The sequence below is a fragment of the Chryseobacterium echinoideorum genome, assembly GCF_007474535.1.
Classification (GTDB): domain Bacteria; phylum Bacteroidota; class Bacteroidia; order Flavobacteriales; family Weeksellaceae; genus Chryseobacterium; species Chryseobacterium echinoideorum.
In genome coordinates, this window is the sequence record NZ_VKNW01000014.1 from 1 (window position 1) to 86,489 (window position 86,489).

An 86,489-nucleotide genomic window follows, 5' to 3' on the forward strand; every position below is an offset into this window, starting at 1 on the left:
AGATGAAAATTAGTGACAGTAGTTTTATATTTTGTTTTTTTACAGGCGATCCTGATCATAATCAATATAGATTTTATTTTAATCAGATTAAAAAGTATAATTAGGGGTTCACTTGGTAAGTAATTTATTAAATACTTATACATGGGACGAAATTGTAACATTTTAATAACATTTTTGATACTATTTTTAATTAATTGTAAAGACAGGAAGAATATCCAGATAGTCTTCCTGATTATCATATTCCTTTACAAGAAGCTATTGGAAAATATATTTATGTCCCTGATCAAACTTTAAAATATGGAAGAGATGATTTCAAATATCTTAATCTCGAAAAAAGGGGATACTCTAAAATTAAAAATAAGAAGTGATTCAACATTCACATTTAATTATTTTTATCATGATAAAGCAATCAAAACAAAAAATTTCACAAATAAATTTACAGTATACCCAACTTCAAAGGATATACTAATTTTCAAAAAGTATCCTGATGGATCAGCCTACATAGGAGGAACAAGTGGCTTTAAAAAAGGAAAAAAAATTTATTTTTATCTCCGATTAAGACAACCGAATGATAGATATGAGTACGAGTACCCTCTTTATTATGAAAAAGTGAAGTAATAATGATTTTTGATGCTTTACTCATAATAATTATGATTATCATTTCATTCATTTGTTTCGGTTTGATTGTTGTGTTTGCAAATTTGTGACAAAAAACAAGAAGGAAACAGAAGAATCTGGTTTTAGCCAATCCATTTATCTTTAAATGATTGGCTTCATAGTGAAAGAGAAAAATCTACGGAAAAGCATAAAAAAATGAGAAGAAAAATCATACTAACTTTTTTATTCCTTATAGGATTGGGTATACACTCTCAATCCTATAAACCTATTAAGCCTACAAAAGGGGAAATAGTGTTTAGAGAGATTTCCAAAATTACCGACCGAAAAATTTTTGAGGAATCAATATATCTTTACGGAGAGAAATTTAAACAAGATATTGAAAAATCTTTTCAGAAAGATGAAGAATACGCAGGCAGAGAAAAAGAAATTGAGGAATGGAGTAGCGCATCAGCAGAAGCAATGAAATTAATCTACGTTGAAGATTCAACACAAATTCACTCATACAATTTCGAAGATAACCTGCAGTCTTTCTCAAGTCATCTGATTCTTAATATCGCCGAAAACAAAGAAGAAACAAAAAAAATCAACGGTTATCAATGTTACAAAGTTGTTTACGAGTACAAAGAAGATGAAAAAAGCAATGATGAGGATTTTATGGATTTTGCAGGCAATGTTATTTACAAAAGAGAAATGTGGGTGACAGATGAAATACATTGCTTGTATCATCCTGTTGTATTTGAGGAAAGTATTTTAGAAAAATATTATCCCTTAGAAATTAGAGAAACCGATAATACCATTCACGGATTTGAAACAAAATATATCCTTCAAAGTATTAATCTTCAATAATTAAAAAAGGATTTTTGAAAAGATCGAAACCATTCTCCAAAAACCTCTAAAGGATTTAACCAAAAGCTCTCGACGATTTATACAAAAGGTCGAGAGCTTTTCAAAAAAGCAGGCGTGCATTTTTAAAAAGCACGCCTGCTTTTAATTTTTGCTTATGTATAGCTACAATTAAAAATTATACAGATAAAGTGACGGATTGCTCAATAACTTTTTAAACCAAATCCTCCACAAGGAACAATTTTTGACTTAAATTGCAAGACTATTTTCAAAATTATGTTTGATAAGCAGCAGAGAAAACTCAAAAGATCCGCAAAACTGATTTCTGTTTTAAGCAAATACGGTTTTAAAGATTTGATTTCCAGAATGAATGGAAACAAAAAGTCTGAAGAAAAGTTTCATGATTCTGATGAAATCGTTTCTAAAGGAACGGTCTATGAACGGATTCGTCTTGCTTTGGAAGAATTGGGTCCTACTTTCGTCAAGCTTGGACAGTCTTTCAGCAACCGGGAAGACTTGCTTCCGCCAGAAATGATTCAGGAGCTGCAAAAGCTTCAGGACAGGGTAGAAGTAATAGAAATGAATGTTGAAGAAATTCTTGAAAATGAATTTAATATTTCCGTAAAAGAATATTTTAAAGAAATTAACCCTAAACCCATTGCAACCGCTTCTATTGCGCAAGTCTACAAAGGATTTTTGCTGACTGGTGAAGAAGTGATTTTAAAAATTAAAAAACCTGATATTCTTCCGGTCATTGAAGATGATCTGCTGTTAATTAAAGATCTGATAAAGCTGATTTCTGCTTATTCTGAAATTGGGTCTAAGTTAAATCTCAAACAGGCAGTTTCAACTTTTGAAAAATCATTGCTGGAAGAGATTTCCCTCGTAAATGAGCGCAACAATATTCATCAGTTTGCGCTTAATTTTAAAAACAATAAAGAAACCTACGTTCCGAAAATTTATGATGAGTTCTGCAATAACAACGTTTTGTGCATGGAATTCATTGACGGAATAAAAGTCACAGATACCGCATCACTTCAAAAACATGGAATTGATCCTGTTACGGTTTCAGAAACAGGTTTGCGGCTGTTTGTTTCACAGATTTTAGATTATGGTTTCTTTCATGCAGATCCTCATGCAGGGAATATTCTGGTTAAAAAAGACGGAAAGGTTGTTTTTATAGATTTTGGCGCAGTTGGAAAAATTCAGCCTAATGATAAAGAAATCCTTGAAAATCTCATTGTCAGTTTTGTGGCCAAAAATCCGAAGAAAATAGTCCGTTATCTAAAGAAAATGGCAGTAAGCTATGAAATTCCCAACGATAGAAAATTTGAGAATGATGTGGAAGAAGTACTTAATTTTGTTCACAGTACTTCATTGAAAGACATCAATCCGCAGGTTATCATGAATAAAATGAAAGATGTACTGAAGGAAAACCGATTGTACATGCCGGATTATTTTTATCTTCTTTTCAAAGGAATTGGTCTTATTGAAGGGGTAGGAAGAACCATCAATCCTGATTTGGACGTAGTCAAAAGCCTGAATCCTTATGCCAGAAAAATTTTCACTAAAAGAATAAGTCCTGAAAAAATTTTCAAAAAAAGCCTTGAAAAAATTCAGAATTTCACCGACAATGTAGATGATATTCCCAAAGAACTCAGATCTGTTTTACAAAAACTGGACGACGAACAGTTTACCATTTCCAGCGAAATAAAAAATATTGAAAAGACGAATCAGCTCATTAGATCAAGCATCATCAATCTTATTTTAGCTATGGTTTTAGGAGCCAATATTATTGCAACCGCTATTGTTTTTGTTTCAGAACAAGGTCCGAGAATAGGAGAACTGTCGCTGGTTGCAGTGTTAGGGTTTTGTTTTTCAATTATTTTAACAATTATTTTATTGCTGAGAATTATGAGAAAATAATGACTGGTAAGATTGATCTATTCTAAAAATTTAACGCAATAGAAAAAAAACATTTCATTAAAAACCTTAGATTTCATTTTTAAAGTACTCAAGAAACTTCGATCTTTTAACCTCCAACACCCATCATAAAATTACCTATCTTTGCCAAATGGAAAAAATCACTTTTGCAGATTTCGAATTACCGGAAAAAATTCTTGATGTATTGGCAGATCTTAATCTTTTTGAGCCTACGCCTATTCAGGAAAAAAGTCTGAAACCCATTCTTTCAGGAAGAGATGTCATGGGAATAGCGCAAACGGGAACCGGAAAAACTTTAGCGTATCTTTTGCCGGTTCTTAAAACCTGGAAGTATAATAAGGCCGGAAATCCAACGGTTTTAGTTTTGGTTCCTACCAGAGAATTGGTGGTACAGGTTACTGAAATTCTTGAAAAACTTACCGAAAATATTACAGCAAGAGTGATTGGTATCTATGGTGGAAAAAACATCAATACACAAAAACTGTTATTTGACAATGGTTGTGATATTCTTGTTGGAACGCCTGGAAGAGTAATGGATTTGGCAATTGATAATGCAATTTCTCTTCGTGAAGTTACCAAATTGGTTATTGATGAGTTTGATGAAATGCTCAACTTAGGTTTCAGACCACAGCTTACCCATATTTTTGAAATGATGAGAGAGAAAAGGCAGAATATTCTTTTCTCAGCAACCATGACGGAAGCGGTGGATGATATGTTGGATGAATATTTTGCAAGCCCTGTAGAAATATCTCTTGCAAAATCAGGAACTCCTCTTGAGAAGATTGAGCAAACTGCATATAAGGTTGAGAATTTCAATACAAAAATCAATTTACTTGAGCATTTACTGAAGTCTAATGAAGAAATGTCTAAAGTATTAGTATTTGCCAATAATAAAAAACATGCTGACCTTGTTTTTACTAAAATTAATGAGCTGTTTCCTGATCAGTTTGACGTAATTCATTCCAACAAATCTCAGAATTATCGTTTAAAAGCAATGAAAAGTTTTGAAAATGAGGAGATCAGAGGTTTGATTACGACCGACGTGATGGCTAGAGGTTTGGATATTTCAGATATTACGCATGTCATCAACTTTGAGACTCCGGAAGTTCCTGAGCAGTATATTCACAGAATCGGTAGAACCGGTAGAGCTGATAAAGATGGTAAGGCGGTCATTTTTGTAACTAAAAAAGAAGAATCTTTGGCATTAGATATCGAACTTTTGATGGATAAGGAACTGAAGTATATTCCATTTCCTGAAGAAGTAAAGATCAACCCTAAAAAGATTGCATCAGAAGAAGAAAATGTAGTCATGAAAAATCCCAATCAGGTTAAATTGTATGACGGAGGCGGAGCATTTCATGAGAAGAAAGATAAAAATAAGAAAGAAAACTGGGGTGGACCATCGAAAAGAAAAGCTCCTAAAAAATTCGGAGCCAACAGAGCGCAACAAAAAGCTATTTCAAAGTCAAAGAGAAAGAAATAAAATAAGAACCACTTCCGAAAAGAAGTGGTTCTTGTTTTTATCTTTTTAAGTAGATAGTATAATCGTCATCTTCTCCGTCACTGTCATAATCATCTTTTTCTCCTGCTAAGACAAGCTCAGAATTATTTATCGTTATCACTTTGAAATTTATCGTCCCATCACCTAGATTTACATAAAGGTTTTGCTCATTTTCATTATAAGTATAACTTCCGCTTGAATTATCTAAAGTACACGTTCCGGAACCATTAGTATAATATTCATCACTAATCATAGTTCCGCCTTCCTTGAAAGTAATAGTTGTTTTAGCTTCACATGCATCCGGAATTTCAGTATCGCTTGTTCCGTTAGCATATTTGTAAGTGTATTTATTAATCTTCCATGCTCCTACAATAGAAGCAACATCATCATCATCTTTTTTACAGCCAGTAAGGACAAATCCGGCAGCAAGAGCCGCAAGTATTAGTTTTTTCATTCAATTTTTTTTAAAGTTCACAAAGAAATGAAAAATTTCATTATTTCCCAAATGATTTTTCACTCAAATTGAATGTCCTTATTTTTCAAGAATTTCTTACACTTATCAAGTTTATTCTGCTCTTCCATTTTCTTATAAATCATCAGTAAATCTTTTTTTTCATCTGTGATGTTTGAGCAAGGATTACAAAAAAAGTAAAGCCGAAATAGTGGTTATAGTTTTTACAATAAATTATTTCATATACGGTTTCATTACAGAAGTCCAAAGGCGATAACCTTCAGAGGTCATATGTAATCTGTCTTCTACAAACAAATCTTCACGTACTTTCCCTTCAGAATCATTCATTACCTTCGTGATGTCAATAAAATCAGCATTTTTTTCTTTCTTCATAAATCTGGCTATTTTCTTATTGGCTTTTTTCATTTGTTTCCAGAGATGTTCTCTGCTCGGAGAATATTTTATTGAAATGTAATCTACCTGAATATTCGGGAATTTTTCTCTGATTTTGGTATAAAAAGTTTTAAACCTTTCCACCACAACATCAGGTTTCAAGTGAGCATCGTCTGCAAAATCATTTTCTCCGCAGTAGATGATAATCTGCTTTGGCTGGTAAGGCTGCAAAAGATCTTCAGAATAATAATTCAGGTCGATCAGTCTGGAACCTCCAAAACCACGGTTGATAATTACTTTACCCGGAAAATAATCTGAAACATCCTGCCATTTAGTAAAAGATGAACTTCCTACAAGCAAAATCGAATTATTTGGTGGAGTATTTTCCCGATCCAGTTTTTTAAAATTTTGGATCTCATTCCAGAAAATAGGCTTTTTGTCCTGAGAAAAATTAAAAATAAAAATTAATAAAAATACAACAGAAAAAATCTTCTTCATTTTAATTATTATTAAGAGAATTAATGTAATAAAAACTCCCGATTATTTCGGGAGCAGTGGTTATCTTTTGTAAGTTATATAAGTGTAATCTATCTTCATGTCACCGTCCTGGTCTATATTGTCACTCATGGTCATGAGCTGTAGTTCCGAACTGCTAAGAATAATCACTTTAAAAGGTCTTTCAGAATCATCTGCAAATTTGGTGACCAGAATTTTTTCTTCATTACTGTATGTATAGGTTCCTTCCGTTTTTACATTACTGCAATTGGCACCTGATCCTGTAAAAGCATTATAAGATGTATAATAATCTGTTCTGAACTCTAACGTGTTTTTTGTCTCACAGCCCGTAGGAACAATTGTTGAAATTACAGTTTTATTATCTGCCCCGGAGACAACTTCAGTTTTTACAGTTTTCCATTCACCTTTCAGCATATCAAGTTCATAAGCTTGATAGTCATCTTCACAAGAAGTCAACGCCAATGCGGAAAAGGCAAATAAAAGTAGGTGTTTTTTCATTTTCACAAATTTTATAATATGCTAAAATATAAATAAATTTGAAATATATATAATGAAATCAAGGATTTTTGAGCGAATGATTGAAGAAAAATTATTTTTAAATTAAAATTTGAGGTCAATAAATGAATCTGGCAATCAAATTCAACTTATTTTTGACCTCAAATCATTCTGTTTTTTTGTTAATAACTCATTTCAACAATTTTAGAAACATCTTTTGGAGTGAGATTTTTATTTTCGCCTAAACCAACCCAGTTTCTGTCTGTAAATGTTTTTTCAATTTTTTCTGCTGTTCCTTCAAAATCTTTGGTGTAATCAGAAAGTTTAGTCTTGATCTGGAGACTGTGAAAAAACTCTTCAAGTTTAGCAATAGCTTTTTCTGCTTTTTCTTCAACACTTCCTTCAGAAACTCCCCAGACTCTCTCTGCATACTGTGCAAGTTTACCTTTTTTAGTTTCGAAATTATAACGATAATGTGAAGGCGCAATTACGGTAAGTGTTCTTGCATGATCAATTCCATAATGTGCTGTGAGCTCGTGTCCCATTGCATGAACGGCCCAGTCTGTGATAACCCCTTTCTGAATCAATCCGTTGAGTGCCATTGTACAGCACCACATAAAATTGGCAGCAGCATCATAATCAAAATCATCAGCCATTACTTTAGGCGATGCGTTCTGCAAACTGATTAAAATACTTTCTGCAATTCTTTCCTGTAAGTCAGCAGAAGAAGGAGCTGTCATATACTGTTCTAAAACGTGTGTGTAAGCATCTGCAATTCCGTTGGCAATCTGATTTTTCGGAATCGAACGAATTACTTCCGGATCCAAAACAGAAAATTGAGGAAATAGACCAGGACCTCCTGTAGAGAGTTTTTCATTGGTTTCTCTTCTTGAAATCACGTATCCGGAATTCATTTCGGATCCTGTTGCAGGCAACGTAAGTACAGTTCCGAAAGGCATTCTTTCTTCTTCCATTGTACGTACAGGTTTTGTAAGAATTTCCCAAGGTTCACCATCGTAATCGGCAGCGGCAGATAGGAATTTAACCCCGTCTATAACCGAGCCGCCTCCTACAGCAAGCAAATAGTTGATATTGTTTTCTTTAATATACTGTAAAGCCCTAACCAGAACTTCATATTCCGGATTAGCCGGAACTCCTCCAAACTCATGAATATTATGGTTTTTCAAAGCATCTTTCACCTGATTATAAACACCGTTGTTTTTAATACTTCCACCTCCGTAAATCATTAAAACTCTGGCATCTTGCGGAATTTCTTTTGAAATTTTGGCAATTTCACCTTTTCCGAAAAGTATTTTTGTTGGATTTTTAAATTCGAAATTTAGCATTGTTCTTCTTTATTTTAACACCAAATTTACGAATACATATAATAAAATCGTCTTTTAAAAACCTTAAAATTTTAATGATTAATTTTGATTAAAACTATCAGATATATTTGTTCTTTTTTTCGAAACCATTGTAAGTAAAAAACAAATTGTTTTAAAGATCACTTAATTTAATCTTCAATTCTTCCATACTGTAATTTGCAGCAATTACCTCTTTTCCGCTTTCATCAATAAGTCCGAACTGATTAGTGATAGACTCCACTAATGCAAAACCCTTTTTAAGGTCATTAAATTTTTCAATTTTTTGATAAATTGCAGGGGTGATTTCTTTTCCCTGCTTATTGATCAATCCATAAGTATCTGATATTGATTTAACCAAAGCAAATTCCGGATGAATATTTCCAAATTTTTCAATTTTAGAATAAATAGGAGCTACAATTGGCTTTTTATTCTGATCAATAAATCCGTAAGTTCCGGATTTGGTTTTCACCAATGCCCAATTAGTCTGATAATCATTGTAAGCATATATTTTTTTATATTGTGCAAATGACTGTAGACTCAACAGGGTAAAAATAGATGTAAAGATTAGCTTTTTCATGTTTATTTGATTGGATATTAATTATTACAGCTAAAATAAATAAAATAGGAAAAAAAACACAAATTTATCACTTATTATTGAAAAAAAATTACTTCAAAGTAATTTTGTAGTATCCATTTTCGTCAGTAACGTCTATGCCAATTCCCGTAAAAGATAATTTGTTGATCTGAAAACCATCACAACCGCCTTTAAATTCAGAAGATTGTATAGAAAACTCAAATACTCTTACCGCTGAATAAAAAGTATAATTTTTTGTTCCATTATATGCGCCTACATTTTCAAGTACAATTCTGTTGTCTGACGTTTTGGTGACTTCTATTTTGCCTTTATTTTCTTCTTCAATATAAAATACGCCAAGATTACCGTTGGCAATTAAATTTTCGTTATCTGAATTAACTAATTCAAATACTACCGGAAGAGGAGCATTGTAACATTCTTCACCACAAGCTGTGGCAATAAACAATGCTATAAAAAAAAGAAAAATATTTTTCATTTTGATGAATTATTTTCGTGAATGACATAAACTTTAAAAGGGAAAGCAACTATACTTCAGATAAGTTATCTTTATGTAAAGTAAAAATAATCAATATTTTTATTTAAGATTTTAAAATATCAATAAAAATCATTTTAAACCGAACCGATTCTTCTTTTTAACAATCTAAAATCACTAAATTTGTTACTATGATACACGACCAACGAGAAGAGAAATTTAGGCAGATTGTGGAAAATAAATTCCAGATCTATAATTCATTATTTATGAGTCTGCCATATGATAAAATGACCAATATCGGAATGCTTCTTCCTTTTCTGTGTGAAGAAAGTAAAGAAGGTTATCAGAAAGGGAAAACGCCGATACAAATTGTAGAAGAGTTTTTTAAAAGTCATACTGATTTACAGACGGAAGATCAGAAACTGGAGCTTTTGTTTAAAATAATACAGTACATTGAAAGGCAGGTTGTTTTATTTGACAGTATTGAAGATGCCGCTTTTCCCGGACTTCATTCGGAAAGCGATAACGGAACAATGACCAATCTCTATGAAAGAGCATATCACGACCATACTATTGAAAAAGTAAGAGAAAAACTGAAGGATTTTACAGTAAAGGTTGTATTTACAGCACATCCAACGCAATTTTATCCCAGTTCCGTGCAGCGCATTATTCATGATTTGAGACACGCTATCAGCTCAGATTCTATCACCAATATAGATATGCTGTTACAGCAACTTGGTAAAACTCCTTTTGTTAATAAAGAAAAACCAACTCCTATTGATGAGGCGTTAAGCATCATTCATTACCTGCGATACGTTTATTACGATTCTATCGGAGAATTATTTGATAAAATCAAAAAAACTTTTGGTAGCAACCGTTATCATTTACACGAAGATATTATTCAGCTTGGTTTTTGGCCGGGAGGAGATCGTGACGGTAATCCTTTTGTTACTGCAGAAATTACCAAAAGAGTATCTGAAGAATTGCGCTCAGCGATTTTAAAATCCTATTATGCTAATTTAAAAGATGTCCGAAGGAGACTTAGTTTCAGAGGAGTTTCAGAAGTTTTAGGGAAACTCAGCGCAGAACTATACACGGCAATTTTCCGAAACGAAAAACTGAGCAGTGAAAGTATTCTGAAATATCTGAATGAAGCCGAAGAAATTTTAATAAAAGAACACAACTCGCTGTTTTTAGAAGTTCTCACTAATTTTAAAGATAGAATAAAAATTTTCGGGACTCATTTTGCAACCTTAGACATTAGACAAGACAGCAGAATCCATCAGAAAGTAATAGATGATATTTTCGCAAAAATCAGTGGAGATTCTGAAGCAGATTATTCTGAAAAGTATAATAAGCTCATCGAATATACTGGAAAAGTGGCGATGGATGATTTTGAAGATATTGTAAAAGACACTTTGATTAATGTTAAGCAAATCAGAGAAATTCAGGATTTTAACGGTTTACGAGGGATGAACCGATATATTATTTCTAATTCTGATGCGGTGAAAGATGTAATGAATGTGTATGCTTTTTTCAAAATTTCAGGATATCAGGATGACGAAATCAATATGGATATTGTTCCTCTTTTTGAAACGATGGAAGGTCTTGCGAATGCAGAGCTTGTAATGCTTGATCTATATGCAAATCCTATCTACAAAAGACATTTGCAAAGAAGAGGAAATCAGCAGACCATCATGCTCGGTTTTTCAGACGGTACAAAAGATGGTGGTTACCTCAAAGCCAATTGGGAAATTTACAAAGCGAAAGAAATTTTAACAAAAATTTCGGAAGAAAACGGAATAAAAGTGGTGTTTTTTGATGGCAGAGGCGGTCCGCCGGCGAGAGGTGGAGGTAAAACGCACGATTTCTATGCATCACAGGGAAAAACGATAGCCAACAATAAAATAGAGCTGACTATTCAAGGGCAGACTATCACAAGTATTTTCGGTAATAAAGAGCAGGCTAAATATAATTTTGAACAATTGCTTACCGCAGGAATAGAAAATGATGTGTTTAAAAACTCCAAAAAAGATTTAACCGGGAAGGAAAGAAAGCTGATTGCTGAACTTGCAGAAATCAGTTATCAGAAATATTCAGACCTAAAAGCACATCCTATGTTTGTACCTTATCTTCAGGAAATGAGTACACTCGAATATTACGGCAAAACGAATATCGGCAGCCGTCCTTCAAAACGCGGTGGCGGAAACGAACTCAGATTTGAAGATTTGAGAGCTATTCCTTTTGTAGGATCCTGGTCACAGCTGAAGCAAAATGTTCCCGGTTTTTTTGGTTTTGGATTTGCAATGCAGCAACTGAAACAGCAGGGAAGGTTTGATGAGATAAAAGATTTGTATAAAGGATCAGATTTTTTTAAAACCTTAGTTTTAAACTCAATGATGAGTATGAATAAATCTTATTTCCCATTGACTTATTACATTAAAGATAATCCTAAATTTGGTGAGTTTTGGGAAATTTTGTTTGAAGAGTTTCAACTGTCGAAAGAGATTATGCTTGAGCTTACAGGTTTCAAAATCCTTCAACAGGAAGATCCACTTTCGAGAAAATCTGTGAAAATTCGTGAAAAAATCGTGCTTCCGCTTTTGAGTATTCAGCAATATGCATTAATGAAAATTCAGAAAGGAGAAGGAAATATTGAGGCGTACAAAAAACTTGTTACACGTTCTTTATTTGGAAATATTAATGCAAGCAGAAATTCTGCATGATGTAAATTTCTTATAATTAAAATAGGTCAGGCTTCATTACGAAACCTGACCTGTTTATTATAGATATTGCTGAATTTAGAATTTACACGCAAGACCAACCTGAAAAACCTGGCTTCTGATAAATTCATTCGGATTATTATGCGATATATCGATAAGTCCGGCAACATATCTTGCAGTAATTCCTATATTATTTGTGAAATAATATCCTGCACCAAGTCCAACACCAAAGTCAAAATTTCTAAAAAGATCTTTAACATCTGCCGAACCAGCATCCGTTTTCACCTCTTTATTGATTGCAACACCGAACTGCGGTCCTGCTTCCAAATATAATTCCGGCATAATATTATACTGAATCATAACGGGAACAGAGATATAATCAAGATTTAGTTTTACGTCTGACATATCTTCTACCTTTGCACCTGCATTATTATATAACACTTCGGGTTGTACACTTACAGAAGTTCCCAATGGAATATTTGCAAAAATACCTCCATAAATTCCTGCTTTCCCTTTAAATCCATCAATATTGATTGAAGATAAATTCAGTCCTGCTTTAAGTCCGAATCGTGTTGCAGAAACTGAAGATTCAGCTTTATCTTGAGCGAATGACAGAGAGCCTGTAACAATCGCAAATCCCAACAAAATTTTTTTCATAGTTTATTATTTAATTTTTTTAAATCGGCGCAATTTAGTAAAATTCTATATAAACTCATCAAAAAAATAAAAGGTCAGGCTTCACTACGAAACCTGACCTTTCTATTGAAATAAGATTTATTATTAATTAAAATTTGTAGGCTAAACCAACTTGGAATACATTATTTCTGATTGCATCAGAATTTGCCGGTCTGTCCTTAGCAATATCAGTAACCCCTGCAACATATCTTGCAGTAATTCCGATGTTATCTGTAAAATAATATCCAGCTCCTAAACCAATTCCTAAGTTAAATCCGTTCAGACTGTCTTTGTAATTTCCAGACTCCGTGATTACGTTATTGTCAGTTTCGTTTTTGAATTTATTTTTTGCACTTACTAAGAATCCGAATTCCGGACCTGCTTCCAAATAGAAGTTAGGTACTAAATTATATTGGAACATTACCGGAACAGCAATATAATCTAAATGTCTAGCTCTTGAATAACGGTTTCCTAAGACAACTTGGTCATATTTATCACCATACTGACTGTATAAAAGCTCTGGCTGAATGCTGAAAGATTCCGCTACAGGAATATTAGCAAAAACACCTGCGTTGAAACCTATTTTAGAACCCTGATCTTCCAAAGAACCGTCTTTTGACAATGAAGAAACATTCATTCCACCTTTGATACCGAATCTAACGTCTGACATTGTTCTTGTTGTAGTGGTTGTAGTCGTCGTCTGAGCAAATGCTAATGATGTTGATAACACTGCGATTCCTAAAATTAACTTTTTCATAACTTAAATTTTTAATATTTACTAATTCTAATTTTAAATTTTACCTGTCCACTTTTTTGTTGGACGGGTGGTATCTTTCAAATTGTTTGCCAAAAAAACATTTAACATAATAAAACAAAAGTTTGGCATTCTTAAAAAAAGAAGTGATTCATTAAAATATTGATTATCAGAAAAATAATACAAACTCAATTATTATGCTTAAAATAATAATTTTGGGATTACAATTTAATTAAAACTAAGAAATAGATCAAAAACCACTTATTTCTCTGTAAAATTGAAGGGAATTTTTAATATTATTATCATTGCATTTATAATCATATACACAAGAACCGATACCTGAAAGCAATGAAAAGTTAATTTTTAAATCTGAATTTTTCTTATCATTCAGAAGCAAAGCGAAGATCTGTGCATCATCAAAACGACTTATATCTATAAAGCAGAAATAACGCCGGATATTTTCAATAACTAAATCTGCTGTTTCTTTATCTATTAAACTTTCAAGAAAGGAAAGATGCGTTTCACAGATCATTCCCAAAGCGACAGCTTCACCATGCAAAACAGGCTTTTCATCTGAAAGGCAAAGACTCTCAATAGCATGACCAATGGTGTGTCCGAAGTTTAGAGTTTTTCTTATATTTTTCTCAAAACAGTCTGCACTCACAATTTCCTGCTTTATTTCCATAGACTGCGCAATATATGCTTCTACTGCTGCTGCATCCGGATGCTGAATTTTTATCAGATCTTCCCAATGCTTTTTGTCTGCAATAAGACCGTGCTTCAGCATCTCGGCAAAACCGCTTATTAATTCTTTATGAGGTAGAGTTTCCAGAAATTTAGGATAAACATAAATTTTTTCAGGAAAAGCAAATGTTCCCACCATGTTTTTGTAATTCATCAAATCAATCCCAGTTTTTCCGCCAATTGATGCATCACACATCGAAAGCAGAGTAGTAGGAATATTGATAAACTGAATGCCTCTTTTATAGGTAGAAGCAACAAAGCCGCCAAGATCGGTAATGACACCGCCGCCAAGATTGATGAGTAAAGCTTTTCTGTCTGCCTGCATTTCGGTAAGAATTTCCCAGAGCTGATTGGCAGTCTGTATATTTTTCATTTCTTCACCCGCTTCAATTTCAAGAATTTCAAAGCTGATTTCTGTTTCCAGATTTCCCAGAAAGAGAGGAAGGCAATATTCATGGGTATTCTCATCAACCAGAATGAAAATTTTGCTGAAAGATTTCTCTGCAATAAACTGATTGATCTGAGAAAAACTATTATCTATTAAGGTAATCATGATCTGATTATTTTTTTGGTATTATTAAAGCATCACAAAGTTATGATTCTTAATTTTTAACTCGTTATTAAATATACTATCTTTGCAGAAATATTTAGCATGAGCAGAGACAACAATTCAGGAAAACCAAAAAGACCAAGAAGTTCAACAAGAAATAATTCTGATGGTTCTCGCGCTTCCAAATCCGGGAATTCCGGATCAAAACCTTTTAAAAAGACTTTCCCTAAAGCAGGAGAACGAAATTCTGATTCCAGAAGGAGTGACACAAGTTACGAAGCCAGAATGGAAAAGAAATATTCTAAAATAGAAAAAGAACCTTACATTACCAACCCGGGCGAAGAAAAGAAATCTTTCAGTCCTAAAAGAGGTGGAGGTAAAAATTTCGATACAAGAGATAAATACGAAAGAGGCAGCCTGAAATATGGCAGAAGACCAGGAGCATCTGATGAAAAAGATGGTGACAAAGCCAGATCTTTTGTTCAGAAAAGAAGATTCAAAAAAGTAGAAAAAGATGTTCATAAAGACACCATCCGTCTGAATAAGTATATTGCCAACTCAGGAATATGCAGCAGGAGGGAAGCCGATGAGCTTATTACACAGGGATTGGTAGAAGTAAACGGAAAGGTAGTAACAGAGATGGGTTATCAGGTTCAGAAAACCGACAAAGTTGTTTTTGACGGTCAAAACATCACTCCCGAAAAACCTGTATATGTACTTTTAAATAAACCAAAAGGATATATCTCGACAACCAAAGATGATAAAGCAAGAAAAACTGTAATGGATCTGGTTGCAAATGCATCACCTTACAGACTTTTTCCCGTCGGCAGACTGGATCGTTCTACAACGGGTGTGATTTTGCTTACCAACGATGGACACATGACAAAAAAACTGACTCATCCATCGTTTGATGCTAAGAAAATTTATCATGTTACTTTAGATAAAAAACTGACTCATGAAGATATGAAGCTTATCGCTGAAGGAATTCGTCTGGATGAAGGGGTAGCTGTTGTAGATCAGATTTCTTTCATTGAAGGTAAGCCGAAAAATGAAGTCGGTATTGAAATTCATATCGGCTGGAACCGGGTGATCAGAAGAATTTTCCAGAGATTAGGATATGAAGTAGAAGCTCTGGACAGAGTAATGTTTGCAGGCCTTACAAAGAAAAATATCAAGAGAGGTCACTGGAGAATTTTAACAGAATTAGAAGTGAATAACTTGAAAATGTTATAAAAAAAAAGAGACTTTTAAAGTCTCTTTTTTTAATTTTTTATCATTAAGATTGTCATCCAGAAAATAGTAAATATAATGCCTAGCCATAAGATTCTTTTACCATGTTTTCTATCTTTCTCATTAAAATAATAAATTCGCTCTCCATTCGGAAGCTGCTTTTTAAGTTTGATAATGGCAATTGCAATCCCAAAACTTACAAAAATCAACATTCCCCAAATCAATGAAAGAATACATCCGATTATTGTAAAAATATAACCCAAAGCGATATAATTTTTCACTTCTTTAGGGTTTTCATAGTCATTCCTTAGAGAACTCAAACGCTTTTCATCAATGATATTTATTTCTTCATCGGAAATATTTTCTCCTCTTTGTTTTAAAATTCTTTTTGATGCCTCATAATCAAACTCATTCCATTCATCTTTTTTAAAAATAATGTCTTTGAGTTCATCGTCTGAATATTCAAACAGATAATAATCTTGCGGAATTTGTATTTCATTAGCATAATAATCTGAAAGTGCCTTATTTGCTATCTTAAAATCGTCATCTGCGATCAAGATCTGATACACTATTCTTAATTGATTTGTTGAAAAACTTGGGTCAAAATCTTTTTCGTTATCAACTGTTTTATAAATTATCGAATGGCGATCCAGCACAGAAGCTATTTCTTTAATGATATATTTATCGCTGCTTTTTCTGAAAACACTATCCATATCTTCCATTATCCCAAAACAGTAACCCCTTTCTGGATCATCTCGTAAATGGCGTCTCTGCCATTTTCAGGCTTTACATTCACAGCTTTGGTTCCGTTAAAATGAAGACAGGTAATATATCCGTTAGCCACAGCATCCAGGGCAGTAAATTTCACACAATAATCCATTGCCAATCCTACAATTTCAACCAATTGAATTTCATGATATTTTAAGAAATCATCCAATCCTGTTTTCATAAAATGGTTGTTATCCTGAAAGCCGCTATAACTGTCGATCTCCGGATTTTTACCTTTCTGCACAATGTGGGTTACTTTATCACGGTTCAAATCCTGATGAAATTCTGCTCCGAAGGTTCCTTCTACACAATGATCCGGCCACATAAACTGTGGAATACCATTCAGAATGATACTTTCGCCAACTTTTCGGTTGTTGTTACTTGCAAAACTTTTGTGGTGGGCAGGATGCCAATCCTGAGTAAGAATAATCTGGTCATATTCATTTTCTTCCATTAGAAGATTGATATACGGAATAATTGTGTTGGCTTCGGGTACGGCAAGTGCACCTCCTTCACAGAAGTCATTTTGCACATCGACGATAATCAGGGCTTTTTTCATAAAGAAAAGATAGAAATTATAATTAAATTTACAAAACTAATCTCAAATATTTGTCCATAAGTTTTTTTCGGACAAATCGGCATTTATGAAAGAATTTATTATTGTAAGAAGTCTTTTTGACCAGCGAAAACGTCAGCTTTTAATTCAAAAATAAAAGCTTCAATCTTACATAAAAGACGATGATTCTGTTTTGGTATTTGCATTGCTTATTAAAATTATCCAAAATTCAAGTTAAATAAATGCTTTTTGCAGATGCGTTATAAAAGTTTACATAACGAAAAAGACTTCACTGAAATAATTGAAAGAATATACCGGCTTTCTGAAAATTCTCAGAAGAAATGGGGAAAGATGAATGTTTCTCAGATGTTGTTGCATTGTGATAAGATTTTGCAGATTGCCTTACAAAAGATTGAACTTCCGCCACTTGGATTGTTTTTTCGTACAGTAGGAATTTTGACAAAGTATGAAATCTCTGTTTTCAATAACGGAATTCCCAGAAATATGCCTACTTTTAAAAAAGTTATCGTTAATTTTGAGTGTGATTTTGTGCAAACTCAAAAAAATCTCCTGAAAAGACTTGAAGAATATAATGATAGGTACAGAAAGCATCAATTACCTGTAAAGCATGAGCTATTTGGTAAAATGAGAGAAAAAGACTGGGGTTTTTTAGAATACAAACATCTTGATCATCATTTAAAACAATTTAATGTATGAGTTTTTTTGATAAAATATTTGGCGGAAATAATGACGGTAATGAAGAAAAACTTCATTGGCATGCTATAGAATCTGAAAAAGATCTGAAAACAGCAATAGAAAATTCTCATACCTCCAGAATAGGCATTTTTAAGCATTCTACCAGTTGTTTTATCAGTAAAACTGTCCTGAGAAATTTTGAAAAAGAGATCAAAGAATTCGGAAATCCGGATATCATCAATCATTTCTATTATCTAGATCTACTAAAATTTCGATCAGTTTCAAATAAAATTGCCGAAGATTTGGAAATCCGCCACGAAAGTCCGCAGTTTTTGGTGATTGAAAATGGAGTAGTAGTGAATCACGCTTCACACAATAATATTTCCTTAAGCCAATTTACAGCATGAAAAATATCCAGAATTATTTGGCTACGGTTTTTGAAGTTCCGGCAGAGAAACTTAATAGGTGTACACTGCAGTACGAAGCAAGAAAAATCAATAAGCATGAATTTCTGCTGCAACAGGGAGAGATATGCAGGAATACTTTTTTCGTAGAAAAAGGATTGTTGAGAATGTATTCTATTGACAAAAATGGGAAAGAGCACATCATACAGTTTGCCCCAGAAAACTGGCTTATTGGTGACAGAAGCAGCCTTTATTTCAATGAAAAATCAAAATATTATATAGAAGCAGTAGAGGATTCTGAAGTTCTTTTTCTGCAGCATGATTTCTTCAACAAACTCCTGGAAGAATTTCCCAACAGCATTGAAAGAAACGATCTTATCATTCAAAAACATGTAAAGAGTCTTCAGGACAGAATCAACTCTCTGCTTGGCGAAACTGCTGAAGAGCGGTATCTGAAATTTATACAAATGTATCCTGATCTTATGCTGCGTGTTCCTCAATGGATGATCGCATCTTATCTTGGAATAACTCCTGAAAGTCTCAGCAGAGTGAGAAAGGAGCTCGCAAAGAAAAATTTTATTACAGATTAAAGTATAAAAATTACTACACCAAATCTATTCAGGATTTAGTGTAGTAATAATTCTATTAAGATATTCCTGTTCTCTTAAAACTTTTTCGAAAGACTTTTTTGCGTGTGCCGGTGAAACATGATAGTCTTCTGAACTTACATTATAGCTGTCATTTTCTGTATAACCCATAAAATTGACGGTATACTCAGTGATGAATGTATCAATCAGTTTTCTTTTAATATCACATAATGTATTGTTCTTTATTCTCTGCAAAGAATTGAGAATAAAAGATTTATCTCCATGAAAATTAACAACCTGAGTAATCATCGCAATATTGCTGCCTGCCGTTTTAGAATTGGTTTCCTGTATAATAGGATGCGGCTCATTATCATACATCATGACTTTAGTTTTTAAAGTTTAAAGAAAGGAATTGTAATATATATCAGATTTCTGCTTTTCCTTCGACACCGTCTGAATTATCTGTCTTATTTCCGGTGATTGCTGCTGCTGCAAAACTCAGGAGACTTACCAGTTTTCCTGCTTTTGTATCCCAATAGTAGGTATCTGTTGGGGTTACTCTGATGATGGAAACATTAGGATCATCTTTACCATCAAACCACGCATTTGCCATTGATGACCATTTGTCTTCAATAGTTGCTCTGTCTTTGTAAATAGTAGCGTCTCCAAAAACTGAAAGATATTCTGAATCAGAATTGTTCATAAACATAAGCTGAACTCTTTTATCTTCTTTAATCTGAAAATTTTTGTTACTTGCATCACTGCTTATAAACCACAGATTTCCTTCATCATCGGTTTCCTGCAAAGACATGGGTCTTGTATTGATGGGAAGATTTTCCAATTCTGTACAGAACATACAGAATTTTGCTTTTTCGGATAATTCTTTAATTTTCTTTGCCGCATCAGTACGGCTTAAATTTTCTGTTGACATATTATAATAATTTGGTGTTAGTAAGAAATTGATTCTTTTTGATAATTTGACGCTTCAAAAACCTAACCAAAAATATTTATTTCTTGAAAATATATTTATTTTGCTGTGCAATCAGTATCAAATAACAATTACAAAACAAAATATTTTTATCAAAATAAGTTTATGACCTAAATCATAAAATAATATATCACTAAGCCATACCTTCGTGATATATTATTCAATTAAAAATATTCAATTTTTTGGAAGGAGACCGTTTCGGATAAACAATATAAGTTTCTTAATAACAGTTATTTAAAAATGATCATTGAAATCGCAGATTTTAAAATTTAATTTTAAAAATAAAAGTTTATGCAGATTTTAAAAGGTAATCCAAAGCTTTATTTTGAAATTAAGAATATTTGCCAGAAAAGCTTTTATTTTTACTGATTATGGCACAAAATATGTGTGTAGACAATCTAAAAACTAAACCCATTAATTTGATGAATTATTAAAGTTTTAAAAACTGATAACGCCAATTTTTCACTTCATCAAGAATGGTAAATACTGTATATTATTAAAAATAGATGCCATGAAAACAATCAGCTGTATGAAAATCGACGAAAAACTTCTTGGAGCGTACAGTGCTGAAGTAAGAAATTATGAAGAGAAGGAAATTATATTTTCTGAAGGTGATTTTCCTTCTTATTATTATCAGATTGTGGAAGGATCTGTAAAAGTAAACAATTATAATGAGGATGGTAAAGAATTTATTCATAACATTTTAGGAAAAAGCCAGAGTTTTGGAGATCCGTTATTATTTATGGATAAAACATATCCTATGAATGCTTCCGCATTAAAATCATCTACCATCATCAGACTTCCAAGAAAGAATTTTATTAACCTAATTAAAGAAAATCCTCAGGTTTCAATTGATATGAATGCCTGTCTTTCTCACCGGCTTTATTATAAGATGATCATGATGCAGAGTATGGCTTCTCAAAATCCTTCTGCGAGAATTATCGGTTTGTTTGATTATTTGAAAAGCTATGCAGATTGTGAAGACGACCATTCTTTTCAGGTTCAGATGACCAGACAACAAATTGCCGATCTCACAGGGTTGAGAGTAGAAACAATTATCAGAACTATAAAAAAAATGGAAACCGAAGGACACATTAAAGTAAAAGACCGAAAAATATACTATTGATTTTTTATAACACCATCACAACACCAACCACCTTAAAAATATTATAATATGGAATTCCAACAGAAACTGCTCAATTATATCAGCGAATCGCTGATTACCAGTAATGAGACCATTTCTATTGCAGAAAGCGTTACATCAGGTCTTTTCCAGCTTGCATTTTCCCAAATGCCCAATGCCTGTCTTTTTTATAAAGGAGGAATTACAACGTATACTCTTGAGGAGAAAGTAAAAATTCTCCACGTAAACGAAGAAGAAGCCAGTCTCTGTAATTGTGTTTCTGATACGATTGCAGATCAAATGGCGCTGGGCGTTGCACAGTTATTTGATACAGATTGGTCTATTGCCGTTACAGGTTACGCCGATCCTGTCATCAATTCTGATTTTAAAATTTTTTCGCATTATGCTATTAGCTACAGAGGGGAAATCATTTTATCCAGAAAACTGGAACTTCATCCCAAAACTCAACCTCTGGAAGCACAGCAATATTACACAGAGTTTATTTTGGGATGTTTCAAGAGTGAAATCAATAAATTATTGATCTGTAAATAAATAGATGCGAAAATCAATAGTCAATATGCTTTCAATAAAAAATTTTTCTATTCTGAATTTTCACAATGCCTTGTTTTTCAAGATTTTTAACTACCCTTATTACAGTTTCAACACTCAGCCCCGTAAGTGATGCAAGCTGTTGCCTTGTTAAAGGGATTTGTAAAGAAAACGACTCTTGCTCACTGCATTCAAATTTTAAATAGTTCATTAAAGTAAGCAATTTCTGTGACGGATTATGAAATGCCATACTTTGCATCATCATAAATTTGTAATGAATATGCTCAGAAAGACAATGAATTATTTTAGAATAATATTCATGATGCTGTTCCAGCAATTTTAAAAAGATAGCTTTTGGCAGACGAAGTATCTCGCATTTTTCAATAGCAATTGCATTATTTGGATAAGTCATCTCTGTAAATAATGATGATAATCCTATACTTTGTTTAGGAGCTACAATAGCCTGAATAAACTCTTTTCCCAAATCGTTATAATTATTAAGCTTTGCTTTGCCTTTGACTATCAAGTAAAAGAACATAGGCATATCTCCTTCCGAAAAAATAATATCGTCAGCATCATAACACCTTTCTTCAGCTCCAAATAATAGCAGCAAATCTTCTTTTATCATTTTAAAGTGATTTATTAATATTATATAAATACAAAATCGTTAAATCTACGCACTATAAACGATTTTATTATTTGTAAAGAAAAGCTAATTTTTTGCATAATTAAACTAAAATGATACCATTTAGATACCACATTTATCAACATAATAAAAATTATTTAGCATAACGAAAAATAACACTTAAAAATCATTACAACAATAATAACAAAATAATGCTAAAAAGGGATATTGCTGATTACAATCATAAAACAGAAGCAAAAAAAATAATAATTTTGAGATCATTAAATATTTTTAATATCATAAATTAAATCTATTTTAAGTGACTAATATTTATAGTAAGATCAACTAATTTTATGATTTTTTTTACAAAAATCAGTATAAGATGATCAACCATAACTCAAACAAGATACAGACTCAAAAAAAACCTTTAATATGCCAGACGAAGAGATTTTAAGATTAGCAAAAGAAAACTCACCAAGACTTCTCAGTAAATATAAATCGGTATATCCCGATTTTTTTTTAAGACTTTCAGAGATCAATGCAAACCTGCAAAACTCTGAAATAATTTTTTGTATTTATCTAAAATTAAGATTGACAACCAAAGAAATAGCAATTTATACTTTTGTCACTCCAAAAGCGATTCAAAACCGCAAAAACAGATTAAGAAAGAAATTGGGAATATCTTCGTATACAGATATTTATAAGTGGTTTGACAATTTATAGTGTTTTCTAGATCTCATAGATTTCAGCATCCGTAAAAACATAGAATCTTCCTTTTTTAGGGAGATTTTTTGTATCTAAGCCTGTAAATTCACTGAAGGCGGGAAGCAGCAATTGATTTTCCGAAACTACAAAACAAGGTAACTTGATTTTTTTTACTACAGAATTAATGACCAATCCCGGATGAATATGACCGGTAATCTGAAATTTATCATTTTTTTTCTGAAAATCGTGGATGAAGATAAAGTTATCAATTTCCAGAAGTTCATCTTTGAAATTCAGGCAAAGTTTGGCCTCCATTTTTTTTGAAATTTTGTCGTGATTGCCTTCTATCAAATGAAATTCAAGATCAGGAAATTGGGTTTTCCATTCACAGAATTTATCGACACCCGAATTATCTCCTGCGTGAAGCAAATCCCCGACTACAAGAAATTTTTCCGGTTTAAAATATTCGATGAGGACGGATAATCTTTGTAAATCATTTTCGAAAATTTGGTCGGAAAGAGCAATTCCGTTTTTGCGGAAATGTGCAGTTTTCCCGATATGTAAATCGGAGAGAATCAAAGCCTTTTCTTTTTTCCAAAACAACGCTCGCTGATTCGTTAAGGTAAAAACTTCGTCTTTAATATTGATATTTTTTGTTACTATTTTCATTTTAATTTCCTCTTTGTCATTCTGACGAAGGAAGAATCTCAGCTTTAAAGATTCTTCATTTCACTTCGTTCTGTTCTGAATGACACAACGCCATAAAATTCACAATTGCTTTATTGCCAATTTACTCTATTTAACTTTCCTCGCCTGTTGAATCAGTTTCTGAATTCTCGAATCCAGATCTTCACTCGTCAAAGTCTGCCTCAAACTGTCGACTTTGATGGGGAAACTCAGCGGCGTAAAGGCATTGGCAAATTTCAGGATAATTTTTGATTTTTCGATTCGTTTAAAAGCTTCCACCAATCTTTGCTCTTGTAATTGCATATTGAAAACTTCGGTATAAGCCTGTCTCACAAGAAAATGATTCGGGTCGTAATCTTCCAGAACTTTAAAAATCAAACCTGCCGAACTTTGAAGCGATTTATTCGAACGTTGCTGTCCCGGAAAATTCTGAATCACCATTCCGGAAATAACGGCAATATCCCTGAATTTTCTTCGAGCCATTTCCGCAGCATTAATACTGGAAATCACATCGGTCATCAGGTTTTCTCTCGTTAAAATTTTGTCTAAATTATCTTCGGTCAACGGAATTTCTTTATCGCTGAATAATTCAAAACCATAATCGTTCATTGCCATCGAAAAAGAAATCGGAGCCAGTTTTGAAATCCGGTAAGCAATCAAAGCAGCCATCACTTCGTGTACCAAACGTCCTTCAAAAGGATACATAAACAGATGATAACCTTCTCTGTTTTTGATGAGTTCTACCAAAAATTCATCTTCTTTCGGAATGTGAGAACGCTCTTCCTGATTCACCAAAAGCGGATGAAGGAATTTCAGTTCTTTCTCAGAAGCTTTCGGATTCAATGCTCCGGAAAGTTTTTCTCTGAGGAAATGCCCGAGGTTGGAACTCAGCGGCAATCTTCCGCCCAAGTAACTCGGAGCCTTCGCTTTTCCTTTTGAAGCCCGAACAAAAACCGTCATATCTTTGATCATCGCCACTTCCAGCACTCTTCCTGCCAAAATAAATTTCTCTTCTTTTTTTAATCTTGAGATAAAATATTCCTCGACCATCCCGATGTATCCACCGGAAATAAATTTCACTTTCAGCATCGCATCGCTCACAATTGCGCCCATATTCATTCGGTGTAGCATCGCAATTCTTCGGGAAGTTACTTTGTGCAGACCATCTTCCATCACCACGACTTTATGGTATTCTTCGTAGCTTTTTAACGCGCTTCCACCAATCGTTAGAAAATCTATCATCGCTTTCCATTCTTCGTTCCTGATTTCCTGAAAAGTGTAAACCTGCTTGATTCTTTCATACACTTCTTCGGGATAAAATCCATCGCCAATCGCCAAAGTCATCAGAAACTGCACCAACACATCAAAGCATAAAACCTGCGGTTCACGAGGTTCAATGATGTTTTGTTTGACGGCTTCCTTCAAGGCGGAAACTTCTATTAATTCCAAAGAATGGGTTGGAACACAATAAATTTTCGAAGTTTCAAAAGGAGAGTGACCGCTTCTTCCGGCACGCTGCAAAAACCTCGCAACGCCTTTTGCAGAACCGATTTGAATCACTGTATCAACCGGTTTAAAATCAATTCCTAAATCCAAAGATGAAGTTGAAACAACGGCTTTTAGTTTACCATTACTCAGATTTTCCTCAATCCAGATTCGCAATTCTGCATCAATCGAACTGTGATGAATGGCAATTTGCCCTGCAAAATCAGGATAAGCATTCAGTAAAAGCTGATACCACATTTCGCTCTGACTTCTTGTATTGGTAAAAACAATGGTCGATTTAGATTCCAAAATAATCGGAACGACTTTGTCCGCCAATTTTTGCCCGAGATGTCCCGCCCAAGGCAAAATTTCAACTTCATCCGGAAAAACCGAAAGGATATCGATTTTCTTTTTTTCTTTAGCAGTGATTTTTGTTTTTTTGATGTTGTAAGGAATCAAAACGTCCATCGCTTCATCCAGATTTCCAATCGTTGCCGAGATGCCCCAAATCTTCATTTTCGGAACATATTTTCTAAGCTGGGAAATTCCAAGCTCAACCAAAACACCACGTTTTGAACCTAATAATTCGTGCCATTCATCAACAACGATACATTGCAAATCTTTGAAAAAACGCTGATGATTTTTTTGTCCGAGAAGCAAATGTAAACTTTCGGGAGTTGCTACAAGGATTTCAGGCATATTTTTGACCTGTTGCTGACGGATTTTCGGGTCTGTGTCGCCATTTCTTACACCGACTGTCCAGTCCAGACCAATCTCGTCCATCGCCTCCTGCATTGCTTTGGCGATATCTTTTGAAAGCGAACGAAGTGGTGTAATCCATATCATTTTCAGTCCGCTTTTATATTTTTCGGGATGATTCAGAAAGTCTAAAATCAAAGCTAAAAAAACCGAATAAGTTTTCCCAAAACCAGTCGGCGCAACAACCAATCCGCTGTAACCGTTTCCGAATTTCTGCCAGGTATCAATCTGAAATTTGAAAGGTGAAATCATTTTTTCCATCATCCAGTTTTGAATGATTTTAAAGCCGTTTGTATTTTCGAAGTTGTTCAAATTATAATTAATTCTATTTTTATAATATCAATTTTTTAACCAATTAATAATAATTGATAATTTTTCCATTTTCTTTTGTAATTTAGTTTGCTTGAAAATTTCATACATTTTTAATCAAATTAATTTATAAAATCTTTATGGAAATAGAATTTTATCATTTTGTTGGAAGCTGGTTTACAGAAGAGTTTAGTATTCAGTTTTTTATAGATAAAAAATTTGAGTTAGAATTCAATAATAATCAAAGTTTTATTAAAAATACTTTTGAAATATATGATGATTATTTAGTTTTAAAAGTTGATGATTTTACATCAATAACTTTTAAAATTATCAAAATGACAGACAACAATTTTATACTAAAAAATTTGTCATATAGTTTAGGTTCAGAAATAATATTGAAGAAAGGATTATATGAATTAAGGAATATAAAGCAATTCGGCTTTAGTGACCTTGATGCTATTACTTTAAAGGATTTTAAAGAATTGGTTGAAATTAAAGAGCTACCATTAAATAAAGCAAATGATATTAATGGTAACCCGACGAAATATTACCGATATTGGAATAATGAAGATAGATACTCTATAATAATGGATTTAAAGGTTGTTGAAAAATTAAAAAGTAATCCTATTGAAAAAATAAATGTTTATAAAAAAATTAAACAAGCTTCAAAGGGATACTATACAAATTTCTTTATTTCTTTATATGCTGGTTCTTTCGAAGAATATAATTACAATAGAGATATGAAAGAAATTTATAAGAATAATTCAACCAATTATGAAGAAGAAGCTTTTAAAACTGCTTTTGAGGGAAACATTGAGATTTGGAATGATTATATGAATAAATAATGGAATTAGAAATTATAAATAAATTAGAACGAATTTTAGAAAGTAAAGATTATAGAGAAATCCACTTGAAAAATTTTGAAAGTGATTTTAAAACTTCATTATTTAACTATTCTAAACTGTGTGAAAATTGCAAGGAATTGCAGATTTTAGATTTACCAAATGATTGTTTGTCTAATCCAACCTATTGTGTGAAAAATAAAAATGATTTAAAACTAATTTCGTTGTATGAAGAAATTGAATTAAATATTAAACTAATGTAAATTTAATTTTGACTATAAAATTCACTGTATCAATTTCTTAATCTCTTCAATATCATCAATCTCATCCACTGTTTTATCTTTTCTCCATCTCAAAATCCTCGGGAAACGCAATGCAACACCACTTTTGTGGCGATTACTAAACCCTATTCCTTCAAAAGCAATTTCAAAAACCAATTCAGGTTTTACGGTTCGGACAGGTCCAAATTTCTCTATCGCATTTTTATTGACAAACTTGCTGACTTCCATTATTTCTTTGTCGGTCAATCCGGAATAGGCTTTTGCAATTGTGACTAATTTATCTTCATTTTTCACGGCAAAAGTATAATCGGTGTAATAAGCACTTCGTCTTCCGCTTCCTTTTTGAGCATAAATCAAAACCGCATCAATCGTTAAAGGATTGATTTTCCATTTCCACCAATCGCCCTTTTTTCTACCGGAATGATAAGGTGAGTTTTTCTGCTTCAGCATCAGACCTTCACTGTTGATGTCTCTGGAATTTTCTCTGATTTGATTCAAATCTTCCCAGTTTTCAAAATCAATAATTTGAGAAATTTTGATATTTTCAGGATTTTCATTTAATAATAATTCTTCCAGCATTGCTCGTCTGGCAGAGATTGGTTTTTCTCTTAAATCTGTTCCTTCCAATTCCAATAAATCATAAGCAAAAACCTGAATTGGAATTTCAGAAAGCATTTTCTTCGTTAAAGTTTTTCTGTTCAAACGTTTTTGTAATTCATTAAAATTTAAAACTCTATCATCTTTCACAGCCAGAATTTCTCCGTCAATTACAAAATTCCCGTTCATATTCTGGACAACCTCTTTGATTTCAGGAAACTGTTCTGTAACCAATTCTTCGCCTCTTGACCAAATGAAAACTTCGTCATTTCTTCGGATAATTTGTCCACGAATTCCGTCCCATTTGTATTCAATGAGCCATTCATCGGGTGCTCCTAGTTTTTCCAAATCTTTTTCAAGTGCATAGGCCAAACAAAAAGGGTAGGGTTTTGAATTATCCGGATTGATATTTTCGGCAGAGATCAATTCTTTGAATGAAACTTCGTCAGGTTGCCATTTTCCCATCAAACTGTGCATCAGTGTACTCGCTTCCTGTCCGGAAAATTTGGTCAAAGCATTGATCAAAGTTTTATCTGAAACTCCGATTCTGAAACTTCCGCCCAATAATTTATTGAAAATCAATCGTTCCGTATAATCCAAACCGTTCCATGAATTGAGAACGAATTCTTTCTTTTCTACATCTGGTTTGTTTTTTAAACCAACAATTTCATTCATCCAGTCAGACAAAGATTTCTCGATTTTTTCTTTTGGTGGCGGAAGAATTAATGACAACGTTTCGCCTAAATCTCCCACTGAAGAATAACTTTCCTGAAACAGCCAAAACGGCAATTGTGTAATTTCCAATGCCCATTCTTTCATATAATTCGTATTGACATTTCGCTTGGGTCTTTTGCCCGTAAACAAAGCAATGAACCACAGTTTGTCATCATCCGGCGCACGTTCCAGGTAATCAATAATCGCATCAATTTTTGCGTTGGTTTTATTGGTGCTTTCGAGGGCGTTGATGAGTTCTGCGAAATGTCTCATATGTCAGAATTTTTGGTTGTTTCTTTTTCAACAACTTCATCATCGTCGTCTCCGTAAAGTGTTTCCACGACATCAGATCTAATTCCGATTTCGTTTAAGTATTTTGAAAAAACTTCGGTTTGTCCGTGAGTAACGTGCACGATTTCTGCTTCCGTCGCTTTTACGGCTTCCAGCAAACCTTTCCAGTCTGCGTGGTCGCTCATCACAAAACCTGCATCTGCACTTCGCCATCTTCTTGCACCACGAACCTGCATCCAGCCGGAGCAAATCGCAGTTGCCGGATTCGGAATTTTCTTGATGACATTAGAATCCAGCAAAGCGGGCGGCACAATGACAATATCTCCTGCAACGTGTTTGATATTTTCCCTGAAATCCGGAACTTCATAATCCGGAAGCACAATTCCCACTTCTTCAAAAGCTTTGTTTAGTTTTCCGATCGAGTAGTGAACGTGGATTTTTCCCATTCCTTCCACTGCTTTCATAATTCGCTGTGCTTTTCCTAATGAATAGCCTACGAAAACAGAGGTTTTTTGATTTTCCTGGTTCCGTAGAACCCAGCTTTGCATTCTTTTGTTCAAATCATCCACTTCCAGCCAGTTATAAATGGGAAGTCCGAAAGTACTTTCTGTCACAAATTCGTTGCATCTTACCAATTCGAAAGGCATACTCAACCCGTCATTCTGAACTTTATAATCACCGGAAACTACACTCACATAACCTTTATATTCCAAACGAACCTGAGCCGAACCGATAATGTGACCTGCGGGATGAAGCGAAACTTTTACACCATTGATATTGAGAACTTCACCATATTCCACACTTTGACATTCGATATCTTCATTGATTCTTTTGTGTAAAATCGGTTTGGTAAAATGGTGACAAAGGTATTTTTTCATTCCCCAACGTGCGTGATCGGCGTGTCCATGCGTAATAATCGCCAAATCGATAGGTCGCCACGGATCAATATAAAATTTTCCTTGCGGACAATAGATGCCCTTGTTTGTGAATGTAATGAGTTTCAAAAGAATAATAATTGGTTATTTCTGAATATTCAAAAAACTGACCAAATTTTAAATGACTGATGGTCAATTTAAAATTATAATGCAGAAATTTGCAGAAAAATAAATGAATGAAGGTAATAGATATTGAGAGCTGGAACAGAAAAGAACATTTTGAATTTTTCTCTAAAATGAAAAGTCCGTATTTCGGGTTTACGACAGAGGTAGACTGTACCCAAGCTTATAAAACTGCCAAAGAAAACGGATATTCTTTTTTTGCTTATTATCTTTATAAATCAATGGTTGCTATTAATTCTGTAGATGAACTGAAATTGAGAATGGTTGATGACCAAGTTATTTTATTTGATGATGTTCATGTCGGAAGTACCATTGGAAGAGAAGACGGAACATTCGGATTTTCATTTTTTCATTATTCTGAAGATTTTAAGACTTTTAATGAAAGACTGCAGGAGCAAATAAAAATAGTTCAAAACTCTGTTGGTCTGGGAATCAGTAATGACAGTCTACCAATTAATCATATTCGTCATACGACAATTCCGTGGAATTCCTTTAGCACAATTTTACATCCGACGAATTTTGATCCTAAAGAATGTATCCCGAAAATTGCTTTTGGTAAATTTATTATTCGGGAAGGCAAAAAAATGATGCCGGTTTCTATTGAAGCTCATCATGGTCTTGCAGACGGTATTCATTTGGCAAAATATGTAGAAGAATTCCAAAAGCAACTAAATAATTAAGCTGGAATTTATGTAAAATGCTTGATGAATTTGAGATGAGACAATAAAAACAGTATTTTTGCTTTTTACAACCGGCTTATGTCTATACAAATTATTCTTAAGTATTTTCCTAATTTATCTGATAAACAAATTGAACAGTTTTCAAAACTTGAAGATTTGTATAAAGAATGGAATGAAAAAATAAATGTTATCTCCCGAAAAGATATGGATTCGCTTTATGAAAAGCACATACTTCACTCTTTAGGAATAGCGAAAGTAATGGAATTTGCTCCCGGAACAAAGATTCTGGATATAGGAACAGGCGGTGGTTTCCCGGGAATTCCTTTAGCCATTCTTTTTCCTGAGACACAATTTACCCTTATTGATTCTATTGGAAAAAAAATTACGGTTGTAAATGCTGTAGCCGAAGGTACAGGTTTAGAAAATCTTACTGCAATCCACGGAAGAGCAGAAAAAGTGAAAGATAAATTTCATTTTATTGTAAGCAGAGCAGTTACCCAAATGCCTGAATTTTTGCGCTGGCTGAAAGGAAAATTTGAGAAAGAACAATTTAATGCTAAACATAACGGCGTTTTATATTTAAAAGGCGGAGATTTGGCAGAAGAACTTGCAGGATTAAAGTGCGAACTTTTTAGTCTGAAAAATTATTTTGAAGAAGATTTTTTCGAAACAAAAAAAGTAGTTTATTTATCAAAAGGTAATTTCAATTCATAATTCGGCAGTTATTAGGAATAATTTTTGCTGATTTTAAATTTCAAAACCAATACGCCATCATGAAATCTCTATTAAAATTCTGTTTAATAACATCTTTTTTGGGATTATCTGTTATTTCCTGTAAAGAAGACGAAGACTATGAAACGATAGAATCTGTAGAAAAGGTAAAAATAGACAGTGTAAAAATAGTGAGTGATACAATGTCCGTATTTTCGGTTCAAAGTATCAGAACTTATTCAAAATATCAATCAAAATGTCAGGGATTTTATGGATATGATTATATTCATTCAGGAGAAACTGAAAGAGATATAACTGCATATCAATATTTTACCAACGGCACCTGTCCGCAAGTAGAATATTCAGCAGCGAATCAAATCAACTTCAGTCCGCAAAAAAAAGGAATTTACACCTTTAGGTTTTGGACTGGTGATAATACCTGGATTACGAAAAAAATCGTTGTTAATTAATGAAATATTTATTTGTTATTTTTCTTGTAATGTTTAATTTCTTTTCTGCTCAGAAAATTGAATGGAAAGAAAACAAAAAACTGGTTTGGGAAAACTTCAGAAGTAAAACAAATAATCTTGGAAGTGCCGATGTGGTAGCTTATACACATTGTGGATGGGAATATTCAGTAATTACATCAAGTGATCCTAAAGTTCCTGTAAAAATTGAGATCCAAACTATTTTTAATGAAGATAAGTCCTGGAAAGATGACAAAAGAATCAATGACTATGTTCTTGTTCATGAGCAAAAGCATTTTGATATAGCCGAAATTCACGCAAGAAAACTGAGAAAAGAAGTGGCTGCAAAAATTAAAAATACAAGTGATTTTAATAAATATTTCAGAGCTATCTACGCAAAAATATCTTCCGAATATAGAAATTATCAGGCTGAGTATGATAAAAATACCAAACACGGCATGAATAAAGAAAAACAAACTGAATATAACATCAAGATTGCCGAAGATCTGGAACAATTAAAACCTTACCAAAAACTGTGAAATTCTTAAACAAAATAATTGACGAATTATTAGCTCAAAACAATGATCTGTCACAGTTTAACATTATTTTACCAGGTAAAAGACCTATAGTTTTCATACGTCAGATTCTAGAAGATCGCCAATATTCAGGCTTTCTTCCTGATTTTTTTACGATTGAAGAATTAATTATCAAAATTGTAGACCAGCAAACCATAGACGGAATTTCGCTGTGGCTTTTTGCATTTGAAGTATATAAAAGTTTACATCTTATTCCTAATGATGATTTCTCTGAATTCTTAAAATGGTTTCCCACATTACAAAAGGACTGGGATGATATTTTGAAGTTTTCTGAAAATGATGAAGCTGTTTTGCAGTATATGTTTGATGAAGAGCGCATTAAAGAATGGGCGCAAGATCTGGGAGATGATGAAGTTCCGCGTAAAAAATTCCTCAATTTCTGGAGGAATATGAATATATTTTTACCTGAGCTAAAAAAGAAACTACAGGAAAAAAACTGGGCAACTCCGGGAATGATTCATGAACTGGCAAAACTTAAAATTCAGGATTTTGCCAAAAACAGCAATGACACATTTGTTTTCTGCGGCTTTAATGCATTTACGCCTGTAGAAGAAAAACTGATAAGAAACCTTTTACAGTGGGATAAGGCACAATGTTTTTTTCAGGCTGACCGGTATTATTTTGATGATGAAAGGCAGGAAGCCGGGAAATTTCTCAGAAACCATAAAATGTGGAAGGAATTCAATGATAGCCGTGCATTTCATTGGATAGAAGATGACTTTAATCAGTCAAAAAATATCAATGTATACGAAGTTTCGGGAAATGTTACTCAGACCAAAATTTTACCTGAGATTTTTAAAGATATTAACAATAAGACATTTACCAATACAGCTGTTGTATTGCTGGATGAAAACCTTCTCCCTGCAACTCTGGATGTTATGCATGAAGTGGAAAATCTCAATATTACAATGGGGTTTCCGCTTAAAAATCTTTCATTCTCGAATGCAGTAAAACAATTATTTTACTTGCAAAAACAGCTAGAAAAAAATAAAACTTCATATTATTACAGAGATTTATTTCCAATATTGGAAGAACTTCCGAAGTCGGATGAAGATGACCAGATTATTATTCATTTTAAATCTAAAATAGAAGAAAGGAATATTGTTTATATTTCTCAAAAACTCCTGAAAGAACTACTAGGAAATCTTTCGTACTTCGACCTTCTGCAGAAAGCTGAGTCAGAATATCAATTTTTAGATAATCTTATTAATTTCTGCCAACAGATCAAATGGCTTCAGCTGGATGATATACAGTACGAAAATGTGTCTCATTTTGAAAATGCTTTCCGGCTGATCAAAAACCAGATTACTCCGTATGGTTTTGAAATAAAAATGGAAACCCTTGAGATTCTTATCAATCAGCATATCAATTCAGAAAGTATTGATTTTATTGGGGAACCTCTTAAAGGACTTCAGGTGATGGGGCTTTTGGAAACCAGACTTCTTAATTTTGAAAATGTAATCCTTCTTTCTGTGAATGAAGGCAAATTACCGCTTGGAAACTCACAAAATACCTACATCCCTTTTGATATAAGAAGACATTTTGATCTGCATACTTTTCTGGAAAACGACAGCATTTATGCGTATCATTTTTACCGTCTTCTCCAAGATGCAAAAAATATACACTTGCTTTTTAATGCGTTAAGTTCGGGAGTTAACACTGGGGAAAAAAGCCGATTTATCACACAGATTGAGATGGAAAGTCATCATCAGATCAATCATATTATAGTTGAAAATTCTTCTGATCCTATTATCAATAAACCAATTGAAATTTTGAAGACTCCAATTGTGCTTCAGCAGCTTTCAAAATGGAAAGAGAAAGTTTCAGCGTCTCATCTTACCAGTTATTTGTACAATCCTATAGATTTTTATCTTTCAAAAGTTCTGAACACATCAGAAACCGATGAAATTGAAGAAGAATTATCCATCAGAAATTATGGTAATTTAGTACACTATACACTTCAAGAAATATATGAAAACATTAAAGGTAAAATATTAAAAAATAATGACTTACAAACATCTATTCAACGAATAGATGAATTCATCAACATTGCTATTGAAAAGCTGAAACACCAGCCGGAGTTTTATGACAAAGGAATGAATTTCATCCATAAAGCAATTGCCAGAAAAGTGATTCTAAACATCCTCAGTTATGACCTCGAATTGATAAAATCAGGAAATACACTAGAAATTGTAGACATCGAAAAAAGATTTGAAAATATTGATTTTTATCTGAATAACGAAAAAACTGATAAAGTTTCGTTTTTTGGCTTTATTGACAGAATTGATAAACTTAACGGGACAATAAGAATTATTGATTATAAAACAGCAAAAACAAAAAATCTCACGGTAAAGATTGATGAGCTAAACCAGTCAGATTATTTTCAGAACAGCGAAAGAAAGCAGGCAATGCAACTTTGTCTTTATCAGTATGTTATTCAAAGCTTACCTGAATTTTGGGGTTACCCTGTTGAGACCGGAATCTGGAGTTTTGCAGATGCCAAAAAGGGAGTAGTATCACTGGAATTTGCTCAGGGAAATCTTGATGATGCAATGGTTTCTATTCAGAATTTAATTTTGGAAATTCTGAATCCTGATATAAGTTTTCTCGAAAATATAAAGAATTATAATTTTTGAGAAAACACCTTCAAAGTTTTGAAAACCTTGAAGGTGTGTGCTTAATTTAGAACGCATTAAATCCTGTAATATCAAGACCTGTTATTAGTAAATGAACATCGTGCGTTCCTTCGTAGGTAATGACAGACTCAAGATTGGCAGCGTGACGCATCATCGGGAATTCTCCCATGATTCCCATTCCGCCCAAAATCTGACGAGATTCTCTGGCAATATCAATTGCCATTTTTACATTATTTCTTTTTGCCATAGAAATCTGAGCGGGTGAAGCTTTATGATCATTTTTCAAATTCCCTAATTGCAGACAAAGTAACTGTGCTTTAGTAATTTCCGTTAAAAACTCAGCCAGTTTTTTCTGTTGCAACTGAAAAGAGCCAATAGGCTTTCCGAATTGTTTTCTTTCTTTAGAATATTGTACAGCAGTACAATAACAGTCGATTGCTGCACCTATAACTCCCCAGGAAATCCCGTAACGGGCAGAATTTAAACAAGATAAAGGTCCTTTCAGTCCTGTAACACCGGGAAGAAGATTTTCCTTAGGAACTTTCACATTATTAAATACGAGTTCACCTGTTTTAGAAGCTCTCAGACTCCATTTATTATGAGTTTCAGGCGTTGTAAAGCCCTCCATTCCTCTTTCAACAATTAAACCCTGTACTTTTCCTTCTTCATTTTTAGCCCAAATTACGGCAATATCACAAAGTGGTGCATTGGTAATCCACATTTTTGCCCCATTTAAAAGATAGTGATCTCCCATATCTTTAAAATAAGTTTCCATGGAGCCAGGATCTGAACCGTGATTAGGTTCAGTCAAACCAAATGATCCGATCATTTCTCCCGAAGCTAACTGAGGGAGATACTTTCTTTTTTGATCTTCAGAACCAAACTCGTTTATCGGAAACATCACCAGCGAACTCTGCACTGAGGCAGCAGAGCGTACCGCAGAATCACCTCTTTCCAATTCCTGCATTATTAAACCATAAGAAATCTGATCAAGACCTGAACCTCCGTATTCTTCAGGAATGTAAGGTCCCAAAGCACCGATTTTCCCTAATTCTTTCATCAGATTGGGTAAATCTGTATGATTTTGAGCAGCTTCATCAATATTAGGCATTACAAAACTTTCAACCCAGTCTCTTACAGATTGGCGTATAAGTTTGTGTTCTTCGGTAAGTAGAGCATCAATTCCAAAATAATCCGGGATGCTTGTAAGCGGATAATATGACATGAGATTTAATTTTCCTAAAAATAAGATTTTTTTGTAAGGTTGGGGAAAAAAATTTTCTTTGTTATTTTTTCAAAAATCTATACAAATACGGAGCTTTATTGGCAGATCCGTCATACAATTTTTCCATTCTTTCTAAAGAATTGGTGCTTAGTATCTTGCGCTGAAAATTATTTCTTCTTAGGCTTTCACCTAAAATAGTTTCGTATAAGCACTGAAGATCCTTCATGGTAAATTTTTCCGGCAAAAGATTACTGGCTGCGATTTGCGTATCAATATTCTTGCGGAGATGATTCAAACCTTCTCCTATAATTCTGTCATGGTCAAATGCCATTTCAGGAAGCTTGCTTACTTCAAACCAAGCACAGGATTCATTGAACGCATCCGGAAAAGTATTGGCAAGTGAAAAATCTATCAGACTACAATAACCAACAGTAATAAACCTCTGCAAGATCCAGTGATCCATCGGTACATCCAGTCCTTTATTATTAATTAAGGTTTTATGTACATTGTTTTCAGTACGGTTTACTCTTCCAAAAGTATGGAACTGCTCCAGAAAAAGACCTTTAAGATGAGTTCTTTCATATAATACACGTTCCGCTGCTGCCCGGAGATCCTCATCAAGAAATACAAAACCACCAGGAAGAGAATAGAGATTCAGATCGTGATATTTTAGCAACAAAACCTTCAGTATATTATCATGGAAACCAAAAATAGTACAGTCTACAGAGACATTAGGAATTAAATTCTTACTGTCAATAAGTTCTTTAAGGCTCTCAATATTTTTATTATGGTCAGTTTTCATTTCGTAAAAATAAAATTATTTTTTAAATTTTTCTTGCGAGAAGTCTAAAATAGAAAAAAGAAAGTACCAAAATAACTGTAACTGCTGACAATACATATATTGAGTAATAGTTAAGCAGCTGATTTTCAAATAATATTGAAATTGTCATTGAACTAACTGAACTTCCCAAAGAAGAGAATATTACAATCAGTGAAGTGAAAGTATTAATTTTATCTTTATCAATTTTTGCAATCATTTTTGCATTGATTACAGGGTAAAGTGGAGAAAGAAAAAGCCCTATTAAAGGGAAAATATATACTAAAACCGATGAATTATCGGGAAAAAAGAAAAGCAATACCGAGATACTAACTAAAACAACAATAATAAGTAAAACACAGCCAATAAAATAGCGGTGTAAAGGAAAACGCTGAATTATTTTTGAAGTTAAAGCTCGTCCTATATAGGAAAATACAGCTAAAAAAGAGGTTGCCTGAAGTGCAAAAAAGGAATTGACTTTGAAATGATCTTTGTAAAATGCTGGAAGCCACGAATTGAAACTCTGCTCGGTAAAAACAATAAAAAAGATTACGGCTAAAAAAAATATAATGGGAAGTTTTCCAAAACCTGAGAGATCGGGAAGGAGAGTGGCTTTTATTTTTGAAGGTTCACTAATTTTGATCACCGAAAATAAGTAAACCGTAACAAATGATATAAGTGAGATAAACATAAAACCGAATTTCCAAAACTCCCCGAATTTACTCGAAATAAGCAGCCCGAAACCCATATTTACAACAAAAATACCTACCATATAAGCAGCTTCCACACTATTCATGGTTTTTGCCAGCGATTTTTCTTCGATCATATTGTTGCGAATGATTCCGTAAACACAGATTTTTCCGAGCGCAAAACATGTTCCGATAATGGCAAACCATAATTTATAAAACCAAAAAACTTCAACAAAAGGTAAAATAAGAGAGCAGACTCCAACTAAAAGAAGTGAAAATATCAAAGATTTTTTTGTTCCGAAACGGCTGATAAATCCTACAGCAAAAAGTGAAATAATCGCAATAGGAATATCTTTGAAAGATTCTAAAAAGCCCAGCTTATTATAGTTGATTTTTTCGTCTGAAAGCTGCAGAATTATAATGCCCATGCAGTTGAGCACCATTGAGAAAATAAGGAAAGTAAGCTTTAGCGGAAGTGAAATATTTGGATGCTTAGTAATCATTTTAGAGAAATATTTTAACTTTTTAATGACAGTTTTTAAGATTTTTTTGCCTTTCAGACCTGCCTTCAGTTCCCAAAAATACTGGAAAAATTAAAATAATTATTAAATAAATGTTAATAATTAAAAAAAATATATATTTTTATTGTCTCAATTTGAGAATTAAAAAACTAACTGTATATGAATGTAAAAATATCAAGAAGTTTGGGAGCAATTGCAGTGCTTTATTTTACTGCAAATTTCAATGCCCAAAACACAACTACAGACACAATTCAAAAGGAACAAAAAATTGAAGAAGTAGTAATGATTGGTTATGGTACTCAGAAAAAGAGTAATGTGACGGGAGCAATATCGAGTTTAAAAGCTTCAGATATTGAAGATATTCCAACCGGAAGACCAGAACAGGTTTTGCAGGGTCGCGCTGCAGGGGTATCAGTAATATCAAATTCAGGACAGCCAGGTTCGGCTGCAACCGTAAGAGTACGTGGTATTACGAGTTTTGGGGCTGGAAGTAATGATCCACTTTGGGTTGTAGATGGTATCGTGGTGGATAATATTGCCTGGCTTAATCAGGCGGATATTGAAGGGATAGAAATTCTAAAAGATGGTGCTTCTGCTGCAATCTATGGGGTTTCTGCTGCGAGAGGAGTAATTCTTATTACTACTAAAAAAGGAGCAAAAGGAAGATTGAACTTTTCTTACAATGGGTTTTTCGGTGTTGGAAATGCTGCGAAAAAGCTTGATCTGCTTGATGCTTCTCAGTACGCAACAATAATGAACGAGGCAAACGTAAATGACGGACGAAATCCTTTATTTTCAGATCCTTCATCATATGGCAGAGGAACAGATTGGCAAGATGTTATCTTTAACAGTGCTCAACGCTCATCTCACGACTTTAGCATCAGTGGAGGAAGTGATAAATCTACTTTTTACACCTCTTTCGGATTATATGAGCAGCAAGGTATTGTAATGCGCAATATTTCGAATTACAAAAGATTGAATGCGAGGATTAATTCAACACATAAAGTTCTTGATTGGCTTACAATTGGGCAAACTTTGGCTTATACGCATGTAAAGGCTCAAGGAATTAATGAAAACGGCGAATTTGGCGGACCTCTTAGTTCAGCAATTAATTTAGATCCTATTACTCCTGTAATAGTTACAAATGGTATTGCTAACCAAGCTTTTCCAAGTGATTATAATAATCCTTTCATAATAAGAGATGCAATGGGAAATCCCTATGGAATTTCACATTATGTAAATAAAGAAATGTCTAATCCATTAGCATTTCAGCAGACACAACTTGGGCGAACGAGATATTCAGATGATTTTATAGCTAATGTTTTTGCAGAGGCTAAGTTTTTAAATCATTTTACTTTCAAATCAAGTTTAAACGGTAAATTATCATACTGGGGGAATCAGGGTTTTAGTCCTAAATTCTATTTAAGCCCATCTTATAAAAATGATACTTTCAACAGTCTTTTCAGAGAAACTCAAAAGCGATTTGATTGGAATACTGAGAATACAGTTAATTATCAGAACAAATTCGGAGATCATAATTTAAATGTGCTATTAGGACAAGGTTATTACGAATTTAATATAGCATCTGGACAAAATACAACCTATACCAATTTGCCTGTTAACAGTTGGGAAGACGCTTCATTCAATTTTGATATTTCTCCGGAAAACAGAACTGGTAATGCATGGGATGGTAAAGAAACTCATAAAACATCTTATTTTGTGAGATTAGTTTACGACTACAAAAACAGATACTTGTTTACAGGAACAATGCGTAGAGACGGCTCTTCAAAATTCGGTAGAAATAACCATTGGGGAAATTTCCCGGCAATGTCGTTAGGATGGAATTTATCTAATGAAAATTTCTGGAGAGAAAACAATATTGTTAATAGCGTAAAACTAAGAGGAGGATATGGAGTTTTAGGTAATGATGGCATTGATGATTTTCAGTTTGCAAGTTTTTTAATTCCGGGAAGTAACTATTCATTTGGTAACAATAACATTAATATAGGATACGCTCCTAGTACACTAGAAAATCCAGATCTAAAGTGGGAGAGAACTTCTCAGTTAAACCTTGCAGTTGATCTAAAATTATTTAAGAATTTTGACCTTACAGTAGATGTTTACAGAAAAAAATCAACAGATATTTTAAGAAGAGTTAATATTCCAGGCTATGTTGGAGTAACAAATAACCCGTGGAGAAATATTGGTGATATGAATAATGATGGTCTGGAAGTAAGTCTTGGATATAAAAAGAATTGGGACGACTTCGGAATGAGTGCTAACGGAAACTTCGGATATCTTAAAAATGAGATAACAAGATTAGAAGATGGTAAAAAGTTCGAAAATTTTGCATCTTTTCAATCTATGGGAGCTGTTTCTAGACTACAAGTAGGTTCTCCTTATGGTTCATTTTACGGATATCAAAATGCAGGAATTTTCCAGACACAAGCAGAAATTGATGCTTATAAAAATGCAAATGGAGGTTTAATTCAGCCTAATGCAAAACCTGGAGATTTTAAACGTACTGATGTAAATGGCGATGGTAAAATTACAGAAGATGATTATGTAAATCTAGGTAATTCAGTTCCAAAATACACTTTTGGATTTACATTAAACATGAATTACAAAAATTTCGATTTTATGATTTTTGCTCAAGGGCAGGCTGGAAACAAAATTTTCCAAGGATTGAGAAGATTAGATATTCAGGATGCTAATTATCAGACTGCAATTTTAGATCGTTGGACTGGTGCAGGAACTTCTAATACCATTGCCAGAGTTACAAGAGATGATCCTAATCAAAACTATACAAGAATGTCTGATTATTATCTTCAAAAAGGTGATTATCTGCGTTTAAAATTAGTACAGATTGGATATACACTCCCTAAAAATATTTCTGAAACAATTGGTGCTTCAAAAGTGAGATTCTATGTGACAGGTGAAAATATTGTTACATTCACAAAATACACAGGATACGATCCTGAAATTGCCGGGGGAGATACTTTTGGTATTGATAGAGCTTATTATCCACAAGCCAGAACTTTTTTGTTTGGCGCTAATGTTCAATTTTAATTTTATAAAAAATGAAAAATAAAAGATTTATATATAAAAGTTTATCTGTTTTGCTCTTGGCTGGAGCTACTTTCGGAGCTATTTCTTGTAATGATTCCAATCTTGAAGATGTAAAAAATACAGGGACATTCGATACAGAAAATTATTTTAAAAATGAAGAACAATCATTTAGTGGCTTAGTTGCAGTTTATGATCTTCTGAGAAAGTATTCTGGAGGTTTTGAAAATGATGTTACATTCTTTAACGCAGCATCGGATGATTTTTATTCCGGAGGCGGAAGCTCAACTGATGGTGCTGGTATACAGGGAATGTCAAATTTTACAATCAATCCTATTATTATGCCTGCAAGTTATTGGAGAGATTATTATCAGGGAATTGCTAGAGCAAATCTGTTGGTTGATAGAATTCCCAATGCAACTATGAATGATCAGACCAGAAAAAGATTTATTGCAGAAGCAAAGACACTAAGGTCACTTTATTATTTTGAATTGGTAAGAATGTTTGGGAAAGTTCCATTGATTCTTAAACCTATTAAATCAAATGACGATTATTATAATATTCCACAAGCAACTGTAGCTGAAATTTATAATCAAATACAATCAGATATTTTAGCATCAATTTCAGATTTACCAATGACTACAGGTGGAGCAGAAAAAGGTAGAATAACACAAGGAACTGCAAGAGCAATTTTGGGAAAGATTTATCTGTATAATAAGAAATATAGTGATGCTGCAGCTCAGTTTGAATTGGTGAATGGAACTCCCGGAGGAACAAGCCAATATGGATATAAACTTGTTGCGAATTATGCAGACCTATGGGTAATTGATAATAAGTTTACTACAGAATCTATTTTGGAAGTAATGCATACCAACAAAGGAAATTCTGACTGGAGTTTCTGGGGTTCTGGAAAAGATGAAGGAAATTCTGTTAATCAAATGATAGGTATTATTTCATATGGTAAAGTAGTGCCTCCTGCAGGTGCTCCGGCAAATAATGCACCTGAGATGGTTTCTGGATGGGGTTTTAATCCTATGACTGAAGATTTATTTAATTTTATGCAAGGAGATCCTCGATTAGAAGCTACCGTTTTTAATGCTAAAAAACTAGTTCAGGATGGCAAAATTACTTATTCTGGGGGATATAAAGATACAGGATATTTCCTTAATAAATTTATGCCCAGAGAAGCAGATAAATCTAATTTGCCTGGTACAACAGAGCTGAATTTCCGTCAAAATTATATGGCAATAAGACTTGCAGATACATATCTTATGGAAGCAGAAGCATTAAATGCATCAGGAACACGCGCTCAGGCATTATTAGATGCTGTACGTGCAAGAGTTGGTTTGGCTTCAGTACCTGTTTCAATGCAGGCTATTAAAGACGAAAGAAGAAGAGAATTAGCTGGAGAAGGTCACAGATTTTTTGACTTAGTAAGATGGGGAGATGCTCCGGCAAAATTGGGAACAAGAGGATTCACTGCAGGGAAAAATGAAATTTTACCAATTCCTTTTAATGAGCTTACCAACACAGCTTTGGTACAAAATCCTAATTATTAAAAATGAAGTTTCAAATTTTATATAGTTTCTTTTTAAAAAGTACTGCACTGCTATTTAGCGGTGTGGTACTTTTGCCATTATCATCTTGTAAGTCATTTTCTTCAAATAAAGAAAATCAAATTCAGGTTTGGCTTACAAAAGGAGATGAAAGCATAAAATTACAACAGCAAAAACCAGTAAGTTTTCTAAATTTCTCGAATAACATTCAAAATATTGAAATTGACGATACACAAAAGTTTCAATCTATTGACGGTTTCGGATTTACATTAACAGGTGGTAGTGTAGAAGTAATTAATCGTCTTTCATCAGAAAAAAGAAAAACTTTACTTCAAGAACTTTTTGGAAATGAGGAGAATTCTATTTCTGTAAGTTATTTACGCTTAAGCATTGGTGCTTCAGATTTAGATAGCGAAGTTTTCTCTTATAATGATCTGCCGAAAGGAGAAACCGATGTTTCACTTTCAAAATTTAGTTTAGAAAGAGATAAAGATTTAATTGCAATGTTAAAAGAAATTTTAGCAATCAATCCGAAAATCAAAATCATTGCAGCTCCCTGGTCGCCTCCTGTCTGGATGAAAAGCAATGGAAGTACCATTGGAGGAAGCTTGAAAACCGAATATTATGATATTTATGCAAAATATTTCGTGAAATATATTCAGGGAATGCAGAAAGAAGGAATTACTATTGATGCTATAACTCCTCAAAACGAACCGTTACATCCGGGAAATAATCCTAGTTTGCTAATGGTTTCAGATCAGCAAAGAGATTTCATTAAGCAAAGTTTAGGTCCGATTTTTAAATCAAATAATATTAAAACTAAAATTATTGTTTATGATCATAATTGTAACAAGCCTGAATATGCAATCAATATTTTAAATGATGCTGAGGCTAACCAATATATCGACGGTTCAGCTTTTCATTTATATGAAGGTGATATTTCAGCATTAAGTACAGTTCATGATGCTCATCCAAATAAAAATTTATACTTCACTGAACAATGGACGGGTGCAAAAGGAACTTTCAAAGAAGATTTAAACTGGCATACGAAAAACGTTGTTATTGGCTCTATGAGAAACTGGAGTAAAATTGCTTTAGAATGGAATCTTGCCAATGATTCTGAATTTAAACCACATACTCCAGGAGGTTGTACAGAGTGTAAAGGTGCAATTACAGTTTTGGATAAAGAAAATTTCGCAAAAAATGTGGGATATTATATTATTGCTCATGCTTCAAAATTTGTTCCTGCAAATTCTCAGAGAATAGCATCTACACAAACCGAAAATTTAGCTACGGTTGCTTTTAAAACTCCTGAAGGAAAAACGGTTTTAATTGTTCAAAATAATAATAAATCAGATGAAAGTTTTAATATAAAATATAATCAAAAAACAGCTCTCCTTATAATTGCCGGAAGTTCTGTTGCGACATATATTTTTTAAATTAAAGCTATTATTGATTGATAAAACTTTGTTCTCTTTGTAAAGTAGAATTTCTTAGTGAGCTTAAAAATCAAAAGCATTATTTATTAAAAATCCTTGCAGATTTTGCATATAAAAAGTACCAAAACTAATTATAAATGAAGAAGATATATTTCATATTAGCATTTACAGTATTTGGAATTAATGCGTTCGCACAAAAGACAATTGATCAGAAAGTTTCTGAACTTTTATCTAAAATGACGTTGGAGGAAAAAGTAGGACAGCTTGTTCAGTATTCAGGGTTTGAATACGCAACAGGTCCGCAAAATTCCAATTCTGCGAATGTTTTAAATGAAATAAAACAGGGAAAAGTAGGCTCAATGCTGAATGTTTCCGGAGCAGAAGAAACCAGAAAATTTCAGGAATTAGCTTTAAAATCAAGATTGAAAATTCCTTTATTGTTCGGTCAGGATGTGATTCATGGGTATAGAACAACCTTTCCTGTGAATTTAGGTCAGGCAGCAAGCTGGGATTTAAAATTAATTGAAAAATCCGAAAGAATTGCAGCAACCGAAGCTTCGGCTTACGGAATTCACTGGACTTTTGCACCGATGGTCGACATTGCAAGAGATCCGAGATGGGGAAGAGTAATGGAAGGTTCGGGTGAAGATACTTACCTGGGAACGCAGATTGGTTTGGCAAGAATCAAAGGTTTTCAGGGAAAAGGTCTTGGAAGTCTGGATGCAATTATGGCTTGTGCAAAGCATTTTGCAGCTTACGGAGCAGCAGTAGGCGGGAGAGATTACAATTCTGTTGATATGAGTTTAAGACAACTGAACGAAACCTATCTTCCTCCTTTCAAAGCGGCTGCAGAAGCGGGAGTAGCAACTTTTATGAACTCTTTTAATGATATCAACGGAATTCCCGCAACGGCTAACCAATACATTTTAAGAGATTTATTAAAAGGAAAATGGAACTACAATGGTTTTGTGGTTTCAGATTGGGGGAGCATTGGCGAAATGGTTCCTCATGGCTATGCAAAAGACAATAAAGAAGCAGCAGAAAAGGCAATTATCGCAGGAAGCGATATGGATATGGAAAGCCGGGCTTACATGGCTGAACTTCCTAATCTCGTTAAAGAAGGAAAAGTTGATCCAAAATTGATTGATGATGCGGCAAGAAGAATCTTAGTTAAAAAATTTGAAATGGGATTATTTGATGATCCTTACAAATTTAGCAACAAAAAAAGACAGCAGGAACAGACTAATAATCAGGAAAACAGAAAATTTGGAAGAGAATTTGGCTCAAAAAGCATTGTTTTGCTTAAAAATGAGAAAAATATTTTACCTCTTTCAAGGTCTGTAAAAACGATTGCTCTAATCGGACCTTTTGGAAAGGAAACTTCTGCAAACCACGGATTCTGGTCGGTGGCTTTTAAAGATGATGACCAAAGAATTGTAACGCAGTTTGACGGAATTAAAAATCAATTGGATAAAAATTCGACTTTATTGTATGCAAAAGGCGCAAATGTAGATGATCAGGACAGATCAATGTTTGCGGAAGCGGTAGAAACAGCGAAAAAAGCAGACGTTGTGATCATGACTTTAGGAGAAGGTCACGCCATGAGCGGTGAAGCAAAAAGCAGAAGCAATATTCACTTTTCCGGAGTTCAGGAAGATCTTTTAAAAGAAATTGCCAAAACAGGAAAACCTATCGTTTTAATGATCAACGCAGGAAGACCTTTAGTTTTTGATTGGGCTGCAGATAATGTTCCAGCAATTATGTATACTTGGTGGCTGGGAACAGAAGCCGGAAATTCTATTGCGGACGTTCTTTTCGGGACGGTAAATCCGGGTGGGAAACTTCCGATGACTTTCCCAAGAACGGAGGGACAGATTCCTGTGTATTATAATCATTATAACACGGGAAGACCTGCAAAAAATATTACCGACAGAAACTATGTTTCAGCTTATATTGATTTGGATAATGACCCGAAATTTCCGTTTGGTTACGGATTAAGTTATACCCAATTTAAATATTCTGATATGAATTTAAGTTCGACAAATCTTAAAGGTAATCAGACTTTAAACATCAGTGTAAATGTTACCAACACCGGAAATTACAATGGGGAAGAAGTGGTTCAATTATATATCAGAGATCTTTACGGAAAAGTGGTAAGACCTGTAAAAGAATTGAAAGATTTCCGGAAAGTTTTCATTAAAAAAGGTGAAACCAAAACCATCAGTTTTACTTTGACTCCCGAAAATTTGAAATTTTATGACGACCAGCTTAATTATGATTGGGAAAGTGGAGAATTTGATATTATGGTAGGAACAGATTCTCAGAATCTTCAGACAAAAAGAATTAATTGGACGAAGTAATATTTTATGAGCTTAAACAGTATCTTAATGCATTAATTAACATCATATTATTATTTTTAGTCGGCGAAGCAATTATGTTTCGCCGATTTTCTTTAATGAAATTTTAAATATTAAAGAATTAAATTATTTAATAAATATTGATCTTATTGTATTAATGCTAAATTAATTGAAGTTTAACCAGTAAATATATCTTTCCAATATTAATTTTTTGAAAAAAATTAATAAATAAACTACTGATTATCAAATCATTAAATTCCAATGTTAACCGAATGTTAACTGAATATGAAATTAATATGAATATTTTTACATATCTTTGATATAAGAAAGTTTAATTATTAAAAATCAAAGACATATGAAAAATAGAATTCAAATAGTAATAGGAACATTTATCATTTTCGGATTTACAGCGGTAACTAACACTGCAAAGGCTCAGACTCAGATGAAAAATAGCAATACAATTGAAGAAGTACTAATCAGCAAAAATGATGCTTTTGCAGAAATCAAGAAGTTGCTGATACAAAATTTCGATTTTACTAATTCTGACTACAAAGAAGGAATTGTAAATTCTGAAGTAAAATTTGACATTGCTGAAAATGGAAAAATCGTCAATGTCCGCTCTAAGGGAGACTGCAAAAATGTAAGCAGAGAGATAGAAAATGTTTTGTCTCATCTTCAATATAAAATTGATTCTGACAAACTGAATGACAATATGCTGGCTTCATCATTTGTAATGCCTGTAAGACTGGATATCGCCAATAGATAATTTTGTAAAAATAATTGTATATGAAACTGCTTGAAAAAGCAGTTTTTTTGTTGCTTTTTATTATCTAAATTTGGCTGTGAAACGGTAACAACAAATTAGTAAAACATCAGTAAAATGAACTACGAAATAAGAGAAATGCTTCCGCAGGATGAAAGAAGAGTATTGGAAATTTTCCAACAGGGAATTGATAGCAGAATCGCTACATTCGATACAGAATTACCAAGCGCTGAAGAATGGAATACAAGCTTTTTCAGCGAATGCAAATGGGTTTTGGAAAATGACAGTAATCTTGTAATAGGTTGGTGTGCTTTGAAGCCTGTAAGCAAAAGAGCATGTTTTAAAGGTGTTGCAGAGGTAAGTATTTATTTGGATCAGCAATATTTAGGCAAAGGTTTGGGTACTTTACTCTTAAAAAAATTAATTACTGACAGCGAACATCACGGTTTCTGGACTTTGCAGTCTAATATTTTCCCGGAAAATGAGTCTTCAATAAAGTTTCATCAGAAAAATGGCTTTCGGATGGTTGGAATAAGAAAAAAAGTAGGTATGCTGCATGGCGTATGGAAAGACCTTGTTATGCTCGAAAAACGCAGTGAAAGCGTTGGTCTATGAAATAATATATGAATAATAAGATCAGGGCAGATTTATGACTCTTAAAGAACAGAGGAAAACTTTAATTTAATCTTGTGTCTTATATATAATAACTGAAATACAAATATCATAACATATCTGCATTACATAAAATCATTTGGCATTATGATTGTACCTATCCAAATCAGTTTTAAAATGATAGATATGAAAGGATTAATGAAAATAATGGGAATTACAGTTGTTTTTGCTATGCTGACTTCCTGTATTGTACACAGCCATCCGGGTCGGAAAGGCGCTCCTCCTGGACAAATAAAAAAAGGATATATTCAAAAAAGAGGTCATGGACATGGACATTACAAGCACAAACCGCATCATAACAAACACAGAAGATAATCAAAAGCATCCTTTTTCGGATGCTTTATTATTAAACCGATATCTTTGGCATTCGGCTTGATTGATTAAGAAAAATCAAACAGACGAAATATGAAAAATCTACTTAAATTTCTCGTTGTATTTGCTATTACATTCGCACTTGCAGCCTGCCATCCGCCACCAAGACCTCCAAAACCTCCGAAACCACCTCACCCAAGACACGGAAGTTTAGAAAAGAAAACGGAAACATCAAAAGACAGCTTCCTAGGAAGTATTTATTATTCAAAGAAATATGCTGTATAATAAATAAACAAAAACCCCTTTAAACAAGGGGTTTTATGATTTACAGCATTTTTTTAATTGGATTCAGCGATGTATTAAAGATCATTATCTGATCGCCAAATCTGCTCTCAATTCTCTCTGTTATATTCAATAATTCGCTTTTCATAAATTCTTCTCTTTTTTCATTATCTGTAAAAATCAGCAAAAGATTATAATTTTTCCCTTCCTCTATATAGTCACTATCTACTTCAGAAAGAATGTATTGATCTACATCCATCAGGTTTTCTGTCATTAGAATCAAAGTTTCATCTACATATTTTTCCCATTCTGTTATATTGCTTTTTATGCAATGAAAAGTTAAACTCAATACGCTCATAATTTAATATTTTTTAAGATATTTTGATAAAATTCTCAGGCAAAAATCGTCAAAAATTTTGTAACTTAGCCCGTTATTAAAATTTGAAAATAAATTGTTTTCAGGCATATTTTTAAAAGTCTGATTATCATTATAATAAAACTTATATATGCAAAAAGAAGGAGAAAGATTAATTCCTATCAACATTGTTGATGAAATGAAATCATCTTACATTGATTATTCAATGTCGGTTATTGTTTCGAGAGCATTACCTGATGTAAGAGACGGTCTTAAACCGGTACACCGAAGAGTACTTTATGGTATGTATGGTTTGGGAGTTTTTTCAAACAGAAAATATTTGAAGTCAGCCAGAATCGTTGGTGATGTTCTGGGTAAATATCACCCGCACGGAGATTCTTCCGTTTATGATGCGATGGTAAGAATGGCACAGCCTTGGAGTCTGCGTTATCCGCAGGTTGACGGTCAGGGTAACTTCGGTTCTATGGATGGTGATCCACCTGCAGCAATGCGTTACACAGAAGCAAGACTTAAAAAGATATCTGACGAAATTTTAGCAGATTTAGATAAAGAAACGGTAGATTTCCAGAATAACTTCGATGACAGTTTGCAGGAACCAACCGTAATGCCTACTAAAATCCCGAATCTTTTGGTAAACGGTACTTCCGGTATCGCAGTAGGTATGGCAACCAATATGGCGCCTCACAACTTATCTGAATCCATAGATGCCATTACTGCATATATTGACAACAGAGAGATTACAATTGATGAGCTAATGCAGCATATTGTTGCTCCTGATTTTCCGACAGGTGGTATCATCTATGGGTATGATGGCGTAAGAGATGCATTCCATACCGGAAAAGGCAGAGTGGTTCTCAGAGCAAAAGTAAGCTTTGAAGAAGTACACAACAGAAATGCAATTATTGTAACCGAGATACCTTACCAAGTAAACAAAGCTGAGATGATTGCCAGAACAGCTGAGTTGGTAAAAGAGGAAAAAATTCCGGGAATCTTTGAAATAAGAGATGAATCTGACAGAAACGGGATGCGTATTGTTTATGAATTGAAAAATGATGCAATTCCTAATGTAGTTTTAAACTTATTATACAAGTACACTTCACTTCAGACATCTTTCAGTGTTAATAATATTGCATTGGTACACGGAAGACCTGAGCAATTGAACTTAAAAGATATTATCCATCACTTTGTTGAGCACAGACACGTTATTATCGTAAGAAGAACGGAATATGAGCTTAGAAAAGCAAGAGAAAGAGCCCACATTCTTGAAGGTTTCATGAAAGTGATCGGTACTCAGGATTCTTTGGATAAAGCAATTTCAATTATCCGCCACAGTGCCACTCCGCAAGCAGCAAAAGAAGGAATTATTCAGGAATTTGATTTGTCTGAAATTCAGGCTCAGGCTATTCTTGATCTTCGTTTAGCTCGTCTTACAGGAATGGAGCTTGATAAAATCCGTGACGAATATGAAGCAATTATGAAAGAAATTAGCAATTTGGAAGATATTTTGGCAAACGAACCGAGAAGATTCCAGATTATTAAAGATGAATTAATTGAAATTAAAGAAAAATACGGCGACGAAAGAAGAACGGAGATCGACTATTCCGGAGGTGAAATGTCTATCGAAGATATCATCCCGAATGAAGCGGTTGTTCTTACCATTTCACACGCCGGTTATGTAAAGAGAACATTGCTTTCAGAATATAAAATTCAAAGCAGAGGTGGAGTTGGGAACAAAGCCGCAACTACGAGAGATTCAGATTTCTTAGAATATATTGTTTCTGCGACCAACCACCAATATATGTTGTTCTTTACCGAAAAAGGTAAATGTTATTGGCTGAGAGTATTTGAAATTCCTGAAGGTTCTAAAACGGCAAAAGGAAGAGCGGTACAGAACTTAATCAATATTGAGCCTGATGATAAAATCAAAGCATACATCAGAACCAATGATCTGAAAGATGTAGATTATATCAATCAGATGAGTGTTGTGATGATCACCAAAAACGGAACCATCAAAAAAACTTCTCTTGAAGCTTACTCCAGACCGAGAGTAAACGGTATTAATGCCATAGAAATCAGAGAAAATGATCAGTTGTTGAGTGCCTATCTTACCAACGGAGAATCTCAGATTATGATTGCCACCAAAAATGGTAAATGTATTAGATTCCCGGAAGAAAAAGTAAGAGAGGTAGGAAGAGGATCTATCGGAGTACGTGGTATTTCCATGGAAGAGAAAGATGAAGTAATTGGAATGATTGTTGTAAACGATGTAGAGCGCGAAACCGTGCTTGTGGTATCTGAAAAAGGTTACGGAAAACGTACCGCAGTGGAAGATTACAGAATTACCAACAGAGGAGGAAAAGGAGTTATTACCTTGAATATTACCGAAAAAACAGGTAATTTGATCGCCATTCAGAATGTTACAGATGATGACGGTTTAATGATTATCAACAAATCCGGTGTTGCCATTAGAATGAATATGGATGAAATGAGAGTAATGGGCAGAAATACTCAGGGTGTAAGAATGATCAACCTTAAAAAGAATGATGAAATTGCAGCCATTGCAAAAGTAGAAATGGACAAAGATGTTGCAGAAGAAGAATTGGAAAGTGAAGAAACGCAAGAGAATATTGCTTCTAATGACGATGAATCTTCAGCAGAAAATAATGTAGAAAATAATAATTCAGAAAATGAAGCTGATTCTGATTCTGAATAATCATTAATATAGTTAAAAATTCACCTATGAAAAAGTTAATTTTAAGTGTAGCAATAACGCTGTCGTCATTAGCTTTTGCACAAAAAAAAGATGCAAAAGATGTCAACGCACAAGTACAGGAATCAAGCAAAGTTGCTTTTGATGCGTATAATGCAAAAAATTATACTGTTGCAGCTCCAAAATTTATAGAACTGTACAATTTGTTGAAAACTAATGGAAATGATGATAAAATTTATATGTATTATGCAGGGATCAGTCATGCATTGGCAAACAATGTTGATGAGGCAATCAAGATTTATACTGAATTGGTAAACTCCGGCTTTACAGGTGTACAGACACAATATACAGCAAAAGAAGCCAAAACAGGTCAGGTTGTTTCTCTCAACAAAGATATTTGGGAAACTTTGAAGAAAACAGGTTCAAAAGATTATACCGAATATAAAACCGAGCAGACCAAAAGCGTAGAGCCAGATATGTATGAAACATTATCTACTTTACTTTTAAATGCTAAAAAAAATGACGAGGCTTTAGCTGTTATCGAAAAGGGTTTAGCAAAATATCCTAACAATGCTAAATTAAAAGAATATCAGGGTAGTGCACTATATGCTTCAGGTAGAACTGATGAGTTTATGGCAAATCTAAAACAACAGATAGCAAAAAATCCTAATGATGCAACCAATTGGTATAATTTAGGAGTTTTACAATCCAAAAATGAAGCAACCCAGTCAGATGCAATCGCTTCTTTTACAAAAGCTATAGAGCTAAAGCCTACTATGGCAGAAGCTCACCAAAATTTGGTATATACTGTAATTGGCGATGATGCGAAAGCGGTTGATGCAATCAATGCTGTAAGAAAAACAGACTCTGATAAGGCTACTGAGTTAATTGAAGCAAGAAAAGAAAGATTTGCTAAAGCTCTACCGTATGCAGAAAAATGGTACCAGACAAAACCAGATAGTCTTGATGCGGTCATTACACTGAAAGAAATTTATGCAATCATGAAAAACCAGCCTAAGGTGGCAGAAATGAAAGCTAAAGAAGCTGAATTACAGGCTAAATAATTTTTAATACATTCACTTTATAATAAAAAGCTTAATAGATATTTCTGTTAAGCTTTTTTAATTTTACTAAGGTAATTAGTGGTTCTTTTCAGCAAAACAAAAGATATTGCCCAGCTTTATACTAGAATATCCGTTGCTCTTAATTTTTGAAGCATTGATCATCGCTTTTGCTAAAACTGCGGTAGGCAATGGTTTCTGACTTTCAAATAGTCCTAATTTGTTGGCAAACTTAATGATTCTGCTACCTAAGACCTCTCCGGTTCTTTCAGAATCTTTTCTTTCCAGCATTCCGGGTTTGAAGATGGTAATTTTGTTAAAATGCAAGTTTCTTACCGCTTGCTCAAGCTCTCCTTTCATTTTTGAATAAAATATTTTTGACTTCGAATCAGCACCATAAGCAGAAACTAAAATGTAGTCTTCTACATTATTTTCTTTGGCAGCTTTGGCAAACTCATACTGATAATCAACATCAACTTTTCGCTGCGCTTCTTTACTTCCTGCATTTTTTAAAGTGGTTCCCAAACATGAAAAAGCTACATCGCCGGCAACAAGACCCTTCCATTCATCAGGTTTCTCAAAATCTACAACATGAGTTTGCAGTTTGTCATTATAAATATTGAGAGGTTTTCTTACAAAAACATTGACTTCATTAAAATCATTATCTAACAGAAGTTGCTGTACTAAATCTTTTCCAGTAGCACCTGTAGCGCCTATTACCAAAGCTTTCATATAGATTTATTATTTTAGGTTATTTAAAAGCACCATTTTACAATTTTGACTTTAAAACCAAACGATTGGTGCATTTTGCAGTTTATTATGGCATTCTCATTTTTAAAATTAATAAATTTGAGACAATTATTATAAAATCTCGTCATAATTTTACTGCTCACAACTCATTAACTGCTTAATTTAATATACGAAATGGATGCCAATGATATTTTAGACTATTGTCTTTCAAAAAAAGGAGTTTCAGAAAGCTTTCCTTTTAATGAAGAAACTCTTGTGATGAAAGTAGGGACAAAAATGTTTTTGCTGATGTCTTTAGAAAAGCAGCCTTTAACCATTAATGTGAAAACAGATCCCGAATGGAGTCTCGAGCTTCGTGAAAGACATTCTCAGATTACAGGTGCTTATCACATGAATAAAACGCATTGGAATTCTGTTTCCGTTGACGGGCTTAAAAGAGACTTAATTTTAAGTTTGATAGAACAATCGTATGATCTTGTTTATAAATCGTTGACTAAGAAAATGAGAGAAGAAATCAGCCAGCTTAAAAGCTAAACTCTTCCGTCAATCTTTTATCCTCATCCAATCTTTCAACTAATTTTTCCATGCCTTCAAATTTAATTTCGTCATGAAGAAAATCCCTGAACTTTACCGTAATATTTTCACCGTAAATATCTCCATTAAAATTTAGAATATAAACTTCTACCGTTAATTTTTCACCATTTACTGTAGGATTAGTTCCAATGCTCAACATCCCTTTGTAAGACTCATTTTTAAGAAAAACTTCTACAATGTAAGCTCCTTTTTGGGGAAGTAGTTTGATATTTTCGGTTTCGATATTGGCAGTGGGATAGCCAATCGTTCTTCCTATTTTTCTACCATGAATTACTCTTCCTGAAAGAGAGTAGTGGTAACCCAGCATTTCATTTGCTTCCTTAATATTACCTTCCTGTAAAGCTTTTCTGATTTTGGTAGAACTGATGTTGTTTTCATGGATGTTGATTGCTTCCATTTGTTCAACTTCAAAATTCAGTTCTTTAGAAAGTTTCTGAAGCAATTCAAAATTTCCGCTTTTGTTTTTACCGAAAGAATGATCGTAACCTATAATTAAATATTTTACATTTAATTTTTCTACCAAAATCTGTCTTACAAATTCCTCTCCGGTTAAATTTCTGAATTCTTCATCAAATTCTTTAACAAACAATCTGCTGATGCCATAATTTTCTATCAGTACTGTTTTTTCGGCCAAAGTATTAAGAAGTTTCAGATCTTCATTAGGATTAAAAACAAATCTTGGATGTGGCCAAAAAGTAAGAACAGCGGTATCAAGATTGTTTTCAGAACCCGCTTTTTTCAATTCATCCATAATACATTTATGACCGAGATGAACGCCGTCAAACATTCCTAATGATAAAGCTAATGGTTTTTTGGAAGAATAATCGCTGAAATTTCTGAAAACTTTCAATAGTAAAATTTTGACTGCAAATATAAGTATAATGTAACAATGTATCAATATAACAAATTACCAATGTTTTTTTGTTGAAAAATGATCAATTGATGAAATGTTATACTGGCAAATTATCGAAAAAAGTATGACAAAAATCTTTTTTTTACCAATTGTGAGTTTCCCAAGATTGATTATATTTGCACCAAGAAAAAATTTAGCAATGGCAAACCAAATTAAAGGAAAGATTTCTCAAATTATTGGTCCTGTAATCGATGTAGTATTTTCAAATGTGGAAGCAATTCCTAGCATTTATGATGCTTTGGAGATTACAAAAGGAAACGGTGAAAAAGTAGTATTAGAAGTAGAACAGCATATTGGTGAGGACACAGTAAGATGTATTGCAATGGATGCAACAGATGGTCTTACAAGAGGTCAGGAAGTAATTGGGTACGGTAAACCTATTACAATGCCAATTGGTGAAGCTGTAAACGGAAGACTTTTCAACGTTGTTGGTGATGCTATCGACGGACTTCAGGAGATTTCTAAAGAAGGAGGTTTACCAATCCACAGAGAAGCTCCAAAATTTGATCAGCTTTCAACTTCTGCAGAAGTTTTATTTACAGGTATCAAAGTAATCGACTTGGTTGAGCCTTACGCAAAGGGAGGTAAAATTGGTTTGTTCGGTGGTGCAGGTGTAGGTAAAACAGTATTGATCCAGGAGTTGATTAACAATATTGCAAAAGGACACGGTGGTCTTTCTGTTTTTGCCGGAGTAGGTGAAAGAACGAGAGAAGGAAATGACCTTTTGAGAGAGATGCTTGAATCTGGAATCATTAAATATGGTGACGATTTTATGCACTCAATGGAAAACGGAGGTTGGGATCTTTCTAAAGTAGATTTAGAAGTGATGAAAGATTCTAAAGCAGCATTTGTTTTCGGACAGATGAATGAGCCACCTGGAGCAAGAGCAAGAGTAGCACTTTCTGGTCTTACTTTAGCTGAATACTACAGAGATGGTGGAGAAACCGGACAAGGTAGAGACGTACTTTTCTTCGTAGACAACATCTTCCGTTTTACACAGGCGGGTTCTGAGGTATCTGCGCTTTTGGGTCGTATGCCATCTGCGGTAGGTTACCAACCAACATTGGCATCTGAAATGGGTGCTATGCAGGAAAGAATTACTTCAACTAAAAACGGTTCAATTACTTCCGTACAGGCGGTTTATGTACCTGCGGATGACTTAACTGACCCGGCTCCTGCAACTACATTTGCTCACTTGGATGCAACAACAGTATTAGACAGAAAAATTGCTTCATTAGGTATTTATCCTGCGGTAGATCCTTTGGCTTCTACGTCAAGAATCTTAGCTCCGGAAGTTATTGGTGAAGAACATTATAACTGCGCTCAGAGAGTAAAAGAAATTCTTCAGAGATATAAAGCTCTTCAGGATATTATTGCAATCTTGGGTATGGAAGAACTTTCAGAAGAAGACAAATTGGTAGTTTACCGTGCAAGAAAAGTACAGAGATTCTTATCTCAGCCTTTTCACGTAGCAGAACAGTTTACAGGTATTCCTGGATCTTTGGTTGATATTAAAGATACCATCAAAGGATTTAATATGATCATGGATGGTGAATTAGATCACTTACCGGAAGCTGCTTTCAACTTGAAAGGAACCATTGAAGAAGCGATTGAGGCAGGACAAAAAATGTTAGCTGATAACGCTTAATAAATTAGACATAAAGATTTGAGATGCTAGACATGAGACTTTGATATTGTCTGAAATCTGAAATCTGAAATCTTCAAATCTAAATTAAAATGAATATAAAAATATTAACACCAGAATATGTAGTTTTTGAAGGAGAAGTAAACTCTGTTTTGCTTCCGGGGAAAAACGGTGAGTTTCATATAATGAAAAATCACGCAGGAATCGTATCTTCTTTGGTAGGTGGCAAAGTAAAATTGTATACAAACAGTATTGATAATACTTATGCTAAATATTTCACTAAAGAAAATGAGAAAGATTCTGTTTTTTCTTATCCTATCAAAAGCGGTGTGATAGAATTTAATCATGATAAAGGAATTATCCTTTGCGAATAATTAAATATAAGCTAAATATATTTTCAAGAAAGTGTAACTTTGTTACACTTTTTTTTATTTTCATAAAACTTGTTATATGCAGAAAGGTTTAATGATTTTTTTAATCTTTTTTTGTTTTTTTATTAATGCTCAAAACATCAAAACCAAAAGAGGAATTGTAAGTTTAGAAGGAATTCATGTTGCAAAAATTTCAAACAGATCCGGAGAATATACTTTTATGGATCTGAAAGAAACACCGATCTTCACTATTAAATTTGTAGATAAAAGTATCGTAGACTCCGTAAGAGACAGCTATATCAAACTTAATAGAGTTTATAATCAGGAAAAAATACTTGATCTGGATTACATATCGCCTTCTCCATTCTCAGGTGACGAAAAATCTGCGGTTTATACCTGTGTCAAAAGTCTGAAAATTATTGATGAAAGAGGAATCAATATCAAAAACCTTGATGAGCTTTTTAAAAATTCTCCTAAAAGAAAACTTGATAATAAAACTAAAGAAGCATATACCACACGTTCTAAAATTGACAAACTTAACATCACAGTCAATAATGTCGGCGAAATTCTTAGCAATGGCGTTCCGGTAGGATATTTTACTAATCTTCCTGTAAGTTTTGGTTCGGAAGACACGATAACCGATAAATCTTTTATTGATATTGAAATTTATGATGCCAAAAGCAAATTCATAGGGAAATATATTACCACAACAAAGCAGCTCAAAACAGCAGGCGGAAAAACATTTACCTTATACCGCGAAATATCTGGCAGAGCATCAATTTTAAAATTCCCTACCTACAAAGCTATTGCGGAAAGAATGGCTATTTTAGATCCTAATTTTATTAAAATCAAAGAAAAAATAGAAGTGGGAGAAATAGTGAAAGATGGTATTGAAAAGTAAAAGATTACGTTTTTACTAAATGAATAAATCTAAACTTTACTTTGTCTTAAAAGCATTATTAATATCACAGGGATTCCAAAAACCGAACTAATCACGTTGATTGGAATCTGACTTTTCTCAGCAATGATTGAAAAAAACAGCATTATAAGCATTCCTAAAAACATATTCAGAATCCATTGTTGCCAAAGTTTTGAAGGGTTATATATGAGTCTGCAGAAATGCGGAACTACAATTCCGATGAACAAAATAGGACCTAAAAAAGCTGTAACAGATGCAGAAAGCAGCGAAGAAGATACAATAATCAGCATCTTAAGCGTATTCATATTCACTCCCAGACTTTTCGCATAGGAAGTTCCCAAAGAATTACCAATCAGTGGTTTTATTGTTTTAAAGCAAAAGAAAAGCCCAATAGCTACTAAGATCAACAAAACATAAATCTGGTTTCTGGTTACCATATTATTAGCTCCGAAAGACCACAAAATATAATTCTTAAGACTTTGATTTTCTGCATAAAACTGAAGCAGCGATACAATTGCACCCGCAAAAGCTGAAACAAGAAAACCAAAAATAATCAGGTAAGATTTATCCTGAAACTTATTGGAAGCAGATAAAAGTATCAGCATCAAAATAAGACTTCCCGCAATGGCTGAAAGACTCAAAAAACTGTTCTGAAGAAACTCAGGCAAAAGTATACTTTGCGAAAAAAAAATATAAAAAGCAACGGTAAGACTTGAGATGGAAGTTATCCCTAAAACATCTGGTCCCGCCAAAGGATTCTGAAAATATTCCTGCATCAGAAATCCTGAGGTGGGGATAGATATCCCTGCCAATATCATGACCAAAATACGATTTATACGTATTTCAGCAATCTGGCTGTTAGCTGACTCAAAGAAAAAATCCTGAAAGTTTAAACTTAAAAATCCTGTGTTCAGATTAATAATTGATGCAAAAATAATTGCAATAATCAACACCAAGCACAGGATTCCAAATTTATTTGACATTACAAAAATCTAATTCTTATTTTACTTAAAAAAAGAGTTGATTTTCTCGTTAAGCTGCTCTTCGCTGATCATTCCTAAAGTTTCATCAGTTTTGTCACCCATTCTCATATAAGTAAAAGGTATAGCAGACCCCGTCCATTGCTTAAAATTGGATGTGAAAAAATTCTGATCAAGAAGCTGACCGTCAACTAAAATAGTATTATTCCGAATTCCAAGTTCATCTGTAAACTGGGGAACTTTAGTTTGCCAATCACTTTTGCTGTCTAAACTTACAAAAGTAATTTTTACAGGTTTTCCGCTTAACTCCGTTATTTTACTTTTAAAATGCGGGATTTCTCTCACACAAGGTCCGCACCAGGTTGCAAAAAAATTGGTTACATAAAGTGTGTCATTTTTCTTCTGAAGAAATTCGTTTATTTCCTGTATAGAAAAAGCTTTGATCGGCGCTTTCTGCTCTTCATTTTCTGTTGTAACCAAGGTTGCTGTAGAATCTTCTATTGTATCAGGTTCCTGCAACTTTTCACTTTCTTTTTTACAGCTTATCAATGCTGTGGCTAAACAAAGTGATACTATTATTTTTTTCATTCTTAAAATTTTAAATTATATCAACAGTTTATCTCTATAAAATTGTGGTTGATATTCAAATTTTTGTTTATAAATTGTCTTTGGAAATAAAGCTCTTACTAAGATTTCTTCGCTGAGAAAAATGGAGTAATGCTGGCTTCATGATTATTTTTATTATTTTTGAATTGAAGTATGGAACAACAAATCTACAAAGGGAAACTTATTCGGTTTCATTGGTTAAAAATAAAGAAAAAGGAACAACTTACCAAAAATACTTTTTCTCTGGAATTTGAAATTCCTGAGGAATTGAAAAATAAATTTTCATTTGAGGCAGGTCAGTTTGTAAGCTTAAAGATTGATTTTCAGGACAGAATAGTTATTAATGACTATTCTATAACTTCAGCACCTTTTGAAAATACAATCGATTTAGGTATCAAAATAAATTCTGAAAATGGAGCCGCATCACATATTTTCAAAGATTATCATGAAGAAGATGAAATTTTGGTAAGCGAACCCGCAGGAAGATTCACTTTAGTTTCAAAACCCAGCGAATTCAGAACGATTGTAGGGTTTGCGGCAGGAATCGGTATTACTCCAATTTTAAGTCATTTCAAAAACATTCTTCATGAAGAGCCCAGAACAAGACTGTTTCTTTTCTTCGGTAATAAGAGTTCTGAAGATACTGCCTATAAAAAAACTCTTGATCAATTAGCTGAAACTTACGGTGACCGGTTTCAGATTTTCTATTTTTATTCTCATGAGAAGCCGGATAATCATTTTTTCTTCGGAAGATTAGACGAAAAAAAGTTGGGTTTAATTATCAATCAGATTTTACATCTTGATGATACGGATGAGGAATCTACTATTTGGGATGCTGTAGATGAAGTTTTAATCTGTGGAAAGGGAGAAATGATTAAATCTTTGGCAAATGCATGTTATCATCACGGAATTCCAAAGAAAAACATTCATTTTGAATTATTTGAAGAATTTAATGACGATATTTATCCTGTAGAAAAAGAATTTCCACTCATTGAAGATATTAAAGTAGAATTCAAACTCTTTGGAAAGCATTACGAAACAAATCTTGAGAACAACCGAAATAAAATTCTACAACAACTTCTTACAAAAAATTTCCCGCTGCCGTATTCTTGCAAATCGGGGATTTGCGGAAGCTGTGAATGCACTTTAGAGGACGGCGAAGTTGAGCTGCTGGAAAATGAATATTTAACAGAAAGAGAAGAAGCTCAGGGGAAAATTTTAGCATGTATGGCTATTGCAAAAAGTCAGAAAATAAAGCTTAATTTTGATTTTAATTGAGAATCATCAGAAACATATACCGATCGATTATTTTATCAATAGAAATTGTTTTTCTTTTGGTATGTCTTTCTAATGCATGGGTTTTTGGTTTGACAGGAGGAAGAACGTATACTAAAATATCAAAAATTCCGCCTCGTGAAGTAGCTTTGGTATTGGGAACTTCTCCCAGAATGCGTTCAGGTTTATCAAATCCTTATTTTACGAAAAGGATGGATGCAACTGCGCTTCTCTATCATCACGGAAAAATTAAAAAAATAATTGTAAGCGGTGAAAAAAGCAAAGGGTATAATGAACCTGCTGCCATGAAAAATTATCTTATCTATCAGGAAGGCGTTCCTGAAGATATTATTATTGAAGATCCTGAAGGTTTCAATACTTATAAAAGCATTTTGCGTTGTAAAAACACTTATAAAAAAGAAAATGTAATCATTGTTTCTCAAGGTTTTCATAACCTGAGAGCGCTCTTTTTCGCAAGAAATAATCATATGAATGCATTGGGCTTTGATGCACAGGATGTATCAAAACCCGAAAGTTACTACCGAAATCAGTCCCGTGAAATTCTGGCGAGGGTAGTGGCAGTTGTCTATTTTATCTTAGGAATTTCTCCAGATTAAAAAGGATATCCAAAAGCAATATTCAAGGTTGGTTTTAATGGCTGAAATTTATTGAATCTCCATCTTTCTCCGTCTGGTTTGTTAGGATCATATATTTTATACGCCAAATCTACTCTCAAGGTAATATAAGCAATATTAAGTCTCAATCCAACGCCGCTTCCGACACCCATTTCACGAATAAAACGATTGAATTTAAACTGATCATCAAAGCCGTTATTTTCTGTATTCCATACGTTTCCGATGTCAGTAAAAATTGCGCCTTCATACATTTCCGTAAACGGGATTCTGTATTCAATATTGGTGGTTAGTTTGATATTTCCCATCAGATAAGTACGTACTTTTTCATCAATCTGAGATCCTCCCGGACCAAGACCGCCAAAAGCGATCCATGCACGGATATCATTTGCTCCTCCGTTGAAATATGATCTTACAAAAGGCATCGTAGAAGAATTACCGTAAGGAATACCCAAACCGATAAACTGACGAAGTGCTAAAGTCTGATTTCCGTTGAATTTAAAATATTTTCTGACATCAAAATCAAATTTTACAAACTGTGCATAAGGAATTCCGAAAATTGTTCTTTCCGGGCTTCGGAGAACACCACCGCCATCATTTCTATTTTGATTAAAAATGCTAGGAATATTTCCTGCTAATTCAACTTTACCATTAAAATAAAATGCATTAGGGTAATCTTTCTTACCAATTTCATTATAAATAAAATTATAGATCATTGACGAAATCAAAACATCCTGTGTCTGTCTGTCTTTATTAACAAGTGTCCCTCGAAATGATAATAGATCGTCTGCTCTTTTTTTATCTAAACTATTTACATAACCATTGTCTGCCAAAATCTTTTCAGAGACTTGATCTATTGTTAATGCTCCCGAATTAAACTGCTGCTGAATCTGAGGATTATACACAAAATAATCATCAAAAACGGTTTGTCTCACCACATTATCGTTAACGAAAAAATCATAATAACTGTCTTTATTCTTAGTTAAACTAAATAAAGTATTAAATAAGGTCAATCTATGTGACGATTGATCGTTCACATTGGCAAAATAATTTAATCCACTGTTAAAATTGGTTCTACCTAATCCGATGTTGTTTTGTACCGATGCACCCAAAACTATAGATGTAGTAGGAGAGTATCGTTTAGGAATCAGTTTATAATAGCTGAAAGGAAGCAATAATCTCGGAAAACTTAACGATGCCTGTGCAGAATATTCGTAAGCTAAAATTCTTTTATCCAGATTTTTTGGATTTCTGATAGATCCGAAAGTTCCCGCAACACTTGTGGTAAGGTTTTCTGCACCTCCAAAAACATTTCTTGTCGTAAGATCAACAGATGGCGAAATACCAAAATTTAATAGCTGAGAATAATTCAGGTCTGTTCCTACTTTCAATTCATATTTATCCAATGGCTTCAAAACATAGAGAACATCTACAATACTGTCATTAGGTGCACTACCGCCACCTTGTCTTAAAGAATCTCTTGCTTTCAGAATACTAAAATTGTTCATCGCTAAAAGGTTTCTTTTGGTAAGATCAAGCTTTTTCTGATCATATTGCACCTTACTGTCAACAATGATTGCTCTCCATAAAGACGGTGTTTTATACTGATCATTTACTTTGTGAAATCTTATTCTTCGAAGACTGTCTTTTACTGTATGTTTAGGAAAATCTGACGGACGATCAACTATCGCAACATCAATATTTCCGAAAGTAGCTCTTTTGTACGGTCTGTCTAAAGAATCTTTGTGAATTTCCAAAACCAGCGGAATTTCTTTTGTACTTTTGAGAGAATCTGCTACAAAACCTACTTCATCATTAGCAGCGTTAAATCTGTAATAACCATTATCGCGCATAAGTTCATTGATTCTGGAAATTTCTTTTTCTAAAACCGTCTGATCTAATATCTGTCCTTTTCTTACTAAGCTTTCATGAAGTCTCTGCCTGAAAACTCCTTTAATTCCGGCATCAGGAATATTGTAATAATATTCTTTGATATTGGTGGGTGTATTATGTTTAATTGAATAATTTACCCTGGCTTTTTTGGCAGCAGAGTCAAGTTGATGATTATACTTTACTTCAGCATCCCAAAAACCTCTGTATGTCATTCTGTTTTCTATCTGTTCTGCACTTTTTTCAGTTCTTGCCTGATCAAGAATTACAGGCGGAGTTCCAAAATTGTGATAAAGCCTGTCCATAAAAAGACTTTTCCCTACACTGCTCTGCATATTGTATTTAATGAAAAGAGAATCACGGAGTTTTTGATTTCTCATTTCACTAGGATAAGTCATGTATTCACTCAGAAGGGTATCATATTTAGGATTGGCAGCATTGTAAAAAAGTAAACTAAGCGGTAGAAAGAGCAGTTGTTTTTTATTAGGTTTCTGCTGTACATAATCTTTCAGTTCTTCGTCAAAAAACTGTTTTTTATCTTCAAACTCAAAATTGTTTTGTGTAAGCAGATATTCTCCGTCGGGAACTTTTTTTGTGGTACTACAGGCATAAAGTAATCCGACAAATGTTGCAAATGATATTATTTTATAATACTTTTGAGGAGAATTCTTAAAATGCTTACCGCTCATACAATTAAAATTTTACAATCTTTAGATAAAAAGAAGTTCAGGCAAAAATACAACTTGTTTTTGGTTGAAGGTAATAAAACTATAATGGAACTTCCTAATTCTAACTTTAAAATTAGGGAAATATTTTCTACACACCCCAATAATTTTCTTTCAGAAGAAGTGAAGTTTACACAGATCTCTGAAAATGAACTAAAAAAAATAAGTTTTCTTAAAAACCCTAAAGATTCGGTGGCTGTTTGTGTTCTTCCTGACAATAGTAAATTGGAAGAAAAAAATTTCCAATTGGTATTAGACGGAATACAGGATCCAGGGAACTTAGGGACAATTATTAGACTTGCAGATTGGTTTGGTATAGAACAGATTATCTGCAGTGAAGATACCGTAGATTTTTACAATCCCAAAGTTATACAGGCAACAATGGGTTCATTCACAAGAGTAAATATGGCGTATTGCAATTTGACAGAATATCTTTCCGCAACCCAAAATACGAATATCGGAACCGACATGGAAGGGGAAAATATTTATCAGTTTGAGCAACCTCAAAAAATTAATTTAATTTTAGGGAATGAAGGAAACGGAATGAGAAAAGAAACTGAAGATCTACTTCATAAAAAAATAAGCATCCCGAGATTCGGAAAATCGCAGTCTACAGAAAGCCTGAATGTTTCTATGGCTGCCGGAATAATTCTTGGCCAGCTTTTTAGAATTTAAGGGTAAAAAAAGTTAGAGAGTAGTAGAAATATAAAGATCATCTTACTCTCCAACTCTCCAATTTATATCAATTGTTCCATACTTGATACACTTTTACTTTTCTGATAGGCTTCTAATTTTTTACGAATAAACTTTAAGGCAACCGGTGCTACATATATAAGCGCTGCACCCAGAATTTTCTTCTTCCAGTTAGAGCTTTTCATGTTTTTCTTTGCATAATTAGCCACAAACGCAGTTACTGCAAGTTTCATAACGGTATCCATTGCACCACCTTTTAAAGTACTTCCTGCAATGCCTACTGCTGTATTTTTGCTCAAGATGAGATCTTTTACTTCAGAGGTTATCTGTTTCGCAATCACATCTTTTCTTATAACTGTCTTTTCTTCGCCGTTTTCATCTATTTTTTCTTTCAGATACTGATCAGTAAGTCCGTTGGTAAATGCACTAAGGCTCTCTTTTGTATTTTTAAAAGTTAAAAGTCCTTCAAGATCGGTAATTTCTTCTTTCAGAAGTTTCTTTTTTCTTTTGAGTTCTTCTAAGCTATTGTAATTTCTTCCCATAATTTTAATAATTTAAGAATTGGATTACTTTATCTGCGACCATATTCACAATTTTTTTCTTAAAAATCATCACTAAAATCATGATGAATAAATAAAACCCTGCTACAATAAGAAAGCCGAATGAATAATTATCAAGTGCTTTTCCGATAAGAAACGCCAAACCAAAATTGAAAAGAATGATAAAAAAGCCAAAAGCCACCAGCAAAATAACGAGATAGGCTATTACACCGGCTGAAATTGAAGATTTTTCTGTTGCCTCAATTTTTAGCAGATCTATTCTTTTAGATGCATATTCTTTTATAGTTTCGATCATTCTTTTATTTTTTAAAGTTATAAAAAAAGGAACTCATTTACAAAGTTCCTTTTCTATTATTTAATATAAAATTAAATATTAATTTTTAAGATCATTCAATCCGGATTCAACATCTTTTACCATATCAGTGGTTTTTGATACAATCTGATCTTTATATTTATCATATCCGTCTTTTACGGTATGAGCAACATTATTTGCCGTTTCTTTGAAAGTAGAAGAAATATTTCCGTACTGGTCTTTCACTTTTTCAGATACTTCGCCATATTTATTTTTAGCTTGATCCTTAAGATCTTCTGCTTTATTCTTGATTTTTTTTCTGGTTTCTTTTCCCTCTTCAGGAGCGTAAAGCATTCCTAAAACCACACCTGCTGCAGCACCTGCTAAAAGTCCTGCCAAAATACCTGCTGTATTATTTTTTTTAGACATTTTTTGTTTCTTTAATAGTTAGTATAATAATATTTGGTAAATAAGATTACAATTTATATACCAATCAGTTTTAATAATCAATAAAAATCGTTAATTTTTTTTAAATGATAAAGAATACTTTCAATCGTCTGAGATTTCGATAAGTTGGTATTATCTATCTCAATTGCATCATCGGCTTTTTTTAAAGGAGAAATTTCTCTTTCACTGTCTATGCGGTCTCTTTCAATCAAATTTTCTCGTACCTGATCAATATTAGCATCCAATCCTAATGACAGAAGTTCGTCATATCTTCTTTTGGTACGTTCTTCAATACTTGCGGTAAGAAAAAACTTAAAATCTGCACTAGGTAAAACAACCGTTCCGATATCTCTTCCATCCATAATAACACCGCCATTTCTTGCGATTGATCTCTGAGTTTCAAGCAGAAAATCTCTTACCTCTTTTTGTTTGGCAATAAAGCTCACCTGATCAGAAACTTCGGCTGTTCTTATTTCTTTTGAAACATTGATTTGGTTGACATACAAAACCAACTCATCTTCATCTCTTTTAAATTCCAGTTTGATGGATGCGAAAGATTCATAGAGTTTCTGTAAGTTGATATTGCCGTCTTTATCTGTACAGTTTTGGAGAGCAAACCATGTAATCCCACGATATAAAGCACCTGTGTCCAAATGTACGATTCCAAGTTTTTCGGCAATGATTTTTGATATTGAACTTTTTCCTGTGGATGAATAGCCGTCAATAGCAATTACTGGTTTTTTCATAAGACAAATTTCAAGAAATTTTATGAAAAAATCAAGGATATAGACAGGAATCTGTTTTTTTATTCTCCGTGACGGGTATTCAAATCTACGGAAATACCAATCTGATTAACATTGGAAGCATTATGATAGCGTACGTGGGCATAATCTATCCGGAATCTGGAAATCTTCAGCCCGAATCCTCCGGAAATACCGGAAAAATTTCGCTGGTCCAATACGGCAAGTTCGCTACCCCTTCTTGCGTTATAACCCAATCTGATATTAAATCCTCTCTCCGGAAAAAGCTCTGCTCCTACTGAAAAGTGATCTGCTATTTTTCTGCCTATCCCAACTTCCTGTTCATTGATGTTGTAATCTGAAGAAATATCAAACTTCTGTAAATCATGAGCCGTAATTGTTACCGCAAGAGGAAAATTCTTTAAAATTCTTGTATAGCCTAAATCTATTCTGAAAGGCAGATTTTCTCTTACCCCGTTAAAAGAGCTTAGCTGATATCCAAAATTCCGGAAAACAACTGATGCCGCTTCTTTATTGATTTTATTATGATAGGTAATTCCGGCAGTTCCTGCGATAGCAGAAGATGTATAGGTATCAATTTTTGATGTGATAAAATTAAGACCACCTCCAATCGTCCAGTCTTCTTCAAACTGATAGGCATATCCTGCACCTACAGAAACATCTGAAGCTGTAAAATCACCCATTTCGAAACCGCTTTCGTCAGTTCGAGGAATATTTCCATAGTTCATATATCTTGCGTTCAGCGTCACCATGTGACCATTATCCAGATCTCTTGCGTAGGCAATAGTACCGTATTTTGAGTCTGCAAGATATGCTGCTGCATTTACTGAAAGCTGATTGTGGGATTCCTTATTTAGTAACGCAGGATTAGCAATAGCAAAAGATACATCCTGATCTCTTATGCTTATGACGTCACCTCCGAGAGCTGCCTGTCTTGCAGAAACAGGGATATTCAGAAAAGGATAAACATTCGTCCCATTCTGAGCAAACGAAACAATTCCTGAAAGAAACAGTGGAAATAGTAATAATTTCTTCAAATCAGTATATAATTAATGCAAAAATAATTCTTTTTGCTGCTTATCAAAATATTTCTGTCAATATTTATCTACAAATATTTTTCTTTTTTCAATATTTATAATGATTATATTTGCAGAGTTAATTTTTCAGACCAATTATTCTGAAATAAATTTATTAAAATTTAAAATGAAATATAAAAGAATCCTTCTTAAACTGAGCGGTGAAGCTTTGATGGGCAACAGACAATATGGCATAGATAATGACCGACTGATGGAATATGCACAGGAAATAAAAAATGTAGTTGATAAAGGTTGTGAAATTGCCATTGTAATCGGAGGAGGAAATATTTTCCGTGGTGTAGCCGGAGCAGCAAAAGGGATGGACAGGGTTCAGGGAGATTACATGGGAATGCTTGCGACAGTAATCAATGGAATGGCTTTGCAGGGTGCCTTGGAAGATGCAGGGATCAAAACGAGGCTTCAGTCTGCTATAGAAATGGATAAAGTTGCAGAACCTTTTATCAAAAGAAGAGCCGTACGACATCTTGAAAAGGGTAGAGTAGTCATTTTTGGTGCAGGTACAGGAAATCCTTATTTTACAACAGATACAGCCGCAACTTTAAGAGCCATAGAAATTGATGCAGATGTAATTTTGAAAGGAACAAGAGTAGACGGAATATATGACAGCGATCCTGAGAAAAATGTAAATGCCGTAAAATACAATTCGCTCACCTTTGATGAAGTGTATGAAAAAAACCTTAAGGTAATGGATATGACTGCCTTTACATTAAGCCATGAAAACAAACTTCCAATTATTGTTTTTGATATGAATAAAGAAGGCAACCTTCTTAAAATTGTTGAAGGCGAAAATATTGGAACATTAGTTGATTTGTAATTGGCACTGCTTATAATAGATTTGATGATTTTAGATCAAATGATTTAAATAGTCAGATATTATTTATTGCTCATTACTTATCACTTGTAATATGTGTAATTTATCAAATTTTTATTATATAATGGAAGAATTAGATCTTATCGTAGAATCTGTAAAGCAGGACATGGATTCTGCTATCAAACATTTGGATCATGCATTTCAAAAAATCAGAGCCGGTAGAGCATCTACAACAATGGTTCAGGATGTAATGGTAGAGTATTACGGAGCGCCTACACCTATCAATCAGGTTGCCAATGTGTCTGTACCGGATGCCATGACAATTTCTATTCAGCCTTGGGACAGAACTGCGATCGGAGCAATTGAAAAAGCGATTATTAATTCAAATTTAGGATTTGCTCCTTCAAATAATGGCGAAAACATCATCCTTAATGTTCCTCCTTTGACTGAAGAAAGAAGAAAAGAATTGGCAAAACAGGCTAAATCTGAAACAGAAGACACCAAAGTTGTAGTAAGAAATGCAAGACAGAATGGCTTGAAAGAGCTAAAAAGATTAGATGGAGTTTCTGAAGATCTGGTCAAAAATATTGAAGCAGATATTCAGGTTCTTACCGATAAATATGTGAAACTTTGTGATGACCATCTAAAAGTGAAAGAAGCTGAGATTATGAAAGTTTAATTACAATCTCAGATTAACAAAAATTACAAAAACCGTCATGTATATATTGCAAGGCGGTTTTTTTTACCAACTATTAAGTCCGTTTTTCAGAGCTGCAATATATTTTTCTTCATCAAAAGAATAGAGATCCGGAGCTTTATGAGCACCACCTCTTCTTTGCTCATCCAGCTTATTAAGAATTCCCAGATTTTTAATTTTCCTGTAAAAATTGCCTCTGTTAAGTTCTTTTCCTAAAATTGCTTCATAAAGTTTCTGAAGTTCCGTTAAAGTAAATTTTTCTGGTAAAAGATTATACCCAATAGGTTTAATTGAAATTTTTTCCCGCATCGTTAACAAAGCCTTTTCAATAATTTCACGATGATCCATTCCTAAATCTATTTCGTTGAGTTGACTTAGATAAAACCATTCGCAAGTTTCGGTAAACTCATCCGGAATGGGATGTATTTTTTCAGGATTATATAATGCATAATAACCAATCGTTATAAAACGCTGCTTTTGGAAAAGTGTTTCATCAAAATCTTCAAAATAAGATTCGCTTCTGTTGATTTTACCAAAAACACCAAATTCTTCAACAAAAATATCGGTAAGACCAGCTCTTTCCTCAAGAATTTTTTTTATTGCATCATCAAGATCAAGATTTTTATCAATAAATCCGCCTGGTAAAAACCATTTTTTACGGTAATTCATTTTAATAAGAAGCACTTTTAGCTCGTTCTGATCAAATCCGAAAATAACCGGATCGGCTGAGAGATGAGGAAGATAAACTTCTTTTGCTTGTATTGATTTACTGATAAACTGTTCCTTTGAATTCATTTCTGATAAAACCTAGAGCCGCAAATTTAAGATTTATATTGTAACACCAAAAATAAGTCATTAAATAAAGATAAACAATTAGCTGTAATCTTGAAAAACAAAAAAATCAGATCTTTTAAGAATCTGATTTTCAATGAATCATTAATGTAAAGAGATTTAGCTTTTCTTGGAGGATTTTGCTTTAATAATCATAAAAGCTAATCCTAAACCAAGTCCTGTAAGCATTGCCACCTTAGTTTTTTTTCCCGGAACAGGCAATGAGGTCTCGCCATAAATTCTATGCGGCTCAGATGATTCTTGCAAAACATTTCCGGAATCATTAGGTGCATTTTTAATTTTCATCATCAAACGCATTCCTGCAGAAGCTGTATTTATGATTGATTTTGGAAATAATTTATAGGCACTTGTCAGAAGCCACGAAGTAAAATCCGGAAAAGAATCTTTTTTAGGATCTTTTGCAAGCTGTACTATTTTTTCTGCAGTATCTCTGGGATCAGCTGCAAAAGGCGGAATTTTAAAATCTAATCCGGAATATTTTGCTGAATGCATATTTCCGGTAGATCTTTGAATCTGCGGATAAAGATTCGCAATATGAATATCCTTAAATTCTGAAATCTCGCCGTGAAGACATTCCATCATGCCACGAATCCCAAATTTTGTTGAAGAATATACCGCACTGTACGGAGCCGGCATAAATCCGCCAATTGAAATATTATTGATTAAAATTCCTTCTGTCTGTTGTTTAAATAATTGTAAAACATGATAAGCGCCATGCATATATCCGAAAAGATTGGTTTTTATAACCTGCTCATGAATTTCCATTGGGATCTCATCAAATTTTCCGCTTGCCATTACTCCTGCATTATTTACCCAAATATCAATTCTTCCAAAACGGTTTACAGCTTCTTTTACAAGATTTTCTACTTCTGCTGAAACAGATACATCGGTAGTAACCGCTATAGCATTTACTTCTAGATCTTTACACAGTTGCAAGGTTTCGTCTAAAGCTTTTTGTCCTCTTGCTGCAATAACAATATTACAGCCTTCAAGAGCAAAAGCTTCTACAGCAGCCCTTCCTACACCGCTGCTTCCGCCGGTAATTACTACTGTTTTACCTCTCAGGATTCTCTTTTCTAAATTATTTTTTGGATTCATATCAGAATGATTTAGGTTGATTTTTCTAAATCTATCTATTTTTACACCAAACCCTAAAAAACACTCACTTTTTAAGCTAAAAAATTAAAACACAGACAATATACCTGTGTTTTAAAATCTAATTTATTTGTAAAGATCAAGCTCGATGAAATTATTATTTTTCTCAATTTCTTCTTTGGATATTTTTTCGGAAGCTTTCAGCATTTCATCATTTGAGTATGTTTTACCATCAAAAGTTATTGTGGCAACAATATTTCCTGCGGGTGAGTTCATCATTTGTCTCATATCTTTCACCGGATCTTTTTTATAGTCACTCCATAGTTTTCTAAATTTTTCTTCAGAGACTTCTATTTCTTTTTGCTTTATTGAAAGATCAACTTCATTTTCCGAAGAACTTCTTTTGCTTGCAATAAGCGTAAAAGAATGATCTGCTTTAGAATCTTCAATTTTTAAAATTAAACCCGGAAGTCCTGAGAATTCATAAGGTCCGTCCTGCAAAGGTATTTCTTGTGTAAACCATGCAATCCAGTTTCTGCCTCTCCAAAAAGCGGTGGCTTTCTGGACTTTATAACCAAGAATTTCATCTTTCTCACTGCTGATTTTCCAATTTAATAGTTTCTCATTACGAAGGACAATTCTTGTACTGCCAATATTGGTCTTAAGAACTGACTCATAATCATGAATTATTTTCTCGAAAATATATATAAATCTATAATCTGTGTGAAAATTAATGTTTTTTATGACTGATTGTTAAATTTTTAAGATACAGATCATCTGTTATGCCTAATTTTCTGATTTCTTAAGAGAGCTTCAGAATAAATTTTGCCTTCAAAATAAAACGGAATTGAAATTAGTGTTTCATTTTTCTCAGGAACTAAGACATTAAAGTGCAGATGCTCTCCATCTAAATAACCTGTTGCACCACTCAACCCGATTGGCTGACCTCGTTTTACATAATCCCCTACTTTTACCAAACTTCCGTGTTTCTTTAAGTGAACATATTGTGTGAAAAACCCGTTTTGAGGATGATAAATAGTAATAAAATTGGCAAAATCTTGCCATTTTTTATCATTTTTTCCAAATTCATAATCTTTAACAACACCTACAACAAAACCATCATTTGCACTTGTAATTGTATCGCCAACTTTCAAATCAATATCCACTGCGTATTTTGAATAATTTGTATTGTGACTAAAACTTCCTTTATTACCCTGAATTATTTTATATATTTTGCCTTTAGGAAAGGGAAGTGCAAGCGGTATTTTCGTTATTTTTTTATTCTTATCACCTAAAGCGTAAAAGTAGGTATAAGCAAATTTTTTTGTGTCTAAATTCTGGATAAAAAATTTAATTTCATATTCTGATTTATCATGAATTAAAATTCTCAAAGTATCGTTTATTATATTTTGATTTTTCAGATATTCAGAAAAAAATTTAACTCTTATAGGACAATGGAGAGGGTTTTGGATTTTGATATAAAGTGTATCACTATCATAACTTGCATTATGAAATATTTCAGCCTGATTATACTTTATTGCAGGCATTTCCTGTGCTTGATAATGTGAACAGAGTATGATGGAAAAAGGAGCAAAAGTATATGTAAAATTTCATTTTTGTGATACAATATTTTTCAGAAAAATATTTTTGATTTTCTTTTCAAAATAATAATAAAATTCACTTTCTTCATTCATTTGATTTTCCAGCACTATAAGACTTATATCGTATTGAGGAATATAAATATTCAGAGAAGAAAATCCGTCGCCGAGACCAGTATGTCCAAAATATTTTATGCCTTCTGAATCAACCGTTCTGATGTTGTAGCCATAACCGTTTTTATTTTGACCAAAAACATCATGCTGAGACATCGCAGAAGGATAAATCATTTGTTTATAAGCATTATTACTCAATACTTTACCTTTATGAAGATGATCATTCCAGATAACCAGATCTTGTGCTGTGGTGACAACGCCATCAGCTGCAAGATTTTCTTCATTGATCATTGAATTTCTCACTTTTGTTATTTGATCTTTTCTAATAATGAAGCCTGATAAAGAGTTTTTATATTTTTCAGAATATAAATAAGTATCATTCATTCTGAGTTTTTTAAATAATTTTTCTGCTAACTGTCTGTAGGTCTTACCAGTTACGTTATATAAAATTTTGCCTAAAAGAATATTGGAGATATTTCCATATTTAAAATCACTCCCCGGTTTGAAAATCAGAGGTTTATCTAAATCAACAATTCCATGAGTATGATTGAGAAGTTGATGAACTGTAACAAAATCTGCCCATTTTTGTTTCAAATCAGGCAAATATTCATGTATTGGAGAATGTAGTTGTATTTTGCCTTTCTCTACTTGCTGTAAAATAAGAACTGAAGTTATTTGTTTAGTATTTGACATAATTTCAAACCGATCATTCAGTTTAAGAGGAGTTTTACTTTCAGGATCAGAATAACCTGAAACTTTAGTGTAAACAGATTTTCCTTTTTGAGATATAACAATAACACCATTGAAGTTTACGGGAGATTGTATTTTCATTAAACTATCTATTTTATACCAATTTTCTTTAAATTGTGAATAAAACATATTTATGCTTAAAGCAAGCAGTAGTAGAGTAATTTTTTTTAACATCATTAACAGTACATTTGATATGTATTTCTTGAATAAGAAAAGGTAAAATATTCAATTATCAAAGATAACAAACTTTCCAATTGAAAATAATGATTGGTTATATTTAAGTTAACATATCGAATCATTTCCTGATGATTATCTTAATCATTATCTTTACACGGCTTAAAATAGAGTAAAGCAGCTTTCATTTCATGCAAAATCCGTCTTCATTAGGAATTTCCAAAACTAATATCTGGCTCATGTCAATCATTTCAGGACTAGTTGTTGCCAATAATTACTACAATCAGCCTTTATTAGGGCTTATTTCAAAAGACCTGAATGTAACAGAAAGTGCTGCCGGAAAAATTTCTGTACTTACTCAGTTGGGGTATGCATTTGGACTGCTCATGATTGTACCTTTAGGAGATAAGTTCTTACGAAAAAAACTGATTTTAATAGATTTAGTTCTGGTTATTTTGTCGCTTTTGTGGATGACTTTTGCAACAGAACTATGGATGTTGTATGTGGCAAGTCTTCTTATCGGAACAACTTCTGTTATTCCTCAGTTATTTGTACCTATCACGGCTGAATTATCACCGGAAAAAGAAAAATCATCGAATATAGGATTGGTTGTTTCAGGTTTGCTTATGGGAATTCTGCTTTCCAGATTTGTGGGAGGTATAGTAGGAGAGATGTGGGGATGGAGGTCAATGTACGGAATTGCTGCTGTTCTTATGCTTCTAACTTGGTTGGTAGTGTACAAAATGCTTCCTGAAATACAGCCCAATTTCAAGGGAACCTATTTTGAACTTATGAATTCTGTCATCAAACTTGCTAAAACCCAGCCGGTTCTTCAGTTATCATCATTTCGAGGAGCTATGGGATTCGGTTCTTTGTGTGCACTTTTTACGACTCTTGTTTTCCATATGGAGAGACCGCCTTTCGAAGCAGGAGCTTCCGTAGCAGGAAGTTTTGGTCTTGCAGGAGCTGTAGGAGCTTTGGCTGCTGCAAAAGTTGGAGGATTACAAAAGAAAATGAGTATCAATCATATTATTTTATATTCTATTCTAATTTTAACAGCAAGTTGGGGATTTACTTATTTTGCAGGCGATACTTATTGGGGGCTTATTGTCGGGGTTATTCTTATTGATTTAGGGGTACAGTCTAATCATATTATGAATCAGACCAATTATTTCTTGCTCAAAACCAATGCAGTAAACCGTCTGAATACAGTGTATATGGTATCATATTTTATCGGCGGATCACTCGGAACTTATCTTGCATCAGTTGCATGGAAATATGCAGAATGGAAAGGAGTCTGTATTATAGGATTGAGTATGGGATTAGCAGCATTATTGGCTCATATACTATTTGCTGATAAAATTTATAAAAAACAATTTAATCAATAAAAAAATGAAAGTAGAAATCTGGTCAGACATCATGTGTCCATTCTGTTACATAGGAAAGAAAAATTTTGAAAAAGCTTTGCTGGAATTGTCTTTTAAAAATCACATAGAAGTAGAGTGGAAAAGTTTTCAGCTTGATCCCACATTAGATCCTTCGGAAACAATAACTACCAATGAATATTTCAAGAGTAAAAAAGGAGCTTCTGCTGAGCAGGCTATGCAAATGACCTCCCAAGTCACTTCGATGGGAAAATCATCCGGAATTAATTTTAATTTTGAAACAGCATTGATTACCAATACTTACAAAGCTCATCAGCTTCTCCATTTAGGAAAAAAATACGACAAAAGTAATGAAATGGAAGAGAGACTTTTTAAAGCTCATTTCATTGAAGGAAAAAACATTGGCGACTTTATAGTATTGACAGAAATTGGTCAATCTCTCGGAATTAGCCAGGAGAAGATATAAAACTGCTTACAAAACAATGCGTTTGAAAATGATTTTCAAAAAGATATTGAAGAGGCAAAAAATAACAGAATTTCTGGTGTTCCGTTTTTTGTTATTAATGGAAAATACGGAATTTCGGGAGCCCAGCCTTCAGAATTTTTCGTCAATGCTCTCACACAAACTTATGAAGAAAGTGATGTATCTGAGAAAAAGACAGACAAATTATCTTGCAATGAGGATGAAGGATGTTCAATTTAACATAATATGAAATGATACATATCAACGATAATTCTTACAATTTACAAGATATCCTTTTTGTATTTGCTTTAGAATCTGAAGCTGCCGAAGAGTTTGATGACACCCAAAAACTATTAACAGGGATTGGTAAAGTAAATGCAGCCATTCAACTCACCAAAGAATTGCAGAAGAATAAACCTAAACTTGTCATTAATTTAGGTTCGGCTGGAGGAATTGGTTTTGAAAAAGGTGAAATTATATGCTGCACTCAATTTATTCAGAGAGATATGGATGCACAAGCTTTAGGATTCAAAAAATTTGAAACACCGCTTTCAGGAATTCCCGTTATTTTAAAAAACGGATTAAAATTAAATGATCTTCCTGAAGGAATTTGCGGAACAGGCGACAGTTTTGAAATGAATCACATCAATACTGAATACAACATCGTTGATATGGAAGCTTACTCGTTAGCATTAATTTGTCTGGAAGAAAATATTCCTTTTTTATGTCTGAAATACATTTCGGACGATGCCGGAAGTGATGCTGCTGATGATTGGGCGATACAGGTTCACCTTGCTGCAAAGGCTTTTAGAAAGATTTTATTCGGGTAAAAATTATGTCACTATAAAATGCGCTATAATAAATCTGAAAAACACACTATTTAACATAATATAAATTATAGGACTTTTATTAAGTTAAATAATTGTCTATCATTTATATTAAAAATTTATGCTGATATTATTATGTTAAATAAAATTCTCATATTCTTATACCATGTGTTTAATTGATCATTTTAAAGAATAATTTTAACAATTAATTTTTAAGCGAAATACGTAAATATATTCAGAATAAAAATTGATAAGAGATTCTCAGCGATTAGAAGTTTCATCAGATTATGGTCGTTTTTGCATGTAATTTGTTATTTTAGCCAATATAATTTCATTTAACATAATATTTACCTTATGAAAAAAATTACAGCTATCATGGCTTTATCTGTTTTTTTAATTCAATGCAATAAAAAAAATGATACCGTAAATTCTATAGCCAAAAATGATTCATTATCAATGAATACGGAAGCTGAATCTGAAAAAGAAATGGACACTCTGAATGCCAAAACTTATTGCTATATCGGTGTCACAGGCAAAGACAGCGTTTTTGTGAGCATAGATGATAATCTTGGAACTTTATCTGGTAAAATGAGTTACAAAAACTTTGAAAAAGACAGTTCTAAAGGTGAATTATCCGGCTTTAAATCTGGTGATACTCTGAAAGTTACCTACGAATTTGCCTCCGAAGGAATGAACAGCAAAAGAGATATTTTCTTTATACAGAAAGACAATATGCTGATTGAAGGCATTGGAAATCAAAAAGATGACAACGGAATCATGCGCTATGCCGATGAAAATAAAATTGACTACAAAAGCGGACAAAACTTGAAATCTGCGGACTGCAAAATAGTGACAAAAGCATTAAAATAGTTCAAAAAAATCCTGATATTTATACCTTATATCAGGATTTTTTTTATGTAAAACTATTGATTATTCTAGCTTCTTCTGCTCATCAAAATTCTTAGAATATACCAGAATAAAAGCATAATTGAAGCAAAAAGCTGTAAAGAAGCACCCACGTACTGGTCTGTTGAATAAGCATCTTTCAGTTTACTTGTTTGGTATAAAATTGTTGCAGAAGCAAGAATCACCATTCCCACAGAAAACCAAAGCCCAAGATTGAAGCCGAAAATCATACCGGCAACGATCAATCCCAAAGCAATAAATCCTCCAATAGCGATGATATTTCTAAGAAACGAAAAGTCTTTTTTAGAAGTGAACGCAATAAAGGAGATCCCCGAAAACATGGCTACAGTAAGTGTTGCTGACTGAAAAATAACCACTCCACCTCCTGTATATGCCATTGCCATATACATCATCGGCAGAAAAATAATTCCCTGAAGAAGTACATAAACTCCCAACCCGAAATATTGTGTAGATCTGCTTTGTGCCATAGACCATTTTGTAGCCAAAAAAGAAGCCAGCCAGAAAACTCCCAAAACCAAAAGCCAGCTGTATCTCTGCCCTACCATCATATAAATCATCTCAGCAGGAACTACGTTTAGCAATATAGTTTCTACCGCAATAAATGCAACTATTGCCAAGGCAACATGCAGGTAAGTTTTTTTGTAAAATTCAGCTTTTTCAATATCTGTAGAATAAGCTACCAAAGAATCATTCATCATATTATTTATATATTATATTTATCTTTTTTTATCTGCTGTAATATGGTATTATCTTCAGAATTTTCCCATCGTTTTGAAAAATAACGGTAATAAGATCTTTTGGGGAAACCGATGGATCCGATTCATATTTGTACTGAACAGCAGGATACATGACACCATCAGTTTCAATATTTCCGGTTTGATGTATTTTCATTTTTCTTTCAAAGCTGATTCCTCCCGAAAGATTGTGTATTAAAAGATCAGAGTCTTCTGTCTTAAGCTGATCCGAAATTAAGCGGCTTACCTGACTTTTATCTGACTTTTTCAATGCACTAACTAAATCAAAAAACGATTGATTGTACACCTCTACTCTATCTTTTGGTAAATCTGCCTTTTGAATTTTTATATTTTGGGCAGAAAATAAAGATACTGTCAGCAAATAAATAATACAGCAAAGTGTTTTCATTTTAATCTATTTAAAACCGACTCAATTTAATAAAAATAAATCAGATAACCTCCAAAAATTTCATTGTATCAACATTATCTGCATAAGTATCCAATCCCGGGTTCTGCGCTTCTCCGAAAGAAACTGAATTGAATCTCAGTTCATCTTTTGCTACCACACACTGAATATTTTCTTCGTTTTCAGCCACAAAGCTTTTCACTTCATCCAAAGAATCGTATCTGCTGAAATTAATTACAGAAAGCGGACTGAATAATTTATCATCTTCCTTCAGCATTACAAAGTTATTATCCCAGAATTTATCCTGATTCAGAAGATAAACCGCTCTGTTGTACTCATAATTATTGGCATATTTATTATGATTAATCACGTCCTGAAACTCAATAAAACTTTCAAACAGTCTGTCAATTAAAAAATCTTTGGGAATAAAAACTCTTGTTACATTTCTGCATCCCAATCCGAAATACTGAAAAATATCTTTAGCTAAAAGCTTTAGTTCAGTTTCCGTTTCATCTCCTTTCAGAACAGATACAGAAGTTCTGTTTTTTCTGATAATACTGAGATGATTTTTAAAATAAAATTCAAGATATCTTGCTGTATTATTGCTTCCTGTGGCTATCACTGCATCAAAATTTTCAAGTCTCTCCACCAGTTTAAAACTGATGGGTTCTTCAGAAAATTCGTTCCATTTCTTTAATAAAAAAGGAATCATCAGTTTATCTTTTGATGAAAGCTTTATCAGAGGAATATGGTTGCTGAGTATCACCGAGATTACATCATGCCATCCAACCAGAGGAATATTTCCTGCTAAAATAAGCCCGACTTTTTTGCAAGTTTTGGAAAGAGAATATTCGCTAAGCCACGAATTCAAATTTTCCACCGTCATCAACTCTGCCCACTGTTTCAATGCATACTTCTGATTTTCAATGGTAAACCAGGGGTTTTCAATTTCAGATCTTTTTAAGATACTCTCAAATTCAGCATCATTTTCGTTAAAAAACTTTGGTTCTTTTGCTAAAAAGTCTGTGATATACCTGCTTAGTCTGCTGAGTCCTAAAACTCGTTTTTCGTTGTTCATAATTACTGCAAAATTGGGGAATATTTTGTAATTTTGTGCAAATTTAAAAAAAATTAGCGATGGCTATTAAAATAACTGATGAATGCATTAACTGCGGAGCCTGCGAACCGGAATGTCCCAATAATGCAATTTATGAAGGAGCAGTAGACTGGAAAGCTTCAGACGGTACAGAACTTTCAGGGATTGTCACTCTTCCTTCAGGTCTTACGGTAGATGCCCACTCACCGCAGGAACCTGTAAGTGATGATGTTTATTTTATCGTTACAGATAAATGTACTGAGTGCAAAGGCTTTCACGAAGAGCCACAGTGTGCTGCAGTTTGTCCTGTAGATTGCTGCGTTCCGGACGAAGATCACGTAGAATCTGAAGAAGCCTTACTGAATAAAAAAGCATTTTTACACGGTGAATAAATACTGCCGTCTCATCCAGCATGAGACGGTTTTTTAATTTTTAAGGATAATTCAATCAAATTATATTATAAATAAATGCTGATCTTAATCTGAGAAAAGCAATTTAAAAACAGAAAAAATGAGCAAAAAACATAATTTCAGTGCAGGACCATGCATTTTACCACAGGAAGTATTCGAAAAATCGGCAGCTGCTATTTTAGATTTTAACGGAATTGGCTTATCTATTCTTGAAATTTCTCACAGAAGTAAAGATTTTGTAGCGGTAATGGATGAAGCTCGTGCCATTGTAAAAAGATTGATGAATCTTGGCGATGAATACGAAGTTTTGTATCTGGGAGGTGGAGCAAGTCTTCAGTTTGCAATGGTTCCGTACAATCTGATGAAAGTAGGCGGAAAGGCTGCTTATCTTGATACCGGAACATGGGCTGCAGGAGCCATAAAAGAGGCTAAGAAAGTAGGAAATGTGGATATTGTGGGCTCTTCTAAGGAAGAAAATTACTCATTTATACCAAAAGATTACAAAGTAGGTGCAGAATATGATTATTTTCACTGCACTTCCAACAATACAATTTATGGAACTCAGATGAAAACCTTTCCCGAAACGGATACATTGATGGTTTGTGACATGAGTTCTGATATTTTTTCAAGACAGCTTGATTTTTCAAAGTTTGATTTAATATATGCCGGAGCTCAGAAAAATATGGGACCTGCAGGAGTAACTTTAGTAGTAATTAAAAAAGAGATTCTCGAAAAAACAGGAAGAGAAAACATTCCTTCTTATTTTGATTACGCACAGCATATCAGTAAAGAATCTATGCTGAATACACCTCCCGTTTTCCCGGTATATGCATCTCTCCTAACCTTACAGCATCTTGAAAACAATGGTGGAATTGCTGCTGCAGAAGCTAGAAATGAAGCGAAAGCCAAATTACTCTATGACGAAATTGATTCTAATCCTTTGTTTGAGACTTTCTGTGTGAAAGAAGACCGTTCTTTGATGAATATATCATTCAAACTGCTTGATGAGACAAAGAAAGAAGAATTTGATGCAGCATGGAAAGCAGCCTCAATCAATGGACTGAATGGTCACAGAAGTCTGGGAGGTTACAGAGCAAGCATCTACAATGCTCTGCCTATTGAAAGTGTACAGGTTCTTGTAAATGTGATGAGATCAATAAAATAGTATTATCAATCTTAAATCTGATAGATAATTAACATTATTTTAAAAATTCTTAATTTGCGGATCAATTAAGTATTTTTAGATATTTAGTTTTTATATATTAAAATTCAAATAAAAAATGAGAGTTTTAGCTAACGATGGAATTTCAAAAGCCGGACAAATTGCTTTAAAGGAAGCGGGAATTGAGTTACTTGAAAACAGAGTTGCTCAGGATCACGTTATCAATTTCATCAACGAAAACAACGTAGATGTGCTTTTGGTAAGGAGCGCAACCAAAGTTAGAAAAGACTTGATAGACGCTTGTCCGAATCTTAAAATTGTCGGAAGAGGCGGTATAGGAATGGACAATATTGATGTAGAATATGCCATTGAAAAAGGACTGTATGTAATCAACACTCCTACTGCTTCATCAAAATCTGTTGCAGAATTGGTTTTTGCTCATTTCTTTTCATTAGCACGATTTTTACACGAATCAAACAGACTGATGCCTTTGGAGGGAGAAACACATTTCAATGCCATGAAAAAGTCATTCAGTAATGCTTATGAACTGGCTGGTAAAACTTTAGGAGTAATTGGATTCGGAAGCATCGGTCAGGAAGTGGCAAAAATGGGAATTTCTTTAGGAATGAAGGTAAAAGTTCTCACCAGAAAGCCAAGAACAGAAGTTTTAACCTTAGAGTTTTTTGACGGACAAAAAGTTAATTTTGAAATCACTTCTATCAACAATACCGATGAGTTTTTAAAAGACACAGATTTTATCAGTATCAACACTCCGCAAACCACAGAGTATATTATTGATACTCCTCAGTTCGAAAAAATGAAGGACGGAGTTTATATTGTCAATACAGCAAGAGGCGGGGTAATAAACGAAGTTACATTACTTGATTTTATAGAATCCGGTAAAGTAGCGGGAGCGGCTTTAGATGTTTTTGAAAACGAACCGGCTCCGGAATTGATATTATTAATGAATCCCAACCTCTCTCTCACCCCTCATCTTGGCGGAAATACCGTTGACGCACAAGAGAAAATAGGTACCGAGCTGGCCAAACAAATAATCGAAATTAAAAAGAAACTATAAAATATATATGCCTGTTTTTAAACCTTTCCGTGGAATCAGACCTCATAAAGATCATGAGGCTACATTTCCCACACATCCTTTAGATAATTATTCACAGAGCGAAATTGCAGAAAAAGCACAAGTAGAAAAAACGTATATCAACATGATTAAACCCTATGTTGTGAGCAAATCTAAAGATGTAGACCGGAATCTGAGGAAAATACGTTCCACTTTTGAAGAATTACTGGAAGAAAATATTCTTGTTCAGGACAATTCTGCCTATTATCTTTACGAACAGATTTATCCTAACAAACAGGTATTCAGAGGACTTTTAGGTTTATCAAGCATTGAAGATTTCTGGGCAGGGAAAATAAAAAGGCACGAAAGTACCATTCCCCAGAAAAAAGAAAAACTCGCACACTACCTTGAGAAGGTAAATCTTCAGGCAGAGCCGGTACTTCTTACCTACCCTTCCAATTCAAAGATTGAATTGCTGATGAATCATGAGGAAAAAAATGTTCCTATTTTTAATCATACAGACACGGTAGGAATCAGACATAAAATCTGGAAAATTGATAACCGTCTGAAGTTACAGCAGTTCAAGGAAGTGATTGATCAGATTGATTCATTTTACATTGCAGACGGTCACCACAGGATTGGATCTACTGCACTTTACGCCAAACGTCTGAAAGAAAAGAACAAACGTCACAACGGTACTGAAGCTTATAATTTTGTATACAGTTTCATCGTATCCAATCAGTCTATAAAAATTCATGACTATAATAGAATTGTCAAAAGTCTGGGTGATCTTTCAGGTGATGATTTTCTAAAAAAAATTGAAAAATATTTTCTTATTCATGAGAAAGGTGAAACACCCTACTACCCTTCCCAGAAATTTCATATTTCTATGTATATGGAAGGTAAATTTTATTCATTACACGTAAAACACGATCTGAGATCTCAGGAAATGTCTTTAGATAACCTGGATCATCATATTTTAGATAAATATATCTTTAATGATATTTTAAATATTGAAGATTCTGACAGTTCAGACGAAATATCTTATGTAAAAGGTACATCAAACATTGAAGGAATCAATCTTTTAAAAGAAAAAATTGATAATGGCGAAGGTAAGGCAGGATTTGGTATATATCCGGTAAGCTTTAATGATATGATTAAAATTTCAGATTTGAAGCTGAGAATGCCTCCGAAGTGTACTTTTATAGAACCAAAATTGATCACGGCATTGTTAATGTACGATATGAAGCAATAATTATCTATTTTTTTGTTTATTTTTATGCTCCGAAAAGAAAGCGGTCAGTAAAAATGAAAAAAATCTTACTCATCATACTTCCACTCTTTTTGAGTGGATTTTTATTTTCACAAAAAAGATACCCTTCCCGAAAGCTAAAACCGATCCCTAGATTCAATTATCAGGAAGAATTTAAAAAAATTTCGGATGAAATCTTTCTTCATGGTACGGCGTATGATAATCTGGGTGAGCTTACTAAAGGGATTGGAGCAAGATTCAGTGCAACTCCGGGATATGCAAAAGCTACCGAATGGGCAGAAAAAAAACTAAAGGAAGCCGGAGCAGAAAATATATGGAAGCAGGAAGTAAAGGTTCCGATTTGGATAAGGGGAAAAGAATCTTTACAAATAAAAACCTCATCCGGTGACTGGAAAAATATCAGGATGCTTTCTTTCGGTAACTCCGAAGGTACAAAAGGTAAAGACATGATTGCAGATATTCTTTTAGTAAATACTGCACAGGAATTAGTGAATCTTACCACAACACAGGTTAAGGATAAAATCGTATTTGTCAATTATATGATAGATCCTACAATCATCAATACCACAGATTCTTACCTGATTGCCGCAAAATCTAAATTATTAGCAGCCTCCGTAATTGGTAAAAAAGGAGCAAAAGCATTAATCATCCGTTCATTAACGACCGCTTCAGATGACATTCCGCATGCAAAAATGATTTATTATGAGCCAGATGATAAAGCGAGAATTCCGGCTTTAACAATCGGAGTAAGATCTGCTGATGAACTGGAAAAACTTTTGAAAACCCAAACGGTAAAAGCTAAAATCAATATGATGGCAGAATCAAAAGGTGAAACGGTTAATCATAATATTATCGGTGAAATTCCGGGTAAAAAAGACAACAAAATAATCCTTATTGGTGCACAGCTAGATTCCTGGGATTTTGCAGAAGGAGCTCATGATGACGGAGCCGGAGTAGCGCAATGCATTGAAGTTTTGCGTACATTTAAAGCTTTGGGATATGATAATAACCATACTCTAAGAGTCGTATTATATGCCAACAGCGAAAATGGTGGTCAGGGACGAGATATGTACGAAGCTCAAGCAAAAAAGAAAGAAGAAAAACATATTTTTGCTTTAGGTACAGATGCAGGAGGTTATTCACCTCGTGGATTTTCTCTTGATATGTCACCACAGAGGAGAAGGCTTATTTTTGAGTGGAAAAACTATTTTTTACCATATGGAGTATATGATTTTGAACAAACTGATGCCATTCAGGATATTGCCCCTCTGAAAAAGCTGAATATTCCTCTTGCAGAGCTTGTTGTAGACACTCAGAGATATTTTGATTATCATCATTCGGAGAAAGACACTTTTGATAAAGTCAGCAAAAGAGAATTACTTTTGGGAGCGGTAGTAATGACACAGATGATTTTTATGATTGATAAAAATTGGTAAAAAAAGTAATTGAATATCCGCAATGAATCATCGTAAAAATCTTTGCGAACCTCAGAACTAGAAAACGAGTGAAAAGCAATTAAGTATTCAAAGAATCTTTGCCGACTTTGCATTAAAAAATTTTCAATATGATCAAAAGCAGACAATCATGAAAAAATATTACAAAATTTTCTTGGTCAAAATAAAAAAACATTTTATATTTGCACCACTAAAAACAACGATATAATCGAAGTTTAAGGAGAGTTGGCAGAGTGGTCGATTGCGGCAGTCTTGAAAACTGTTGACTGTAACAGGTCCGGGGGTTCGAATCCCTCACTCTCCGCCAGGTTAGAAACCAAAATAAGCTAAAACGCTGTAAACATCAATGTTTACAGCGTTTTTTGTTTTAGCGCAGTATCAAAAAAAACCAAAATAGGTCACGATTTATATGTCCTATTTCGTGTCCCATTCAAAAAATCACAAAAATGGGTCACGAAAAATCAAGGAAAGCCCGACCAATAGGCAGTCTAACGATTGTACATCTTGCAAAAAGTGGTAACAAAAAGTAAATTATTAAACCATTAAAGTTATCACACAATGAACAAAACATTCAACCTGTTATTCTTTATCAAAAAGAATAAAATCAGAACCAACGGAACCGCTCCCATCTACTTACGAATTACGATAGACGGCAAGGCAGCAGACATTGCTGCCAAAAGGTATATCGATCCGAAGAAATGGGATGTTAAAGCACACAAGGCATTGGGTAATTCGCAAGAAGCCAAAACGCTGAATCTCTATCTTAAAACTTTGGAACAGAAAGTTTACGATTTCCACTATCTGATGCTGAAAGAAGAAAACTTTGTAACGGCAGAGAGTTTAAAATCTAAACTGCTTGGAACTGATATTGAGCAAAGAATGCTTATTCCGATATTCCAAGAGCATAATGACAAAGTGGAAGCTTTGGTCGGTCAGGATTTTGCTCCAGGAACATTGGAACGCTATAAAACATCTTTAAAGCATACCCAGGAATTCATCAATTGGAAATATAAAGTTTCTGATATTGATATCACGCAAATCGATCACGGTTTTATCAGTGATTATGATTTCTGGCTGCGCAGTGTGCGTAAATGCGGAAACAATACGGCTGTGAAATATCTTAACCTGAGTTCGGTTTAAGCAAAGTTTAAAAATAGTTGACCGTCATTTACCTTTTTCAAGTTGAGTGACGGTTTCTTTGGAAAGAA

Annotated in this window: 87 protein-coding genes, 1 tRNA gene and 1 pseudogene; 49 read left to right on the top strand and 40 right to left on the bottom strand. The window is 33.6% G+C overall.

Annotation, left to right across the window (positions count from 1 at the left end; translation table 11 throughout):
- Positions 1-297 precede the first annotated feature (297 nt).
- The 4 genes from FOL89_RS15665 to FOL89_RS15680 all read left to right on the top strand — a co-directional run bounded on the left by FOL89_RS15665 (position 298) and on the right by FOL89_RS15680 (position 4,888).
- Positions 298-618 (top strand): hypothetical protein, encoded by a 321-nt coding sequence (locus FOL89_RS15665; RefSeq protein WP_144283710.1) that lies wholly within the window; start codon positions 298-300, stop codon positions 616-618.
- A 195-nt stretch (positions 619-813) separates the two neighbouring features.
- Positions 814-1,464 (top strand): hypothetical protein, encoded by a 651-nt coding sequence (locus FOL89_RS15670; RefSeq protein WP_144283711.1) that lies wholly within the window; start codon positions 814-816, stop codon positions 1,462-1,464.
- Between the two features lie 273 nt (positions 1,465-1,737).
- Positions 1,738-3,387 (top strand): ABC1 kinase family protein, encoded by a 1,650-nt coding sequence (locus FOL89_RS15675; protein WP_144283712.1) that lies wholly within the window; start codon positions 1,738-1,740, stop codon positions 3,385-3,387.
- Positions 3,388-3,535: 148 nt separating this feature from the next.
- Complete coding sequence (locus tag FOL89_RS15680) at positions 3,536-4,888, top strand: DEAD/DEAH box helicase (RefSeq protein ID WP_144283713.1); 1,353 nt, start codon at positions 3,536-3,538, stop codon at positions 4,886-4,888.
- A 37-nt stretch (positions 4,889-4,925) separates the two neighbouring features.
- Here the strand turns inward: FOL89_RS15680 and FOL89_RS15685 are convergent, their stop codons facing one another.
- From FOL89_RS15685 to FOL89_RS15710, 6 genes are all read right to left on the bottom strand, one after another.
- A complete protein-coding gene (locus tag FOL89_RS15685; protein WP_144283714.1) occupies positions 4,926-5,360 on the bottom strand; it encodes a lipocalin-like domain-containing protein in 435 nt (144 codons plus the stop codon).
- A gap of 231 nt (positions 5,361-5,591) precedes the next feature.
- Positions 5,592-6,248 (bottom strand): GDSL-type esterase/lipase family protein, encoded by a 657-nt coding sequence (locus FOL89_RS15690; RefSeq protein WP_144283715.1) that lies wholly within the window; start codon positions 6,246-6,248, stop codon positions 5,592-5,594.
- A gap of 60 nt (positions 6,249-6,308) precedes the next feature.
- Positions 6,309-6,764 carry a lipocalin-like domain-containing protein gene (locus FOL89_RS15695; RefSeq protein WP_144283716.1) on the bottom strand — a complete coding sequence of 152 codons (456 nt, stop codon included), beginning with the start codon at positions 6,762-6,764 and terminating at the stop codon, positions 6,309-6,311.
- A 179-nt stretch (positions 6,765-6,943) separates the two neighbouring features.
- Positions 6,944-8,107, bottom strand: a complete 1,164-nt coding sequence (locus FOL89_RS15700; protein ID WP_144283717.1) for an iron-containing alcohol dehydrogenase — start codon at positions 8,105-8,107, stop codon at positions 6,944-6,946.
- 151 nt (positions 8,108-8,258) lie between these two features.
- The gene (locus FOL89_RS15705; protein WP_144283718.1) at positions 8,259-8,702 is read right to left on the bottom strand and encodes a WG repeat-containing protein; all 444 of its coding nucleotides are present in this window, start codon (positions 8,700-8,702) and stop codon (positions 8,259-8,261) included.
- An 88-nt stretch (positions 8,703-8,790) separates the two neighbouring features.
- Positions 8,791-9,195, bottom strand: a complete 405-nt coding sequence (locus tag FOL89_RS15710; RefSeq protein ID WP_144283719.1) for a hypothetical protein — start codon at positions 9,193-9,195, stop codon at positions 8,791-8,793.
- 188 nt (positions 9,196-9,383) lie between these two features.
- Between FOL89_RS15710 and FOL89_RS15715 the strand changes: the two genes are divergently transcribed.
- On the top strand, positions 9,384-11,918 hold the full coding sequence (locus FOL89_RS15715) for a phosphoenolpyruvate carboxylase (RefSeq protein ID WP_144283720.1): 2,535 nt from the start codon (positions 9,384-9,386) through the stop codon (positions 11,916-11,918).
- 75 nt (positions 11,919-11,993) lie between these two features.
- Here the strand turns inward: FOL89_RS15715 and FOL89_RS15720 are convergent, their stop codons facing one another.
- The 3 genes from FOL89_RS15720 to aroB all read right to left on the bottom strand — a co-directional run bounded on the left by FOL89_RS15720 (position 11,994) and on the right by aroB (position 14,641).
- Positions 11,994-12,572, bottom strand: a complete 579-nt coding sequence (locus FOL89_RS15720) for a porin family protein (protein WP_144283721.1) — start codon at positions 12,570-12,572, stop codon at positions 11,994-11,996.
- A gap of 127 nt (positions 12,573-12,699) precedes the next feature.
- Positions 12,700-13,347 (bottom strand): porin family protein, encoded by a 648-nt coding sequence (locus FOL89_RS15725; RefSeq protein WP_144283722.1) that lies wholly within the window; start codon positions 13,345-13,347, stop codon positions 12,700-12,702.
- A 247-nt stretch (positions 13,348-13,594) separates the two neighbouring features.
- Positions 13,595-14,641, bottom strand: coding sequence for a 3-dehydroquinate synthase (gene aroB / locus FOL89_RS15730; protein ID WP_144283723.1), 1,047 nt, complete (start codon positions 14,639-14,641; stop codon positions 13,595-13,597).
- 99 nt (positions 14,642-14,740) lie between these two features.
- On the opposite strand from aroB, the gene FOL89_RS15735 reads away from it, so the two are divergent.
- Entirely contained in the window at positions 14,741-15,871 is a 1,131-nt protein-coding gene (locus FOL89_RS15735; RefSeq protein ID WP_228444941.1) for a pseudouridine synthase, read from the top strand.
- A gap of 29 nt (positions 15,872-15,900) precedes the next feature.
- Here the strand turns inward: FOL89_RS15735 and FOL89_RS15740 are convergent, their stop codons facing one another.
- The gene (locus FOL89_RS15740) at positions 15,901-16,590 is read right to left on the bottom strand and encodes a hypothetical protein (protein WP_144283724.1); all 690 of its coding nucleotides are present in this window, start codon (positions 16,588-16,590) and stop codon (positions 15,901-15,903) included.
- On the bottom strand, positions 16,590-17,195 hold the full coding sequence (gene pncA, locus FOL89_RS15745; protein WP_144283725.1) for a bifunctional nicotinamidase/pyrazinamidase: 606 nt from the start codon (positions 17,193-17,195) through the stop codon (positions 16,590-16,592). Before pncA ends, FOL89_RS15740 begins: the two co-directional genes overlap by 1 nt.
- 252 nt (positions 17,196-17,447) lie before the next feature.
- Here pncA and FOL89_RS15750 point away from each other — a divergent pair, with 252 nt between their 5' ends.
- The 3 genes from FOL89_RS15750 to FOL89_RS15760 are packed head-to-tail and all read left to right on the top strand — an operon-like array spanning position 17,448 to position 18,882.
- On the top strand, positions 17,448-17,909 hold the full coding sequence (locus FOL89_RS15750; RefSeq protein ID WP_144283726.1) for a DUF1569 domain-containing protein: 462 nt from the start codon (positions 17,448-17,450) through the stop codon (positions 17,907-17,909).
- On the top strand, positions 17,906-18,295 hold the full coding sequence (gene ytxJ / locus FOL89_RS15755; RefSeq protein ID WP_144283727.1) for a bacillithiol system redox-active protein YtxJ: 390 nt from the start codon (positions 17,906-17,908) through the stop codon (positions 18,293-18,295). Before FOL89_RS15750 ends, ytxJ begins: the two co-directional genes overlap by 4 nt.
- Entirely contained in the window at positions 18,292-18,882 is a 591-nt protein-coding gene (locus FOL89_RS15760) for a Crp/Fnr family transcriptional regulator (protein WP_144283728.1), read from the top strand. Before ytxJ ends, FOL89_RS15760 begins: the two co-directional genes overlap by 4 nt.
- A 24-nt stretch (positions 18,883-18,906) precedes the next feature.
- On the opposite strand, the gene FOL89_RS15765 is transcribed toward FOL89_RS15760, so the two are convergent.
- Both FOL89_RS15765 and FOL89_RS15770 read right to left on the bottom strand, forming a co-directional pair.
- Positions 18,907-19,260, bottom strand: a complete 354-nt coding sequence (locus FOL89_RS15765; protein ID WP_144283729.1) for a hypothetical protein — start codon at positions 19,258-19,260, stop codon at positions 18,907-18,909.
- Positions 19,261-19,303: 43 nt separating this feature from the next.
- On the bottom strand, positions 19,304-19,810 hold the full coding sequence (locus tag FOL89_RS15770) for a pyridoxamine 5'-phosphate oxidase family protein (protein ID WP_144283730.1): 507 nt from the start codon (positions 19,808-19,810) through the stop codon (positions 19,304-19,306).
- A gap of 568 nt (positions 19,811-20,378) precedes the next feature.
- Here FOL89_RS15770 and FOL89_RS15775 point away from each other — a divergent pair.
- Together FOL89_RS15775 and FOL89_RS15780 are read left to right on the top strand one after the other, a co-directional pair.
- Positions 20,379-20,993, top strand: coding sequence for a Crp/Fnr family transcriptional regulator (locus FOL89_RS15775; RefSeq protein WP_228444942.1), 615 nt, complete (start codon positions 20,379-20,381; stop codon positions 20,991-20,993).
- A gap of 48 nt (positions 20,994-21,041) precedes the next feature.
- The gene (locus tag FOL89_RS15780; protein WP_144283731.1) at positions 21,042-21,542 is read left to right on the top strand and encodes a CinA family protein; all 501 of its coding nucleotides are present in this window, start codon (positions 21,042-21,044) and stop codon (positions 21,540-21,542) included.
- 31 nt (positions 21,543-21,573) lie between these two features.
- On the opposite strand, the gene FOL89_RS15785 is transcribed toward FOL89_RS15780, so the two are convergent.
- Complete coding sequence (locus tag FOL89_RS15785) at positions 21,574-22,167, bottom strand: Crp/Fnr family transcriptional regulator (protein WP_144283732.1); 594 nt, start codon at positions 22,165-22,167, stop codon at positions 21,574-21,576.
- A 429-nt stretch (positions 22,168-22,596) separates the two neighbouring features.
- On the opposite strand from FOL89_RS15785, the gene FOL89_RS15790 reads away from it, so the two are divergent.
- Positions 22,597-22,887, top strand: coding sequence for a helix-turn-helix transcriptional regulator (locus tag FOL89_RS15790; protein WP_144283733.1), 291 nt, complete (start codon positions 22,597-22,599; stop codon positions 22,885-22,887).
- Positions 22,888-22,893: 6 nt separating this feature from the next.
- Here FOL89_RS15790 and pdeM read toward each other — a convergent pair whose 3' ends face one another.
- Both pdeM and FOL89_RS15800 read right to left on the bottom strand, forming a co-directional pair.
- Positions 22,894-23,538, bottom strand: coding sequence for a ligase-associated DNA damage response endonuclease PdeM (pdeM, locus tag FOL89_RS15795; RefSeq protein ID WP_144283734.1), 645 nt, complete (start codon positions 23,536-23,538; stop codon positions 22,894-22,896).
- Between the two features lie 126 nt (positions 23,539-23,664).
- Positions 23,665-26,064: a ligase-associated DNA damage response DEXH box helicase gene (locus FOL89_RS15800; protein ID WP_185146991.1), complete on the bottom strand. Its 2,400-nt coding sequence runs from the start codon at positions 26,062-26,064 to the stop codon at positions 23,665-23,667.
- 185 nt (positions 26,065-26,249) lie between these two features.
- Here FOL89_RS15800 and FOL89_RS15805 point away from each other — a divergent pair, with 185 nt between their 5' ends.
- Both FOL89_RS15805 and FOL89_RS15810 read left to right on the top strand, forming a co-directional pair.
- On the top strand, positions 26,250-26,954 hold the full coding sequence (locus FOL89_RS15805) for a hypothetical protein (RefSeq protein WP_144283736.1): 705 nt from the start codon (positions 26,250-26,252) through the stop codon (positions 26,952-26,954).
- A complete protein-coding gene (locus FOL89_RS15810) occupies positions 26,954-27,214 on the top strand; it encodes a hypothetical protein (protein ID WP_144283737.1) in 261 nt (86 codons plus the stop codon). Before FOL89_RS15805 ends, FOL89_RS15810 begins: the two co-directional genes overlap by 1 nt.
- A 21-nt stretch (positions 27,215-27,235) precedes the next feature.
- Here FOL89_RS15810 and FOL89_RS15815 read toward each other — a convergent pair whose 3' ends face one another.
- Together FOL89_RS15815 and FOL89_RS15820 are read right to left on the bottom strand one after the other, a co-directional pair.
- A complete protein-coding gene (locus FOL89_RS15815; protein WP_144283738.1) occupies positions 27,236-28,816 on the bottom strand; it encodes an ATP-dependent DNA ligase in 1,581 nt (526 codons plus the stop codon).
- On the bottom strand, positions 28,813-29,838 hold the full coding sequence (locus FOL89_RS15820) for a ligase-associated DNA damage response exonuclease (RefSeq protein ID WP_144283739.1): 1,026 nt from the start codon (positions 29,836-29,838) through the stop codon (positions 28,813-28,815). Before FOL89_RS15820 ends, FOL89_RS15815 begins: the two co-directional genes overlap by 4 nt.
- A 107-nt stretch (positions 29,839-29,945) precedes the next feature.
- Here FOL89_RS15820 and FOL89_RS15825 point away from each other — a divergent pair, with 107 nt between their 5' ends.
- From FOL89_RS15825 to FOL89_RS15845, 5 genes are all read left to right on the top strand, one after another.
- The gene (locus FOL89_RS15825) at positions 29,946-30,572 is read left to right on the top strand and encodes a chloramphenicol acetyltransferase (protein WP_144283740.1); all 627 of its coding nucleotides are present in this window, start codon (positions 29,946-29,948) and stop codon (positions 30,570-30,572) included.
- A gap of 78 nt (positions 30,573-30,650) precedes the next feature.
- Positions 30,651-31,286, top strand: a complete 636-nt coding sequence (rsmG, locus tag FOL89_RS15830; protein WP_144283741.1) for a 16S rRNA (guanine(527)-N(7))-methyltransferase RsmG — start codon at positions 30,651-30,653, stop codon at positions 31,284-31,286.
- A 59-nt stretch (positions 31,287-31,345) separates the two neighbouring features.
- Complete coding sequence (locus FOL89_RS15835) at positions 31,346-31,753, top strand: hypothetical protein (protein ID WP_144283742.1); 408 nt, start codon at positions 31,346-31,348, stop codon at positions 31,751-31,753.
- Complete coding sequence (locus tag FOL89_RS15840; protein WP_144283743.1) at positions 31,753-32,289, top strand: DUF922 domain-containing protein; 537 nt, start codon at positions 31,753-31,755, stop codon at positions 32,287-32,289. The genes FOL89_RS15835 and FOL89_RS15840 overlap by 1 nt, the downstream gene beginning before the upstream one ends.
- Positions 32,286-34,982: a PD-(D/E)XK nuclease family protein gene (locus tag FOL89_RS15845; protein WP_144283744.1), complete on the top strand. Its 2,697-nt coding sequence runs from the start codon at positions 32,286-32,288 to the stop codon at positions 34,980-34,982. The genes FOL89_RS15840 and FOL89_RS15845 overlap by 4 nt, the downstream gene beginning before the upstream one ends.
- 46 nt (positions 34,983-35,028) lie before the next feature.
- Here FOL89_RS15845 and FOL89_RS15850 read toward each other — a convergent pair whose 3' ends face one another.
- The 3 genes from FOL89_RS15850 to FOL89_RS15860 all read right to left on the bottom strand — a co-directional run bounded on the left by FOL89_RS15850 (position 35,029) and on the right by FOL89_RS15860 (position 38,216).
- Entirely contained in the window at positions 35,029-36,207 is a 1,179-nt protein-coding gene (locus FOL89_RS15850) for an acyl-CoA dehydrogenase family protein (RefSeq protein ID WP_144283745.1), read from the bottom strand.
- Positions 36,208-36,268: 61 nt separating this feature from the next.
- Complete coding sequence (locus tag FOL89_RS15855) at positions 36,269-37,009, bottom strand: NUDIX hydrolase (RefSeq protein WP_144283746.1); 741 nt, start codon at positions 37,007-37,009, stop codon at positions 36,269-36,271.
- A gap of 22 nt (positions 37,010-37,031) precedes the next feature.
- Positions 37,032-38,216 (bottom strand): MFS transporter, encoded by a 1,185-nt coding sequence (locus FOL89_RS15860; RefSeq protein ID WP_144283747.1) that lies wholly within the window; start codon positions 38,214-38,216, stop codon positions 37,032-37,034.
- Positions 38,217-38,393: 177 nt separating this feature from the next.
- Between FOL89_RS15860 and FOL89_RS15865 the strand changes: the two genes are divergently transcribed.
- The 8 genes from FOL89_RS15865 to FOL89_RS15900 all read left to right on the top strand — a co-directional run bounded on the left by FOL89_RS15865 (position 38,394) and on the right by FOL89_RS15900 (position 48,684).
- Complete coding sequence (locus tag FOL89_RS15865) at positions 38,394-41,303, top strand: SusC/RagA family TonB-linked outer membrane protein (RefSeq protein WP_144283748.1); 2,910 nt, start codon at positions 38,394-38,396, stop codon at positions 41,301-41,303.
- 11 nt (positions 41,304-41,314) lie between these two features.
- A complete protein-coding gene (locus FOL89_RS15870; protein ID WP_144283749.1) occupies positions 41,315-42,859 on the top strand; it encodes a RagB/SusD family nutrient uptake outer membrane protein in 1,545 nt (514 codons plus the stop codon).
- Positions 42,860-42,861: 2 nt separating this feature from the next.
- On the top strand, positions 42,862-44,295 hold the full coding sequence (locus FOL89_RS15875) for a glycoside hydrolase family 30 protein (protein ID WP_144283750.1): 1,434 nt from the start codon (positions 42,862-42,864) through the stop codon (positions 44,293-44,295).
- A 137-nt stretch (positions 44,296-44,432) separates the two neighbouring features.
- Positions 44,433-46,655: a beta-glucosidase BglX gene (gene bglX, locus FOL89_RS15880; RefSeq protein ID WP_144283751.1), complete on the top strand. Its 2,223-nt coding sequence runs from the start codon at positions 44,433-44,435 to the stop codon at positions 46,653-46,655.
- A gap of 352 nt (positions 46,656-47,007) precedes the next feature.
- Entirely contained in the window at positions 47,008-47,418 is a 411-nt protein-coding gene (locus FOL89_RS15885) for a hypothetical protein (protein ID WP_144283752.1), read from the top strand.
- Between the two features lie 114 nt (positions 47,419-47,532).
- On the top strand, positions 47,533-48,030 hold the full coding sequence (locus tag FOL89_RS15890; RefSeq protein ID WP_144283753.1) for a GNAT family N-acetyltransferase: 498 nt from the start codon (positions 47,533-47,535) through the stop codon (positions 48,028-48,030).
- A 144-nt stretch (positions 48,031-48,174) separates the two neighbouring features.
- Positions 48,175-48,402 carry a hypothetical protein gene (locus FOL89_RS15895; RefSeq protein ID WP_228444943.1) on the top strand — a complete coding sequence of 76 codons (228 nt, stop codon included), beginning with the start codon at positions 48,175-48,177 and terminating at the stop codon, positions 48,400-48,402.
- A 90-nt stretch (positions 48,403-48,492) separates the two neighbouring features.
- The gene (locus tag FOL89_RS15900; RefSeq protein WP_144283755.1) at positions 48,493-48,684 is read left to right on the top strand and encodes a hypothetical protein; all 192 of its coding nucleotides are present in this window, start codon (positions 48,493-48,495) and stop codon (positions 48,682-48,684) included.
- A gap of 40 nt (positions 48,685-48,724) precedes the next feature.
- Here FOL89_RS15900 and FOL89_RS15905 read toward each other — a convergent pair whose 3' ends face one another.
- Complete coding sequence (locus FOL89_RS15905) at positions 48,725-49,039, bottom strand: DUF4286 family protein (protein ID WP_144283756.1); 315 nt, start codon at positions 49,037-49,039, stop codon at positions 48,725-48,727.
- A gap of 148 nt (positions 49,040-49,187) precedes the next feature.
- On the opposite strand from FOL89_RS15905, the gene gyrA reads away from it, so the two are divergent.
- Both gyrA and FOL89_RS15915 read left to right on the top strand, forming a co-directional pair.
- Positions 49,188-51,770: a DNA gyrase subunit A gene (gene gyrA / locus FOL89_RS15910; protein ID WP_144283757.1), complete on the top strand. Its 2,583-nt coding sequence runs from the start codon at positions 49,188-49,190 to the stop codon at positions 51,768-51,770.
- Between the two features lie 26 nt (positions 51,771-51,796).
- Positions 51,797-52,831, top strand: a complete 1,035-nt coding sequence (locus tag FOL89_RS15915) for a tetratricopeptide repeat protein (RefSeq protein ID WP_144283758.1) — start codon at positions 51,797-51,799, stop codon at positions 52,829-52,831.
- Between the two features lie 75 nt (positions 52,832-52,906).
- On the opposite strand, the gene FOL89_RS15920 is transcribed toward FOL89_RS15915, so the two are convergent.
- Positions 52,907-53,560, bottom strand: coding sequence for an NAD(P)H-binding protein (locus FOL89_RS15920; RefSeq protein ID WP_144283759.1), 654 nt, complete (start codon positions 53,558-53,560; stop codon positions 52,907-52,909).
- A gap of 192 nt (positions 53,561-53,752) precedes the next feature.
- Between FOL89_RS15920 and FOL89_RS15925 the strand changes: the two genes are divergently transcribed.
- Entirely contained in the window at positions 53,753-54,112 is a 360-nt protein-coding gene (locus tag FOL89_RS15925; RefSeq protein WP_144283760.1) for an MmcQ/YjbR family DNA-binding protein, read from the top strand.
- On the opposite strand, the gene FOL89_RS15930 is transcribed toward FOL89_RS15925, so the two are convergent.
- Positions 54,102-55,022: a bifunctional riboflavin kinase/FAD synthetase gene (locus FOL89_RS15930; protein ID WP_144283761.1), complete on the bottom strand. Its 921-nt coding sequence runs from the start codon at positions 55,020-55,022 to the stop codon at positions 54,102-54,104. The two genes, FOL89_RS15925 and FOL89_RS15930, sit on opposite strands and share 11 nt — an antisense overlap.
- Positions 55,023-55,224: 202 nt before the next feature.
- Here FOL89_RS15930 and atpD point away from each other — a divergent pair, with 202 nt between their 5' ends.
- The 3 genes from atpD to FOL89_RS15945 all read left to right on the top strand — a co-directional run bounded on the left by atpD (position 55,225) and on the right by FOL89_RS15945 (position 58,002).
- Positions 55,225-56,733, top strand: coding sequence for a F0F1 ATP synthase subunit beta (gene atpD / locus FOL89_RS15935; RefSeq protein ID WP_144283762.1), 1,509 nt, complete (start codon positions 55,225-55,227; stop codon positions 56,731-56,733).
- A gap of 89 nt (positions 56,734-56,822) precedes the next feature.
- Complete coding sequence (locus tag FOL89_RS15940; RefSeq protein WP_144283763.1) at positions 56,823-57,104, top strand: FoF1 ATP synthase subunit delta/epsilon; 282 nt, start codon at positions 56,823-56,825, stop codon at positions 57,102-57,104.
- Between the two features lie 76 nt (positions 57,105-57,180).
- Positions 57,181-58,002, top strand: a complete 822-nt coding sequence (locus tag FOL89_RS15945) for a hypothetical protein (protein ID WP_144283764.1) — start codon at positions 57,181-57,183, stop codon at positions 58,000-58,002.
- Between the two features lie 29 nt (positions 58,003-58,031).
- On the opposite strand, the gene FOL89_RS15950 is transcribed toward FOL89_RS15945, so the two are convergent.
- Both FOL89_RS15950 and FOL89_RS15955 read right to left on the bottom strand, forming a co-directional pair.
- Complete coding sequence (locus FOL89_RS15950; protein ID WP_144283765.1) at positions 58,032-59,003, bottom strand: iron ABC transporter permease; 972 nt, start codon at positions 59,001-59,003, stop codon at positions 58,032-58,034.
- A gap of 21 nt (positions 59,004-59,024) precedes the next feature.
- A complete protein-coding gene (locus FOL89_RS15955) occupies positions 59,025-59,588 on the bottom strand; it encodes a TlpA family protein disulfide reductase (RefSeq protein WP_144283766.1) in 564 nt (187 codons plus the stop codon).
- Between the two features lie 171 nt (positions 59,589-59,759).
- Here FOL89_RS15955 and FOL89_RS15960 point away from each other — a divergent pair, with 171 nt between their 5' ends.
- Together FOL89_RS15960 and FOL89_RS15965 are read left to right on the top strand one after the other, a co-directional pair.
- Entirely contained in the window at positions 59,760-60,884 is a 1,125-nt protein-coding gene (locus FOL89_RS15960; RefSeq protein ID WP_144283767.1) for a ferredoxin--NADP reductase, read from the top strand.
- A gap of 5 nt (positions 60,885-60,889) precedes the next feature.
- A complete protein-coding gene (locus FOL89_RS15965; RefSeq protein WP_394344722.1) occupies positions 60,890-61,498 on the top strand; it encodes a SanA/YdcF family protein in 609 nt (202 codons plus the stop codon).
- Here the strand turns inward: FOL89_RS15965 and tamL are convergent.
- The gene (tamL, locus tag FOL89_RS15970; protein WP_144283769.1) at positions 61,495-64,092 is read right to left on the bottom strand and encodes a translocation and assembly module lipoprotein TamL; all 2,598 of its coding nucleotides are present in this window, start codon (positions 64,090-64,092) and stop codon (positions 61,495-61,497) included. The two genes, FOL89_RS15965 and tamL, sit on opposite strands and share 4 nt — an antisense overlap.
- Between tamL and FOL89_RS15975 the strand changes: the two genes are divergently transcribed.
- Positions 64,078-64,803 carry a TrmH family RNA methyltransferase gene (locus tag FOL89_RS15975; RefSeq protein ID WP_144283770.1) on the top strand — a complete coding sequence of 242 codons (726 nt, stop codon included), beginning with the start codon at positions 64,078-64,080 and terminating at the stop codon, positions 64,801-64,803. The genes tamL and FOL89_RS15975 overlap by 15 nt on opposite strands.
- A gap of 62 nt (positions 64,804-64,865) precedes the next feature.
- On the opposite strand, the gene FOL89_RS15980 is transcribed toward FOL89_RS15975, so the two are convergent.
- The 5 genes from FOL89_RS15980 to porQ all read right to left on the bottom strand — a co-directional run bounded on the left by FOL89_RS15980 (position 64,866) and on the right by porQ (position 67,918).
- The gene (locus FOL89_RS15980; RefSeq protein ID WP_144283771.1) at positions 64,866-65,363 is read right to left on the bottom strand and encodes a phosphoribosyl-ATP pyrophosphatase; all 498 of its coding nucleotides are present in this window, start codon (positions 65,361-65,363) and stop codon (positions 64,866-64,868) included.
- A gap of 4 nt (positions 65,364-65,367) precedes the next feature.
- The gene (locus FOL89_RS15985) at positions 65,368-65,676 is read right to left on the bottom strand and encodes a phage holin family protein (RefSeq protein ID WP_144283772.1); all 309 of its coding nucleotides are present in this window, start codon (positions 65,674-65,676) and stop codon (positions 65,368-65,370) included.
- A 78-nt stretch (positions 65,677-65,754) separates the two neighbouring features.
- Entirely contained in the window at positions 65,755-66,102 is a 348-nt protein-coding gene (locus FOL89_RS15990) for a YtxH domain-containing protein (RefSeq protein ID WP_144283773.1), read from the bottom strand.
- A 77-nt stretch (positions 66,103-66,179) separates the two neighbouring features.
- Positions 66,180-66,866 carry a (d)CMP kinase gene (gene cmk, locus FOL89_RS15995; protein ID WP_144283774.1) on the bottom strand — a complete coding sequence of 229 codons (687 nt, stop codon included), beginning with the start codon at positions 66,864-66,866 and terminating at the stop codon, positions 66,180-66,182.
- A 59-nt stretch (positions 66,867-66,925) separates the two neighbouring features.
- Complete coding sequence (gene porQ / locus FOL89_RS16000) at positions 66,926-67,918, bottom strand: type IX secretion system protein PorQ (RefSeq protein WP_144283775.1); 993 nt, start codon at positions 67,916-67,918, stop codon at positions 66,926-66,928.
- A gap of 166 nt (positions 67,919-68,084) precedes the next feature.
- Here porQ and pyrH point away from each other — a divergent pair, with 166 nt between their 5' ends.
- Entirely contained in the window at positions 68,085-68,792 is a 708-nt protein-coding gene (pyrH, locus tag FOL89_RS16005) for a UMP kinase (protein ID WP_144283776.1), read from the top strand.
- A gap of 121 nt (positions 68,793-68,913) precedes the next feature.
- Positions 68,914-69,468: a ribosome recycling factor gene (gene frr, locus FOL89_RS16010; protein WP_144283777.1), complete on the top strand. Its 555-nt coding sequence runs from the start codon at positions 68,914-68,916 to the stop codon at positions 69,466-69,468.
- A gap of 63 nt (positions 69,469-69,531) precedes the next feature.
- Here the strand turns inward: frr and FOL89_RS16015 are convergent, their stop codons facing one another.
- From FOL89_RS16015 to FOL89_RS16035, 5 genes are all read right to left on the bottom strand, one after another.
- Entirely contained in the window at positions 69,532-70,281 is a 750-nt protein-coding gene (locus FOL89_RS16015) for an NUDIX hydrolase (protein WP_144283778.1), read from the bottom strand.
- Positions 70,282-70,437: 156 nt separating this feature from the next.
- Entirely contained in the window at positions 70,438-71,436 is a 999-nt protein-coding gene (locus tag FOL89_RS16020) for an SDR family NAD(P)-dependent oxidoreductase (RefSeq protein WP_144283779.1), read from the bottom strand.
- Between the two features lie 123 nt (positions 71,437-71,559).
- Complete coding sequence (locus FOL89_RS16025) at positions 71,560-72,177, bottom strand: GLPGLI family protein (protein ID WP_144283780.1); 618 nt, start codon at positions 72,175-72,177, stop codon at positions 71,560-71,562.
- A 29-nt stretch (positions 72,178-72,206) separates the two neighbouring features.
- Positions 72,207-72,980 (bottom strand): M23 family metallopeptidase, encoded by a 774-nt coding sequence (locus FOL89_RS16030; RefSeq protein ID WP_144283781.1) that lies wholly within the window; start codon positions 72,978-72,980, stop codon positions 72,207-72,209.
- Between the two features lie 63 nt (positions 72,981-73,043).
- A complete protein-coding gene (locus tag FOL89_RS16035) occupies positions 73,044-73,976 on the bottom strand; it encodes a serine hydrolase domain-containing protein (RefSeq protein ID WP_228444944.1) in 933 nt (310 codons plus the stop codon).
- 284 nt (positions 73,977-74,260) lie between these two features.
- Here FOL89_RS16035 and FOL89_RS16040 point away from each other — a divergent pair, with 284 nt between their 5' ends.
- The 4 genes and pseudogenes from FOL89_RS16040 (at position 74,261) to FOL89_RS16055 (ending at position 77,614) form a co-directional block, all read left to right on the top strand.
- Positions 74,261-75,457 carry an MFS transporter gene (locus FOL89_RS16040; protein ID WP_144283783.1) on the top strand — a complete coding sequence of 399 codons (1,197 nt, stop codon included), beginning with the start codon at positions 74,261-74,263 and terminating at the stop codon, positions 75,455-75,457.
- Positions 75,458-75,461: 4 nt separating this feature from the next.
- Positions 75,462-76,157 (top strand): annotated as a pseudogene (locus tag FOL89_RS16045) (DsbA family oxidoreductase).
- Between the two features lie 11 nt (positions 76,158-76,168).
- Positions 76,169-76,747 carry a 5'-methylthioadenosine/S-adenosylhomocysteine nucleosidase family protein gene (locus FOL89_RS16050; RefSeq protein ID WP_144283784.1) on the top strand — a complete coding sequence of 193 codons (579 nt, stop codon included), beginning with the start codon at positions 76,169-76,171 and terminating at the stop codon, positions 76,745-76,747.
- 351 nt (positions 76,748-77,098) lie between these two features.
- A complete protein-coding gene (locus tag FOL89_RS16055) occupies positions 77,099-77,614 on the top strand; it encodes a hypothetical protein (protein WP_144283785.1) in 516 nt (171 codons plus the stop codon).
- Between the two features lie 65 nt (positions 77,615-77,679).
- On the opposite strand, the gene FOL89_RS16060 is transcribed toward FOL89_RS16055, so the two are convergent.
- From FOL89_RS16060 to FOL89_RS16070, 3 genes are read right to left on the bottom strand one after another with little or no spacing between them, the layout of a single operon-like run.
- Positions 77,680-78,369, bottom strand: coding sequence for a Bax inhibitor-1/YccA family protein (locus tag FOL89_RS16060; protein WP_144283786.1), 690 nt, complete (start codon positions 78,367-78,369; stop codon positions 77,680-77,682).
- Between the two features lie 28 nt (positions 78,370-78,397).
- Positions 78,398-78,814 (bottom strand): hypothetical protein, encoded by a 417-nt coding sequence (locus FOL89_RS16065; protein WP_144283787.1) that lies wholly within the window; start codon positions 78,812-78,814, stop codon positions 78,398-78,400.
- A 40-nt stretch (positions 78,815-78,854) separates the two neighbouring features.
- Positions 78,855-79,889, bottom strand: coding sequence for an acyl-CoA reductase (locus FOL89_RS16070; protein ID WP_144283788.1), 1,035 nt, complete (start codon positions 79,887-79,889; stop codon positions 78,855-78,857).
- Positions 79,890-79,948: 59 nt separating this feature from the next.
- Here FOL89_RS16070 and FOL89_RS16075 point away from each other — a divergent pair, with 59 nt between their 5' ends.
- The 7 genes from FOL89_RS16075 to FOL89_RS16105 all read left to right on the top strand — a co-directional run bounded on the left by FOL89_RS16075 (position 79,949) and on the right by FOL89_RS16105 (position 86,421).
- Entirely contained in the window at positions 79,949-80,299 is a 351-nt protein-coding gene (locus FOL89_RS16075; protein WP_144283789.1) for a 4Fe-4S binding protein, read from the top strand.
- A 118-nt stretch (positions 80,300-80,417) separates the two neighbouring features.
- Positions 80,418-81,482, top strand: coding sequence for a 3-phosphoserine/phosphohydroxythreonine transaminase (gene serC, locus FOL89_RS16080; protein ID WP_144283790.1), 1,065 nt, complete (start codon positions 80,418-80,420; stop codon positions 81,480-81,482).
- 115 nt (positions 81,483-81,597) lie between these two features.
- Positions 81,598-82,557, top strand: coding sequence for a D-2-hydroxyacid dehydrogenase (locus FOL89_RS16085; RefSeq protein ID WP_144283791.1), 960 nt, complete (start codon positions 81,598-81,600; stop codon positions 82,555-82,557).
- 7 nt (positions 82,558-82,564) lie between these two features.
- Positions 82,565-83,809 (top strand): DUF1015 domain-containing protein, encoded by a 1,245-nt coding sequence (locus FOL89_RS16090; protein ID WP_144283792.1) that lies wholly within the window; start codon positions 82,565-82,567, stop codon positions 83,807-83,809.
- A 53-nt stretch (positions 83,810-83,862) separates the two neighbouring features.
- The gene (locus FOL89_RS16095) at positions 83,863-85,263 is read left to right on the top strand and encodes a M28 family peptidase (protein WP_144283793.1); all 1,401 of its coding nucleotides are present in this window, start codon (positions 83,863-83,865) and stop codon (positions 85,261-85,263) included.
- A 237-nt stretch (positions 85,264-85,500) separates the two neighbouring features.
- Positions 85,501-85,588 (top strand) — tRNA-Ser (locus FOL89_RS16100).
- 251 nt (positions 85,589-85,839) lie between these two features.
- Positions 85,840-86,421 carry a phage integrase SAM-like domain and Arm DNA-binding domain-containing protein gene (locus tag FOL89_RS16105; protein ID WP_144283794.1) on the top strand — a complete coding sequence of 194 codons (582 nt, stop codon included), beginning with the start codon at positions 85,840-85,842 and terminating at the stop codon, positions 86,419-86,421.
- Positions 86,422-86,489 lie beyond the last annotated feature (68 nt).

Excerpts from the sequence above, each read along its gene's own strand:
- FOL89_RS15665 (WP_144283710.1), top strand. The coding sequence starts at position 298 with ATGGAAGAGATGATTTCAAATATCTTAATCTCGAAAAAAGGGGATACT.
- FOL89_RS15670 (WP_144283711.1), top strand. The coding sequence starts at position 814 with ATGAGAAGAAAAATCATACTAACTTTTTTATTCCTTATAGGATTGGGT.
- FOL89_RS15675 (WP_144283712.1), top strand. The coding sequence starts at position 1,738 with ATGTTTGATAAGCAGCAGAGAAAACTCAAAAGATCCGCAAAACTGATT.
- FOL89_RS15680 (WP_144283713.1), top strand. The coding sequence starts at position 3,536 with ATGGAAAAAATCACTTTTGCAGATTTCGAATTACCGGAAAAAATTCTT.
- FOL89_RS15685 (WP_144283714.1), bottom strand. The coding sequence starts at position 5,360 with ATGAAAAAACTAATACTTGCGGCTCTTGCTGCCGGATTTGTCCTTACT.
- FOL89_RS15690 (WP_144283715.1), bottom strand. The coding sequence starts at position 6,248 with ATGAAGAAGATTTTTTCTGTTGTATTTTTATTAATTTTTATTTTTAAT.
- FOL89_RS15695 (WP_144283716.1), bottom strand. The coding sequence starts at position 6,764 with ATGAAAAAACACCTACTTTTATTTGCCTTTTCCGCATTGGCGTTGACT.
- FOL89_RS15700 (WP_144283717.1), bottom strand. The coding sequence starts at position 8,107 with ATGCTAAATTTCGAATTTAAAAATCCAACAAAAATACTTTTCGGAAAA.
- FOL89_RS15705 (WP_144283718.1), bottom strand. The coding sequence starts at position 8,702 with ATGAAAAAGCTAATCTTTACATCTATTTTTACCCTGTTGAGTCTACAG.
- FOL89_RS15710 (WP_144283719.1), bottom strand. The coding sequence starts at position 9,195 with ATGAAAAATATTTTTCTTTTTTTTATAGCATTGTTTATTGCCACAGCT.
- FOL89_RS15715 (WP_144283720.1), top strand. The coding sequence starts at position 9,384 with ATGATACACGACCAACGAGAAGAGAAATTTAGGCAGATTGTGGAAAAT.
- FOL89_RS15720 (WP_144283721.1), bottom strand. The coding sequence starts at position 12,572 with ATGAAAAAAATTTTGTTGGGATTTGCGATTGTTACAGGCTCTCTGTCA.
- FOL89_RS15725 (WP_144283722.1), bottom strand. The coding sequence starts at position 13,347 with ATGAAAAAGTTAATTTTAGGAATCGCAGTGTTATCAACATCATTAGCA.
- aroB (WP_144283723.1), bottom strand. The coding sequence starts at position 14,641 with ATGATTACCTTAATAGATAATAGTTTTTCTCAGATCAATCAGTTTATT.
- FOL89_RS15735 (WP_228444941.1), top strand. The coding sequence starts at position 14,741 with ATGAGCAGAGACAACAATTCAGGAAAACCAAAAAGACCAAGAAGTTCA.
- FOL89_RS15740 (WP_144283724.1), bottom strand. The coding sequence starts at position 16,590 with ATGGAAGATATGGATAGTGTTTTCAGAAAAAGCAGCGATAAATATATC.
- pncA (WP_144283725.1), bottom strand. The coding sequence starts at position 17,195 with ATGAAAAAAGCCCTGATTATCGTCGATGTGCAAAATGACTTCTGTGAA.
- FOL89_RS15750 (WP_144283726.1), top strand. The coding sequence starts at position 17,448 with ATGCGTTATAAAAGTTTACATAACGAAAAAGACTTCACTGAAATAATT.
- ytxJ (WP_144283727.1), top strand. The coding sequence starts at position 17,906 with ATGAGTTTTTTTGATAAAATATTTGGCGGAAATAATGACGGTAATGAA.
- FOL89_RS15760 (WP_144283728.1), top strand. The coding sequence starts at position 18,292 with ATGAAAAATATCCAGAATTATTTGGCTACGGTTTTTGAAGTTCCGGCA.
- FOL89_RS15765 (WP_144283729.1), bottom strand. The coding sequence starts at position 19,260 with ATGATGTATGATAATGAGCCGCATCCTATTATACAGGAAACCAATTCT.
- FOL89_RS15770 (WP_144283730.1), bottom strand. The coding sequence starts at position 19,810 with ATGTCAACAGAAAATTTAAGCCGTACTGATGCGGCAAAGAAAATTAAA.
- FOL89_RS15775 (WP_228444942.1), top strand. The coding sequence starts at position 20,379 with ATGAAAACAATCAGCTGTATGAAAATCGACGAAAAACTTCTTGGAGCG.
- FOL89_RS15780 (WP_144283731.1), top strand. The coding sequence starts at position 21,042 with ATGGAATTCCAACAGAAACTGCTCAATTATATCAGCGAATCGCTGATT.
- FOL89_RS15785 (WP_144283732.1), bottom strand. The coding sequence starts at position 22,167 with ATGATAAAAGAAGATTTGCTGCTATTATTTGGAGCTGAAGAAAGGTGT.
- FOL89_RS15790 (WP_144283733.1), top strand. The coding sequence starts at position 22,597 with ATGCCAGACGAAGAGATTTTAAGATTAGCAAAAGAAAACTCACCAAGA.
- pdeM (WP_144283734.1), bottom strand. The coding sequence starts at position 23,538 with ATGAAAATAGTAACAAAAAATATCAATATTAAAGACGAAGTTTTTACC.
- FOL89_RS15800 (WP_185146991.1), bottom strand. The coding sequence starts at position 26,064 with ATGATGGAAAAAATGATTTCACCTTTCAAATTTCAGATTGATACCTGG.
- FOL89_RS15805 (WP_144283736.1), top strand. The coding sequence starts at position 26,250 with ATGGAAATAGAATTTTATCATTTTGTTGGAAGCTGGTTTACAGAAGAG.
- FOL89_RS15810 (WP_144283737.1), top strand. The coding sequence starts at position 26,954 with ATGGAATTAGAAATTATAAATAAATTAGAACGAATTTTAGAAAGTAAA.
- FOL89_RS15815 (WP_144283738.1), bottom strand. The coding sequence starts at position 28,816 with ATGAGACATTTCGCAGAACTCATCAACGCCCTCGAAAGCACCAATAAA.
- FOL89_RS15825 (WP_144283740.1), top strand. The coding sequence starts at position 29,946 with ATGAAGGTAATAGATATTGAGAGCTGGAACAGAAAAGAACATTTTGAA.
- rsmG (WP_144283741.1), top strand. The coding sequence starts at position 30,651 with ATGTCTATACAAATTATTCTTAAGTATTTTCCTAATTTATCTGATAAA.
- FOL89_RS15835 (WP_144283742.1), top strand. The coding sequence starts at position 31,346 with ATGAAATCTCTATTAAAATTCTGTTTAATAACATCTTTTTTGGGATTA.
- FOL89_RS15840 (WP_144283743.1), top strand. The coding sequence starts at position 31,753 with ATGAAATATTTATTTGTTATTTTTCTTGTAATGTTTAATTTCTTTTCT.
- FOL89_RS15850 (WP_144283745.1), bottom strand. The coding sequence starts at position 36,207 with ATGTCATATTATCCGCTTACAAGCATCCCGGATTATTTTGGAATTGAT.
- FOL89_RS15855 (WP_144283746.1), bottom strand. The coding sequence starts at position 37,009 with ATGAAAACTGACCATAATAAAAATATTGAGAGCCTTAAAGAACTTATT.
- FOL89_RS15860 (WP_144283747.1), bottom strand. The coding sequence starts at position 38,216 with ATGATTACTAAGCATCCAAATATTTCACTTCCGCTAAAGCTTACTTTC.
- FOL89_RS15865 (WP_144283748.1), top strand. The coding sequence starts at position 38,394 with ATGAATGTAAAAATATCAAGAAGTTTGGGAGCAATTGCAGTGCTTTAT.
- FOL89_RS15870 (WP_144283749.1), top strand. The coding sequence starts at position 41,315 with ATGAAAAATAAAAGATTTATATATAAAAGTTTATCTGTTTTGCTCTTG.
- FOL89_RS15875 (WP_144283750.1), top strand. The coding sequence starts at position 42,862 with ATGAAGTTTCAAATTTTATATAGTTTCTTTTTAAAAAGTACTGCACTG.
- bglX (WP_144283751.1), top strand. The coding sequence starts at position 44,433 with ATGAAGAAGATATATTTCATATTAGCATTTACAGTATTTGGAATTAAT.
- FOL89_RS15885 (WP_144283752.1), top strand. The coding sequence starts at position 47,008 with ATGAAAAATAGAATTCAAATAGTAATAGGAACATTTATCATTTTCGGA.
- FOL89_RS15890 (WP_144283753.1), top strand. The coding sequence starts at position 47,533 with ATGAACTACGAAATAAGAGAAATGCTTCCGCAGGATGAAAGAAGAGTA.
- FOL89_RS15895 (WP_228444943.1), top strand. The coding sequence starts at position 48,175 with ATGATTGTACCTATCCAAATCAGTTTTAAAATGATAGATATGAAAGGA.
- FOL89_RS15900 (WP_144283755.1), top strand. The coding sequence starts at position 48,493 with ATGAAAAATCTACTTAAATTTCTCGTTGTATTTGCTATTACATTCGCA.
- FOL89_RS15905 (WP_144283756.1), bottom strand. The coding sequence starts at position 49,039 with ATGAGCGTATTGAGTTTAACTTTTCATTGCATAAAAAGCAATATAACA.
- gyrA (WP_144283757.1), top strand. The coding sequence starts at position 49,188 with ATGCAAAAAGAAGGAGAAAGATTAATTCCTATCAACATTGTTGATGAA.
- FOL89_RS15915 (WP_144283758.1), top strand. The coding sequence starts at position 51,797 with ATGAAAAAGTTAATTTTAAGTGTAGCAATAACGCTGTCGTCATTAGCT.
- FOL89_RS15920 (WP_144283759.1), bottom strand. The coding sequence starts at position 53,560 with ATGAAAGCTTTGGTAATAGGCGCTACAGGTGCTACTGGAAAAGATTTA.
- FOL89_RS15925 (WP_144283760.1), top strand. The coding sequence starts at position 53,753 with ATGGATGCCAATGATATTTTAGACTATTGTCTTTCAAAAAAAGGAGTT.
- atpD (WP_144283762.1), top strand. The coding sequence starts at position 55,225 with ATGGCAAACCAAATTAAAGGAAAGATTTCTCAAATTATTGGTCCTGTA.
- FOL89_RS15940 (WP_144283763.1), top strand. The coding sequence starts at position 56,823 with ATGAATATAAAAATATTAACACCAGAATATGTAGTTTTTGAAGGAGAA.
- FOL89_RS15945 (WP_144283764.1), top strand. The coding sequence starts at position 57,181 with ATGCAGAAAGGTTTAATGATTTTTTTAATCTTTTTTTGTTTTTTTATT.
- FOL89_RS15950 (WP_144283765.1), bottom strand. The coding sequence starts at position 59,003 with ATGTCAAATAAATTTGGAATCCTGTGCTTGGTGTTGATTATTGCAATT.
- FOL89_RS15955 (WP_144283766.1), bottom strand. The coding sequence starts at position 59,588 with ATGAAAAAAATAATAGTATCACTTTGTTTAGCCACAGCATTGATAAGC.
- FOL89_RS15960 (WP_144283767.1), top strand. The coding sequence starts at position 59,760 with ATGGAACAACAAATCTACAAAGGGAAACTTATTCGGTTTCATTGGTTA.
- FOL89_RS15975 (WP_144283770.1), top strand. The coding sequence starts at position 64,078 with ATGCTTACCGCTCATACAATTAAAATTTTACAATCTTTAGATAAAAAG.
- tamL (WP_144283769.1), bottom strand. The coding sequence starts at position 64,092 with ATGAGCGGTAAGCATTTTAAGAATTCTCCTCAAAAGTATTATAAAATA.
- FOL89_RS15980 (WP_144283771.1), bottom strand. The coding sequence starts at position 65,363 with ATGGGAAGAAATTACAATAGCTTAGAAGAACTCAAAAGAAAAAAGAAA.
- FOL89_RS15985 (WP_144283772.1), bottom strand. The coding sequence starts at position 65,676 with ATGATCGAAACTATAAAAGAATATGCATCTAAAAGAATAGATCTGCTA.
- FOL89_RS15990 (WP_144283773.1), bottom strand. The coding sequence starts at position 66,102 with ATGTCTAAAAAAAATAATACAGCAGGTATTTTGGCAGGACTTTTAGCA.
- cmk (WP_144283774.1), bottom strand. The coding sequence starts at position 66,866 with ATGAAAAAACCAGTAATTGCTATTGACGGCTATTCATCCACAGGAAAA.
- pyrH (WP_144283776.1), top strand. The coding sequence starts at position 68,085 with ATGAAATATAAAAGAATCCTTCTTAAACTGAGCGGTGAAGCTTTGATG.
- frr (WP_144283777.1), top strand. The coding sequence starts at position 68,914 with ATGGAAGAATTAGATCTTATCGTAGAATCTGTAAAGCAGGACATGGAT.
- FOL89_RS16015 (WP_144283778.1), bottom strand. The coding sequence starts at position 70,281 with ATGAATTCAAAGGAACAGTTTATCAGTAAATCAATACAAGCAAAAGAA.
- FOL89_RS16020 (WP_144283779.1), bottom strand. The coding sequence starts at position 71,436 with ATGAATCCAAAAAATAATTTAGAAAAGAGAATCCTGAGAGGTAAAACA.
- FOL89_RS16030 (WP_144283781.1), bottom strand. The coding sequence starts at position 72,980 with ATGCCTGCAATAAAGTATAATCAGGCTGAAATATTTCATAATGCAAGT.
- FOL89_RS16035 (WP_228444944.1), bottom strand. The coding sequence starts at position 73,976 with ATGAAAATACAATCTCCCGTAAACTTCAATGGTGTTATTGTTATATCT.
- FOL89_RS16040 (WP_144283783.1), top strand. The coding sequence starts at position 74,261 with ATGCAAAATCCGTCTTCATTAGGAATTTCCAAAACTAATATCTGGCTC.
- FOL89_RS16050 (WP_144283784.1), top strand. The coding sequence starts at position 76,169 with ATGATACATATCAACGATAATTCTTACAATTTACAAGATATCCTTTTT.
- FOL89_RS16055 (WP_144283785.1), top strand. The coding sequence starts at position 77,099 with ATGAAAAAAATTACAGCTATCATGGCTTTATCTGTTTTTTTAATTCAA.
- FOL89_RS16060 (WP_144283786.1), bottom strand. The coding sequence starts at position 78,369 with ATGATGAATGATTCTTTGGTAGCTTATTCTACAGATATTGAAAAAGCT.
- FOL89_RS16065 (WP_144283787.1), bottom strand. The coding sequence starts at position 78,814 with ATGAAAACACTTTGCTGTATTATTTATTTGCTGACAGTATCTTTATTT.
- FOL89_RS16070 (WP_144283788.1), bottom strand. The coding sequence starts at position 79,889 with ATGAACAACGAAAAACGAGTTTTAGGACTCAGCAGACTAAGCAGGTAT.
- FOL89_RS16075 (WP_144283789.1), top strand. The coding sequence starts at position 79,949 with ATGGCTATTAAAATAACTGATGAATGCATTAACTGCGGAGCCTGCGAA.
- serC (WP_144283790.1), top strand. The coding sequence starts at position 80,418 with ATGAGCAAAAAACATAATTTCAGTGCAGGACCATGCATTTTACCACAG.
- FOL89_RS16085 (WP_144283791.1), top strand. The coding sequence starts at position 81,598 with ATGAGAGTTTTAGCTAACGATGGAATTTCAAAAGCCGGACAAATTGCT.
- FOL89_RS16090 (WP_144283792.1), top strand. The coding sequence starts at position 82,565 with ATGCCTGTTTTTAAACCTTTCCGTGGAATCAGACCTCATAAAGATCAT.
- FOL89_RS16095 (WP_144283793.1), top strand. The coding sequence starts at position 83,863 with ATGAAAAAAATCTTACTCATCATACTTCCACTCTTTTTGAGTGGATTT.
- FOL89_RS16105 (WP_144283794.1), top strand. The coding sequence starts at position 85,840 with ATGAACAAAACATTCAACCTGTTATTCTTTATCAAAAAGAATAAAATC.